Source organism: Swingsia samuiensis (assembly GCF_006542355.1).
Classification (GTDB): Bacteria; Pseudomonadota; Alphaproteobacteria; order Acetobacterales; family Acetobacteraceae; genus Gluconobacter; species Gluconobacter samuiensis.
On sequence record NZ_CP038141.1, the window covers coordinates 1,950,001 to 2,065,343 of the forward strand.

110 protein-coding genes, 3 tRNA genes, 2 rRNA genes, 1 pseudogene and 2 riboswitches (2 of these 118 only partly in view) are annotated in these 115,343 nt (G+C 43.3%); of the genes and pseudogenes, 76 read left to right on the forward strand and 40 right to left on the reverse strand.

Going from position 1 to position 115,343, the window contains the following annotated elements:
* The 3 genes from E3D00_RS09245 to E3D00_RS09255 form a co-directional block, all read left to right on the forward strand.
* Positions 1–2,576 (forward strand): 23S ribosomal RNA (locus E3D00_RS09245); it begins 161 nt to the left of the window's first position.
* A gap of 84 nt (positions 2,577–2,660) precedes the next feature.
* Positions 2,661–2,775, forward strand: a 5S ribosomal RNA gene (gene rrf / locus E3D00_RS09250).
* Between the two features lie 40 nt (positions 2,776–2,815).
* Positions 2,816–2,892 (forward strand) — tRNA-Met (locus tag E3D00_RS09255).
* A 129-nt stretch (positions 2,893–3,021) separates the two neighbouring features.
* On the opposite strand, the gene E3D00_RS09260 is transcribed toward E3D00_RS09255, so the two are convergent.
* From E3D00_RS09260 to E3D00_RS09270, 3 genes are all read right to left on the reverse strand, one after another.
* Positions 3,022–3,357, reverse strand: coding sequence for a DUF2934 domain-containing protein (locus tag E3D00_RS09260; protein WP_141461955.1), 336 nt, complete (start codon positions 3,355–3,357; stop codon positions 3,022–3,024).
* A 68-nt stretch (positions 3,358–3,425) separates the two neighbouring features.
* Positions 3,426–4,229, reverse strand: coding sequence for a family 1 encapsulin nanocompartment shell protein (locus E3D00_RS09265; RefSeq protein ID WP_141461957.1), 804 nt, complete (start codon positions 4,227–4,229; stop codon positions 3,426–3,428).
* Between the two features lie 16 nt (positions 4,230–4,245).
* On the reverse strand, positions 4,246–5,259 hold the full coding sequence (locus tag E3D00_RS09270) for a Dyp-type peroxidase (protein ID WP_141461958.1): 1,014 nt from the start codon (positions 5,257–5,259) through the stop codon (positions 4,246–4,248).
* A 148-nt stretch (positions 5,260–5,407) separates the two neighbouring features.
* Between E3D00_RS09270 and E3D00_RS09275 the strand changes: the two genes are divergently transcribed.
* Positions 5,408–6,046, forward strand: coding sequence for a nucleoside/nucleotide kinase family protein (locus E3D00_RS09275; protein ID WP_141461960.1), 639 nt, complete (start codon positions 5,408–5,410; stop codon positions 6,044–6,046).
* A gap of 63 nt (positions 6,047–6,109) precedes the next feature.
* Positions 6,110–6,430, forward strand: a complete 321-nt coding sequence (locus E3D00_RS09280) for a zinc ribbon domain-containing protein YjdM (RefSeq protein WP_141461962.1) — start codon at positions 6,110–6,112, stop codon at positions 6,428–6,430.
* A 49-nt stretch (positions 6,431–6,479) separates the two neighbouring features.
* On the opposite strand, the gene E3D00_RS09285 is transcribed toward E3D00_RS09280, so the two are convergent.
* Entirely contained in the window at positions 6,480–6,887 is a 408-nt protein-coding gene (locus E3D00_RS09285; RefSeq protein ID WP_181441960.1) for a DoxX family protein, read from the reverse strand.
* A gap of 60 nt (positions 6,888–6,947) precedes the next feature.
* Positions 6,948–10,526 carry a bifunctional proline dehydrogenase/L-glutamate gamma-semialdehyde dehydrogenase PutA gene (gene putA / locus E3D00_RS09290; RefSeq protein WP_141461966.1) on the reverse strand — a complete coding sequence of 1,193 codons (3,579 nt, stop codon included), beginning with the start codon at positions 10,524–10,526 and terminating at the stop codon, positions 6,948–6,950.
* 141 nt (positions 10,527–10,667) lie between these two features.
* Here putA and E3D00_RS09295 point away from each other — a divergent pair, with 141 nt between their 5' ends.
* The 6 genes from E3D00_RS09295 to E3D00_RS09320 all read left to right on the forward strand — a co-directional run bounded on the left by E3D00_RS09295 (position 10,668) and on the right by E3D00_RS09320 (position 15,745).
* Positions 10,668–11,120, forward strand: coding sequence for an Lrp/AsnC ligand binding domain-containing protein (locus tag E3D00_RS09295; RefSeq protein ID WP_141461968.1), 453 nt, complete (start codon positions 10,668–10,670; stop codon positions 11,118–11,120).
* Positions 11,121–11,145: 25 nt separating this feature from the next.
* A complete protein-coding gene (locus E3D00_RS09300) occupies positions 11,146–12,288 on the forward strand; it encodes a serine hydrolase domain-containing protein (RefSeq protein ID WP_141461971.1) in 1,143 nt (380 codons plus the stop codon).
* A 75-nt stretch (positions 12,289–12,363) separates the two neighbouring features.
* Complete coding sequence (locus E3D00_RS09305; RefSeq protein ID WP_141461973.1) at positions 12,364–13,563, forward strand: cation:proton antiporter; 1,200 nt, start codon at positions 12,364–12,366, stop codon at positions 13,561–13,563.
* Between the two features lie 96 nt (positions 13,564–13,659).
* The gene (locus tag E3D00_RS09310) at positions 13,660–14,556 is read left to right on the forward strand and encodes a fructose bisphosphate aldolase (protein ID WP_141461976.1); all 897 of its coding nucleotides are present in this window, start codon (positions 13,660–13,662) and stop codon (positions 14,554–14,556) included.
* A 69-nt stretch (positions 14,557–14,625) separates the two neighbouring features.
* Positions 14,626–15,189 carry a histidine phosphatase family protein gene (locus E3D00_RS09315; RefSeq protein WP_141461978.1) on the forward strand — a complete coding sequence of 188 codons (564 nt, stop codon included), beginning with the start codon at positions 14,626–14,628 and terminating at the stop codon, positions 15,187–15,189.
* Entirely contained in the window at positions 15,182–15,745 is a 564-nt protein-coding gene (locus tag E3D00_RS09320) for a histidine phosphatase family protein (RefSeq protein WP_141461979.1), read from the forward strand. The genes E3D00_RS09315 and E3D00_RS09320 overlap by 8 nt, the downstream gene beginning before the upstream one ends.
* On the opposite strand, the gene bluB is transcribed toward E3D00_RS09320, so the two are convergent.
* The 5 genes from bluB to cobT are packed head-to-tail and all read right to left on the reverse strand — an operon-like array spanning position 15,735 to position 19,187.
* Positions 15,735–16,373, reverse strand: a complete 639-nt coding sequence (gene bluB / locus E3D00_RS09325) for a 5,6-dimethylbenzimidazole synthase (RefSeq protein ID WP_141461981.1) — start codon at positions 16,371–16,373, stop codon at positions 15,735–15,737. The genes E3D00_RS09320 and bluB overlap by 11 nt on opposite strands.
* A complete protein-coding gene (locus E3D00_RS09330; protein WP_141461983.1) occupies positions 16,360–17,082 on the reverse strand; it encodes a CbtA family protein in 723 nt (240 codons plus the stop codon). Before E3D00_RS09330 ends, bluB begins: the two co-directional genes overlap by 14 nt.
* Before the next feature lie 2 nt (positions 17,083–17,084).
* A complete protein-coding gene (locus E3D00_RS09335) occupies positions 17,085–17,312 on the reverse strand; it encodes a CbtB domain-containing protein (RefSeq protein WP_141461985.1) in 228 nt (75 codons plus the stop codon).
* A gap of 58 nt (positions 17,313–17,370) precedes the next feature.
* Positions 17,371–18,138 carry an adenosylcobinamide-GDP ribazoletransferase gene (locus E3D00_RS09340; RefSeq protein ID WP_141461987.1) on the reverse strand — a complete coding sequence of 256 codons (768 nt, stop codon included), beginning with the start codon at positions 18,136–18,138 and terminating at the stop codon, positions 17,371–17,373.
* On the reverse strand, positions 18,135–19,187 hold the full coding sequence (cobT, locus tag E3D00_RS09345) for a nicotinate-nucleotide--dimethylbenzimidazole phosphoribosyltransferase (protein WP_141461989.1): 1,053 nt from the start codon (positions 19,185–19,187) through the stop codon (positions 18,135–18,137). Before cobT ends, E3D00_RS09340 begins: the two co-directional genes overlap by 4 nt.
* 76 nt (positions 19,188–19,263) lie before the next feature.
* Here cobT and cobU point away from each other — a divergent pair, with 76 nt between their 5' ends.
* The 8 genes from cobU (at position 19,264) to cobJ (ending at position 28,380) form a co-directional block, all read left to right on the forward strand.
* Entirely contained in the window at positions 19,264–19,782 is a 519-nt protein-coding gene (gene cobU / locus E3D00_RS09350; RefSeq protein WP_246091423.1) for a bifunctional adenosylcobinamide kinase/adenosylcobinamide-phosphate guanylyltransferase, read from the forward strand.
* Between the two features lie 35 nt (positions 19,783–19,817).
* Positions 19,818–20,047: riboswitch (cobalamin riboswitch) on the forward strand.
* Positions 20,048–20,172: 125 nt separating this feature from the next.
* Positions 20,173–20,565: a DUF1636 domain-containing protein gene (locus E3D00_RS09355; RefSeq protein WP_141461994.1), complete on the forward strand. Its 393-nt coding sequence runs from the start codon at positions 20,173–20,175 to the stop codon at positions 20,563–20,565.
* Entirely contained in the window at positions 20,565–21,626 is a 1,062-nt protein-coding gene (gene cobW, locus E3D00_RS09360; protein WP_246091424.1) for a cobalamin biosynthesis protein CobW, read from the forward strand. Before E3D00_RS09355 ends, cobW begins: the two co-directional genes overlap by 1 nt.
* Before the next feature lie 5 nt (positions 21,627–21,631).
* On the forward strand, positions 21,632–25,003 hold the full coding sequence (cobN, locus tag E3D00_RS09365; RefSeq protein ID WP_141461996.1) for a cobaltochelatase subunit CobN: 3,372 nt from the start codon (positions 21,632–21,634) through the stop codon (positions 25,001–25,003).
* Positions 25,003–26,271 carry a precorrin-3B synthase gene (locus E3D00_RS09370; RefSeq protein WP_141461998.1) on the forward strand — a complete coding sequence of 423 codons (1,269 nt, stop codon included), beginning with the start codon at positions 25,003–25,005 and terminating at the stop codon, positions 26,269–26,271. Before cobN ends, E3D00_RS09370 begins: the two co-directional genes overlap by 1 nt.
* Complete coding sequence (locus E3D00_RS09375; protein ID WP_141462000.1) at positions 26,268–26,909, forward strand: precorrin-8X methylmutase; 642 nt, start codon at positions 26,268–26,270, stop codon at positions 26,907–26,909. The genes E3D00_RS09370 and E3D00_RS09375 overlap by 4 nt, the downstream gene beginning before the upstream one ends.
* The gene (locus E3D00_RS09380; RefSeq protein WP_141462001.1) at positions 26,906–27,631 is read left to right on the forward strand and encodes a precorrin-2 C(20)-methyltransferase; all 726 of its coding nucleotides are present in this window, start codon (positions 26,906–26,908) and stop codon (positions 27,629–27,631) included. Before E3D00_RS09375 ends, E3D00_RS09380 begins: the two co-directional genes overlap by 4 nt.
* A complete protein-coding gene (gene cobJ / locus E3D00_RS09385) occupies positions 27,628–28,380 on the forward strand; it encodes a precorrin-3B C(17)-methyltransferase (protein ID WP_141462003.1) in 753 nt (250 codons plus the stop codon). The genes E3D00_RS09380 and cobJ overlap by 4 nt, the downstream gene beginning before the upstream one ends.
* Before the next feature lie 33 nt (positions 28,381–28,413).
* Here the strand turns inward: cobJ and E3D00_RS09390 are convergent, their stop codons facing one another.
* The gene (locus tag E3D00_RS09390) at positions 28,414–29,154 is read right to left on the reverse strand and encodes a cobalt-precorrin-6A reductase (protein ID WP_141462005.1); all 741 of its coding nucleotides are present in this window, start codon (positions 29,152–29,154) and stop codon (positions 28,414–28,416) included.
* 26 nt (positions 29,155–29,180) lie between these two features.
* On the opposite strand from E3D00_RS09390, the gene cbiE reads away from it, so the two are divergent.
* Genes cbiE through cobM form a run of 3 tightly spaced genes read left to right on the forward strand, consistent with a single transcriptional unit; the run spans position 29,181 to position 31,528 of the window.
* Entirely contained in the window at positions 29,181–30,395 is a 1,215-nt protein-coding gene (gene cbiE, locus E3D00_RS09395) for a precorrin-6y C5,15-methyltransferase (decarboxylating) subunit CbiE (protein WP_246091425.1), read from the forward strand.
* Positions 30,392–30,763, forward strand: coding sequence for a cobalamin biosynthesis protein (locus E3D00_RS09400; protein WP_141462008.1), 372 nt, complete (start codon positions 30,392–30,394; stop codon positions 30,761–30,763). The genes cbiE and E3D00_RS09400 overlap by 4 nt, the downstream gene beginning before the upstream one ends.
* A 12-nt stretch (positions 30,764–30,775) precedes the next feature.
* Complete coding sequence (gene cobM, locus E3D00_RS09405) at positions 30,776–31,528, forward strand: precorrin-4 C(11)-methyltransferase (protein WP_141462009.1); 753 nt, start codon at positions 30,776–30,778, stop codon at positions 31,526–31,528.
* Here the strand turns inward: cobM and E3D00_RS09410 are convergent, their stop codons facing one another.
* Positions 31,529–32,608 (reverse strand): cobalt-precorrin-5B (C(1))-methyltransferase, encoded by a 1,080-nt coding sequence (locus E3D00_RS09410; protein ID WP_141462012.1) that lies wholly within the window; start codon positions 32,606–32,608, stop codon positions 31,529–31,531.
* Positions 32,609–32,670: 62 nt separating this feature from the next.
* Here E3D00_RS09410 and E3D00_RS09415 point away from each other — a divergent pair, with 62 nt between their 5' ends.
* The 3 genes from E3D00_RS09415 to E3D00_RS09425 are packed head-to-tail and all read left to right on the forward strand — an operon-like array spanning position 32,671 to position 36,058.
* Positions 32,671–33,987 carry a cobyrinate a,c-diamide synthase gene (locus E3D00_RS09415; RefSeq protein WP_141462014.1) on the forward strand — a complete coding sequence of 439 codons (1,317 nt, stop codon included), beginning with the start codon at positions 32,671–32,673 and terminating at the stop codon, positions 33,985–33,987.
* Positions 33,988–33,989: 2 nt separating this feature from the next.
* Positions 33,990–34,598, forward strand: a complete 609-nt coding sequence (gene cobO / locus E3D00_RS09420) for a cob(I)yrinic acid a,c-diamide adenosyltransferase (RefSeq protein WP_141462016.1) — start codon at positions 33,990–33,992, stop codon at positions 34,596–34,598.
* Positions 34,598–36,058, forward strand: a complete 1,461-nt coding sequence (locus E3D00_RS09425; RefSeq protein WP_141462018.1) for a cobyric acid synthase — start codon at positions 34,598–34,600, stop codon at positions 36,056–36,058. Before cobO ends, E3D00_RS09425 begins: the two co-directional genes overlap by 1 nt.
* Here E3D00_RS09425 and cbiB read toward each other — a convergent pair.
* Positions 36,042–37,040 (reverse strand): adenosylcobinamide-phosphate synthase CbiB, encoded by a 999-nt coding sequence (gene cbiB, locus E3D00_RS09430; RefSeq protein ID WP_141462020.1) that lies wholly within the window; start codon positions 37,038–37,040, stop codon positions 36,042–36,044. The genes E3D00_RS09425 and cbiB overlap by 17 nt on opposite strands.
* A 92-nt stretch (positions 37,041–37,132) precedes the next feature.
* Here cbiB and E3D00_RS09435 point away from each other — a divergent pair, with 92 nt between their 5' ends.
* The 6 genes from E3D00_RS09435 to E3D00_RS09460 all read left to right on the forward strand — a co-directional run bounded on the left by E3D00_RS09435 (position 37,133) and on the right by E3D00_RS09460 (position 44,011).
* Positions 37,133–38,107, forward strand: coding sequence for a threonine-phosphate decarboxylase (locus E3D00_RS09435; protein WP_246091426.1), 975 nt, complete (start codon positions 37,133–37,135; stop codon positions 38,105–38,107).
* Positions 38,080–38,652, forward strand: coding sequence for a histidine phosphatase family protein (locus E3D00_RS09440; protein ID WP_181441961.1), 573 nt, complete (start codon positions 38,080–38,082; stop codon positions 38,650–38,652). Before E3D00_RS09435 ends, E3D00_RS09440 begins: the two co-directional genes overlap by 28 nt.
* Positions 38,653–38,819: 167 nt before the next feature.
* Positions 38,820–39,012, forward strand: a riboswitch (cobalamin riboswitch).
* Between the two features lie 95 nt (positions 39,013–39,107).
* On the forward strand, positions 39,108–41,309 hold the full coding sequence (locus tag E3D00_RS09445; RefSeq protein WP_141462027.1) for a TonB-dependent receptor: 2,202 nt from the start codon (positions 39,108–39,110) through the stop codon (positions 41,307–41,309).
* A 1-nt stretch (position 41,310) separates the two neighbouring features.
* Positions 41,311–42,069: an ABC transporter ATP-binding protein gene (locus E3D00_RS09450; protein ID WP_141462029.1), complete on the forward strand. Its 759-nt coding sequence runs from the start codon at positions 41,311–41,313 to the stop codon at positions 42,067–42,069.
* 92 nt (positions 42,070–42,161) lie between these two features.
* Positions 42,162–43,016, forward strand: coding sequence for an ABC transporter substrate-binding protein (locus E3D00_RS09455; RefSeq protein ID WP_246091427.1), 855 nt, complete (start codon positions 42,162–42,164; stop codon positions 43,014–43,016).
* Positions 43,013–44,011: a FecCD family ABC transporter permease gene (locus E3D00_RS09460; protein WP_141462032.1), complete on the forward strand. Its 999-nt coding sequence runs from the start codon at positions 43,013–43,015 to the stop codon at positions 44,009–44,011. The genes E3D00_RS09455 and E3D00_RS09460 overlap by 4 nt, the downstream gene beginning before the upstream one ends.
* Here the strand turns inward: E3D00_RS09460 and E3D00_RS09465 are convergent.
* The 4 genes from E3D00_RS09465 to E3D00_RS09480 form a co-directional block, all read right to left on the reverse strand.
* Positions 44,006–44,761: an SDR family oxidoreductase gene (locus E3D00_RS09465; protein WP_141462033.1), complete on the reverse strand. Its 756-nt coding sequence runs from the start codon at positions 44,759–44,761 to the stop codon at positions 44,006–44,008. The genes E3D00_RS09460 and E3D00_RS09465 overlap by 6 nt on opposite strands.
* Positions 44,762–44,789: 28 nt before the next feature.
* Positions 44,790–46,130, reverse strand: coding sequence for a GntT/GntP/DsdX family permease (locus tag E3D00_RS09470; RefSeq protein WP_141462034.1), 1,341 nt, complete (start codon positions 46,128–46,130; stop codon positions 44,790–44,792).
* A 130-nt stretch (positions 46,131–46,260) separates the two neighbouring features.
* Positions 46,261–47,472, reverse strand: coding sequence for a multidrug effflux MFS transporter (locus tag E3D00_RS09475; RefSeq protein ID WP_141462035.1), 1,212 nt, complete (start codon positions 47,470–47,472; stop codon positions 46,261–46,263).
* Positions 47,473–47,651: 179 nt separating this feature from the next.
* On the reverse strand, positions 47,652–49,067 hold the full coding sequence (locus E3D00_RS09480; RefSeq protein ID WP_141462036.1) for an outer membrane beta-barrel protein: 1,416 nt from the start codon (positions 49,065–49,067) through the stop codon (positions 47,652–47,654).
* 195 nt (positions 49,068–49,262) lie between these two features.
* Between E3D00_RS09480 and E3D00_RS09485 the strand changes: the two are divergent.
* The 6 genes and pseudogenes from E3D00_RS09485 (at position 49,263) to nadC (ending at position 56,880) form a co-directional block, all read left to right on the forward strand.
* A pseudogene (locus tag E3D00_RS09485) lies at positions 49,263–51,360 on the forward strand (M3 family metallopeptidase).
* An 84-nt stretch (positions 51,361–51,444) separates the two neighbouring features.
* Positions 51,445–52,557 carry a THUMP domain-containing class I SAM-dependent RNA methyltransferase gene (locus tag E3D00_RS09490; RefSeq protein WP_141462037.1) on the forward strand — a complete coding sequence of 371 codons (1,113 nt, stop codon included), beginning with the start codon at positions 51,445–51,447 and terminating at the stop codon, positions 52,555–52,557.
* Between the two features lie 28 nt (positions 52,558–52,585).
* Positions 52,586–53,476: an NUDIX hydrolase gene (locus E3D00_RS09495; RefSeq protein WP_141462038.1), complete on the forward strand. Its 891-nt coding sequence runs from the start codon at positions 52,586–52,588 to the stop codon at positions 53,474–53,476.
* A gap of 80 nt (positions 53,477–53,556) precedes the next feature.
* Positions 53,557–54,540, forward strand: coding sequence for a quinolinate synthase NadA (gene nadA, locus E3D00_RS09500; RefSeq protein WP_141462040.1), 984 nt, complete (start codon positions 53,557–53,559; stop codon positions 54,538–54,540).
* 2 nt (positions 54,541–54,542) lie between these two features.
* Positions 54,543–56,006 (forward strand): L-aspartate oxidase, encoded by a 1,464-nt coding sequence (locus E3D00_RS09505; RefSeq protein WP_141462042.1) that lies wholly within the window; start codon positions 54,543–54,545, stop codon positions 56,004–56,006.
* 13 nt (positions 56,007–56,019) lie between these two features.
* A complete protein-coding gene (nadC, locus tag E3D00_RS09510) occupies positions 56,020–56,880 on the forward strand; it encodes a carboxylating nicotinate-nucleotide diphosphorylase (RefSeq protein ID WP_141462044.1) in 861 nt (286 codons plus the stop codon).
* 38 nt (positions 56,881–56,918) lie between these two features.
* On the opposite strand, the gene E3D00_RS09515 is transcribed toward nadC, so the two are convergent.
* From E3D00_RS09515 to E3D00_RS09525, 3 genes are all read right to left on the reverse strand, one after another.
* Positions 56,919–57,911: an inorganic phosphate transporter gene (locus tag E3D00_RS09515; protein ID WP_141462046.1), complete on the reverse strand. Its 993-nt coding sequence runs from the start codon at positions 57,909–57,911 to the stop codon at positions 56,919–56,921.
* An 11-nt stretch (positions 57,912–57,922) separates the two neighbouring features.
* Complete coding sequence (locus E3D00_RS09520; RefSeq protein WP_141462048.1) at positions 57,923–58,693, reverse strand: DUF47 domain-containing protein; 771 nt, start codon at positions 58,691–58,693, stop codon at positions 57,923–57,925.
* Between the two features lie 105 nt (positions 58,694–58,798).
* Positions 58,799–59,551, reverse strand: a complete 753-nt coding sequence (locus E3D00_RS09525; RefSeq protein ID WP_141462050.1) for a hypothetical protein — start codon at positions 59,549–59,551, stop codon at positions 58,799–58,801.
* A 474-nt stretch (positions 59,552–60,025) separates the two neighbouring features.
* Here E3D00_RS09525 and E3D00_RS09530 point away from each other — a divergent pair, with 474 nt between their 5' ends.
* From E3D00_RS09530 to E3D00_RS09540, 3 genes are all read left to right on the forward strand, one after another.
* A complete protein-coding gene (locus E3D00_RS09530; protein WP_141462052.1) occupies positions 60,026–60,580 on the forward strand; it encodes a hypothetical protein in 555 nt (184 codons plus the stop codon).
* Between the two features lie 969 nt (positions 60,581–61,549).
* Positions 61,550–62,242, forward strand: a complete 693-nt coding sequence (locus E3D00_RS09535; RefSeq protein WP_141459040.1) for a hypothetical protein — start codon at positions 61,550–61,552, stop codon at positions 62,240–62,242.
* On the forward strand, positions 62,212–62,970 hold the full coding sequence (locus E3D00_RS09540) for a hypothetical protein (protein ID WP_181441962.1): 759 nt from the start codon (positions 62,212–62,214) through the stop codon (positions 62,968–62,970). Before E3D00_RS09535 ends, E3D00_RS09540 begins: the two co-directional genes overlap by 31 nt.
* A 182-nt stretch (positions 62,971–63,152) precedes the next feature.
* On the opposite strand, the gene E3D00_RS09545 is transcribed toward E3D00_RS09540, so the two are convergent.
* The 5 genes from E3D00_RS09545 to E3D00_RS09565 all read right to left on the reverse strand — a co-directional run bounded on the left by E3D00_RS09545 (position 63,153) and on the right by E3D00_RS09565 (position 65,406).
* A complete protein-coding gene (locus E3D00_RS09545; RefSeq protein ID WP_141462056.1) occupies positions 63,153–63,446 on the reverse strand; it encodes a hypothetical protein in 294 nt (97 codons plus the stop codon).
* A 141-nt stretch (positions 63,447–63,587) separates the two neighbouring features.
* A tRNA-Ser gene (locus tag E3D00_RS09550) sits at positions 63,588–63,678 on the reverse strand.
* Between the two features lie 39 nt (positions 63,679–63,717).
* Positions 63,718–64,353 carry a phosphoribosylanthranilate isomerase gene (locus E3D00_RS09555; RefSeq protein WP_141462058.1) on the reverse strand — a complete coding sequence of 212 codons (636 nt, stop codon included), beginning with the start codon at positions 64,351–64,353 and terminating at the stop codon, positions 63,718–63,720.
* A 3-nt stretch (positions 64,354–64,356) separates the two neighbouring features.
* Positions 64,357–65,064, reverse strand: coding sequence for an orotidine-5'-phosphate decarboxylase (gene pyrF, locus E3D00_RS09560; protein ID WP_141462060.1), 708 nt, complete (start codon positions 65,062–65,064; stop codon positions 64,357–64,359).
* 9 nt (positions 65,065–65,073) lie between these two features.
* Complete coding sequence (locus E3D00_RS09565) at positions 65,074–65,406, reverse strand: lipopolysaccharide assembly protein LapA domain-containing protein (protein ID WP_141462062.1); 333 nt, start codon at positions 65,404–65,406, stop codon at positions 65,074–65,076.
* A gap of 165 nt (positions 65,407–65,571) precedes the next feature.
* On the opposite strand from E3D00_RS09565, the gene E3D00_RS09570 reads away from it, so the two are divergent.
* The 6 genes from E3D00_RS09570 (at position 65,572) to E3D00_RS09595 (ending at position 72,879) form a co-directional block, all read left to right on the forward strand.
* Positions 65,572–65,865 carry a hypothetical protein gene (locus E3D00_RS09570; protein ID WP_246091428.1) on the forward strand — a complete coding sequence of 98 codons (294 nt, stop codon included), beginning with the start codon at positions 65,572–65,574 and terminating at the stop codon, positions 65,863–65,865.
* A 138-nt stretch (positions 65,866–66,003) separates the two neighbouring features.
* Complete coding sequence (locus E3D00_RS09575; protein ID WP_141462064.1) at positions 66,004–66,510, forward strand: protein-export chaperone SecB; 507 nt, start codon at positions 66,004–66,006, stop codon at positions 66,508–66,510.
* A 63-nt stretch (positions 66,511–66,573) separates the two neighbouring features.
* Complete coding sequence (locus tag E3D00_RS09580; RefSeq protein WP_181441963.1) at positions 66,574–69,762, forward strand: glycosyltransferase family 2 protein; 3,189 nt, start codon at positions 66,574–66,576, stop codon at positions 69,760–69,762.
* An 8-nt stretch (positions 69,763–69,770) separates the two neighbouring features.
* Positions 69,771–71,180, forward strand: a complete 1,410-nt coding sequence (locus E3D00_RS09585) for a M20/M25/M40 family metallo-hydrolase (protein WP_141462067.1) — start codon at positions 69,771–69,773, stop codon at positions 71,178–71,180.
* 8 nt (positions 71,181–71,188) lie between these two features.
* Positions 71,189–72,184 (forward strand): 4-hydroxythreonine-4-phosphate dehydrogenase PdxA, encoded by a 996-nt coding sequence (pdxA, locus tag E3D00_RS09590; protein ID WP_141462069.1) that lies wholly within the window; start codon positions 71,189–71,191, stop codon positions 72,182–72,184.
* Positions 72,181–72,879 (forward strand): pyridoxine 5'-phosphate synthase, encoded by a 699-nt coding sequence (locus tag E3D00_RS09595; RefSeq protein ID WP_141462071.1) that lies wholly within the window; start codon positions 72,181–72,183, stop codon positions 72,877–72,879. The genes pdxA and E3D00_RS09595 overlap by 4 nt, the downstream gene beginning before the upstream one ends.
* Positions 72,880–72,906: 27 nt before the next feature.
* Here E3D00_RS09595 and E3D00_RS09600 read toward each other — a convergent pair whose 3' ends face one another.
* Positions 72,907–73,506, reverse strand: a complete 600-nt coding sequence (locus E3D00_RS09600) for a hypothetical protein (RefSeq protein ID WP_141462073.1) — start codon at positions 73,504–73,506, stop codon at positions 72,907–72,909.
* A 185-nt stretch (positions 73,507–73,691) separates the two neighbouring features.
* Between E3D00_RS09600 and E3D00_RS09605 the strand changes: the two genes are divergently transcribed.
* The gene (locus E3D00_RS09605) at positions 73,692–73,916 is read left to right on the forward strand and encodes a DUF3126 family protein (RefSeq protein ID WP_141462075.1); all 225 of its coding nucleotides are present in this window, start codon (positions 73,692–73,694) and stop codon (positions 73,914–73,916) included.
* A gap of 1 nt (position 73,917) precedes the next feature.
* Here E3D00_RS09605 and E3D00_RS09610 read toward each other — a convergent pair whose 3' ends face one another.
* Positions 73,918–74,463, reverse strand: coding sequence for a DUF2939 domain-containing protein (locus E3D00_RS09610; protein ID WP_141462077.1), 546 nt, complete (start codon positions 74,461–74,463; stop codon positions 73,918–73,920).
* A gap of 85 nt (positions 74,464–74,548) precedes the next feature.
* Here E3D00_RS09610 and E3D00_RS09615 point away from each other — a divergent pair, with 85 nt between their 5' ends.
* The 4 genes from E3D00_RS09615 to pyk all read left to right on the forward strand — a co-directional run bounded on the left by E3D00_RS09615 (position 74,549) and on the right by pyk (position 78,142).
* Positions 74,549–75,304 (forward strand): HesA/MoeB/ThiF family protein, encoded by a 756-nt coding sequence (locus tag E3D00_RS09615; protein WP_141462079.1) that lies wholly within the window; start codon positions 74,549–74,551, stop codon positions 75,302–75,304.
* A 10-nt stretch (positions 75,305–75,314) separates the two neighbouring features.
* A complete protein-coding gene (locus tag E3D00_RS09620; protein WP_141462080.1) occupies positions 75,315–75,692 on the forward strand; it encodes a hypothetical protein in 378 nt (125 codons plus the stop codon).
* Positions 75,693–75,767: 75 nt separating this feature from the next.
* Positions 75,768–76,688: an SH3 domain-containing protein gene (locus tag E3D00_RS09625; RefSeq protein ID WP_246091429.1), complete on the forward strand. Its 921-nt coding sequence runs from the start codon at positions 75,768–75,770 to the stop codon at positions 76,686–76,688.
* Positions 76,689–76,711: 23 nt separating this feature from the next.
* Positions 76,712–78,142: a pyruvate kinase gene (gene pyk, locus E3D00_RS09630; RefSeq protein ID WP_141462084.1), complete on the forward strand. Its 1,431-nt coding sequence runs from the start codon at positions 76,712–76,714 to the stop codon at positions 78,140–78,142.
* A gap of 47 nt (positions 78,143–78,189) precedes the next feature.
* On the opposite strand, the gene E3D00_RS09635 is transcribed toward pyk, so the two are convergent.
* Both E3D00_RS09635 and E3D00_RS09640 read right to left on the reverse strand, forming a co-directional pair.
* Positions 78,190–79,068, reverse strand: a complete 879-nt coding sequence (locus tag E3D00_RS09635) for a prephenate dehydrogenase/arogenate dehydrogenase family protein (RefSeq protein WP_141462086.1) — start codon at positions 79,066–79,068, stop codon at positions 78,190–78,192.
* A gap of 18 nt (positions 79,069–79,086) precedes the next feature.
* A complete protein-coding gene (locus E3D00_RS09640; protein ID WP_246091430.1) occupies positions 79,087–80,100 on the reverse strand; it encodes a lysylphosphatidylglycerol synthase domain-containing protein in 1,014 nt (337 codons plus the stop codon).
* A 147-nt stretch (positions 80,101–80,247) separates the two neighbouring features.
* On the opposite strand from E3D00_RS09640, the gene hpnA reads away from it, so the two are divergent.
* The 7 genes from hpnA (at position 80,248) to E3D00_RS09675 (ending at position 88,177) form a co-directional block, all read left to right on the forward strand.
* Positions 80,248–81,246, forward strand: a complete 999-nt coding sequence (gene hpnA, locus E3D00_RS09645; RefSeq protein WP_141462090.1) for a hopanoid-associated sugar epimerase — start codon at positions 80,248–80,250, stop codon at positions 81,244–81,246.
* Positions 81,246–82,388, forward strand: a complete 1,143-nt coding sequence (locus tag E3D00_RS09650) for a glycosyltransferase (protein WP_141462092.1) — start codon at positions 81,246–81,248, stop codon at positions 82,386–82,388. The genes hpnA and E3D00_RS09650 overlap by 1 nt, the downstream gene beginning before the upstream one ends.
* The gene (hpnC, locus tag E3D00_RS09655; protein ID WP_141462094.1) at positions 82,388–83,245 is read left to right on the forward strand and encodes a squalene synthase HpnC; all 858 of its coding nucleotides are present in this window, start codon (positions 82,388–82,390) and stop codon (positions 83,243–83,245) included. The genes E3D00_RS09650 and hpnC overlap by 1 nt, the downstream gene beginning before the upstream one ends.
* Positions 83,246–83,308: 63 nt before the next feature.
* On the forward strand, positions 83,309–84,187 hold the full coding sequence (gene hpnD / locus E3D00_RS09660; protein WP_141462096.1) for a presqualene diphosphate synthase HpnD: 879 nt from the start codon (positions 83,309–83,311) through the stop codon (positions 84,185–84,187).
* Positions 84,188–84,191: 4 nt separating this feature from the next.
* Entirely contained in the window at positions 84,192–85,493 is a 1,302-nt protein-coding gene (gene hpnE, locus E3D00_RS09665; protein ID WP_141462098.1) for a hydroxysqualene dehydroxylase HpnE, read from the forward strand.
* A gap of 129 nt (positions 85,494–85,622) precedes the next feature.
* Complete coding sequence (gene shc, locus E3D00_RS09670; RefSeq protein WP_141462461.1) at positions 85,623–87,545, forward strand: squalene--hopene cyclase; 1,923 nt, start codon at positions 85,623–85,625, stop codon at positions 87,543–87,545.
* Positions 87,542–88,177 carry a nucleoside phosphorylase-I family protein gene (locus E3D00_RS09675; protein WP_246091431.1) on the forward strand — a complete coding sequence of 212 codons (636 nt, stop codon included), beginning with the start codon at positions 87,542–87,544 and terminating at the stop codon, positions 88,175–88,177. Before shc ends, E3D00_RS09675 begins: the two co-directional genes overlap by 4 nt.
* On the opposite strand, the gene E3D00_RS09680 is transcribed toward E3D00_RS09675, so the two are convergent.
* On the reverse strand, positions 88,167–88,961 hold the full coding sequence (locus E3D00_RS09680; protein ID WP_141462099.1) for an RlmE family RNA methyltransferase: 795 nt from the start codon (positions 88,959–88,961) through the stop codon (positions 88,167–88,169). The genes E3D00_RS09675 and E3D00_RS09680 overlap by 11 nt on opposite strands.
* Positions 88,958–90,085, reverse strand: a complete 1,128-nt coding sequence (locus tag E3D00_RS09685; protein ID WP_141462101.1) for a Ppx/GppA phosphatase family protein — start codon at positions 90,083–90,085, stop codon at positions 88,958–88,960. The genes E3D00_RS09680 and E3D00_RS09685 overlap by 4 nt, the downstream gene beginning before the upstream one ends.
* A 159-nt stretch (positions 90,086–90,244) precedes the next feature.
* Between E3D00_RS09685 and E3D00_RS09690 the strand changes: the two genes are divergently transcribed.
* The 4 genes from E3D00_RS09690 to E3D00_RS09705 all read left to right on the forward strand — a co-directional run bounded on the left by E3D00_RS09690 (position 90,245) and on the right by E3D00_RS09705 (position 95,118).
* Positions 90,245–90,318, forward strand: a tRNA-Gln gene (locus E3D00_RS09690).
* A 144-nt stretch (positions 90,319–90,462) separates the two neighbouring features.
* Positions 90,463–91,950 (forward strand): IMP dehydrogenase, encoded by a 1,488-nt coding sequence (gene guaB, locus E3D00_RS09695; RefSeq protein ID WP_141462103.1) that lies wholly within the window; start codon positions 90,463–90,465, stop codon positions 91,948–91,950.
* A gap of 53 nt (positions 91,951–92,003) precedes the next feature.
* On the forward strand, positions 92,004–93,299 hold the full coding sequence (locus tag E3D00_RS09700) for an RsmB/NOP family class I SAM-dependent RNA methyltransferase (protein ID WP_141462105.1): 1,296 nt from the start codon (positions 92,004–92,006) through the stop codon (positions 93,297–93,299).
* A gap of 1 nt (position 93,300) precedes the next feature.
* Positions 93,301–95,118 (forward strand): cation:proton antiporter, encoded by a 1,818-nt coding sequence (locus E3D00_RS09705; protein ID WP_141462107.1) that lies wholly within the window; start codon positions 93,301–93,303, stop codon positions 95,116–95,118.
* Here E3D00_RS09705 and E3D00_RS09710 read toward each other — a convergent pair.
* Positions 95,115–95,624, reverse strand: a complete 510-nt coding sequence (locus E3D00_RS09710; protein ID WP_141462109.1) for a L,D-transpeptidase family protein — start codon at positions 95,622–95,624, stop codon at positions 95,115–95,117. The genes E3D00_RS09705 and E3D00_RS09710 overlap by 4 nt on opposite strands.
* Positions 95,625–95,783: 159 nt before the next feature.
* Between E3D00_RS09710 and E3D00_RS09715 the strand changes: the two genes are divergently transcribed.
* Positions 95,784–96,521, forward strand: a complete 738-nt coding sequence (locus tag E3D00_RS09715; protein ID WP_141462111.1) for a response regulator transcription factor — start codon at positions 95,784–95,786, stop codon at positions 96,519–96,521.
* Between the two features lie 17 nt (positions 96,522–96,538).
* On the opposite strand, the gene xth is transcribed toward E3D00_RS09715, so the two are convergent.
* Positions 96,539–97,336, reverse strand: a complete 798-nt coding sequence (gene xth, locus E3D00_RS09720) for an exodeoxyribonuclease III (protein ID WP_141462113.1) — start codon at positions 97,334–97,336, stop codon at positions 96,539–96,541.
* 56 nt (positions 97,337–97,392) lie between these two features.
* On the opposite strand from xth, the gene E3D00_RS09725 reads away from it, so the two are divergent.
* From E3D00_RS09725 to E3D00_RS09740, 4 genes are all read left to right on the forward strand, one after another.
* The gene (locus E3D00_RS09725) at positions 97,393–98,394 is read left to right on the forward strand and encodes a dipeptidase (protein WP_141462463.1); all 1,002 of its coding nucleotides are present in this window, start codon (positions 97,393–97,395) and stop codon (positions 98,392–98,394) included.
* Between the two features lie 230 nt (positions 98,395–98,624).
* Positions 98,625–100,526 (forward strand): excinuclease ABC subunit UvrC, encoded by a 1,902-nt coding sequence (uvrC, locus tag E3D00_RS09730; RefSeq protein ID WP_141462115.1) that lies wholly within the window; start codon positions 98,625–98,627, stop codon positions 100,524–100,526.
* Positions 100,527–100,631: 105 nt separating this feature from the next.
* Positions 100,632–101,213, forward strand: a complete 582-nt coding sequence (pgsA, locus tag E3D00_RS09735; RefSeq protein ID WP_141462117.1) for a CDP-diacylglycerol--glycerol-3-phosphate 3-phosphatidyltransferase — start codon at positions 100,632–100,634, stop codon at positions 101,211–101,213.
* A gap of 120 nt (positions 101,214–101,333) precedes the next feature.
* On the forward strand, positions 101,334–101,954 hold the full coding sequence (locus E3D00_RS09740; protein ID WP_141462119.1) for a hypothetical protein: 621 nt from the start codon (positions 101,334–101,336) through the stop codon (positions 101,952–101,954).
* 37 nt (positions 101,955–101,991) lie between these two features.
* Here the strand turns inward: E3D00_RS09740 and lexA are convergent, their stop codons facing one another.
* Positions 101,992–102,675: a transcriptional repressor LexA gene (gene lexA, locus E3D00_RS09745; protein WP_141462120.1), complete on the reverse strand. Its 684-nt coding sequence runs from the start codon at positions 102,673–102,675 to the stop codon at positions 101,992–101,994.
* Between the two features lie 182 nt (positions 102,676–102,857).
* Between lexA and rpmG the strand changes: the two genes are divergently transcribed.
* Positions 102,858–103,025 carry a 50S ribosomal protein L33 gene (rpmG, locus tag E3D00_RS09750; protein WP_141462122.1) on the forward strand — a complete coding sequence of 56 codons (168 nt, stop codon included), beginning with the start codon at positions 102,858–102,860 and terminating at the stop codon, positions 103,023–103,025.
* Positions 103,026–103,107: 82 nt separating this feature from the next.
* Here rpmG and E3D00_RS09755 read toward each other — a convergent pair whose 3' ends face one another.
* Together E3D00_RS09755 and eno are read right to left on the reverse strand one after the other, a co-directional pair.
* Positions 103,108–103,437, reverse strand: coding sequence for an FtsB family cell division protein (locus E3D00_RS09755; protein ID WP_141462124.1), 330 nt, complete (start codon positions 103,435–103,437; stop codon positions 103,108–103,110).
* A gap of 130 nt (positions 103,438–103,567) precedes the next feature.
* Positions 103,568–104,845 carry a phosphopyruvate hydratase gene (eno, locus tag E3D00_RS09760; RefSeq protein ID WP_141462125.1) on the reverse strand — a complete coding sequence of 426 codons (1,278 nt, stop codon included), beginning with the start codon at positions 104,843–104,845 and terminating at the stop codon, positions 103,568–103,570.
* A 105-nt stretch (positions 104,846–104,950) separates the two neighbouring features.
* On the opposite strand from eno, the gene E3D00_RS09765 reads away from it, so the two are divergent.
* Positions 104,951–105,436, forward strand: coding sequence for a DUF3429 domain-containing protein (locus E3D00_RS09765; protein WP_141462127.1), 486 nt, complete (start codon positions 104,951–104,953; stop codon positions 105,434–105,436).
* On the opposite strand, the gene kdsA is transcribed toward E3D00_RS09765, so the two are convergent.
* From kdsA to tpiA, 4 genes are read right to left on the reverse strand one after another with little or no spacing between them, the layout of a single operon-like run.
* Positions 105,424–106,248 (reverse strand): 3-deoxy-8-phosphooctulonate synthase, encoded by an 825-nt coding sequence (gene kdsA / locus E3D00_RS09770; protein WP_141462129.1) that lies wholly within the window; start codon positions 106,246–106,248, stop codon positions 105,424–105,426. The genes E3D00_RS09765 and kdsA overlap by 13 nt on opposite strands.
* Positions 106,245–107,894: a CTP synthase gene (locus E3D00_RS09775; protein ID WP_141462131.1), complete on the reverse strand. Its 1,650-nt coding sequence runs from the start codon at positions 107,892–107,894 to the stop codon at positions 106,245–106,247. Before E3D00_RS09775 ends, kdsA begins: the two co-directional genes overlap by 4 nt.
* A gap of 59 nt (positions 107,895–107,953) precedes the next feature.
* Positions 107,954–108,262: a preprotein translocase subunit SecG gene (gene secG / locus E3D00_RS09780; RefSeq protein WP_141462132.1), complete on the reverse strand. Its 309-nt coding sequence runs from the start codon at positions 108,260–108,262 to the stop codon at positions 107,954–107,956.
* Entirely contained in the window at positions 108,259–109,059 is an 801-nt protein-coding gene (gene tpiA, locus E3D00_RS09785) for a triose-phosphate isomerase (RefSeq protein WP_246091432.1), read from the reverse strand. The genes secG and tpiA overlap by 4 nt, the downstream gene beginning before the upstream one ends.
* A 120-nt stretch (positions 109,060–109,179) precedes the next feature.
* Between tpiA and E3D00_RS10650 the strand changes: the two genes are divergently transcribed.
* The 7 genes from E3D00_RS10650 to pdhA form a co-directional block, all read left to right on the forward strand.
* The gene (locus E3D00_RS10650) at positions 109,180–110,247 is read left to right on the forward strand and encodes a peptidylprolyl isomerase (RefSeq protein WP_246091433.1); all 1,068 of its coding nucleotides are present in this window, start codon (positions 109,180–109,182) and stop codon (positions 110,245–110,247) included.
* Positions 110,148–111,116: a peptidylprolyl isomerase gene (locus E3D00_RS10655; RefSeq protein WP_246091434.1), complete on the forward strand. Its 969-nt coding sequence runs from the start codon at positions 110,148–110,150 to the stop codon at positions 111,114–111,116. The genes E3D00_RS10650 and E3D00_RS10655 overlap by 100 nt, the downstream gene beginning before the upstream one ends.
* Complete coding sequence (trpE, locus tag E3D00_RS09795; RefSeq protein ID WP_141462135.1) at positions 111,116–112,543, forward strand: anthranilate synthase component I; 1,428 nt, start codon at positions 111,116–111,118, stop codon at positions 112,541–112,543. The genes E3D00_RS10655 and trpE overlap by 1 nt, the downstream gene beginning before the upstream one ends.
* Before the next feature lie 28 nt (positions 112,544–112,571).
* Entirely contained in the window at positions 112,572–113,168 is a 597-nt protein-coding gene (locus E3D00_RS09800; protein WP_141462136.1) for an anthranilate synthase component II, read from the forward strand.
* The gene (gene trpD, locus E3D00_RS09805; RefSeq protein WP_141462138.1) at positions 113,165–114,256 is read left to right on the forward strand and encodes an anthranilate phosphoribosyltransferase; all 1,092 of its coding nucleotides are present in this window, start codon (positions 113,165–113,167) and stop codon (positions 114,254–114,256) included. Before E3D00_RS09800 ends, trpD begins: the two co-directional genes overlap by 4 nt.
* Complete coding sequence (trpC, locus tag E3D00_RS09810; RefSeq protein ID WP_141462140.1) at positions 114,253–115,170, forward strand: indole-3-glycerol phosphate synthase TrpC; 918 nt, start codon at positions 114,253–114,255, stop codon at positions 115,168–115,170. The genes trpD and trpC overlap by 4 nt, the downstream gene beginning before the upstream one ends.
* Positions 115,171–115,265: 95 nt before the next feature.
* A protein-coding gene (gene pdhA / locus E3D00_RS09815) for a pyruvate dehydrogenase (acetyl-transferring) E1 component subunit alpha (RefSeq protein ID WP_141462142.1) crosses the window boundary here: on the forward strand, positions 115,266–115,343 show its 5' end (the start). 927 nt of this gene lie beyond the right edge of the window; only the first 78 of its 1,005 coding nucleotides appear in the window; its start codon is at positions 115,266–115,268; the stop codon falls past the right edge of the window.

Consider the following 115,343-nt stretch of genomic DNA (forward strand, 5'->3'; position numbering starts at 1 on the left):
GTGTAAGAGGCGAACCCGGGGAACTGAAACATCTCAGTACCTGGAGGAAAAGACATCAACAGAGATTCCGCTAGTAGTGGCGAGCGAACGCGGAGCAGGCCAGTGCCATGTTAATGATAAGCAGAACGGTCTGGAAAGTCCGGCAATAATGGGTGATAGCCCCGTATGCGTAATGCATTGATATGGACTTGAGTAGGGCGGGGCACGTGAAACCCTGTCTGAACATGGGGGGACCACCCTCCAAGCCTAAATACTCCTTAGTGACCGATAGTGAACAAGTACCGTGAGGGAAAGGTGAAAAGCACCCCGATAAGGGGAGTGAAAGAGACCTGAAACCGGACGCCTACAAGCAGTCGGAGCCTCATATGGGGTGACGGCGTACCTTTTGTATAATGGGTCAGCGAGTTTCTGTTTGCAGCGAGCTTAAGCCGATAGGTGTAGGCGTAGCGAAAGCGAGTCTGAATAGGGCGCATGAGTTGCTGGCAGAAGACCCGAAACCGAGTGATCTAGCCATGGCCAGGCTGAAGGTGCGGTAACACGCACTGGAGGGCCGAACCCACGCCTGTTGAAAAAGTCGGGGATGAGCTGTGGCTAGGGGTGAAAGGCCAATCAAACTCGGAGATAGCTGGTTCTCCGCGAAATCTATTGAGGTAGATCGTCGGGTGTTTACCCTGGGGGGTAGAGCACTGGATGGGCTAGGGGGGCCCAAAGCCTTACCAAACCTAACCAAACTCCGAATACCCAGGAGTATAGCCCGGCAGACAGACAGTGGGTGCTAAGGTCCATTGTCGAGAGGGAAACAGCCCAGACCACCAGCTAAGGCCCCTAAATCGTGGCTAAGTGGGAAAGGATGTGGGGATTCCAAAACAACCAGGAGGTTGGCTTAGAAGCAGCCATCCTTTAAAGAAAGCGTAATAGCTCACTGGTCTATTAGAAACCCTGCGCCGAAAATGTAACGGGGCTCAAGCCACGTGCCGAAGCTGTGGGTGCATACATTAGTATGCGCGGTAGCGGAGCGTTCCGTAAGTCTGCGAAGGAGACGGGGTGACCCTCTCTGGAGATATCGGAAGTGCGAATGCTGACATGAGTAGCGACAAACAGTGCGAGAAACACTGTCGCCGAAAGTCCAAGGGTTCCTGCGCAAGGTTAATCCACGCAGGGTGAGCCGGCCCCTAAGGCGAGGGCGAAAGCCGTAGTCGATGGGAACTAGGTGAATATTCCTAGGCCTGCCAGAAGTGACGAATGGAAAATGTTGTCTGTCCTTAACGGATTGAACAGGCTTTTTGACCATTCCAGGAAAGAGCTCTGGCATATAGACCGTACCCGAAACCGACACAGGTGGACTGGTAGAGAATACCAAGGCGCTTGAGAGAACGATGCTGAAGGAACTAGGCAAATTGCTCGTGTAACTTCGGGATAAACGAGACCCATTGGTGGGCAACCATCAGTGGGTGGCACAGACCAGGGGGTAGCGACTGTTTAGTAAAAACACAGGGCTCTGCGAAATCGAGAGATGACGTATAGGGCCTGACGCCTGCCCGGTGCCGGAAGGTTAAGAGGAGATGTGCAAGCGTTGAATCGAAGCCCCGGTAAACGGCGGCCGTAACTATAACGGTCCTAAGGTAGCGAAATTCCTTGTCGGGTAAGTTCCGACCTGCACGAATGGCGTAACGACTTCCCCACTGTCTCCAGCATCGGCTCAGCGAAATTGAATTCCCCGTGAAGATGCGGGGTACCCGCGGTCAGACGGAAAGACCCTATGAACCTTTACTGCAACTTTGCAGTGGCATCAGGAAAATTCTGTGTAGGATAGGTGGGAGGCTTTGAAGCCGGGGCGCCAGCACCGGTGGAGCCATCCTTGAAATACCACCCTGAATTTTTCTGATGTCTAACCGAGACCAGTAAGCCTGGTCCGGGACCCTGCATGGTGGGCAGTTTGACTGGGGCGGTCGCCTCCCAAAGTGTAACGGAGGCGCGCGATGGTGGGCTCAGGCCGGTCGGAAACCGGCTGTTGAGTGCAATGGCATAAGCCCGCCTGACTGTGAGAGTGACAGCTCGATCAGAGACGAAAGTCGGCCATAGTGATCCGGTGGTCCCACGTGGACGGGCCATCGCTCAACGGATAAAAGGTACTCTAGGGATAACAGGCTGATCTCCCCCAAGAGTCCACATCGACGGGGAGGTTTGGCACCTCGATGTCGGCTCATCACATCCTGGGGCTGGAGCAGGTCCCAAGGGTTCGGCTGTTCGCCGATTAAAGTGGTACGTGAGCTGGGTTTAGAACGTCGTGAGACAGTTCGGTCCCTATCTGCCGTGGGTGTAAGAGACTTGAGAGGATTTGTCCCTAGTACGAGAGGACCGGGATGAACGCACCTCTGGTGCACCGGTTGTCGCGCCAGCGGCACAGCCGGGTAGCTAAGTGCGGACGGGATAACCGCTGAAAGCATCTAAGCGGGAAACCCACCTCAAAACGAGGTCTCATAGAGCCGTGATAGACCATCACGTTAATAGGCCGGGTGTGAAAGTGCAGCAATGCATGCAGCTAACCGGTCCTAATCGCTCATACCTCTCACATCAACACATGCACAGAAATCAGTCACACTCCTCATTCAATACACCAACCCAATCACCACCCTCTCATGATAGGGTGAGCTAGAAGACCTGGTGGCTTTGGCGAGGGATCTACACCCGATCCCATCCCGAACTCGGACGTGAAAACCCTCAGCGCCTATGATACTGCACCTTAAGGTGCGGAAAAGTCGGTCGCCGCCAGGTCCCCTAGCTTACCCTCAATCCTCACCAACATATCCACCAGCGCGGGGTGGAGCAGCCCGGTAGCTCGTCAGGCTCATAACCTGAAGGCCGCAGGTTCAAATCCTGCCCCCGCAACCAATCCCCCATCAAAATCTAAAGCACCACAGCCACATCAGATAATGATGAAGCTGTGTCATTTAACGTGATAAATCTCACCTACTTGACTGAGGTGAGATTTATCTAAAAGTATATGTGGGCTAAGAGAAACTAGTCGTTATTTTTAAAATATTCGTCTTCTTCTTTACGTGTTCCGAAGGGAACTTCTTGTTTATCATCTAGCTCATTCATGCTTCCACCAGGGTTCCCCAGATTTTCTTGAAGCTTAGCTTCTTCAATGGGTTGGCCTTCAGGACCGATACGCACTGGAGATTTAACAGGAATTTGCCCTGCATCTGGGTTGCTTTCCATTCCAATAAGGTCGGAAGCTTGTTCCATATAAGCTTCAGGACCACTAGTGGGCTTACCATCCGCTTCCCATAGTTCTTTTGCTTTAGCACGAATGCGTTTTTGTTTTTGTGGGCTATCTTCTAGAGGATTATCCATCTTTGATCTCACAGAGGCTAAAGGTTAAGCACCACGAAGTGGTGCTGTTGATAATGCTTTTGTGTTATTTAGGTTGCAGGGTCGATAGCGACGACAGCTTCCGTAGTTAGAACGCGAAATATAAAGCTCTCTTGAATGTACAGTTCGACTGTGTCAGCGGTGTGACCAAGGTAGCCAATGGAGAAGTCCTGTCCGATATCAAGGGCTAGGTCTCCGCCGCGCATTGAAACAATGAACGCACCTTCAATTGCTGGAGCCCAGATAAGTTGGCCATCAATAATTTTCTCGATGTGTTTACGGATGGGGTAGCCGTCATCATCAGTGCTGTTAACAGCAAGAAAAGCTTGAGCGCCTAAAACAATAGAATAAGGGCCGTTTACTCCAGAGAGACGGAGCTCATTTAATGCTTCAGCGATAACGCGTGGATAATCCTGTACAGAGCGAGGAAGTTTAAGCTTTTGATTGGAAGATACTTCACGAATGCCTTTGATCCCAGCGGCATCGTAACCATTGAAAATGGCACGATCTTCTGCAAAGGCGATGGCTTGTGCGGCATCTTTAACAGGCTGCCAGTCTGAATCTTGTGACCCACGTTCGACAGCGTCAATTTCCTCACGCGAAAGGGTGAAAGGAACGCGGAGTTCTACAAGAGGCATAACTTCACGCTTTACAGCGTAAATACCATTTTGAGGTGAGCTGATTTTGCTGGCACGTCCTGTGCCTACAGCGGCAAGGGAGAGCCCTTGAGGCTCAGATGTATCCACAACACGTCTGCCAGCAAGGTTGCGTCTGATCGTGCGGGAGGCTTCTTCTTCAATTTCAGCCCAAGCGGCACTTGAGATAGGGGCAAGATGACGGTGGAGGTTATTCATGATTTTTACGTCCTTCTTATTTGAGAGACCCTATGCCTAAAGATGAGTTGTCTTTGTTTTGAGATTTAGGTTGTTCATCAGACAGGGGTTGGGTGGTGTAATCAGGCGCATCATCAAGGAATTCAGCCGTCGGGATGAAGAATAATGTTCCTGTAACGGCCGTGCTAACATCAAGTAAGCGGTCATAATTCCCTGGTGGCTTTCCGACAAACATATTTTGCAGCATTTGTTCTGTTCGTGCTGGTGAACAGGAATATCCTATAAAGTAGGTACCAAATTCTCCCTTGCCAACCTCTCCGAAAGGCATATTTGCCCGAACAATTTGAAGTTGCTCACCATTTTCTTCAATATTGGTGAGGACGTTATGCGCGTAGCTTTTTTTTGCATCATCAGCTTGTTCTATATCTGAAAGTTTTTTACGGCCGATGATATCTTCTTGGGTTTCTGTTGGCATCGCATTCCATTTCTTCATATTATGAAGATATTTCTGGACGATGACGTAACTTCCACCTTTAAAATCTATATCCTCATCACCGATCAAAGTGGAGTCTAGCGCAGCTTGGCCGGATGGGTTTTCTGTACCATCAACGAAGCCGAGAAGGTCTCTCTCGTCAAAATATTTGAAACCGTGCACTTCATCTACGACCGTCGCAACATTTTCTAGTCTTGATACAAGGGTTGAAGCTAAGTCAAAGCACAGGTCCATACGTGCTGCACGAATATGGAATAGCAGATCACCGGGAGTGGAAGGTGCGTGGTGAACACCGTTAATTTCTCGAAAAGGGTGTAAGTTTTTAGGCTTTGGGTTACCAAATACGATGTCCCAAGCGGAAGATCCTATGCCTGTGATACAAGAGAGTTCTCCCTCTGGAATACGAAAACCAACACCTCGTACGAGCGAGGATATATCTCCCAAAACATCACGGACTTGCGCTCCAGTTTCGTTTTGATCGCCTTCATTCAGGGTTAAAACGAGAAACAGAGCAGCCTTGGTTAATTTTGCGTCAACAGGTTGATGAGGGTTAGTCAAGGGATGGAAACTCCTTTTTGGGATTGATTAAATGTGATTATAGGAACGCACCATAGGAACGTCCGAGTTCAGTAAAAGTATGATATGGTATAATTAATTTAGATGGAAATATTCTCTTTGCGAGATTTATTAGATTAGGGGCGTTTATATGCTTCAAGATGAAATTATTCAGAGAGTACATTTATTGCTTGCAGCTGGAGGGCGTAAAATTTTGGGTATTGCTGGAGCGCCTGGTGCAGGAAAGTCTACTTTGGCAAAAATGTTGGTTCAAGAGTTTGGTCAAAATATTGTTGTGGTACCCATGGATGGTTTTCATTTGGCTAATGAAGAGTTGCTTCGTTTAGGTCGAAGAGAGAGAAAAGGGGCGCCAGATACTTTTGATAGTGCAGGGTATGTTACTTTGCTTCAACGAATACGGTTGCGCAATGAAGAACAGACTGTATATGCCCCAGCTTTTCACCGTGAAATTGATCAGGCTGTTGCTGGAGAAATAGCGGTGGAGCCTAATGTCCCGTTGATTATTACGGAAGGAAATTATCTTCTTCTTCAAGACGGATGTTGGAGTAAAATACGCCAATATTTGGATGAAGTATGGTTTATGGATGTAGCCACTGAGCAACGCCAAGCACAGCTGTTGGCGCGCCACATGCGTTATGGACGAACGCGTGAGGAGGCTTTGGCTTGGATTGAAAAAACGGATGAGCCGAATGCCCGTCAAATTATGCGTACGGCACATTTAGCTGATTATCATGTGCCGTGGTCAATGCTTAAAGATGAACAAAATTGATTATAGGTAGAATAGAATATATAAGGCCGTATCTTTTTTATATTTGATTGTGGTTGTAATACGATGTCTGTTGTTTGTCCCCAGTGTAGTTTAGAAGAAAATCATATACAGAATGGCAATTATATTTGTGATGTCTGTGGCTATGAATGGCCAGCAGAGCATGCAGATAGCGAAGAAAGTCAAGAAGATGTTGTCCGTGACGCTAATGGCATTATTTTAGCCAATGGTGATACGGTTGTTGTTATAAAAGATTTAAAAGTTAAGGGTTCCTCTACGACTTTAAAAGTAGGAACCAAAATTAAGAATATTCGCCTTCGTGGAGGAGACCATGCTGTTGAAGCAGGAGGGTATATGTTGAAGGCTGAATTTTTACGAAAAGTTTAAATCATTCATATGAGAGAAGGGAGGAATGGGAATGCCCATTCCTTAGTATTTAAAAAGCATAATTTCCGGGGCCTGCCATGGCAAGAATAATTAACCCCCCGGTGATACTAATATTTTTATAAAAATGAAGCCATAAGCCATATTCTTTTTCTTCTGATGCGCTCCAGTAATTATGACCTAAATAAGCAGTTATAAGAGTATGCATTGCAAGAATAAGGGCGCTTGAGGTGCAGTAAACGCCCAAAACAATACAACTTCCCAAAATAAGTTCTACAGCAATGGCTCCTGCTGCAGATAATTTAGGAAATGGAATTTTAAGAGACGCGACATAGTCTACTGTGTTTGAAAAACGTTTGAGTTGGCGTACTCCAACAGCAAGGAAAAAGGAAGCAATGAGTATCCTTCCTAAAAGGAAGCCAAGATCACTTAGGTTAATGAGATCATTTAGATCAGGCATAAGCATCAGAATACATCCACTGCCCCTCTGATAATGAGATTTATCAGAGGGGTTTAATCATTAAACAGCAGCCATCAAAGCAGCATTACCGCCAGCCGCAGTTGTATTTGTGCTGGAAGAACGCTCACTGACGAGCCATTCTAGAGGGTATGTGCCATCTGTTGGGGATGGAACATATAGATTAATGATTGCACCTTCGCGGGTAGCAAGCATCTGAGCTAATTCTGTGCGCTCTTTTTCGCTACCATTAAATAGAGCGATATCAACCTGATTAGAAGGTACAAATGGCAGAATGACGGTTGTCAAACTGGCTGGCACAGGGGGAAGACGGCGTAAAACATCAGGTGGAACCAGACATTTGTTACCCGTAGCAAGTGCTGCCATAATTTGTTTACAAACATCAGTTGTGCTTGGTCCTGCACAAAGAATAGAACCGCGTGCTGAGAGGGTATAGATGTTATCCTCTCCAACAGGGCCTGGTAAGACAACTTCTGTGCCAAGAGGCGTGAAGGAAGGGACGGGCACTTCCTCTGCGTCTTGAAGAGCTACTTGCAGCCAGTTAGCAAAAACATGCGCATTTCTTGGAACAAAATGTTGGAAGTCCCTTGGTAATGGTGATGTTGTTGCGAGCAGTCGGCGCAAATAGAGTGGACCACCAGCTTTTGGGCCCGTACCTGATAAGCCATGGCCACCAAAAGGCTGAACCCCTACAATAGCCCCCACGATGTTACGGTTTACATAAACGTTACCAGCATGGGAGCGTTCGGTAACCGCAGCAATAGATTGTTCAATACGAGAGTGAATGCCGAATGTAAGAGCATAACCCGTATTGTTAATATCTTCCATCAGCTTATCGAGTTCATTCCGTTTGTAACGGATGACATGTAGGACAGGACCGAAAACTTCACGTTTTAAAGCGTGAATATCATCAATCTCAATGATGGTAGGTGGGACAAAGGTTCCTTTATCACATTCATCTTGAGGTTCAGTTTGGAAAACATTGTAGCCTGCAGCACGCATATCTTCGATATGCTTGAGAATGTTATCGCGAGCTTCTTCAGATATAACAGGTCCAACATCTGTTTCCAGAAGGGATGGATTGCCTGTACGTAGCTGCTCCATTGCTCCTTTAATCATGCGAAGGACACGATCAGCACTGTCTTCTTGCAGGGCAAGAATACGAAGAGCACTACAACGCTGACCCGCACTGTCGAATGCAGAAGACAACACGTCAATAACAACCTGCTCAGCAAGAGCCGAACTATCGACGATCAGAGCGTTCTGGCCACCTGTTTCTGCAATGAGCGGAACTGGAGCTCCATCAGGGTTCAGGCGTGTAGAAAGTTGCTTTTGAATAATACGAGCAACTTCTGTAGACCCTGTGAAGAGAACACCGCGGACACGTTTATCGGCGACAAGCTGACCACCAACTTCGCCTGCGCCAAGAACTAACTGAACAACTTTTTTAGGCATTCCCGCTTCATGGAGTGCATTAATAGCTTCCCATGCGATAAGAGATGTCTCTTCTGCAGGTTTTGCTAGGACGCTATTACCAACAGCAAGAGCTGCAGAGATCTGACCAAGGAAGATCGCAAGAGGGAAGTTCCATGGGCTGATACAGACGACAGGCCCTAAAGGTTTATCGCCATCTTCATGTTGTTCTCTACGTATCTGGACGGAGTAATAACGAAGGAAATCTACAGCTTCGCGGACTTCAGCGACAGCATTGGCATAAGTTTTACCTGCCTCACGAACAAGAATTCCCATAAGGCGCAGAATATCAGCATCGAGAAGGTCTGCTGCTTTTTCAAGAATATTTGCTCTTTCAGCAACAGGTGTTTTGCTCCATTCCTCAAAACCGGAAATAGAATCTGCAATAGCTTTATCGACGTTCTCTTTGGTGGTGTAGCTGATTTCACCAAGGACGTCGTCTTTATTGGCTGGGTTGAGAACTTTGATGTCGCCCTTGTTAGGAAGTTTTACTGGTTTTTCAAGGGCAGCCTTGAGGTCACGAATAGTATTTTCATTCGTTAGGTCAAGACCGGTAGAGTTACGGCGCTCTGGTTGGTAGATATCCAGTGGCAAAAGAATGCCAGTAGGTTCTTCACCTTGTTCTGCTTGAGTAACAGGATCCATAACAAGTTCGTCAATGGAGACTTCTTCACTTTGGATACGGTTAACAAAGGAAGAGTTAGCACCATTTTCGAGAAGACGGCGAACAAGATAAGCCAGAAGTGTTTCGTGCGTACCAACAGGAGCATAGATACGGGTTGGACGACTGAGCTTATCTGCCCCGACGACTTCTTTATAAAGAGCTTCACCCATTCCATGTAGGCACTGGAACTCATAACGATCGTCTGAGAATTCAGGGCCAGCCATCACATAAATGCTGGCAAGAGTTTGGGCGTTATGGGTTGCGAATTGCGGGAATACCGCATCAAGCGATTCAAGCAATTTTTTCGAGCAGGCAAGGTAGGAAATGTCAGTATGCACTTTACGTGTAAAGACAGGGAAATCTGACAAGCCTTCAACTTGAGCACGTTTAATTTCGCTATCCCAGTAAGCTCCTTTGACGAGACGGATCATGAGACGGCGTCCCGTTTCACGAGCTAATGCGATGATCCAGTCAAGAACGAAAGGTGCACGTTTCTGATAGGCCTGCACAACAAAGCCTAGTCCGTTCCAGCCTTTTAAGGATGGGTCAAGGCATAGTGATTCGAGAAGGTCTAAAGAGAGCTCAAGGCGATCAACTTCTTCAGCGTCAATATTAAAACCAATATTATATTGGCGGGCCAAGCGGGCAAGGGATGTAACGCGTGGAAGAAGTTCGCTTAAAACGCGTTCACGCTGTAATCTATTATAACGTGGGTGAAGAGCGGAGAGCTTAACAGAAATACCTGGACCACGATAAGGGCCAGCATCTTGAGATGCTTTGCCGATAGCATGAATAGCTGTTTCATAATCCCGGTAATAGCGATCAGCATCTATTGCCGTTGTGGCTGCTTCACCAAGCATGTCGTAAGAATAGCGGAAGCCCTTAGCAACAAGAGGTTTACTCTTTTTTAGTGCTTCTTCAATTGTTTGGCCTGTGACAAACTGCTCCCCCATAAGGCGCATTGCCATATCAACGCCTTGACGGATAACAGGCTCACCAAAGCGTTGGATAACGTTTGCTAGGCTTTTGTTAAGGCCTTTTTTCTGACCGGGGGAAAGGAGCTTTCCAGAAAAAATCAAACCCCATGTGGCAGCATTAACGAAGATTGAAGAATCTTTGCTAATGTGATGGTGCCAATGGCCCGTACCAATTTTGTCTTTAATAAGGGCATCACGCGTGGCGTTATCTGGAATACGCAAAAGCGCTTCTGCCAGACACATGAGAGCCACACCCTCTTGTGTCGACAGGTCGTATTCCTGAACAAGGCCCTGAACAATACCAGGAGTGCCTGCATGCCGAAGTGCGGTTACAAGCTTACGAGCAATGCGCTTGGTTAGATCAGCCTGCTTCCCTTCCAATGTTGCCTCTGTGGCGAGAGTGGAAACACATTCCATCTCCGGGGCAAGAGTATGATCTGTAATCGCTTGGCGTAGAGCGGAGCGAGTAGGAACAGCGTTTGAAAGAGAAGAGAAAGGTGATGTCATACGCGCCACAGTTTAGACTAGAGTTATTACAAACTCATAGGAAGACTTAAAGAAAATTGGTAATGGAAAATGATCCATATGAGAAAATTATATTCTGTTATATGAAAAATGGGAAGATATAATTTGGATAGAGGTAATTGAGTGGATGACGTTGATCGCAGAATTCTAAGGCATCTTCAGAAGAATGGCCGTATGACCAATATAGAGCTGTCACGTTTAATTTTTCTTAGTCCTGCTGCAACATTGGAGCGTGTAAGAAAGCTCGAAAGTGCAGGGATTATTCGGAATTATATGGCATGTCTGGATCCTAAGGCGGTTCAGCTTGGGCTTCTTGTTTTTGTTCAGGTGACATTGGACCGCAGTAATCCAGATATTTTTGAGGCCTTTTCGAAGGCTGTTCGGTCTATTCCACAAGTGACCGAATGTTATATGATTACCGGCGGCTTTGATTATTTATTGAAAGCCCGTGTCCGGGATATGAAAGCATACCGAAATTTTTTGGGGAAAACCCTTACAAAATTGCCTGGGGTACGCCAGACCAATACTTATACTGTTATGGAAGAAGTAAAAGCAGATCCTGAATTGCCAATATAATGGTTAGTCAAGAAGGTAGCATTGAATGAACCGTTTGAGCCGTCGTCATTTTATGATGGGAAGCATGGTATGTGCTTGTTTCGATTCGGAATCAGTTCGGGCGAAAGAAGTGTATAACTTGCCTCAGGCAGATCAGCTCTTACGGAAAGCAGTCGATGCACACAAAATACCTGGAGCCGTTTTAGCTGTTGGGTTTAACGGAAAGTGTGTGCATCGGTATGTCTATGGCTGTCGCGCATTAGTACCCGATGCTGAACCTATGACGTGGGATACGGTGTTTGATATGGCATCGTTAACGAAACCCACCATGACAGCCTTAGCTGTGATGCAACTGGTGGAAACAGGGCAGTTAGAATTAGATAAGCCCGTCAGTAAGTATTTTCCTGATTTTGCGGTAAACGGAAAAGAGGCGATTACGCTTTGGCTCTTGATGACGCATTATTCAGGCTTGCCCCCAGATTTGCCACTTAATTATGATTGGTCAGGCAAAGAGATAGCCGTAAGCCTAGCTATGCAGTCTGGGGTGATTAACGCCCCGGGGACTAAATTTGTTTATAGCGATATTAATTATATTGTTTTGGGATTACTGGTGGAGAAGGTGAGTGGCCAACCGCTGAACGTATATGTGAAAGAGCATATTTTATCTCCATTAGGTATGGTGCATTCAGGCTATTTACCTGAGAGGGATGAACAATCAATCATCGCACCGACGCAATATGATGATCATGGGGTGATGTTGCGCGGCATTGTGCATGATCCAACAGCACGAAGAATGGGTGGAGTTGCGGGACATGCAGGATTGTTCTCAAATGCAGGAGATATGTGTTTATATGTTCAGGCGTTGCTTGATCGACTGGCCGGACGAGCAAGTCGTTTCCCGCTAAAACGAGAAACACTGCAACTTATGGTAACGCCACAACAGCCACCGGGAAAGAAAGATCTGCGAGGTTTAGGATGGGATATTGCCACGCATTATTCGACACCTAGAGGGGATCTATTTTCAGATAAGTCTTTTGGTCATACAGGATTTACAGGGCCTTCTGTATGGATTGATCCCGTAGATGAAAGATATGTGTTGATTTTGACAAATCGTGTTCATCCTTCGGGAGGGCAAAGTATCGTTAAACTTCGGTATGAAGTGGCTTCAGCCGTTGCGAGGGGCTTGTGATCATTCATTTATAGAGTGTAGTGTCAGTAAAAAATCACGAATATGTGACTTTATCTGATGTTTTAAGGGGGACCCATGGCAAATATTTTAGCATTGCTCGCAGATGCTATGGTTTTTGTTTTCTTGCCATGGGTTTTGTGGCGTCTTTTACGCAAAACATTCCCGATCGTTATTTTGCCTATTCTTATTGGCATTATGATGGCGGTTTGGCACGTTCCTGTTGAAAAAATTGGCATCCCATCGACATATGGAACATATATAGGTTGGGCGGCAGTTCTTGTCCTTGCTTTTACCGCCGGACTTGAAATGTGGCAGGCTCCGATTGGTAAAAAAGCGGATAATGTACCGGATGCATCATTAAGTCGTTTGCTACTGGGGGCGGCTGTAGCATTAGGCGGCCCCTTTATTGTCGGTACTATCTTTGCACGTGAGTATCTTTTAACACTTCATGGATGGCATGTTGAACAAGCAAAGCCGTGGGTCAGCGCGGCTGCATTGGGTTTATGCATTGGGGTGAGTGCGCTTCCAGTTTTGATAGGAATTGTGAGAGAACTTAAACCATCTCAAAAACCGTTAGGCCAACTGGCCTTGAAGCTGGCGGTTATTGATGATGCTGTTTTATGGATTGGGTTGGCTTTGCTTCAAGTAGCAGAAAAAGGACCTTCTGCTTTAAAAGCATGGACAGGGATGGAAGTGGTAGCGATTGCCCTTCTTATAGGATTGGCAGTCTTTGGGAACTGGGCCTCAAAAAAATTAAAAAACCCACCATCATATGTGATCTGGCTGACCGTTCCTGTTTATTTAGTAGCGGGTTCATGGGCGAGCATGCAGTTGGGATTACATGAATTGATTGGTGCTTACTTTGCTGGGGCAACGATGCCTCCTGCTTGGGTGCGGCGTTTACCAGTTGAGGAGGTGGGCAGTTTTTCCCTTATCTGGTTAGCTCCGATGTTCTTTGGTCATAGTGGCCTTCATATTAATGGGGATGCTCTTACATGGCCGTCTATTATTGCATCTATTATGCTGGTGTTTGTATCGATCATATCAAAAATTGGGGCAGTTTATTTGTACCCACCTGCTTCTGGCTTAAAGGTTAGGCAAGCATTAGGTTTGGGGGTTTTACTTCAGTGTAAGGGCTTAATGGAGATTGTTGCAGCCACGATTTTCCATGCACAAGGTATGATTTCTGACTTCGCTTTTGCTTCATTGATGGTTTTAGCTGTTGTATCGACGACTTTGACAGGGCCAATGTTCAAGCTTGTTTATCGAGATTAAGGGTCTCCATCCTCTTAATGTGATTGGAAGTCTGAAGGATAATCGTTACATTTCGCAGAGTGTTATTTTTGAACGTCAGTTTAAGAAAGTAAATATATGTCAAATGCAATGATGGCTGACCATATTGTACGTGCGCCTGGATTTATTGCAGCTCTTGATCAGAGTGGAGGCTCAACACCGAAAGCTTTGGAGCAATATGGTATTAAGCCGGATGCTTATTCAAATGATGAAGAGATGTTCCGTTTGATGCATGAGATGCGTGTGCGGATCATCTCTTCTCCTGTATTTAAAGAACATAAGATTTTAGGTGCTATTCTTTTTGAAAAGACGATGGATGGGACTGTTGGTTCAACGCCTGTTCCAACCTATTTGTGGGAAAAATGCCAGATTGTTCCTTTCCTTAAGATTGATAAAGGATTGGAAGAAGAAAAGAATGGCGTTCAATTGATGAAGCCTATTCCGGGATTAGATGCTCTTTTGAACAGAGCGGCTAAACTTGGTGTCTATGGGACGAAAGAGCGCTCTGTTATTCGTCTGGCGAACCCTGAGGCAATTAAAGAAGTCGTAAAGCAGCAATATGAGATTGCAGCACAGGTGGCTTCTCATGGGCTTGTACCTATTCTTGAGCCAGAGGTTTTAGTGAAGAGTCCAGAAAAAGCTAAAGCTGAACAAATCTTGCATGATGAACTCAAAAAAGGCTTGGATGCTCTTGCTGGTGATTATCCTATCATGCTGAAAATTACATTGCCTGAAAAACAGGATTTGTATGCAGATTTGATTAAACACCCACGTATGCAGCGTGTCGTTGCCCTATCTGGGGGGTACCCTTTAGATCAAGCATGTGAGAAATTAAGAGAAAATAAAGGCGTGATTGCTAGTTTCTCTCGTGCATTATTAGACAAATTGCGTGTGGATCAGACCGATGCAGACTTTAATCAAGCACTGAGCACGGTTGTTGATCAGATTTATGATGCATCTGTTCATAAAGTATAATTTTTAAGGCGTATATCTCATGCTCTGCATTATCAAAATTGCAGAGCATATTTTTAGAGGAAATTTATTATGAAAACGACTTTATGGTTAATCCGTCATGGTGAAACAGAATGGAGTTTAAGTGGGCAACATACAGGGCGGACAGATATTCCCTTAACAGAGAATGGCCGTCAGCAGGCTCTTTCCTTGGTGCCTCGTTTAGAAGGACAGAAGTTTGACCATATTTTCACCAGCCCTTTGCAACGAGCGAAAGAGACATGCCAACTGTCAGGTTTAGGTAGCCGTGCGCAGATTGAGCCAGATTTGCTCGAATGGGATTATGGGATTTATGAAGGTCGTAAAACAGCTGAAATTGTAAAAGATGAGCCCGGTTGGTCTTTATGGACGTCCGACATGAAAAATGGCGAAACGGCAGCTCAGGTTCAAGAGCGAGCAACACGTTTGATTAATAAGCTTCAGAGTATTGGTGGAACGATCGCTTTATTTGCTCATGGGCATATTTTGCGTAGTTTGATTGGTGTTTGGGCTCAAAACGATATTAAATTAGGAAAACATATTCTTTTAGACACGGCCTCGATTTCTATTTTAGGTTTTTACCGTGAAGATCGAGTTATTCGTAAGTTGAATGCTTGATCCTGATTTAAATCGAGTTCCTCTCCTGCTGGTTCGGCACCCTGAAGTCTTGAATGGTCAAGGGGTATGCTATGGGCGGCAGGAGATGGATTTGGTCAAGGGGTGGGAACAAAAAGCACATAATTTGTTAGAATATGTTCTTAAGTATGATTTCAAAGTTATTTATTCATCCCCTGCGCAGCGTTGTGCACTTTTAGCTAATTTTGTAGCCAAGAAAGCAGGCATAGATTTAAAATACGATGCGCGCTTACAAGAGCTGGACTTTGGAGAGTGGGAAGGAACAAAATGGGAAGACGTTCCGAGAGTTTTTTTGGATGAGTGGGCTGCCACTCCTGAGACATTTCAGATCCCAGGAGGAGAAAATTTACAGGATTTGAGAGTTCGTGTTTTTTCTTTCTGGGAGGAGTGTATTTCTCATTTTCAGATATCCGCTTGTGTCATATCTCATGGAGGGCCGTTACGGTTGCTTTGTGCGTTGGCAGAAAAAAAGCCATTAGATGTTTTGGCTCCTTCTCTTCCTCAAGGGGGGCTGCGGCTATTTTGGCCTAACGCCTGATCCACTGGCGGCGTTCAGGGTTTCGTTTCTCCCACCCCATTCGTTCTAGTTCAGGAGAGCTTGAAGGAGCGACCGGGTATCCAACACAAAGATAAGCAATAAACTCCCAGTTGTCTTCAGCTTCAAGTGCTTTTGCAACGAGATTGGGTTCTAAAATAGAGACCCACCCAATTCCAACCCCTGCAGCGGTTGCTGCAAGCCAGAATGTATGAATGGCCATAACGGTGGACCATGTTGTGGTTGCAGGCATTGTTTGCCGCCCAAGGCCTTGGCCTTGTTTTGTGTTTTTTTCACAAAATACTGCAACATGATGGGGAGCGTCATCCAACCCAGCGAGTTTGAGGGAAGCATAGTTGGAGGCTTGTTCGCCGTCATATCCTTCCAATGCATTTTTGTTGCAGGTTTCAAAGCTTTGACGAATGATAGAACGTTTTTTGGGGCTCTCAACCAGCATAAAACGCCATGGTTCACTTAAACCTACAGATGGCGCGAGAATGGAGGTTTGTAAAAGATCATCAAGGAGATGGTCAGGTAAAGGTTGACGCTGGAAGTGGCGTACATCTCGGCGCCATTTAAAAAGTTCATTCAGCTCTTTTGAAAAATGATGCGAAAAATCAGGTTGTTGCATTGTTTTTCTCTAAAACGTGACTAGCAAGAGCACCAAACACAAGGCCGATTGTACTCCATAAGACCAGCTGCATACCAATAGCGGCCTCCCGAAAGCGCCAAAGGACAACGGCCGGAAAATGAGCAGGGACTTCATTAATATCTGGCATTTGATTTTGAACGAGCCATGTAAGGGAAATGAAAATTAGAGTGGTAATGATCGTTCCATTCCACTTACCGAACCGTTTAATGAGAGGAATGCTACACATTAAGGCTGCTGCGAAAGAGCAAAGTGATAGGATGATAATACCAAAATATGTTTCTGTTCGGTAATTGATTGTTGTGGAAAGCCCTACTGCTGGAGGATTGGGTGGGTATTTCAAATCCGGTAGGAGTACAAAGATAATAAAACTCATCATCGCGATGACGAGCGAGAGCGTACGGGCAGAAAATTGCCCTATTCGGCCATAAGCGAATGAAAAGATAAGAGCAAAAATTCCACCGTAAGCTGTTCCATACATGATGGCAGCTATCAGGAGACCAAAGGATGCTTGTATGGAGCGGCTTACAATCTCTGGTTCAGGAGTAGTCCCAGCAGCTATATCTTGTGCTTTTTCAAAAGCAATCGCGAGGTTTATTTGTGGCTCACCAAAGATTTTTGCAAAAATAAAAGCGAGCAAGGCTCCAATAATGCCTGCAATCATGCCACGTGTTAATAAACGACCGGGCATGATTAGTGGCAGGGGAAACCAAGAAGGTGACGTCCGTCATGTACGAACTCATGCACCGCATGACCAGCAATGAGTGAGGTTGCGCCTTGCTCGGCTCCAACAAAATAAAGAAGGAGCAAACTTAATGTAAGGCCGAAAACTGCCCATGGAATTAAAGTTTTAATAGGAAGTGGACGAGGAGAGGCAACCGCTTTGGAAGAAAAAGCAGAAGAAGAAAAAGCTTTGGTCATGAGAGTAAATTCCAATACGGGATATTGGTTAAAGATTAGGATTTTCTAAAAGAGAAAGTCAACCTTGGAAGTATATGGCGAAGAAGGAGAGGAGTATGCATTCAATGGCGATCGTATTGGCGCCTAAGATATCCCCTGTATAACCAGAGATAAGACGTAAAGCGATAGTGCGTGATAAAGCTGTGATGAGCAGAGTTATGAAATAGGCGGAAAGAGCGGCGCAAGCTGGAAGATTTAATAAAGCAATGCACAGTCCAATAAAACAGCATGCTAAGACATGATCTTTAGTAAGGGATTTGAGTTGGTGGGCAATTCCGTTTTCTCGAGCGGGAGACGTGGTGAAGGGGATAATAGGCAAGGATGTGCGTGCAAGGGCACTCGTTACGATCAAGCTTGGTAAAACAGCGCTAAAAGGAAGAGAGGCAAGTGCTGTTACACGAATACCAAAACTCATGATGAGAGCGAGTGTTCCATAACTACCGATTTGGCTATCTCGCATGATATCGAGACGTCTTGTCTTTTCAAAGCCTCCCCCATAGCCATCTGCGGTATCAGCCAGTCCATCGTCATGGAGTGCGCCAGAGATAAGGATTTGAGAACTTATTCCCCATGTAGCGGCGAGTAAAGGTGATGCATTTTGAGAATATAAAAGGTCAAAAATGCTCCCTCCAATCGCTCCGATCAGACTGCCTATAATAGGCCAACACCATGTAGAGCGTTGAAGAGACCATTGAGAGTGAGAGGTATTAAGCCAATGTGTTGGAAAGCGAGTGAGGAGGCTTAAGGAACAGGCCAGATCTTCTCGGAGATTCAGAAAAGATTTCATGAAGAGGTCTTTTGAGAGATAGAAGCCTCTTCAAAAGTGGCCATTTGAGTATGACAGGCCAAAGCCGCTCTTAAAAGAGGAATAGCTAAAGCTGCACCAGATCCTTCTCCTAAGCGAAGGCCAAGATGCAGGAGAGGGTTAAGAGCCATTTCTTTAGCTAAGCGTTGATGCCCTTTTTCTGCTGAACAATGAGAAAGGCGGGTGTGATCAAGAGCTTTTGAATTGAGCTTGAGCAAAGGCAAGACAGCCGCAGTGCAGATAAAGCCATCAAGTAGAACAGGGATATTGTGGTGCCGAGCGGCGAGTACGGCACCCATAATTGCCGCAAGTTCAAATCCACCTAAAGATTGAGCGACGAGAAGTGGGTCATTTAAGGTATGATGGTGGTGTTGAAGTGCTTGAGAAATAACGTCTGATTTACGCTTTATTCCTGCTTTGTTTATGCCTGTTCCTGCTCCAACCCAGTGGTGGATTTTCCCTCCAAAAAACGCATAGGATAAGGCCGCAGCCGGGGTTGTGTTTCCAATTCCCATTTCCCCCGGACAGAAAAGATCAAGGTTAGGAGAGACGGATTGAAAACCAATAGAAACAGCATCAAGAAACTCTGTTTCAGTCATGGCTGGTTGAGTTGTAAAATCAGCAGTTGGCTTTAAATTGTTTAAAGAAATAACGTCAAGGTTTGCTTGAGCATGAGCCGCTAATTGATTTATAGCGGCTCCTTTGGATTTGAAATTTTCCACCATCTGGGCCGTAACATTTGAAGGCCAAGGCGATACGCCATGTTTGGTCACTCCATGATTACCTGCAAATATGGTAATTTGAACATGCTTTAATTGAGGTGAGGATTTTTTTTGCCATTGACCTAACCAAGAGACAAGTTCTTCAAGGCGGCCTAGGCTTCCTAGAGGTTTGGTCAGCTTTGCTTCGCGTTTGGCAATTGCAGTGCTAATATTGTGATCGGATTCAGGCAAAGATAAACAGGCAGCTCTTAATGCAGAAAGGGTCTGAAAAGGCAGAGTTGTTTTTTGAGAAGCCGTACGAGATTGCATTCTTGCCTCTTGGTTCTTTTTAAGAGGGAATGCAAGAAGAAACTTTATAGTTAAGAGCGTTATACGGGAGAGAATATTGGTAAGAAAAGAACATCGTATATCGCTGGTTTTAGGGGGCGCGCGTTCTGGGAAAAGCCGTATCGCAGAAAGTATTGTAACGACTTATCCTAAGCCATGGCTCTATTTGGCGACAGGGCGTGCTTTTGACCAAGAGATGCAAGATCGAATTGTTTTGCATCAACAAGCGCGTGAAGTCGGGTGGCAAACATTTGAAGAGCCTTTTCATATTGCTCAAGTTCTAAATGAGAATTTACATCAGCCGATTTTAGTGGATTGTTTAACCCTGTGGTTGACGAATTTATTGCTGGAAGAAAAAGACGTTCACGCAGAAACAACAAAGCTTTTAGAAGCCGTTCAGAAGCGTAGTGGCCCTACTGTTTTTGTAGGGAATGAGGTGGGGCTGAGCATCGTTCCAGAAAATAGGCTGGTGCGTCGTTTTCGAGATGAAGCAGGTTTGTTGCACCAAAAGATAGGGAGCATAGCCGATCAGGTTTTGTTTGTGGCAGCCGGATTTCCCATAACATTGAAATCATAAGTGAAAAAACGGGCTTTGACAGTTGAGCCTTACGAGGATAGGGGTAAGGGAATGGTTCTCTGAAAAAGAGATGAAAAGGGAAGATGGTGCGATGATTATTCGTCAAATCCATCACTGCCCCCGCAACTGTAGGCAACTTTTTCTTCATCTGATGTGCCACTGAAGCACGATATGCTTTGGGAAGGTGGGTGGAGTGGAGAGCGGGCTAATTGAAGTCCGCTTTCAGGTTGTAAGTCAGGAGACCTGCCATTGGAGATGAGTGTTGTGTTCTGGCGGGGTGCCCGGAATGCGAGGTGGCGTTTTGTACAAGACGTTTCCCCTTCATGAGATGAAGGCCTTTTGTCGCGCCTTGTTTGAGCCTTAGGCTTACAAGAGAGACAGTGTTGATTTATGGTGGATGCTTCCAATCAGAATAGGCCAGTGTTGCATGTGTGTGTAACCTGTCGTCAAGGGCGGCCCTTTGAGGAACGTCCGATACCGGGGCAGGTATTTTATGATAAGCTGGAAGAATATGCTGCTGAGAAGGATTTTGATCTCCAGCCGGTAAAATGTTTTGCATCTTGTGCGCGAGGGTGTGTTGTAGGGGTATCAATGCCCCAGAAATGGACCTTGCTCTTAGGGCACTTGGGCTTACATAATCTACAAGATTTTCTTACTTACCTAGAGCTTTATCGGACATCAAAGACAGGCATGGTTATGCCTTCCAAACGGCCTCAGTCCTTAAGTGAGATGGTTTTGTCTCGTTTGCCTATGACTTTTTCTAATTCTCAGGATATTTTGTAATGACCCAATTAAAGATGGCTAGCGTAAAATCAGAACAAGCTAAGATTCCAGTTACGATCATTACCGGTTTTTTGGGAGCTGGAAAAACGACATTGCTGCGTAATTTGTTATCTAAAGCGGACGGGCGCCGGATCGCTATTGTTGTGAATGAATTTGGCTCTTTAGGGATTGATGGAGAAGTTCTGAGAAGCTGCGGCATAGAAGGGTGTGGTGATGAGGATATCGTTGAGCTGACGAACGGATGTTTATGCTGCACGGTTGCAGATGATTTTTTACCAACGATGCGTGCGTTAATAGATCGGCCAGAACCACCAGAGCATATCGTGATTGAAACATCGGGTTTGGCATTACCAAAGCCTTTGCTGAAAGCCTTTAGCTGGCCCGACATCAGAACACGCATGACCGTAGATGGTGTCATTACCTTAGTGGATACGCCAGCCGTTGCCGCTGGGCTTTTTGCAGAAGATCCGGAGGCAGTGGCAGCCCAGCGAGCAGCCGATCCTTCATTAGATCATGATAATCCGTTGGCAGAGGTTTATGAAGATCAACTCAATGCAGCTGATTTAATCGTTCTGAATAAGACTGATGTTCTAACAGATCAGGAGATTGCTACTGTCGAAACGGGAATTGCTCAAGCCGTTCCTCGGAAGGTGATGACGTTACGTGCGGTAGAAGGGCGGCTTGATCCGGCTATTTTACTCGGCATTGGTGCTGGAGCAGAGGATGATTTACAGGCACGTCCTTCTAATCATGATGGTGCGGATGATCATGAGCATGATGATTTTGAGAGCTTCGTTGTCACTATTCCTGAACAAAAAAGTGTGGATGGGTTGATAGAGAAATTAAAAAAAGTTGCGCTTGAGTACGATATTTTACGCATAAAAGGGTTTTGTTCTGTTCAAGGAAAGAAAATGCGTTTGTCGGTTCAAGGCGTGGGGACACGTTTTCGACATGAGTTTGATATTCCTTGGAATGATCAAACGAAAGATGGCCGTTTAGTGGTGATTGGCCAAACGGGTTTGTCTAAAAGTGGAATTGAAGAGGCGCTTCAGCAAGGGTAGTCTTCATGCATTTACTTGTTCGAGAAAGACATGGAATTGATGATCAGGAAATAGCAGAAGATCTTGGTCATGAACCGACGGATATCGTCTTTCTGTCTTTCTCGGATAGCGATCTTTTGGCGTTGGATCGTGCTTATGAAGCATTGTCTTTAAAGCCTGATCGGGAAGGGTATTTTTCATTTAGAAGTGTTAATCTTGCACGCTTACGTCACCCCATGTCTGTTGATTTGTATTTGGAGCAGACACTGGAGAAGGCGCATTGTGTCGTTGTACGCCTTTTGGGAGGTGTCGATTATTGGAAATATGGCGCCGAAGAGCTTCGAAACTGTAGTAAGATACATTCGATTCCGTTAGCGCTTTTGCCGGGTGATGCACGTGAGGATCTGCGCTTAGAAGCGTGGTCTAATATTGATCCTGATTTCTATACGCATCTTAGAAATTTCCTCCGAGAAGGAGGCCCTTATAATGCGGTTGGCGCATTAAAGTTCATGGCCTTTTTGGCCGGGAAAGGGCCTCTTCCGCTTGAAAGGCCTAAACCTCTTCCAGTTGCAGGAGTGTATCGACAGAGCGCAGCGAAAAAGCTGTTTTCAGCATGTATTGTGTTTTATCGTGCTCATCTTTTATCGGCTGATGTAAAGGCCATTGATGCACTATCGGATGCATTGGAAAACGCAAATTTTTCTGTGGATGTGGTGTATGTAGCATCCCTTAAAAATCCAGACGTTATTACATGGGTAACAGAGCGTTTAAATCAGAAAAAACCTGATATTATAGTGAATGCGACATTCTTTTCCGCGCAGGGAGAAAATGGGGCAGGCTCTCCTTATGATGCAACAGGTGTGCCAGTAATTCAGGTTTTACAGCCGACTTCAACGTATAAGGCATGGGAAGAGAGCACGCGGGGGCTATCTCAATCAGATTTAGCGATGCAAGTGGCTCTGCCTGAGTTGGATGGACGGATTTTATCAGCGCCAATATCATTCAAGTCTGAAGTGGAAGCAGGAGGCTCGGCACAGCATATTCCGTATGGAGAGGGAATAAAGCTTGTTGTGCAGCAGGCTTTAGGCTGGGTACGTTTAAAACATACGGCCTCATCCGATAAACGATTGGCGGTTATTTTATCAGATTACCCTGGAGCGGAAGGGCAGATTGCCCATGCTGTTGGGTTGGACACGTTTTCAAGCTTATTATCTATTTTATACGCCTTAAAAGATGATGGCTATGATTGTGGTGATTTAGACACGTTAACTAAAGAAGATTTGATTAAAACTGTATGTAACGAAAATGTTCAGAATATTTCATGGTCTGTTGAAGAATATAAAAAAGAGTTTCAGGCTTTACCTATTTCAGTGCAGGCGAATATTTTAGATGCGTGGGGAAGCCCAGAAGATGATACAGATATAATAAATGATTATTTCCAACTGAATTATTGGACATCAGGAAAAATTCTAATCGCAATACAACCTGATCGAGGTAGTGCACAGGATCGTAAAATTCAATATCATGACCCAGATGTGCCGCCGCGACATGCTTATGTTGCTTTTTACATGTGGTTGCGCCGGGCATATCATGCAGACGCTCTAGTTCATTTAGGAACCCATGGAACATTGGAGTGGTTGCCGGGAAAAGCCGTAGCTTTATCCGAGGCGTGTATGCCACTACTGTTACGCGGTGGTTTGCCAGTTCTTTATCCGTTCATTGTGAATAACCCAGGCGAGGCTGCGGCAGCAAAACGACGCCTTGGAGCCATTACGATTGGGCATATGACTCCACCTGTAATGAAAGCTGGTCTTGATGAGGGGATGGTCAAGCTTGAGCAGTTAATTGAGGAGTTCGCCGAAGCGGATGGTTTGGATCGACGTCGAGGCACAATATTGCGCCGGCAGATTTTAGAAAAAGCATCCAGTATGGGGGTTCTAGCTGAAAGTGGTGTTAAGGCTGGAGAAGGAGATGAAGCAGAAGCTTTAGCACGCTTAGATGCTTATTTGTGTGATGTAAAAGATCTTCAAATTCGTGATGGATTGCATGTTTTTGGTCAAGCCGCTCCCAAGGTAACCCAACTGGCAGAAAATATGGCATCCATAGCAGGGGTGCCGACATCAGCAGTAAACAATATACTTCAAAAATGTGGGGAGGCAGAGATGAAAGCGCTCCTTGATGGATTATCGGGGAGGTTCGTTTCCTCTGGGCCTTCTGGAGCGCCGACAAGAGGGCGATTGGATGTTTTGCCTACAGGGCGTAATTTATACACGATGGACCCACGAGCGGTGCCTACGGCTTCGGCTTTAGAATTGGCGCGTGTTCAGGCAAATCAATTATTATTAAGACATTTACAAGAAGAAGGAGAACCTCTTTCTGCTATTGTGATTGATGTGTGGGGTGCTTCCACCTTACGGACAGGGGGGGAGGACTTGGCGTTAGCTCTTTTGTTGATGGGAGTTACTCCAACATGGGATACTTCAAGCGGGAGAGTAAGTGGCGTGGAAGTGATTCCATTAGCTGCCTTGGATCGTCCACGTGTGGATGTAACATTACGTATTTCAGGTTTGTTTAGAGATGCGTTTCCTGCTCAAATCGCATTATTTGACCAAGCCGTGCAGGCAATCGCCTCGCGTGATGAAACTGAAGAGTGGAACCCTTTGGCGGCAAGTTTGGCCGGATTGAGTGAAGATGAGCGCAAATTACAGTCCGTACGGATTTTTGGTTCTGCACCGGGGACATATGGCACAGGAATTGAAGAAAATCTGGCGCGTGGAGCATGGCAAGAACGTTCTGAATTAGGACAAGCCTATTTAGCTCATAATGACTGGATGTATGGCGGCGGCCGAGAAGGGCATCGTAGCCGTGTAATGTTGGAGCAGCAGCTCAAGAAAGCAGAAGCCATATTGCATGTGCAAGACCATGCAGAGGTGGATATTTTAGAAGGCCCTGATATGGCGGCGAGTGAAGGGGGGCTAGCTGTGGCCGCTATGGCTTTAGGGGCTAAACCTTCTTTATGGCACGGAGATACATCTCAGATCGATACACCCCGGTTAAGAGAAATGGAAAAGGAAGTTGCTCGGATTGTACGAGGGCGCTTAGCTAATCCAAAATGGATTGAGGGGATGCGACAGCATGATTATCGGGGGGCAGCGGAAATTGCCCGAGGTGTAGAAGGGCTTTGCGCTTTTGCTGCTGTATTGCCAGCACGTTTTGATCAACAGTTTGATTTGGTTTTTGATGCAACTTTGGGGGATGAGGTGTGTGATGAATTTTTGCTTAGTAACAACCCTCAGGCGCATGAGGCTATACGTCTTCGCTTTTGTGACATGATTCATAGAGGCCTATGGCAACCAAAGCGGAATAGTGCTTTGGCTATGTTAGAGGATAAAAAATAGTGTCTTCTCAGCCTTTCATCCGCGGATGGTGCCCCGATTTTTTTCATCCAATGGAAGCAAAGGATGGGTATTTAGTCCGTATCAGGTCACCCTTTGAAGGCTTTGATGCGGCACAATTTGAAGTGATTTCATTTATTGCAGAGCGATATGGCAACGGTATCATTGAGTTGACCAATCGTGGCAATGTCCAGCTTCGTGGTTTTTCTCACTATACGGCACGTTTGGCGTTGCAAGAAGCTATTTCTTACCAGATGGTAGCGAGCGACCAGGGACGTGAGCGGCTTAGTAATATCCAGATTTCTCCACTGGCGGGAACAGACCCTTTATGTCATGGGCAAACATTGGAAGTTGCGCATCAGCTTAAACAGATGTTGTGGAATGCTACTGATTTAATTGGATTACCAGCTAAGTTTTCTTGGGCCGTGGATGGCGGTGGTTATTTTCCCACAGGGATCTTAAAGGCAGATCTCATATTGCAAGCTCATGCAGATGGATGGAAACTTGTCTGCGGTAACACGGTGGAAACGGAAGCATTTCACGCCCCTCAAGAGGCGCTGGAAGTTGCTTTGAGAATGTCTTATTTTTGTCTGGAACATTTGGATTGGGGAAGACCCTCTGCACATAAAAGGGAGGGATTTTTGAAGGCCGCAGGTTTTTCTGAAAGCAATATTAGATCGTCTGAGGTAAAGGAGTTTCGTTATATTGGAGAGCTACCTGATGGAAAAAGAGGAGTTGGGGTACCTTTTGGACGATTGAATTCAAATATATTAAGAACATATAGCAAACATATAGAGAACAAGAAAAAAGTAAGAGTAACTCCGTGGAGGAGTTTTGTGATGCCTTGGGTAGAGGAAATTCCAGATTTTTTCATTGTTAATGAGAATGATGCACGCTTGAGAGTGCAGGCTTGTATTGGAATAAAAGGATGTCAACGCGCCAACGCAAATGTAGAAAAGGCAGCATTATATTTAGCTCCATACATAGGTGAAGGTAAGTGTGTGCATGTATCTGGCTGTATTAAGGGCTGTGCATATCCTCACAAGGCCGATATGACAATATTGGCGACGGGTGATAGTCGATATGACTTCATTAAAGATGGGTGTACAACGGATATGGCGCAGAGGAACGAGATTGGTCTAGAGGACATAAGAGAAGAGATTTGTAAGGATAATATTTTAAAAAAATTACAGAATGATTCCCGTTTAAAGTGGCATAGGGAAAGAAAGCAAAAGAAACTTCAACTGTTAATGAGGGAGAAGGAGGGGTGAATAACAATTTTAAAGAGTATGATTATATTCGGGACGGAGCTGCAATTTATACCCGATCTTTTGCGACTATTCGATCTGAAGCTGATTTAACCGCTTTTACACCAGCAGAAGCGAAGGTGGTTGTGCGGATCATACATGCATGTGGTATGGTTGACGTGGTGCAGTTTGTACAGATGACTTCAGATTTTGTGATGTCGGCCAAGTCTGCACTTCAAGCAGGAAAACCAATTTTATGTGATTCAGAGATGGTTGCACACGGTATTACGAGAGCACGTTTACCGAGTGATAATGAAGTGATCTGCACTTTACGAGACCCTCGAACACCTCAAATTGCTCAGGAAATTGGAAACACACGCTCGGCTGCCGCCTTACAGTTATGGGGACAGAAGGTGGATGGAGCTGTGGTTGTGATCGGTAATGCTCCTACGGCTTTATATCATTTGTTGGAATTAATTGAACAAAAAGGATACCGTCCGGCAGCTATTATTGGAATGCCGGTGGGATTTGTCGGTGCTGCTGAATCAAAGGATGAATTGGCTACACGGAAGGATTTACCGCATGTGATTGTGCGTGGCCGTTTAGGAGGAAGCGCCATGGCTTCGGCCACCGTGAATGCACTTGCGAGTGAATTAGAATGAGTTTGGGGCGGCTGCATATTGTAGGGGTTGGGCCGGGCGACCCCGAGTTGCTGACTGTAAAGGCTGCGAGAGTTATTGGGCACGCTTGTGTCGTTGCGTTTTTTAGTCGGCATGGCCGGGTTGGGCATGCTCGAACGATTGCGGATCAGTTTATCTCTTCCACTGCGCAAGAATTACGCTTTGTTTATCCTTTTACGACAGAGCGTTCAGTTAATGACCCATCCTATCATGAAGATATGTCAGATTTTTATGACGATTGTGCTGAGAAGATAAGGCATGAAGTGCATAAAGGTCAGAATGTTGTTCTGTTGTGTGAAGGGGATCCATTCTTATATGGATCTGCCATGTATATCTTTGATCGTCTGCATATATCTATTGAATGTGAAATTGTTCCAGGCATCACGGCGATGAGTGGATGTTGGTCAGAAGCCTCTTTACCTATTACGCACGGCGATGATGTTTTGTGTGTTTTGCCTGCCACGATGGAAGAGGATGATTTAGCAGATTGGCTATGCCGTGCAGATGCCGCTGTGATTATGAAGTTAGGGCGGAATATGCCTAAGTTACGCAAAGCATTAGAGCGGGCAGGCCGGTTGGATAAGGCATTGTATGTTGAACGAGGAACACAACATAATTCTAAGGTGATGCGTTTGGTGGATGTAGAAGGAAATGTGCCTTATTTTTCATTGGTACTTCTGTCTGGACGGCAAAATATCCGATGACGCAAATTTATGTGATTGGCTTAGGGCCGGGTAATACAGATCAGCGTACATTTGAGGCACAGAAAGCCTTAGAAGAAGTAACAGATATTGTTGGATATGGCCCATATGTGGAACGAGTAGATTTACCTGAGCACATAAGGCGTCATGGTTCTGATAATCGGGTGGAAATAGAGCGAGCTCAACATGCTTTGCGATTAGCAGAAGAAGGGCGGATTGTCGGGGTCGTTTCAGGGGGCGATGCAGGTGTTTTTGGAATGGCCAGTGCTTTGTTCGAAGCAATAGAATACGGTGATCCGCAATGGCGTAATATTGAAATTACGGTCATTCCAGGAATAACCGCTGTTTTGGCTGCGTCTGCACGGATTGGTGCCCCATTGGGGGCTGATTTTTGTGTTATTTCTTTATCTGATAATTTAAAGCCATGGGATGTGGTGTGTCGTCGGGTAGAAATGGCAGCTGAAGCTGGTTTTATTATAGCTTTGTATAACCCACGCTCTAAAAGCCGTCCTTGGCAATTGGGAGAGGCGTTTGGGCATTTGCGTCCCATTCTTCCAGATGAAACACCAGTTATTTTCGCCCGTGCTATTGGACGAGAGGATGAGCGTTTAACCTACACAGATTTAGCACATGCTGATGCGGAAGAGGTTGATATGAGTACGCTGGTGCTTATCGGGAATGAGTATACGCGGATTATTGAGCGAGAGAATGGGCAGGCATGGGTATATACTTTGCGGAAAGTGACCCATTGAGTTTTCTAGACAAGAAATCAGGCACGATCTGTTCTAACTAAATAAATGTGATACCCATTTTCTTGCGTGCTCTACCGTTGATACAACCTGTGCTTCAGGAAGCTGTGGACGCTCGATCATAATCACTGGAATATTAAGGTTTTTAGCCGCTTCTAACTTGGCTTTTGTGGCATTAGAACCAGCATTTTTAGTGACTAGAAAATCGATATTATAAGAACGCATTAATTTTTGTTCGTTTTCCAACGTAAAAGGCGGCTTGGAAAGAAGGAGTGTCGTTTGAGGAGGAAGCGCGTTGGAAGTGGGAGGTTCAATGCTGCGTAAAACATAATGGTGTTGTGGTGCTTGACAAAAGGCTGCCAGATCTTTTCGTCCTGTGGTCAGGAATACATTTTTAGAAGTTTTTCCAAGGTGCTGGATAACATCCATAAAAGTAGGAATAGAAAGCCAGTTATCGCCCTTTTGAGGAAACCACTGGGGTCTTTCTATGCGTAAGAGAGGAATATTCATTCTTTGAGCGCTAAGCGTTGCATTCGTGCTGATTTGCTGCGCAAACGGATGCGTTGCATCAATGATAGCTGTAATATCGTGTTGGGTTATGAACGAGCATAACCCTGCAACACCTCCAAACCCTCCAATGTGGGGATGACAAGAGGGAGGGAGGGTTGGTTGGGATGTTATTCCTGCCAGAGAAAGAAAGATTTTGTGAGAAGAGTTTTGTAAAGTATTTACGAGTTGATTGGCTTCTGTTGTTCCTCCCAGAATTAAGATCGCCATTTCGTATTCCTTATGTGGAGATGAGTGTGCACATACAACGTCCGTGGCTTCATATTATAGGTGTTGGAGAAGATGGCATAGACGGTTTATCGGCTACGGCTAAGCACATCATTCAAAATGCTGCGTATGTAATAGGAGGAAAGAGACACCTTGCGCATACATCATCTTTGATTAAAGGGCAGGCGGTGCCGTGGAAGAGCCCTTTTTCTGAAGGTGTGCAGCAAGTTCTTTCTTTGCGTGGAGAAAATGTAGTTGTTTTGGCTTCTGGAGACCCGTTTGATTTTGGAGTGGGGAGTGTTCTGGCACAACATCTGAGGCCGGAGGAATATTTTTGTATTGCAGCGGTTTCCTCTATTTCCATGGCATGTGGCCGATTAGGATGGGCGCGGCAGAACATTAGTGTAGTTTCATTATGTGGGCGGCCATTGGAAACTCTGGCTCCTGTTTTGAAACGATATGGCAAACTTCTTGTTTTATCAGCGGATGGGACCACACCACAAAAGGTAGCGCACTATCTTGTGGAAAGAGGTTTTGGGGGCTCTACTCTTTATATTCTGGAAGGCCTTGGGGGCAAGCAAGAGCAAAAAAAGACATATATTGCGCACAATGATATTCCGGTGTGTGCAGCTTTAAATATTATAGGGGTTGAGCTTAAAGCAGATGCCAAAGCACGTATTATCCCGTTATCCTGTGGAATGCAGGATAGTCTTTTTGAGCATGATGGGCAGATCACGAAACGGGAAATCAGGGCTATAACGCTTTCTGCTTTGGCGCCTCAAGCTGGAGAGATGTTGTGGGATTTAGGGGCCGGGGCTGGATCTGTTGCAATTGAATGGATGTTACGTCACCCCCAGAACAGGGCTATTGCAGTAGAAAGAGATGCTGTGCGCGCTCAAAGAATAATGCGTAATGCATTAGCCTTTGGGGTGCCGGGATTAGACGTTGTCCAAGAGGACATACTTGAAGCGATTGATACGTTGCCATTACCTAATGCCGTATTCATTGGGGGAGGACTAACAGGGGAGCAGTTGTTTTCAAGAATTAGGAAACGTGTAGAGCGTGGAACACGGTTGGTGGTTAATGCTGTAACCCTCCAAGGGGAGATGATCTTGGCGGAGCAGTATAAAGAATATGGTGGAGAGTTAATACGTATTGGGGTAGAGCGGATCTCTACTGTTGGTAAACTGGATGCATATCGGCCAGCAATGCGAGTGACGCAATATTCAACGGTTATTTCATGATTATAGTTGGTTTAGGCAGTCGAAAAATAATTGATGCCCAAGCCGTAATCGACCTCATTGAGGCTTCTTCTTTAGGCCTCACACTTTCTGGTCTGGCGGTACCATTTTTTCGTAAAGATGAGAGTGCTTTCCTCCACGCTGCTAAGTATTTTAAATTGGATATATTTTGGGTTGGGGAGTTAGAGTTGCATCAAAGACAGGAAGAGTGTTTCTCTTATTCTGATGTAGCTTTTCATAGAACAGGATTAGGGGCCGTTGCTGAAGCATGTGCTCTTGCAGGAGCAGGAAAAGGCAGTACTTTATTGGTTCCCCTTCAGAAGGGGCGTGGTGTTACAGCAGCTTTAGCATTAGCTTCTTTAAAGAATTAAACAGGGTGTGTGATGACAGTTCATTTTGTAGGAGCAGGCCCAGGTGCGGCTGATCTTTTAACCTTGCGTGGACGAGATATTTTGGCGTCTTGTCCGGTTTGCTTATACGCAGGATCCATCATTCCTCAGGACATTTTAAAGCATTGCCCTGAAAATGCGCGGTTGGTTAATACAGCAGCATTATCTCTGGATGAGATTGAGCAGGAATATATTCAGGCTCATGCAGAGAACTTGGATGTTGCGCGTCTACATTCCGGTGATCTTGCCATATATAGTGCCGTTGCAGAACAAGTACGACGCTTGGATCGATTAGGTATTCCTTGGACAATGACGCCTGGCGTCCCGTCTTTTTCTGCTGCGGCCTCTGTTTTGGGAAATGAATTAACAGTTCCTGAAGTGGCACAAACTGTTGTCTTAACGCGGATGAGTGGGCGTGCATCTTCTATGCCTCCCAAAGAAACATTGGCTGCCTACGCTGCTACAGGCTGTACGTTAGTTATTCATCTGGCTATTCATGCTTTAGACCGAATTGTTGAAGAGTTATTGCCTTTTTATGGCAGCGAGTGTGCTGCGGCTATTGTTGCTCGCGCTGAGTGGCCGGATGAGATTGTAATACGTTCAACCTTGGGCGTGCTCTTAGACGAAGTGAAGCATAACCCAATTGAGAGAACAGCTTTGGTTTTGGTCGGTCCCGCCTTACACGCTCAAGATTTTAGAGAAAGTGCTTTGTATAACCCGGAGTATCAGAGACGTTTTCGTTCTTAATTAAAGAAAAGGACTATATCCAACACATTCTCCATGCCGATCGAAGATAATAACATTAAGACGTGTGGAGGACTGATCTAAAGTTTTTTGAGCCGTTGTGTAAGCTGCATGAGCAATATAATTGCCAAGATGGATATTGTGGGATTGGGCGAGAAGAAATGCTTCAGATACAGTTTCACACTTAGAAATCTTGAAAGATAAAGATGACGATGCGCCTGCTTGACAAGCTAAGTGACTTAGAGCCTCCATATCGACTTGACCACGTTTAGAATGAAGATCCAGCAAACCTTGGGCAAGTTTAGTTATTTTGGCGATGCCGCCCGCAATTGTAAGTTGTGGAACAGGTTTTTTACGTAGGTATTTTAAAACGCCACCTATAAAATCACCCATCTCAATAAGGGCTGTATCAGGAAGGTTGTAGAGTTTTTGAATGGATGTTTCAGAAACATGTCCCGTTGAAGCTGCAATGTGAGGCAGGTTCAGAGCTCGTGCAACATCGATCCCACGGTGTATACTGTCGATCCAAGCAGAGCATGAAAAAGGTACCACAATGCCTGTTGTGCCGAGGATTGATAATCCTCCTATAATGCCAAGGCGTTGATTAAGTGTTTTTTCCGCAAGGCTTGCCCCATTGGGAATGGAGATTGTGATTTCAGCGCCTGTGTAGAGAGGGGATACCTCTTTTAGTGCTTGGATCATCATTTGACGAGGGACAGGGTTAATCGCCGCCTCACCAGGAGGAATGGGTAAACCGGGGCGTGTAACAGTGCCAACGCCTTGCCCTGCACAGAATATAATATTGTTTTCGTTTGGAAGAATACGCACGTCCGCTCGTATGAGCGCGCCGTGCGTAACGTCTGGATCATCTCCTGCATCTTTTATGATGCATGCCCATGCGCCTGTTTTAGAATATCCATGCTGGGCCAAAAAGAAAGAAGCTGTTTGGCCACTTGGTAATGTAATGGTAACAGGATCGGGAAATGCGCCTGTTATAAGAGCCGTCCAAGCCGCTTTTGTTGCTGCGGTGGCACAGCTTCCAGTTGTCCATCCATAACGTAAAGAAGAGCCTTGGGCAGTCATTGGAAATAAGATACGATCTTTTTCAAAGAGTATGAAGGTTTTTTACAAAAGGGGAAGAGCAGATGACGCGTGCTGTGATGATTGCAGCTCCCCGATCGGGTAGTGGAAAAACAACAGTTACCTTAGGTTTGCTGGCAGCGCTACAGGCAAAACAGATTTCTGTTCAGGCTGCAAAAACAGGTCCGGATTATATTGACCCTGCTTTTCATGAAGCATTAACAGGAAAGGTAAGTTTAAACCTTGATAGCTGGGCGATGAGTCTGGATGTTATAGAAACGTTGCTCTATGAGGGGACGCAAGAAACAGATTTATTGATTATTGAAGCCTCTATGGGGCTTTACGATGGTCTTTTAGAACCCAAAAAACGCCGTGGTTCTCCTGCGGATATTGCCGCACAATTGAGTATTCCAGTTATTCTTGTGTTGGATGTGACAGGACAAGGCCAGTCGGCTGCAGCGATTGCCCATGGTTTTGCTACTTTAGATCCAGAAATAAATGTTGCGGGTGTGATCTTGAACCGTGTTGCTTCCGCACGGCATTTGGAGATGACCCGTCAAGCGATTGAAGCTGTTGGCTTGCCTGTTTTGGGGGCTTTAATGCGTAATGCTTCTTTGGTTCTTCCTGAGCGTCACCTAGGGCTTGTACAGGCTCGTGAGCATAATACCCTGCCGGAATTATTTGATACTCTAGCTCAGATAGTAGAAAAATCAGTTGATCTGGAGGCTGTATATCAAAGTGCTGTAGATTTGAACGTATCACAAAAAGATGCTGTGTGTGTGCCTCCGCCGGGCCAACGAATTGCTGTAGCGGATGACAGGGCTTTTTCTTTTCTTTATGGTCATATAGCGCAGTCTTGGTGGAAAGCGGGGGCAGAGTTTTTTCCTTTTTCGCCTCTTGCAGATGAAGGGCCAGAGAGAACGGCTGATATATGTTGGCTCCCTGGTGGGTATCCTGAGCTTTATGCGGGGGAGCTTGCTCAAGCCGTTCATTTTAAAAAAATGATGCAGGGTTTTTCAAAAACCAAACCTGTGCATGGTGAATGTGGAGGCTTTATGGTTTTGGGGGAGGCATTGGAAGATGCCCAAGGGAAGAGGCATGATATGCTGGGCCTTTTGGGGCATGTCACGAGTTTTGCTAAGCGAAAAATGAATCTGGGATATCGTGAGGCAACCTTACAGAAGACAGGCGCCTTAGGGCAAAAAGGAGATGTTTTTCGTGGGCATGAATTCCATTATGCGCGCGTAATTGAAGCTGGGAAAGATGACAGTTTTGTTTCTTTGACGGATGGATATGGACATGATCTGGGGAATGCTGGGGGGCAGAGGGGGCATGTTTCTGGTTCATTTTTTCACATTATTTCTCATTATCGTGGAGATTAACAATGAATAGTTCGGATGAAGACCGCAGACATCGTGAAAAAATGAAAAAATGGAAGGAGTTACAGGATAAAGAGGTTGCGAATAAGAAAATTTCCAAAGGGGTTCTTGCTGTTCATACAGGAGCAGGAAAAGGAAAATCGACAGCAGCTTTTGGCGTTGCCTTACGGATGTTAGGGCATGGCAAGAAAGTGGTTGTCGTTCAATTCATTAAAGGAGCATGGTTAACGGGAGAAAGAGAGGCTTTAAAGCGCTTCGATGATTTGGTGGAGTGGCACTCTATGGGAGAGGGCTTTACATGGGATACTCAGGATAAACAGCGAGATATTGCAGCATGTGAGCGAGGGTGGAGTGTAGCGCAGGAAGCGTTAAAAAAAGAAGATGTTGCGCTTGTTATATTGGATGAGCTGAATATTGCCTTGCGGTATGATTATCTTTCGCTCGATCTGGTCTTGTCTGATCTAAAGTCACGTCCTGTGATGCAGCATGTTATTGTGACAGGCCGGAATGCTAAAGCAGAATTAATTGAAGCGGCAGATATGGTAACAGAAATGACGCCCGTAAAGCATCATTTTGATGCTGGTGTTAAAGCGCAGGCAGGCTTTGAGTTCTAATGGCACGAGCGTTAATGTTTCAAGGGACAGGCTCTAGTGTTGGGAAGTCTGTTCTTGTTGCAGGGATTGCGCGTGCTTTATCTCGACGAGGCTTAAAAGTCCGGCCTTTTAAGCCTCAAAACATGTCTAATAATGCAGCCGTAACGTCGGACGGAGGAGAGATCGGGCGAGCGCAGGCTATTCAGGCGCAAGCATGTTTTGTGATGCCATCTGTGAATATGAATCCTGTGTTATTAAAACCTCAAAGCGAGGTCGGATCACAAGTTATTGTAAGAGGAAAAATCTGGCAGAATGTAAAAGCACGGGCTTATCAGGATGTAAAAAAGCAACTCATGCCAGAAGTTTTATCTGCGTTTAAAGCTTTAGCAGAGGATGCAGATATTGTTTTAGTTGAAGGGGCCGGCTCAGCATCAGAAGTGAATTTAAGAGAAAATGATATTGCTAATATGGGTTTTGCAGAAGCGGCAGATTTAAACGTAGTATTGATTGGCGATATTGATCGTGGGGGGGTGATTGCTAGTTTGGTCGGGACAAAACATGTTCTCACTGAGGGTGATCAATCTCGTATTAAAGGGTTTATTGTTAATAAAATGCGAGGTGATACTTCGCTTTTTGTTGATGGGATGTTTTTCATTCAAAAGCAGACGGGATGGCATAATTTAGGATTGGTGCCGTATGCGCGTGTAGTTGAGCGTCTGCCAGCAGAAGATGCAGAAGATTTAAAAATTACACGGAAAGAAAAGGCCGAAGTACGGATTGCACTCCCTCATATGCCGATGATTGCCAACTTTGATGATCTTGACCCATTAAAAGGGCTTGATCATGTGGCAATTGACGTCGTGCGCCCGGGAGAGGTTATTCCTGAGTGTGATCTGATTATATTACCTGGTTCTAAATCAACAATTGCAGATTGTTTGTTTATGAAAGAACAGGGATGGGGCGTTGATATTCAGGCGCATGTCCGCAGGAAGAAACCTGTTTTAGGAATTTGTGGTGGTTATCAAATGTTAGGCAAAACTATAGAAGATTGGGAGGGCATTGAAGGAGAACCCCGCGGAGTTGATGGGTTGGGTTTATTGAATGTTACGACTCACTTAACATCTGAGAAATCCTTACAGCCCGTTTTCGGTAAAATATTGCCTGAAAACGTGGATGTATCTGGATATGAAATGCATGTCGGCCGGACGACAGGTCCTGATTGTGAACGACCATTTTCTCAGATTGGTGAGCGTAACGAAGGAGCTGTTTCAGAAAACGGATTGGTCTGGGGTACTTATTTGCATGGGGTGTTTTCAGAAAATCAAGCACGAAAAGCGTTAATGGATAGGCTTTCGGTATCCGTTTTTGAAACAGCGAGTTATCAAAAAACAGTTGAAGATGCTCTGGATGAATGGGCAGATCATCTAGAGAAACACTTGGATATAGACGCACTCTTAGCACTGGCTAGCCCCATAGCATAAAAGCAAATAAGAGGGTGAGGGAAGCAATAGTCAAGATTTGAAGAAAACAGGCCCGCTTATAAAGTTGAAGAGCATGCTTTAAATCTGAAATTTTGACAAAGGAGTTTCCACTTCCGATCCAGTGGTCATCAACGAGGATATTGTTATAGCTGCGTGGGCCGGCAAGCTTTATTCCTAGAGCGCCTGCCATTGCCGCTTCGGGCCAACCGGCATTAGGTGAGCGATGGTGGCGTGCATCTTTGAGAACAGTTTGAAGAGCGTTTTGAGCAGAGGTTTGGGGTAAAGTCGCTGCTGCGGCTATGATCCATAAGGCAGAGAGCCGAGATGCTGGGATATTAACCAGATCATCTAGTTTTGCAGAAGCCCAGCCAAAAGCTCTATATCGAGGGGTAAGGTGGCCGATCATGCTATCTGCTGTGTTGATGGTTTTATAGGTGGAAGCGCCGGGCAACCCCACAAAGAGCGCCCACAAGATAGGGGCGACAATACCATCTGAAAAATTTTCGGCTAAGCTTTCAATAGATGCACGGATAACGCCCGCTTCATCGAGCGTGTTAGGGTCACGACCTACAATCATGGAAACGGCCTGACGCCCTCCTTTAAGTCCGTTCAAATTTAAAGCGTCTTGAACAGCTTTAACATGGTCCCATAAGGAGCGTTGGGCTATGAGAGAGCTTAAAAGAAAAGCAAGGGTAACGTCCCCAAGGAAGGGGGGTAAAGTGTGGTTGAGAACAATAGAGCTTAGGAAAGTAATAATAAAAATGAGAGAAGAAAGAAAAAAAATTAAGAGGATCCCAAAGAAGTAAGCAAGAGCTTGTGATTGTTCCGGCTTATTTAATTTTTTTTCAAAGAACGAGATAATGGCTCCTATCCAAACGACAGGATGCTTAATATATCGAAAAAGAATGTGAGGGTATCCGAACAATCGTTCAATACAGCAGGCCAGTGTTGTTATAAAAAAAGTATGGAAGAGATAGGTCATATTGGTAAGGTGTTTTGTTTCAAAAGGGTGAAAGTCGTATGAGCCTGCGTGGAAAAAATTTGCCTAAGCATGGTGGCCAGATAATGGAGGTTATGAAACATTTTCCGTCTGCGCCGAAGCCTTTTGTTGATTTATCAACTGGAATTAGTCCTTACCCATATCCTATTTCTGAAAAAGATTTAGTCATGATTACAGCCTTACCACAAATAGGTGAGGAAATAGAGTTATATAAAGCTGCGGCAAACGCATATAAAATTAAGGATTTAGACAGGATAGTTGGAGCATCCGGCACGCAACTGTTAATCTCACTTTTGCCGTATGTGCTTGTACAAAGACACGTTCTTATTTTGGGGCCTACATATTCTGGACATGAAATATCATGGAAAAATGCAGGTGCCTCTGTTCAGATTGTAGAAGATTCAACAAAATTACAAAAAGCAATAAAAAATCAGTCGATTGTTGTGATGTGTAACCCTAATAATCCAGATGGAAGGATACTCAGTCTACAAGAGATAGAAGCAATTGCCGCCGATGTTACCCAAAAAGGAGGGTGGCTTATTCTTGATGAAGCATATGCAGATTTTGAGGATTTTTCTGGAGGAGAGATCCTCGAAAAATTCAATATTATTATGTTGCGTTCTTTTGGGAAAAGTTATGGATTACCTGGCGTACGCTTAGGATTTTTGGTCTCAACGGTTTCTGTCGCCAACAGAATGCGACTTATATTAGGAGATTGGTCCGTAAATTCGGTGGCAATTTCTGTTGGAACGCGTGCTTTAAAAGATGTGTCTTGGCAAGAAGAAATAAAGAAAAAGCTAAAGGAGGATATTTTAAGGTTAAGTGCGCTACTACAGGAAGCTCAGCTATCTATAAAAGGGAAGAGCCGTCTCTTTTGCTTGGTGTCTCACCCGCAGGCACAGAGGTTTTGGGAGTTTCTGTGTAAGCGTGGTATAGTTGTACGTTCTTTTGAAGAACGGCCTCAGGAGTTGCGCTTTGGGATTCCTCGAAATGAAGAGGAATGGACACGGTTGGAAGAAGCGTGCTGGCAGTGGCAAAATATGCAATGATTAAATTGTTATGTTTTGCTTATCTTCCATCAGACAAAATAAAAAAAGGATATTTCCCACAAAGAGGTGATATTTCTTTTCAAGAAGATAAGGTATTTTTTACAAAAGCCGATGCCTATATAGTGGGTAATGAAATGGATCAATATTATTTCGATAAAGTATTAAATATTAAGTCTGTGGTGTATCCTGAATTATCTGGCTGTAATTATGGGGAATGGAGTGGACATTTTTTTGATGAAATTCCACCGCATCATTTATCACAATGGGTGGAAGATGCGTCTTACTCACCGTCTAATGGTGAATCACGTCAAGAAGTATATAAACGCGTTGGAAAATGGTTAGATCAGACCAGTTCGTATAAAGGAAAAGTAGTTTTAATATTAAGACCCGAAATTATTAAAGCAATGGTTCTTATTAGCGTAGGAGCCACATATAAAGATGAGAACAGGGTTGATGTTTTTCCGAATACGTGGAGTGTTATATCCAAAACAAAATCTTTAAAACTACAAGTGTTATCGTCTTTTTCCTTAGCAGGAGATGTATAATTATTTTTTCTCAAGGAAACGGTTATTAATCCAGGCTGCCAGAGCAATAGCTAAAGCTATTGGGCCTAGAATAAAAATTATGGCTAAAAATACAGTTACAAAAAAAGCGCCAAAAGACATTTTTTATCCTTTGTGATGTCATCTTTCTTTCCATAGGATTTATGATTATAATCTGTCAAATCAATGGTTCTCTTAAACGAGATTAAAAGGGAACTCAGTTTAAATCTGAGGCTGCCCCCGCAACTGTAAGTATTGAGATAAGACATTGGCCGTAAGGCGCCACTGGAGGAATACTCTGGGAAGGTTATGGCTTATTGAGGATGTACGAGCCAGGAGACCTGCCATTAAAAATGGTCATGGACGAAGCGAATGGGCGGGGTGCACCGGACGTAGTGATAAGCTTTGTGCTTATACTCATCGTAGTGACGCATTGAGTATGAGAATGTGCGTTTTTTATGAAAAAAAATCATCCTTATCTTGTATTGCCTATGGCAATGTTAGCTGTGTGCGAGCATGTTCAGGCGAAAGAAAAAGTAAACGAAGAACACATTGTTACCCACGGTTATAATACGATTTTAAAAGAAAAACCGCCTATTGGTGGAAATTTACAGCTTTCTGTTCAGCATAATCCTGCGACGATTAATATTATTACAAAAACAATAATGAACCAGCGTGGTTATATGCATGCCGAGGACGCGGCCGATAGTGCTCCTGGAGTAACTTCTGGTGGGTCCCCCGGAAATCCGGCTCAATTTATGATGCGTGGATTTTCGGGAAACCAAATTTTGATATTACGTGATGGTTTTTATTATGGCCCAACGACGATGATTAACAGGCCATTGAACACGTTTAATTTGCAAAGCATTCAAATTTTAAAAGGGCCATCTTCTGTTTTATATGGTCAAGGATCTGTCGGCGGAACGGTGGATATGAGGACAAAAGATCCTCAATTTGATAGGGTGCATTTGAACACTTTAGTGTCTTATGGAAGCTTTAACACATGGAATGGTGGAGTAGGCGGGTCTGTTCCTATTAATCGACAATTAGCTATTCGGGCAGATTTTAGCCGCTCTTCTTCCGACGGATATGTAAAAGGATCAGACCCACATAGTAATGACTTAACGGTTACGGCTCTTTGGAAACCTGATGCTCATTTTAGTAATCGTTTCAGTGTCGATTATTTGAAAGATCGCTTATCGACCTATTATGGAACACCGTTAGTTTCTTTAATAGGGTCAATAGACAAAGCTGGTGGATTATTATCCTCTTCAGAAGGAGTGGGTATTCGACGGGCATCGTTATGGAATTATTACAACGTACAAAATGCCCGTGCGAATTCGGTTAATATTGCTCCGACACTGCAATCATCATGGAAAATTAATAAGCGGGTTGAATTTCATAACAAAGCATATTTTTTGTATGCGAAACGGTTATGGGATAATGCAGAAAGCTATAATTATATTGCTTCTGCCGATCAGGTGAATGCCCAAGGGCAGAATATCAAACAGGGTGATATAGGCCGAGATCGCTTTTATGTTTATCAAAATCAACATCAGGTTGGTGATACAATGGATGGACGCTTTGATTTTCATGTAGCAAACATGAAAAATCGATTGGTTCTTGGTGGCGATGCTTATTATATTCGGCTAATCAGGAGTCGCGGCTTTCCGAATGCAGATTATGCGGATAGTGTTTCTCTGGAGGCTCCTCAAGAAACATCTTTAGGGCGTTTTGCAGGAGAATACCCTGCCATGAAATCTCCAACGACACTGTTAAATGCAGGGTTATTTCTGGAGGATGTACTCAATATTCAGAAGAATTTACGTCTAATCGGTGGTTTTCGATATAACTGGCTTTCTTTAAATCGGCAGAATTATCGTCAAAACGGATCGTTTAATACGATAACAAGTTTTAAAGGGTATTATAATCCAGTTAATTTTCGTGTCGGCACCGTATATGATCTCACGAAAGAAATGAGTTTATATGGGGTATATACGACGGCTGAAGATCCACCAGGAGCGAATATATTTCTCGCCAATAAAGGGCAGTTTACACGGTTAAGTCATTCTAATCAGGAAGAGATTGGCCTTAAGGGATTGTTCTTCCATCAAAAGCTTTTATCCACTTTGTCACTTTATAATATCCGCCGCAGTCAAATTCTGGAAGCGACTGGAGTGGATGCTGTTTCAACCGCAGGTCGGCAAAAATCTCGTGGTGTGGAGTGGGATAGTCAAATTACTTTTACAAAGCATTTAAGTGTCTCTGGTAATCTGGCGTATACATGGTCTCGCTATGAAAACTTTCATCCTTCTGTAGATGTAGATGCGTCCGGAAATGAGGTGCCCAATGTGCCGAAATTAACGGCAAATATGTGGGGAACCTGGTATCACGTTGCGGATTTGCCATTCGATTTAGGTACTGGGGTTCGGTATGTTTCTGCGCGCAAAGGGAATTTTAGTAATACTTTGAGTTTAAAAGATTATGCCTTAGTAAATGTCTTTGCGACATGGCATTTTGTGCATCATATTACGCTTTCTGGCCGGATTGATAATCTTGCGAATAAGCATTTTATTCAGTGGGCAGATACAAGTTATTCTAGTCAGGTTTTATTAGGTTCTCCTCGAGTATTTTCTTTGAGTGCTAGGGCTGATTTCTAAAATGAATAAAAAAGTGTTACAGGCTAAGCAGCTAGAGTATCATTATGGCCTTAAAGGGGTGAATTTAACCATTCACTCTCACGAAAAAATTGCATTAATTGGCATAAATGGCGCTGGGAAAAGCACTCTTTTAAAGATTTTGGCAGGTATTTTAGAGCCAGACCGAGGAGAGGTGTATTTGCATGATACTGCCTTAAAAAAGATGAAGCGTAGGCAGTTTGTAAAAAAAATTGCTTGGCTTTCGCAGATGGATAATCCTTCGCCTGATTTTCTTGTGGAGGATTATATTGCATTAGGCAGAATGCCATTTCGATATCCTCCTAATGCACTTCAGGACAAAGAGGCGCTGCAATTTGCCATAGAGCGTTGTCAGATATCGGGTTTATTGGGACGAAAACTGGGAGAGTTGTCCGGGGGAGAGAGGCAACGGGTCTTTTTGGCCCGATGTTTGGTTCAAACACCTGATATATTACTTCTTGACGAGCCAACAAATCATATGGATTTGAAAACGAAAATAGAAATAGTTTCTGTTTTAAAAGACTTGCCTATAACGGTTGTCTGTATCGTACATGATTTTCATCTTATATCTCATTTTTTTGAAAGAGTTATTTTGTTGGATAAAGGGCGAATTATTAAAGATGGAATAATAAAGGATGTTTTATTTTCAAATGAATTTCAGAATGTATTTCGACTAAAGACGCATATAGTAAAAGTGGATGATGGAACCGAAGAGTTTATTTTCAGGTCATACGTATCATGAGAAAGTATCTATATGTATGCATAGGGATTATAGCTTTTTGTAGTAAGAGTGCTCTCGCTTATCCTGTAACAGTGAAGAGTTGTGGGACCGATGTGAAGATTGAACATCAACCAAGACGTGCCGTTATACACGATATAAACATGGCAGAAATGGCGTTCTCCCTTCATTTACAGCCTTATATTTATGGATTAACTGGTATTTCTGGTTGGAACACTCCATCTAAGGATTTTAAGCAGCAGCAAGGACGTATTCCTGAAATTGCCACACGGTACCCAACATTGGAGCAGCTCGTAGCCAGTCAAACAGATTTCTTTTTTGCGGGGTGGAATTATGGCATGCGTATTGGTGGAGATGTCACCCCTGAGACTTTGGCGCAGCAAGGTATTCCTTCAGTTGTGTTATCTGAAAGTTGCTTGAGAGCTGGAGGGAAGTTAGAACTCCCAACTCTGGATTTATTATATAATGATGAAATACGGCTGGGTATTATTTTTAATCGAGAAGAATTGGCCCGTAAACTCGTAGAAAATTGGAAAGGACGAGTTGAAAATATTCGTATTCGTTTAAGAAAAATCTATAATATAAAAGTATTTCTTTATGATAGTGGAGAAGATCAGCCTTTTACTGCAGGTCGTTATGCTTTGGCATCTGAGTTAATGCGACTATCTGGTGGGGTAAATATTTTTGATGACCTGCAGACCAATTGGGGAGTGGTATCGTGGGAAAGCGTTGCCATGAGAGAACCCGATGTTATTTTGATGGTAGATTATGGGAAGGGAGTTGAGCAAAAATTAGAGTTTTTAAGACACAATTCTTTAATGAAAGAAAACGCAGCTGTAAAAAATAATAAAATTTATATCGTTCATTATGATGACATGACCCCATCTCCTCAAAATATTCCTGCAATTGAAAAGATGGCTCTTTTTTTTCATCCAGAGATGATGAAATGAAATTTATAATCTTATTGGGTATGAGTTTTCTTCTTGTTGGAGGCGCAGAGTTTACAATTGGAACGGCTCACTTGTCATGCCAGCAAACTATTCATGGGTTTTTAGCAGGACCTTATAGTCATGATATAATCGCTAGAATTATTTGGTTATTTCGTATCCCACGTTTTTTTCTTGCTTTTTTAGCTGGAGTTGGTCTGGCAGCATCCGGTAGTCTTTTACAAGGTGTTACAAGGAACTCTTTGGCAGATCCTTTTTTATTTGGATTATCGTCTGGTGCTGCAGCTGGTGCCGTTGCAATGATTGTATTTGCAAATGATATTTTGGGAATATGGACTACACAACTCGGAGCAATTTGTGGCTCTCTTTGCTCGACAGGAGCTTTTTTTCTCCTCGCTTTTTATCGGAGAAACGTTTTAAGCAGCGATAGGATTATATTATCTGGTTTATCCGTTTCTTTTATATTTTCAACGATAACAAATTTTTTCATTTTTTATGGAGACCGCAATACAGCGCAATCCGTTTTGTTTTGGACGATTGGAAGTTTTTCCTCCGCTCAATGGAGCAATATCCCGATAGCGCTTTTAGCGACAGGGATTATTATTTTATATGGAATAAAAAATAATAATCAGATTGTGGCAATGCTGGCAGGGAAAGAGACAGCATTTTCTTTGGGGGTAAATGTTCAATATCTTTATGTAACTACGTTATGTGTAACGTCTTTCTCTTGCGCATTACTAGTATCTCTTTGTGGGCCCATTGGGTTTGTCGGGTTAATTGTTCCGCATCTTGTCCGTCTATTTTATGTGCGGAGCTTCCGAAAGTTATTTTTATATAGTTCTTTTGCGGGAGGTATTTTAACGACCGTTGCAGATATTATAAGTAAGATTATCATTCCATCACAGGAAGTCCCTGTGGGTATTATAATATCTGCAATCGGATCAGTATTTTTAATGCTTATGCTTTTAAAGGGAAAGGGACATAATAGTGCCTCATAGAGACACTGTTATTCCCCCATCAACATAGAGAACATGCCCGTTTACAAAGGATGAAGCATCTGAAGCAAGGAAAATGCTAGCGCCGATGAGTTCTTCCAATTTTCCCCAGCGTCCGGCAGGAGTGCGGTGTGAAAGCCAGTCTGAGAATTCTTTATCGTTAACGAGTGCAGCATTTAATGGTGTATCAAAATAACCAGGAGCCACGGCGTTACATTGAAGGCCATGTCTAGCCCATTCAGTCGCCATCCCTTTTGTAATATTGGCAACAGCTCCTTTGGTTGCAGTGTAAGGGGTGATATTAGGGCGCGCTAAAGAAGACTGAACGCTGGCAATGTTGATGATTTTTCCTTTTTGGCGTTTAAGCATGTGGTTAGCAACGGCTTGGCTAACATTGAAAACAGATGTTAAATTTGTTTCCAGAATTTTATGAAACATCTCAGCAGGGAACTCTTCAAGAGGAGCTCTATACTGCATACCGGCATTATTAATTAAAATATCAATAGGGCCGTTCTGTGCTTCATATTGATCCACACTTTCTTTTACGGCTTGATGATCTGTGACATCAAAAACGATTGTTTCCGCACCTCCAAGAGATTCTGCGGCTTTTGAAAGTTTGCTTTCATCACGGCCATTAATAATAATCTTTGCCCCGGCTTCTTTTAAGCCTTTGGCAAGGGTATAGCCAATACCTTGAGAAGACCCTGTAATGAGGGCTGTGCGACCGGTAAGATCAAAAAGAGATAAGCTCATAAAATTCTCCTGACAGAGTAGTCAATTTTCAAACGAAAAGAGATGCGATTAAAACGAAGACGAGACCTAAGACTGCGATAAGCGTCTCAACGGCAGACCAGGTTTTGATTGTTTGAGGGACTGTTAGTCCAAGATATTGTTTCATCTGCCAAAAACCAGCGTCATTAAGCGGCCCAAAGGCCACCGATCCTGCTCCAGTCACTAAAACCATGAGTTCTGGGGAAACATGAGGAGAATGGGCAAGTATTGGACCAGCTATGCTTGCTGCGGTACTCATTCCAACCGTGGCTGATCCGCAGGCCAGACGAACCAGAGCAGCAAGTAGCCAAGCGAGAATGAGGAGTGGAATATGAGCACTGACAGCTGCATCTGTAATTGCTTTAGAGATACCACTATCAATTAATTCTTGACCGAAACCACCACCGGCACCAACGAGGAGCATGATAAGTGCTGTTGGAGCGAGAGATTCATTGGCAAATTTAAGGATTGTTTCCTTAGAAAACCCACGAGCCAACCCAAGAACATAAAAAGAAAGAATAGTGGCAAGCAAAAGCGCAATATCGGTATTGCCAAGGAAGTGCAAAGCAATATTCAATTTGCTTTTGGGAGTTGTGATCAGATCCGCTGCTGAGCCAATAAGCATCAAGAGAACAGGGGAGAGGATAGTGATAACTGTGATGCTAAAGCTGGGGAGGTTTGTTGGGACTTCTTTTTTTACGAACTGTTCAGCGAGAGGATTTTCTTCAGTTATAGGAACATATTTTGCCGCAAATTTTGAGAAGATTGGACCCGCTAATATCGCTATAGGTGTTCCAATGATAACACCCAGAAAGATCGTATAACCCGTATTGGCGTGATACGCATCTAAAGCCAATAAGGTTGCTGGATGAGGGGGGATCATTGCATGTGTTACGGATAACGCAGCAGCTAAAGGTAATGCTAGGCGTAAAATTGGCGTGTTGGTGCGTGCAGAAAGAACGAAGGCGAGCGGGAAAAGAAGAACAACACCGACTTCAAAAAAGACAGGTAAGCCGACAAGGAGGCCAATAATCATCATGGCCCAGTCAACTCTATTTTTTCCTGCTCGGTCCGAGATTGTTAAGGCAATTCGATCCGCTCCGCCGGATTCCGCTAACATTTTCCCAAGAATGGTTCCAAGCGCAATAACGGTGGCAATATGGCCTAAAACATGGCCGGCACCTTTTTCAAACGATGAAACAACATGATCCATTGGCATTCCTGCTGCGATAGCAATCAGGAATGAGACTGTTACGAGAACAATGAATGGATTAAGACGATAATGCGATATAAGGACGATAATCCCTAAGATCGCAGCTACTGCTAGGATGATAGCATAGGTGGTGGTCATGATAACAAGGAAACCCTAGACTAAAAATCATCATACGATGACGATAGGGTAGTCTAGAGCTATTATACGTGTAGGGCGTGTAACGTCTGCGTGTATCTCAAATATGTTAAAAAATAATTGTTTTTGGGTGTTACGTTTTGCTCTCTTCTGGAGGTGAAGTTAGCTTTAAAAATGAGATTAACCCCAAAAAAGAGGCCGTAAAAAGGACTGCGGCCATAGGAACGGCACTCGTTTTGTTAATTCCAACCAGAGGGGAAACAATAGTACCGATAATTAGATTAAGTGACCCTAAAATAGCACTGGCACTTCCAGCACGATGTCCTTGTTTGGCGATAGCAATTACAAAAGTAGAAGTTAATACCATTCCGATACACGTCATATAGAGGAAAATACCTGCAACGAGTAAAAAGAGCGGTCCTTTAAAAATAGCGATGAGCCCAATAAAGACGGATGCCATAGTAATAGCAAAGACTGATTTTTTCAGTAGACTATAAGTGGAGGGCATCGTTTTAGACCGTCCGATTATCCAACTTCCTATCACTAAGGCTATGCCGTTAATACCAAAGAGAATGCTGAAGGCTTGTGGGGAAACACCATAAATATTTTGATAAACGAAAGGCGTCCCTGCAACATAGGCAAAGCTTCCACCATGGATAAGGCCAACGGTTAAAGCTTGCCCAATAAACTCTCGATCCGTGAAAAGACTGTAGAACGTTTCTAAAGTTGCGTATGTCGAGTTAGGAAGTCTTTTTGAAAGAGGAAGTGTTTCTGTCAGCCTTCCCCAGACTAGCCCGACGGCAATAACGCCAAACCCTGTTAAGAACCAGAAAATGGTCCGCCATGTAGCGGATGGGAATTGAAGGATTGCTCCTCCCAACATAGGTGCGATCATTGGAGCAATCGCATTTATAATCATCAGGCGGGAGAAAAACTGTGCAAGTTGTGCACCGGAGAAAACGTCTCTGACAATGGCACGTGAAAGAACTAATCCAGCTGCAGCTGTTAGTCCCTGAAAGAAACGCGCTATGATAAAGATGAGAATACTACTTGATGTAGCGCATAAAAATGAAGCAAAGGCAAACAGAGCCATAGCAACAATTAAAGGTGTTTTTCTGCCATGTGTATCGCTTAAGGGGCCTACAAATAATTGCCCTAAAGCAAGGCCAAATAAGGCGCTACTTAAGCTAAGCTGAACAGAAACTTCTTCTGTATGAAAATCCCGGGCGATGTTTGGAAAACCCGGAAGATACATATCAATGTTTAGTGGTCCTAAACATGTGAGCAGACCGAGAATAAGAATGAGATCACGCTGATAAGAAGACGGTTGAGACTGATCCGTCATTGAAACACTGCCTTACGGTATAAGAAAAATAGAAAAAAGATACATCTTTAAGAGTATTACAGCATTCTTTTAAAGATGTATCAGTAATGGGGCTTTGCCTATATTTTACATAAAAAAGATTGTAAATAATTAAATTATTTAGAGTTGAAAAATTATTTTATAGGTCCATGCGGAACTTTCTAAAAACTAAGAATAGCGTCGCAGTTAAACCATAACATATTGTTAGTTCCGTTATTGACGGTTGGATTTGTGATTGTTCCTCGTTGATTGAAGGGGTGTGTGCCGTTTAAAGATTTATCAAGGCGTATTTCAGGACGAAGAGTAAACTGCGCTTTTCCAAGGTACTGATTTATGAATTGTGGTTTATATGTAGCCCCAATGGTAAGGTCACCATAAGTGGTCGGTGGAGCATTAAAATAAGGGTAAGGACGGTTTCGTAAGGAGTTTGTGTAAGATAAATTTCCTACATATTCAGTAACAATACCGCCAGTATTATCACGAAAAATTTCGCCGCGCGCATTTAAAGTTAAAAATGGCCGAATATCCCATGATATATAAGAAGTATAACCGTAAGCATCATCTCGTAAGGCATCATCATGGAGATAGGTTGCATTGGCTGTAACTGAGACTTTGTCTGTAATATGATAAGTTGCCAGAAAGTCTATATTATATTGCATACGATGGTTGGCCGCACGTCCTATACCAGAACTTGTCCATCCAGCGGGAGAAGTTAGAGTAGGGCCATTATTTGCTTCAGGTCCAAACCGGCCAATCGCATGCATATTTAATTTGCCGTTCATAAGATTATTCCATGCGAACCCAAAATAACCTTTAGGACGACTATTGTTTCCCGATGAGCCAAATGTGGTTGAGTTGCCAGCATCTATACCCATAATCCAGTCCCATTTTTTGGTAAGGTGCATTGTGGCCACAACACCAACTGTCTCAAAAGGGACGATGTAATCATTCGAATAGTTGAAGGTATAAAAAGGGCGCGCCAAAGCAGGTGTTCCTTCGGCCCCAAGCAGGCCATAGATTTGGCCAATTTGAAAATCAATACCATGATGGAAGATCCAAGGGGTATGCACATCAATATGGGCTTGGGTCGGTGTCCATTGGTAAAAACTGCTGGTTGTACCTGCTCCCATACCTAAAGTTGGATCAAAACGAGCGTCAGAGCCAAAAAGCATTTCTGCGACAAAGCCAATTCCGTAGCCACCACCAATGGAGGTAACAGGGTGGGAGATAGATCCCATAATCTGATTGAGAGCAACGGTGTTCGCTCGGTCTTGGTAGTATTGCCCGAAGTTATACCCAGATCGTGTCCATGGATTTCCACTGATGCCAGCTTCTAGGCTTAAGTGTCCAACAAGACCGTCCCAATATGTAAGAGGTTGGCCTTTGGAGGGAGAAAAAAGGTTCCCAGCTTGATTAGAGGCTACATCTGGATTTGCGGGTGGAGTACTTGTTGGATGAGCAAAGGTAATCGTGGATTGAGCTGGGAGAATAGAGGAGGTGTCCGCCCATGCCGTCAATGGGATAACGGTGTATGGCAGAACCGTGAAAATGGCTAAATGTTTATATAGTATTTTCATGCAGTCTAATCCTAAGAGGAAGGGTAGATTCTTGAAAACGATTCGATAATAATACGGTGTATCCGTATTTTTAGTATGAAAGTGAAACGTTCGCAATTGATCAGTCTATATATTTCGATATAGATATATTTTTATGACGTTTGGAAGCTGTGGGATTATAAAATGAATTGTAAATCGTTAATTAAAATATTTTTGATGACAACATGTTTTGCATCACTCCAGACAAACGCTTGGGCCTCTGAAGAAAAGCGGGTTAATCCTCTTTTGTCTCCAAGTAGTTTGCCGTTTCAAGCGCCAAGGTTTGATCTCATTAAAGATACTGATTATGTGTTCGCATTTGAAAAAGGCATGCAAGAGCACCTAAAAGAGATTACGCAAATAGCTAATAATACAGATAAACCAACATTCGAAAATACGATTGCTGCCTTAGAAAAAGCTGGAAGTTTACTCTCGCGTGTCCAAATGACATTTGATGGAGTATATCAAGCGAATACTAATCCTGTTCTAGATAAAACGGAGAGCCAAGAAGCTGGGGCTTTAGCTGAGCACAATGATGCGATTTATTTGAACGATCGGTTGTTTGCACGTATTAAGTATCTTTATAACGAACAAAAAAAATTAGCATTAACATCTGAGCAGCAACAAGTTTTAAATATTTATTATCAAGAGTTTATCCATGAAGGAGCCTTATTATCGGCTCGTGATAAGGAGAAGCTGCGCTCGTTCAATAAACGATTGGCTCAGCTAGAGTCTCTTTATTCGCAAAAACTTATTTCTGCGGCTAAAAATGCTGCTCTTGTTCTTGACCATAAGGATGCTTTAGCGGGGTTGGATGAGGGAGGTTTGGCTTCTGCTCAAAAAGCCGCGCAGGAACGAAAACTGAGCGGTAAATGGCTTATTCCGCTGCAGAATACGACGCAACAGCCGGATTTAGCGGCTCTTAATAACCGCTCAACCCGAGAGAGGTTGTTCTCACAAAGCTGGACACGTGCAGAAAAAGGTGATGCGAATGACACTCGGTCAACAATTTCAGAGATAGCAAAAATCAGAGCACAAAAAGCAGCATTATTTGGATATCCGAATTATGCAGCCTATGTTTTGTATGATCAAATGGCTAAAACACCGGAGAATGCAGAGCATTTTATTAAGCAGCTCATTCCTGCGTTGGCTACAGAACAAAAGCGAGAGGTAGCCCTTTTACAAGAAACAATTCACAAAGATGGAGAGAGGTTCTCCTTCAAACCATGGGACTGGGAAAAGTATGCAGCTCAAGTAAAGCGTGAGCAATATTCTCTTAATCAGGATGAGATCAAACCTTATTTTGAATTAAAGACTGTTTTGACAGATGGTGTATTTTTTGCCGCACATCAGCTTTATGGCGTCTCTTTTAAACAAAGGCACGATATTCCAGTTTATAATCCGGATGTGATGGTATTTGAAGTTTTCGATAAAGATGGTTCTGCTCTTGGTTTGATGTACTTTGATTACTTCAAGAGAGATAATAAGGCAGGGGGAGCGTGGATGTCCAACTTTGTTGGTCAATCTAAGCTACTTCATACAAAACCTGTGATTTATAATGTTGCCAATTTTACAAAAGCAGCCTCAGGTCAGCCCCAGTTGGTTACCTTTGATGATGTAACGACAATGTTTCATGAGTTTGGGCATGCTTTACATGGTCTATTTGCTAATCAAGTATATCCAACTGTATCGGGAACTAATGTTGCGCGTGATTTTGTAGAGTTCCCATCACAGTTTAATGAAAATTGGGCTCTTGATCCAACTGTATTTGCTCATTACGCACGGCACTACAAAACAGGCGCGCCAATGCCGCAGGAGTTAGTGCAGAAAATCAAGAAAGCGGCAAAATTTAATCAAGGCTATGCTCTGGGCGAAATTGTTGCTGCTGCAGAACTGGATTTGCAATGGCATAGCTTGCCTGCTTCTGCGCCAAGGCAGGACGTGGATTTTTTTTGAAAAGAAAGCTCTTAATCAGTTGGGCTTGGATGTTAATGACGTTCCGCCACGGTATCGTTCAACTTATTTTTTACATATTTGGTCTAATGGATATTCAGCTGGGTATTATGCTTACCTTTGGACGGAAATGTTAGATCAGGATGCTTTTGCTTGGTTTACGCAACATGGTGGTTTGACGAGAGAGAATGGGCAACGTTTTCGGGATATGATTTTGTCTAAAGGGCACACAATGGATTATGCTCCGATGTTTAAGGCTTTTTACGGCAAAGACCCAGATATTGAGCCTATGTTGGAACACCGGGGCTTAGCACAGAAATAACCTTTAAATGTCTTGGGAATGATATTTATTGGCATTCCTAAGATAAGAGGGTGCTTTGATGGAGAAAGTTGCTAGAATATCTTCATGAAGAAGAAAGACAATTTTGAGATATTTTTAGCTACTTTTCCTGGGTTTGAAGAGACCTTATGGCAAGAAGTTAAATTAAAAGGATTTCGCCATCCCGTTATCGCTGATGGTGGGGTATTAATTAAAGGAGGTTGGTCAGAGGTTTGGCGGGCCAATTTATGGCTGCGTGGAGCCAACCGTGTTTTGGCACGTTTGGCCACGTTTAAAGCTGATAATTTTGATCAACTGGTTGCTCGAACAGCTCTTGTTAATTGGAAAGAGTTATTGCCTGAAGGTGCTGTTTTTAGGGTAGAAGCGACGGCAAAATCATCTCGTTTATATCATACAAAAGCGATTATTGAACGTGTATCTTCTGTTATAGAGAATGCTGTGCAGGGCGTTTTTTCACAGAAATCCGATCTTATTTTCAGAGTTCGAATGGAAAAAAATTATTGCACGATCAGTTTTGATTCCTCAGGAGAGTTATTACATAAAAGAGGTTATAAAACGGCTATAAACCGTGCTCCAATCCGTGAAACAATGGCTGCATTGCTCTTATATAAATGTGGTTATTCAGGACAAAGCGTTCTTTACGATCCAATGTGTGGCTCTGGAACATTTGTAATTGAAGCAGCAGAAATAGCGAACCGTTTAAATCCAGGACGGAACCGTTCTTTTTCTTTTGAACAATTATTAACGTTTGATGCAGACGCTTGGAACAAAATGAAAACCGTTCAGCGGCAGCACTTATCGGATTATACATTTTACGGGAGTGATCGCGATCAAACCGCGATTAACATTTCTCAAGAAAATGCCAAAAGGGCAGATGTTTCGGGCGTTACGGAGTTTAAAAGATGTTCTTTTGGAGAAATTGAACCACCAGCAGAGCATGGGGTTCTTTTTATTAATCCTCCTTATGGAGAAAGAATAGGCGGAAAGGAAAATTTGTTTACTCTGTATAGTTTTATGGGAAAAGTAATTAAGGAAAAATTTAAGGGTTGGAAAGTTGGTCTTATTACGACAGATAAGAATTTAGCGTATGCAACAGGATTGCAGTTTAGTAGTATAGAAGGGCCATTTCCTCATGGAGGGCTGAAGATTTATCTTTTTAGAACTGAAGATATACATTAAATTCGTTGTTTTTATAAAAGAGTAGTATATGGCCAATCATGTTGCAATTTGCCGGGCTGAGCTCGTCGCTGTTTTAAATGCAGTGCAACATGGTGTTCCTAAGGTTTTAACCCTTCAAGAAGGAAAGACCTTACCAGCCGGTCCATTGGAAACAGAGCATACATCATTACAGCGCGGATTACGCCAATGGGTTGAATGGCAAACCGGGTTTCTTTTAGGTCATGTTGAGCAGCTTTATACGTTTTGGGACCCTCTTCCTCAAGAAAAGCAAGGGCTTATTCGAGCTTCCTATATGGCTCTTACAAGAGAGGATATTAGTTCACAAAGCAATAATTGGCGAAGCTGGTATGATTATTTTCCATGGGAAGACCGGCGTTCAAACGAAGGAGCTGAGTTACTTAAAAAGCTTATCGAGCCTCTGCATGAGTGGGCCGCAAATGATTTGAAAAAATTAGCACGTCTTAGAACCGTTTTCGGGTTGAAGAATCAGAAGTGGGATGATGCCGCTGTATTAGAGCGTTATGAACTTTTATGGGAGGCAGGGTTGGTTGCAGAATCACCTCTTTTTCAAGGATCGTCTATTTCTGATGCTTCTATGCTCTATGACCATCGGCGTATTTTGGCGACTGCCATTTCTCGATTGAGAGCAAAAATTAGGTATACTCCAGTTATTTTTCAGCTTGTCCCGGAGCGGTTTACCTTATTCCAACTACAGCAAACGATGGAAGCGCTTGCTGGCAGATACATGCATAAGCAAAATTTTAGAAGACTTGTCTTAAATCAAGGTCTAGTAAAAGAGACTGATTATTACGAAAACAAAGTTCAAGGAAGACCAGCACGACTATATCAATTTTGTGATGATGCTGCCGATCATTGTTATTTAGACGGTGCGAAACAGCCTTTAGAAAATTTATCATAAAAAAGTGTAGTTTTTAGTGCTTGCATATTTCATATCATCAATTATGCTCAATTCGAGCATAATAAAGATTAGGATCCGTTATGGACATCCAGAGTGCTGAGTTAAGTAGAGATAGCCTATATGCACCCCTTTCTCGTTTAATAAGACGGGATGATTGGGAGCGCCTGTATGCGGATGATATTGAGGCAATCCTAAAGCTCAAAAAAGAACGTAACGCTGTGATCTTGGCTCATAACTATCAGACGCCAGAAATTTTTCATGGAATATCTGATATTCGTGGAGATAGTTTAGCTCTTGCTCGTGAAGCGCAAAATCTGGATGCTGATGTCATTGTAATGGCAGGTGTTCACTTCATGGCAGAAACAGCCAAGTTGATGAACCCAACCAAAACGGTTCTGATACCTGATGAAATGGCAGGATGCTCTTTAGCTGAGAGTATTACAGCAGAGAATGTTCGGGAAATGAAAAGACGTTACCCCGGCGTACCTGTAGTGACGTATGTTAATAGTACTGCGGAAGTAAAGTCTGAAACAGACGTATGCTGTACGTCGGGAAATGCTAAAAAAGTTGTTGAAAGTTTGGGTGTTCCTAGGGTGATTATGATCCCGGATGAATTTTTGGCCCGGAATATTCAGAATGAAACAGGCATTGAAATGTTAACATGGCCTGGCCACTGTGAAGTTCACGAACGTTTTACACCTCAAGAAATTAGGCAATATCGTCGGATGCACCCAGGCGTAACAGTGATCGCTCACCCTGAGTGTCCTCCAGAAGTTGTTGCTGAAGCTGATTATTCTGGTTCAACGGCCAATATGATTAGCTATGTAGCAGAGCAAAAACCAGAAAAAGTGTTGCTTGTTACAGAATGTTCGATGAGCGATAATTTAGCGACGTTAAACCCCGCAACAGAGTTTGTTCGTCCTTGTAATCTTTGCCCTCATATGAAGAGAATTACACTTTCTGGGATTAGAAAAGCTTTGGAAAACATGGAAACAAAAGTTACCATTCCGCCTGAATTAGAGGCACGTGCCAGAGCCTCAGTTGAACGTATGCTGGCTATCTGAGCGTGTCGATCGATATTCTGTCCCACCTGTCAGGACGTCCTGTCATAGTTGGGGCAGGTTTGGCAGGATTAACGGCCGCTTTATATTTAGATCAACCCTGTGTTGTTCTAACGTTATCGCCTTTAGGGACAGATATTGCGAGTGGTTTGGCGCAGGGTGGAGTTGCAGCAGCCGTTGGAGAGGGGGATAATCCTTTACTTCATGCGCAGGATACTCTTGCCGCTGGGGCGGGTTTATGTGTCTCTGACGTTGTCCAAAATATTACACAAGCCGCTCCAGATGCAATTCGTATTTTATCAAGCTGGGGGGTACCTTTTGCCCGAAAAGGCACGGCTTTTGATTTGCACTTGGAAGCGGCTCATTCCAAAAAACGTATTTTACACACAAACGGTGATGGCAGTGGTGCAGCTCTCATGAAAACGATGATTGAGCGTGTAAAAGCGCGGTCTGACATTACTGTTTTAGAAAATGTACGGCTTACTAAACTGTTAACAGAAGATGAGCATATAGTCGGCGTACAAACATCTATAGGGATTATCCCTACGCACTTATGTATTATTGCTTCTGGAGGAATAGGGGCGTTATACGAGAGTACAACGAGCCCCAATACATTAACTGGTTCTGCTCTTGCTGTCTCTGCACGTGCTGGAGCACGTTTGGTGGATATGGAGTTCACTCAATTCCATCCAACAGCATTAAAGACTTCAGGAAAAACCGGGCGTCGTCCTTTGGTGAGTGAAGCTGTGCGCGGGGCAGGAGCTTTGCTTGTTGATGAAACAGGTCAGCAATTTACAGACGAGTTATTGGCACGAGATGTTGTTTCCCGTGCAATTGCATCTCACATTGAAGCAGGACATAGTGTTTTCTTGAACGCTACTCAGTTAAAGCAGGAAAAGTTTAGTAAGCTTTTCCCGGGGATAACGAAATCCTGTCATGCTATCGGTATAAATCCTGATGAAGATTTAATCCCTGTTAGTCCAGCAATGCACTATCACATGGGCGGGATAGAGGTAGATAATAAAGGACGATCGTCTATTGCAGGATTATGGGCTTGTGGAGAGGCTTCTTGTACTGGGTTACATGGTGCTAATCGCTTAGCAAGCAATTCATTACTGGAAGCGTTTTTGACAGGAAAGTGGGTAGCTGAAGATGTGAATGGATATACTTATCCTTCACAACGAAATTTAAAGGTTATTTCTTCTGTCGTTGACGAGACGCAGGGAGCTCCTCTTAATCTGGATTTAATGAAAAATGCCGGAATCGTTCGCTCGCAAAGTGGCTTGCAAAACGTTTTAGATAAGGTCCTGCCTCATATTTTAGAAAATGATCATGCATTGATCGCAGCTTTTATTGCAACTTCAGCTTTAAGACGCTGCGAAAGCCGAGGGAGTCATTACCGAAGTGATTTTCCTCATAGAAGTGACCCTTTCAGAACATCAATAACATTATCAGAGCTGGTAGCTTAGAAAGGAAAATTAGATGAAATTTCAAACATTCTTCCCTGATTTGATGTGGGAATCTCTTGTTAAAAACGCTCTTTTAGAAGATTTGGGTTCAGGTGGGGATATTACAACACAAGCTTTGATTAGTCCGGATCAGACTGTAAAAGCTATTTTTAGAGCGCGTAAACCGGGGGTCGTTGCAGGGTTAGCTGGTGCTAAGCTTTCTTTCACCTTATTGGACCATCACACTCGATTTATATCTCATAAGGAAGATGGAGATATTATTGAGGAGAAGGATGTTATTGCTTCTGTTGAAGGGAATGCCGCGACTATTTTAGGTGGTGAGCGTACAGCTCTAAACTTGCTATCTCATTTAAGTGGCATCGCATCAGAAACCAGAAAAATTGTTGATTTGGTTCATGGTACAGGCGTGCGTATTTGTTGCACGCGAAAAACGCTTCCTGGGATGAAGTCTGTACAGAAATATGCTGTTCGCGCTGGAGGAGGGGCAAGCCATCGCTACCGTTTGGATGATGCTATTTTGATTAAAGATAATCACTTGGCGTTATGTGGGGGGGTAACTTCTGCTTTGAAGGCTGCGAAGAAGCGAATAGGGCATCTCTCTAAAATTGAATTGGAGGTTGACCGACTGGACCAGTTGGAGGAAGCTTTATCAGCAGGCGGAGCGGATGTGTATTTATTGGATAACATGTCGCTTGATGAGTTAAGAAAAGCAGTTAAATTGATTGATGGCCGGGCGATAGCTGAAGCTTCAGGAGGGATTACGCCTGAAACAGCCCGAGATATTGCTGAAACAGGTGTAAACGTTTTATCCCTAGGTTGGTTAACACATACTGTCAAAGCACTTGATATCGGACTTGATATTGAAGCTTTGTAAAAGACAGGAATAATAACTCCTATTCGTTTATATAGGAGTTATTTAAAGAGAAGTAATAGCTTCATAAATATAGCTGCGAAAAGAGCTGAAGAAGGAAGAGTAATTAACCAAGAGGCGAAAATCTTGTTTAATAGCCGCCAGCGAACAGCACTTACAGAACGTACGGATCCGACACCAGCTAATGCCCCAGTAATAGTGTGAGTAGAACTGACAGGGATACCACACGATGTTGCGTATGAAAGTACAAGGCTGGCAGAAATTTGAGCGGTTGTTCCTTGCCATGGCCGAAGGCGGGTAATGCCATTTCCCATAGTGTGTAATATGGCTTTTCCACCAAAAAGTGTTCCAAGTGCCATCGCTAATTGACAAGAAAGCACGACCCATAGCGGCACGGCAGCGTGATCTTGTAGAATATGTTCAGAAATAAGAGCTAAATAAAGAATACCCATTGTTTTTTGGGCATCATTCCCTCCATGAGCTAAGGACATAAATGCACATGATACGATCTGCATCCAGTTAGCATGGCGTGAAATGGCAGACATGTGTGCTTTATGCAGTAAAAACCCAAGCGCAAGAGCAATGAGAATAGAGCAAAGCATTCCGAGTAATGGTGAAATAATAATTGCCATTACAATAGGTAATAAACCTTTCCATATAATGGCATTTAAACCTGCATAGGCAGCAACGGAACCAACAAGAGAGCCAATGAGTGCGTGGGAACTGCTGCTTGGAATGCCTAGTCTAAGTGTTAAGGTATTCCATATTATTGAAGCAATGAGCGTACATAAAATAACAAATGGAGTAATGGAGGAGGATAAAACAAGCCCGTGTCCTATCGTTCCTGCAACGTGTAACCCATAAACGAGGAAGGCCAGAAAGTTACATAATGCGCAGAGTAATACTGCTGCACGGATGGGTAAAACTCCTGTAGTTACAACGGGACCAATGGCCGCAGATGCATCATGCTGACCATTCGTGAAGTCAAAGAGAAGAGCAAAAAAGACAATTGCTATCAAGGTTGCTGAAATCATTGAAGCGGTCTTTATGCGTTATCTGTGACGACAGTAACGATGGCTTCTGCAAACTCTTTGCAAGCATCCATAACGCGTTCAATTCTATCCGTACATTCGCGGACTGGGCCATATTTTGGTGGCACATATCGCCCTGCCATTTGTTGGTTAGCTGCCAGTTTGGTCGGATTCACGTTGGACATAATGGAAGTGAGAAGTTCAAGGTGAAGCCGATCAACCTCATCCTCTAAAGAGTAAATACGTTCCGCAGCTTCTGTGAGTGTCTTGGCATTGCGTGGGACATTACTCAGTTGAGGAATGATATCTCGCAAAACATATGTCGCCTCTCGAATACGCTCAACCATTTTAAGCATGTTATGAGAGTAGGGAGCCTGAAACATCACAGAGTATGTGGATGCTTTTCGGATTTCATCAATAATGTTATCGGCTCGATTGAAAAATCGGAAAAGATGGCTACGATCGAATGGAAGAAGAAGGGCGTGGCTTACGGATTCAATAGCCTGTTTCTGTCTATTATCAGCGGAGCGCTCCATCTCAACAATTTTGAGATGAAGGGTAGAAACAGCTTGTAAAGCATTTTGAAACTCTTTGCTTTCGGCTGATAGTTCTTCCCCTTCGCCTAGAGGTGCTTGGCGAAGAGATGAAAAGTCAGATGCTCGAGCAAATTGAACGAAAACATCAGACACTGATGCTGCATCGTTCATAAGTTCAGCCAGCTTACTGATATGTTGATCGGGTGAACGCGAACTTAGCTTGAAAAAAGCTAATAGTTTTGCGAGCATCCTTGACTCCAAGCTTAGTTCATTAAGAACACGAATAGTGAATTAAGAATTAGATATTATCAAAGTTTGGGATGCTCGGATAGATGGAGAATAAATTAGAGAATTTTAACACTTGGATGCCAAAGGTAACTTAATCATCTCATTTTCATTGTTAGGAAAATTCGAAAAAATAGATTTTGTAAAGTTTGGTATTAGGAGAGGGAGAATACCACATTCATCTGCTGATCCTAAAAGCGCTCGATATATACGGACAGGTTTCTCTTGAGAAGAAGCGCGGTATGCAAATGAGAAACCTATTTTGCTAAAAATAGTCCTATAGTCAATGCCATTATTGTACCCTGTTATTCCATAAATGGGATGACTACTTGTATTTTCTGTATAGTATAGATTATCTCCGAACTGATTTGCGCTCCCTGATGTAGTTGTTCCTGAATAGCCAGTTATTCCATAAATGGGATTATGATATGTATATTTCTCAACTTCACCTTTGTTAATGTAAAAACCGATAAATATTAAAATTGTAGCATCATTAATATTATTTACTACCTTAAATCCCTTACCTATAATTTCTTTTTTTGCTAATTCTGTCCAATATTGTGTTTCTAATTTATCGTTTAAATTTAAAAATCCTGATTTTTCAATCGCTTTATCAAAACGACTTAACCAAGAAGAGTAATTTGAAGCGGTAATATCATTAATTTGAGGTATCCAAGTGAGATAAATCCTATCACTTTTCTGTATTCCATTTGGTATAGAAACAGCTTGTATGTAGCTTGTTGTTTTTACTTCACTGCACCCTAAAAGGAATAAATTTCCCCAAAAGCATAAAGCAGCAATGACTGTTTTCTTTGTACGCATTTTGACTCTCTTTAGTGAATATTTACTATAAGAGATATAATAAATATATTTATTTATTTAACAAATAGTAAATTTCATGCATCATTAACCCTAAATCGAAGAAAAATACAGCTTCTTACATTTTTTAGTATTTTGTAGACAAATTACATACTGGCGGAGAGGGTTGGACTTTCCGCCAGTATACAATTATCCCCAGAAAACCGACAAAAAACTAGTGACACTCACCTATTAACTGTGCGTCACTAACGCTCGCTCCTGCTTTGGAGGAAGTATAAGAACGCGCTTAAAAGAGTGCAATATGTCCTTTAGGAATAAAAGAGTGCAATATGTCCTTTAGGAATATGTGAATTCGCTTATAGATTAGTTATTGAGTTACAGATGAAATAATTGCTCTTAAATTAGTTTTTAAATGATATGTTTTATGTAATCTCAATTAGGATAGGAAAAGCTATTTTAGAAAAGGATTTTCTTTGCATGAAACGGATGCAGACAAAACACATAATGTTTTTATTGCTTACTCTTTTCTCCAGTGTTTCTTTTCCTGCTTTAGCAGAAACAAATACAAAATATGTAGTGCTCAAAACTGGATCTGATACCGAATATGATCATTGTACCGCTCATCATTGGTACATGACTTTTAAAACAGGTAGCGAAGAAAGTTTAATTCCTATTGCAGAAATGCGGTTTAAAGAATTGGTTAAACGCTGGCAGACAGATGGTGGACCAATATTAGTTGATGCGTTCGCTCCACAAAATAAAACACTTCTTTCTCGAGCACTTTACCTTGATAATAGATTACAAGAAGTTGGTGTTCCTAAAGCAGCTATTTGGATAAGAACAACTGAAAAGGCACCTCAAAGCGAGTTAGCCGGAATTATTCAAATAACATTTCCGAGTGAGGGTGCAACGTGTCGTGCTCATGCTAGACATGAATTAAGCAAATTTATTTTAGAACACTGTGGAAGTATTCGTGAGAGAGACTGCAAAGACGCAGTGACCTTCTTAGGTCAATCTTCAGGAGATGAGTGATGACGATAGGTGTTCTATTAAACTGTTTAAAGTGGGAAAAACTTAACACTCTTACAGACGGGAAATGTTCATTAGATTTATCAGGGATAAAAAACCGCAAGCTTTTTTAACAAGTGGCCCAAGCACTAGATCTAGGATTTCAATGTCGTAACAATACTAAAACTATGTCTGATTTATGTAATACGCTTGATAATGGCATTGCTAAATTAGTGTCATTTAAGATAATCCCCGTGATCCCTCAGCTAAAGTTAAGGATGATATTTTACGATTGCCTGTTAAAAAGCGCTCAGACTTTCACCTGTTACCACCTAAAAAAAGAATGAATATTCGTATATGGATTAATCCAACTGGAGGGTATTTAAGTATAGGAGGCGATGGTTTTCTTTATCAAGATTTAGTTTAATATCCTTTGGCATGAATTACATCATGCAACGACAACACAACATCATATAAAACAGGCAGCTCCTTATGACTCTAATGACCCTTGGGTTTATGCGATAGCAGATATTCAACGGGCTTTTCCTAAAACAGCTCGTGATCCTATTACAGGGGAAATGGCCCTTTAACGCCCTGTCTTCTTGTTGTTCGATGGACGTGAGGAGAGAAGGATAATTCAGGACGCTTTATCCTTACACAGCAATGGATCAGCACAGAGAGGCTATACCAAGAATAAGAGGTAGTATTCTCTTCACCATGATGGTCATACCATCACAAGACTGTTTACCATCCATTATCATCATGTATGCTCTTGCTTTACTGATGGATAGAGAGAAGATGTTACCATCTACCATCACATCCTTTACCTACAGCTCTATCCTTTAACCTCTCCTGTAGGGTAGAGCTCTCTAGAGAGAAGGATATATATACTCACTAGGGTGGTACCCCCCTCCTAAGGGATAGGATAGCTAGTGTTCTTCCTAGGAGAACTTCATTAGTGGAAACATTTCGGAAAACAGGTTATGAGCTCCCATGCCTCATCCTTCCGATCCTCCTTTAAGACCTCTTGAGATTGACGAAAAAGCTCATCTCGCTGCGCGTTCCATCTCCTTATACCGTGGTCCTACATCTCCCAATGCTCAGGCCTGTGTCCAGAATGTCTTAGCTCTTTTAACCTCTGAGCTCGATACACAGCGTCAGCGTAAGCTGGGTCAGAAGGCTCAGGAGCGTCTGCTGCATGAGGTTGGGACACTTCTGGCGGGTTTACTCCATCGGTCTCTCTCAGGCGTTCCTGTGCTGGCGAATAAGCGCCCCAGTGCAGCCTTATGGAAAGAGAACAAAGCTAAAGGTCTTATTGGCTTTAGAGCCTTCTGGGGGAAGATGGAGGCCTTGATCCGACTGGGTCTTGTCATGGAACGTGAAGCCATGCGCTTTGAAGATCCCAGAAGGACAAGTGGTATTGGTGGGAAGGCAGTAGCTCTTATGGCTACACCGGCCTTACTTGACCTTGCGAGACAGCATGGCTGCACTCAGCAGACACGCTCGGTTGATTGGAGACTGATTAAACAGCCTGACCCTCCAAGAGGAAAGCAAGCTCCGGTAAAGGACGCTGTAGTCTTTCATGACTTTCCTGATCTGTGGCGTGGACGCGTCAAGAAAGGAGCAAAGATCACGCTTGCAACACAAGCGCATGCGTGCATCACATTGCTTTCATGGAGCGCCTGAATGGCATGGCCTCTCAGTTGACGATCACAGGTTGCTCTCCTCCTGTTCTGCAAATGCAGTTTGGGCCCAGTATCTCCTTCTCAGGGCGGATCTATGCGCTGGGCGGGAATGATACCTATCAGAACCTTCCTGAGGCTGAGCGGCAACATATCACGATCAATGGTGAGAAGGTGGTTGAGGTGGATATCAATGCCTCCTCCTTATCTGTCTTCCTTGGAATGATGAAGGTTCAGGACGAGGATAAGGGCTTAGGAAAACCTCAGGATGATCCTTACCAGAAAGGAGTGCTAGCAGGGTTTCGTCGTGACGCGGTGAAGCATTGGTTTACCTCTTCCTTACAAGGCGGAAGGTTAAAGACGCGATGGTCCGCTAATACCCCTCAGGAGGTCCGTACAGAGCGTTGTATGGCCATTCATAATGCCGCTTTAACCACGTACCCCGCTCTTGAAAGGCTGCATGAGATCTTGCCAGAACGGGAGAGAAACAGCTTACCCAGTGAGGAGTATCTTCCATGGGCAATAGCGCAGTATATTGCTTGTGTTGAATCCTCGATCATCAAGTTCGTGCTCGATCAGATTATGGCCCAAGGAGGCGTTGCGCTGCCTTTACATGATGCATTGCTCGTACCGCGCTCATGGGCCGATCAAGCCGTGCGGCAAATCACATTCGCAGGAAAAGGCCGATTAAGGAGAGACTTAATCATCGAGGTGAAGGACTGGTGTAATTAGAGCACACTTAAGTGTTTTTGTAATAGGCAATGATGAAAATCTGGTAGAAGATTAACACATAGGCTATTTTTATTTAATTTTTACCAAACAAAAAAGAAGTTTTTTATAATATATTGAGCATTAATTTCGGTGCCATTTTTATCTTTTTCTTTAATAATGACGCTACCCTCTTTTAATCCATCTTATATATATTGAAGAATATTTTTAGGCTCATAAAGGTTGCCGAGCTGATCTAAAATAGCAAAACAGCATAAAAACGGACTAAATATCATCTCGGGAGGTTGGGGCGTGCTCAATAAAAAATCTATTGGATCGTTACGGTCAACTTTTTTTGGATCTTTAAGGGGTATATAATCCTTTACATCTTGATAATCCCATAAAGCTTTTGAAGCTTCATGATATAACGTATAAAGAGATGAATGTACTTTAGTATGCTGAAGTTGATGGAGACGCTCATCCAAACCAACATGAATCAAAGCAGCTTGTTCTTTGTTGATATCTTCGATCTTCTAACCACAGAGGCAGGAACACGCCAGCATTTTAAGGTGACGCAGTGTTAAAAGGAGGTGACACTCACCAGTTTTTAAGTGCTTGTTTTATAAGGAAAAATTACATATTGGCGGAGAGAGTGGGATTCGAACCCACGGTACGCTATTAACGTACACACGCTTTCCAAGCGTGCGCCTTAAGCCGCTCGGCCATCTCTCCTGTCGAGCTAGAGCTGTCTACGAGAGGTTGGGTTAAAGATCAAGCTCTTTCACGAACTTTTTTCACAAAATCTTTAATTAAAATAGGGCTTTTGTGTCCTGGCCGATCTTCTACACCAGAAGAAACGTCTACGGCAGGCGGGGTGCATGTTTTGATGGCGTCTTGCACATTGTTGGGAGTGAGGCCGCCTGCGAGCATCCAAAAAGAGGGGGCATTCCAATGACTGATGAGAGACCAGTCAAAGGTTCTGCCTAAGCCGCCTGGGCGAGTATCGCCAGATTGTTTGGGTGCTTCTATGACGTACCCGTTGATATCTTTTGAAACGGGTAAGTCTTCGGAAGAAGAAATGCCGCGAGCATGCCAGACAGGTAATTTGAAACGTTTTTTTATTTCTAATGCACGATTAAAACTGGCGTAGATTTGCAGAATATTGAGGGGGACTGTTCCTAACGTTTTCTCAAGTATCTCGTCCGATGGTTCAACAAAAAGTCCTACACGAGCAGGGCCATTTTTGCTCATATCAGGGATACTGGCGTGCAATATCGCGGCTTGTTCAGGAGAAACAAAGCGGGGTGATGAAGGATGAAAAATAAAGCCGGTCCAATTGACGTTTAAGGCATGGCATAATTCCATTGTTGGGATGTCATTAATCCCACAAATTTTTATATTAGTCATAAACTAGGATAATTCATCTTGAATGGCTTGCGCTGTGGCTGCGGGATTTTTTGCTTGTGTGATAGGGCGCCCAACAACAATCCAATCGGCCCCTGCATTAGATGCTTGTCGCGGAGTCATAATGCGTTTTTGGTCGTTAGCTTCACTTCCTTGCGGACGAATGCCAGGAACGACAAGTATGGGCTTATCGCCTAGATTGTCACGTAACGCGACTAGCTCATGAGCAGAGCATACTAAACCATCTGCTCCAGAATCAATCGCGAGTTTTCCTAATCTTATTACTTGATCATGAGGTGTGCCTGTTACGCCTATTTGATTTAGACCTGTTTGATCCATACTTGTTAGGACTGTAACAGCTAAAAGTTTAGGGCGCGTATCAGGGGACGGGAAATTTTCTTCTAATGCTTCACGTGCGCGGTGGATCATTTCAGCGCCGCCACTTGCATGAATAGTCGTTAAAGCAGGAGAGAGCGATTTAGTTAGAGCGGATAGACCTGAAGCGACTGTATTTGGAATATCATGTAACTTCAGGTCTAGAAAAAGTTTATGTCCAGCAGAAACCTCTTTAACCGCTTCTAGCCCACAAGAATATGTGAATTCGAAGCCGAGCTTAATGGCATCTACGGTTTTACCAAAGTCCTTAACCCATTGTTTAGCTTGAGTAATATCTTTGGTATCAATCGCAGCAATAAGGCGTGTGTGTCTGGACATGAACGAGCATTAGCTCCTGATTTCAGGTGAAGGGGAGATCGTAGCAGGATCTTGCGTTTGTGTCTGCAGACGATCAAGGCGTTGATGAAGTTCAACAATTTGGCTCTCAAGTGTACGAACTTGCCCTTCAGCACGACGTGCGCGGGATCTTTGACGTAAGGCGCCAATCCATCCTGTAAGATAACCGAAAACAAGGCATGCCACACTTGTCCCTAAAACGAGAGTGCCAACGGAAATATGCCATCCAAAGGAAATAAGCCAAACAGGCTCAAGATCTGTATTGCTTAAGGCAAAGACAATGAGAATAGCTAAGATAATAACAATAATAAGCAGTCTAAGCATAAGGCCCCCAATCTTGACGATTGTTTAAATGACACGAAGTTGTGTCATGGTGAGTGTGTTGGTAGCAGATATAAAGTGCTTTTGCAGGGTATAACTATATATCGGTATTGCCGTTTCCTATTTAGATTAATAATTCATTATACAGAGTAGTGAGGGGAAATCATTTTGGATAACGAGGTTGTCTTTTTGAGGCCTGCTCTTCCAAAGGGTGATGAGTTGTGGGCTGTCATGGCGACACAAGGGAAGCGTAATGTTATTGCAAATGTTTATATATTAAAAGAAAAAGCAGAAGCTGATTGTCACTGGAGAACCTCTCAGGTGCGAGTATATTCGTCTTTTCTAAGAAGTGAGCAGCAAATTATTCCTAGGTATTGGGTGAAAAAAATTAAAAAAGCAGAGCTGCCAAAAAGATGGTCTCCATTGCCAGCTTTAGGGATTTTAAGGGGAAAGATGATCTAGGTTTAAAGGGAGTGATGAAATATAATTTTGCAAATTATATTTTACGAAAAGATCTTATAGCGGTTTTTGACGTTCTTTTCGTTACAGTATTTATATTTTGTTATAAAACATCAGAGACTTAAAAGAGGTATAATTAGAATGAACGATCATGCTCACGCCGATACCGTTAAAGGTGCTCATCATAAAGCAGCTACCGAAAAGCAGAAATCAGCGTTGGAAATTGGATCACAGTATCTTCGTACCCTTTCAATAGATATTCCGAACACGCCTGACGTTTTTCGTCACTTGCCTTCTAAACCTTCCGTTGGATTAGTTGTGGATGTTAATGCGCGTCAGTTAGCAGACGGGCAGCCAAACTTTGAAGTCAGTTTGGTTATCCGAGCACAAGGGTTAGAGCAGCCAGAAAAAAACGGTACGACACCACGTGTATTGTATGAGGCACATATTGCATATGCAGGTCTTTTTTCTGTTGCAGGGGTGAGTTCTCCTGCCGAGGTAGAGCCTTTATTGCTTGCAAAAGCGCCGGAGTATTTATTCCCATCAGCACGTATTATTCTTTTAAATACGGTTCGTGAAGCGGGTTTCCCTGTTATGAATATTCAACCGATTGATTTCCATAATCTCTGGTTATCGAGAAAAAAATAAGAAATTACGAACTATAGCGTTGAATTTATTGGTGGATGTTAGCTTCGAAACAAGGTGATGAGCATGAACTTTAAAGATTCCATTCTTGCGTCTCCGTCTTTTTCGGGGGAACGACATCCTGCATGGGGCAAATTTGACCCACAATGGTATAAAGAAAAATACGGACGTCAGATTCAAAATGATGATTTTTTACCTGAAGGAAAAAAAATATCTGATTTAAGTGACGAAGATTTTGAAAGGCACTGGCTTGAATACGGTGCTTTGAAAGGCTTTTCTCCAAATTATTATTTTGATGAAGAATGGTATAGGCGCCAGAACAGTGACGTTCGAAACGGCATCGAAGTGGGGATATTCAATTGTGGATATCTACACTATTGTGAAATAGGCTACCCAAGCCGTGCGCCGCATTGGCTCTTCTCTGACAAAGAATATTTCCGTCGTAACTCTGATTTAAGTATACATAAACTGCGCTCTTCGGGGTTTGTGAATGGCTATGATCATTATTTGCGACAGGGGGTTAAAGAACAAAGGCAAGCTAGTATTTTCTTTAACCCAATTATTTTTCGTAATGCGTGCTGGGAGCAAAATCTACCTTATGATTTTGATAAAGGGGATTTGGAACAATTCTTAGATTCAGAAGAAATGGGGGGTTCCCGAACATCTTGGTATTTTGATCCTGTATGGTATCTGGAGAAATATCCTGATGTTGCAGTTGCGATTAAGGAAGGTCGTTTTCTTAATCCGTTGCACCATTATTTAACGAATTCAACTCCGACAGCTTATGATCCTAACCAGTGGTTTAGCGAACAATTTTACGCCCAGACATATCCTGACATAGCAAGCACTGTTGAAAATGGTGGGTTTCGTAATGGGTACGAACATTTTATCCGCTTTGGCGTGCACGAATTTCGGGCTCCGCATTCAGACGTTGATCTGAAAGCTTTTGCAGAAGATATTGAAATACAAAAGGAAGTTAATAAGAAAAAATTTGATGATGTTTTTGCGTTGTGGGTAAGCAATCAGAATAATGGGAAAGATAAAAATAAAGCAATTACAACATCAAGTGATGAATATTATAAATTAAGTGAATTAAAATCGATTAGTTTATTACCGTCTCTTATCCGTTCACCTTTAGATTTTCGTTTAATAAAAGCACCTGTCATCAGTGTCGTTATTCCGGTTGATAATCAATTTTCAGAGCTAATGTTGAGCTTGGTCTCATTACATGAAAATAATTTTGGCGATTTAGAAGTTATTTTAGTGGATAATGGTTCCACAGATGAGTTGGAGGATATTCATCGAGTTACAAAAGGAGTTAGAGTTTATAAAAATCATTATTCTGTAAGGGATAAGGACAGAATAAATAAGGTATTGCAGGGTGTTCAGGCACCGCATGTATTGTTTATGTTGCCTGGGACGCAATTTTTTCCTGAAACCCTTAAAAAGACGTTAAAACATTTTTCAGCTGAAGGGGTATTTGCTGTTGGTGGGCAGTGCCTAGGGCTAGATGCTCGAGTTGTTGAAGCAGGAACTATTGTTTGGCGAGATGGAAGTTCGATTGCCTTTGGTCGTGGGATGAGAGCCAATGATTCTACGATCAATTTCTCTCGTCATGTAGATGCAATAACGCACGGGGGGCTATTAATTAGAGCTGATAAGATTAAAGAATTGTCTGGTTTAGACGAGAATTTGATTGGATATGAGGCTCAATTCCTATCTTTGTGCTTAGGTTTAAGGGAAAAAGGCGGGAAGATCGTTTACGATCCAGCTTTATTAACTCGGGTCCAGAGGGAAATGTTCTTCCCTAGCGATTTTAAAGCCCGGAATGAATTATATTTGAGAAGAAGGTTTCCTGCGCTTTTGTCACGCCATTTGTGGGTAGGAAGCAATATTTTCAAAGCTCGTTTTTCATCTCAAAATGAAAATATTCTTTTTGTTTGCGGTCAATTCCCAAAGAATATGGGAGGGGGGGTAAACTTATATAATTATGAGCTGATTAGAAATTTATCTGATCTGGGATATAATGTAACTATTCTCTCACTCAGAAAAGAAATTATGGATGATATTGATATTGCTTTGGATTTTCCAAACAATATCGAATTAATTCTGGATACGGGAATTGATGGACTATCTGGATTTTTATCAGAGCGTAGTGGATCATTTGATTATGTCTGGGTATCAGAAATTCAAACGTTAGATCGTATAAAGCCTATTTTAGAGAATAACATACAGCATATTCCGTCTTTAAGCATGATCTTGTCTGTTAATGGCTCAAAAGCGGAAGAGGTTTACTACAGAAAAAAAACAGGTTGTGTGGATGACAAACAACAAGAAGTAGAAGATTTAAAACAAGAGTTGTCTAATGCTTATTTATGCCAAATGATAACAGCCAGTTATCACGAAGAAACCGATAATATTAAAAGAGCTGGTTATGGGAATGTTATTTATTTAATGCCACCAGTAAAAGAATATTTGACAAAGGATTTTCTATCTTTTGATGAACGAGAAGGAGTATTATTTAATCTGCCAATTAATGAATCTGGAGATGCTGTGCATGATGGTTTGGATTGGTTCATCAATCATGTTTTACCAATATTAGATAAAAAGTTACCTAATAATGTTCTTGTAACGTTAGCGGCAGATTGTGACCCTTCCATTGATTTAACAGCTTATACTCAACATTCGAGAGTAGAGTTGTTTTGGGGGGATAGTAGAGAGCTTTATCGTACGAAACGAGTTTTTATAGATCCAACACGAGTTAGTAGTAAAATTGTTTTTGAAAACATTATTGCAGCTAAAGAAGGATTACCGGCGGTTATAGGTGAAACGAGTTGCAGTCAGATTGGCTGGATCGATGGAAAACAATGTTTGAATGGTGGTTTTTCTGATCCTCAGCGTTTCGCTGAAGCCATTATAAAGCTTTATACCAATAAAAATCTATGGGAAGATATATCTGATACAGTTCAGAAATTTATTCAGGATCCACCATATAAAGCTCATTTTAAGGAACATGTACAACATATATTATCCCTCGCGCGGGGAGAAGGTGAGGTTCCTGTATCTCCGTATGCTTTTGAAACACATAACCTGAAAAAGGAGGTAAAACTATCACCAACTCCTTTACGTGTTCGTCCACGAAAAACGATGGATACCGTATTGCCTGAAATTCAGAGTGTTAATGACGAGAATGAAGTTTCTCTTGAAGAAAATGAAACATTTGCTCCACGTATTGGTATTGAAATCCCAGAATAGGTTTATTTATGAATAACATGCAGTCTCTAAATTCCGTATTGAATTATGTTGATCAAAATTTAGATGTTTCTATTCAAAAATTATTTGAACTACTGCGTATCCCAAGCATATCAACGCAACCTATACATGCTGAAGACTGCCGTAAAGCAGCCAATTGGTTGAAAGAAGATTTGCAATCAATAGGTTTTAAGGCCAGTCTAAGGGAGGTTAAATGGGCTAAACCGGGCCACCCTATGGTGCTGGCTCATTCTGACCAATCCTCTGCAAAACCACATGTTTTGTTTTATGGACATTACGATGTTCAACCCACAGATCCTGATCATTTGTGGGGAACTCCGCCTTTTGACCCTGTTTTAAAAGAAAGCGTTTCTGGACATAAAGTAATTATTGCTCGTGGTGCGAGTGATGATAAAGGGCAGGTCATGACCTTTTTAGAGGCATGTCGTGCTTGGAAAGCAGTTAACGGTTCTTTACCTGTAAATGTGAGTATTCTTTTAGAAGGAGAAGAAGAAAGCGGTGGAGAGAACTTGCTCCCATTTCTAAAAGAAAATGCAGATGAGTTACTTTCAGATGTTGTATTGGTGTGTGATACAGCAATGGCCGATCGGGTAACACCCGGTATTACCACTTCATTACGTGGAATGGTAACACAAGAAGTAACTATCCAATGCGCTTCTCATGATTTGCATTCTGGAATTTATGGCAATGCTGCGGCTAATCCCATTGCTATTTTGTGTCATATATTAGCATCTTTAAGAGATATTGATGGCCGTGTGACACTTCCTAATTTTTACGATGGCATTATCGAGCCTTCCTCAGAGACGAGAGATCAATGGAAGAAAATTTTTCCTAGTGACGAAAATTTATTATCTGAAGCAGGTTTGAGTGTTGCAGCAGGAGAAAAAGGATATACGGCGATAGAGCAAACATGGTGCCGTCCTAGCTGTGAGATTAACGGAATTTCTGGAGGATATGAGGGGGATGGTTTTAAGACGGTTTTACCCGCAAAAGCTTCTGCAAAAGTTTCATTCCGCTTAGTCCCCGGTCAGAACCCAGCATTAATTGAGAAATCTTTTAGAGACCACGTAACATCTTTACTCCCCAAAGATGCAAAAGTGGAGTTTAAGTCTTTTGGTGCATCGGAGGGGTTTGCCGTATCTCGGGAAAGTAAATATTTAGCTCCAGCATTAAACGCTTTAACGGAAGAGTGGGGAGTAAAAGCTGCAACAATTGGATCAGGCGGTTCTATTCCTGTCGCTGGAGAAGTGAGAGAAGCTTTAGGGCTGGATACTTTGTTAATTGGGTTTGCCCAAGCAGATGATCGTATTCATTCACCTAATGAGCAATATGGAGTAGAGTCTTTTCATAAGGGCATTCGCTCTTGGGTTCGTATTCTCGCAGCATTAGCAGAAGCTTAATAGATTATATGTCTTTACCTATTGCATTAACATTAGGAGACCCTGCTGGGATTGGCCCTGAGTTGACTGTTTCTGCTTGGAAAGCATTAAAAAAAACTGGACTAGTCTTTTTTTGGCTTGGGGACTCACGATTATTCAATGACAGTGTTCCTTTTGTAGAAATACAAACTCCTGAAGAAGCAAAAGACGTTTTCCCAACAGCACTTCCTATTATTTCGGTACGGTGCCCTGTTTTAGTTCAAGCAGGAAAACCAACGCCTCAGAATGCTTCTGCAGTTATTTCAAGTATTGAAAAAGCTGTGCACTTTGTACAAGCAGAGCAGGCATCAGGGGTAGTGACCAATCCTATTGCTAAAAATATTTTGGCGGAAGCCGGCTTTCCTTATCCAGGGCACACAGAGTTTCTCGCAGCATTATGCAATAGTGCTGGAAATGAAATAATGATGCTAGCGTCACCCTCTTTAAAAGTGGTTCCCATTAGTATTCATGTGTCTTTAAGAAACGCGATTGAGTCATTAACAAGTGAACGCGTGATTGAGGTTGCTAAGGCAACCAATATCGCTTTAAAAAAAGATTTTGGAATATCAGCTCCTCATTTAGCTATTGCTGGTTTGAACCCTCATGCCGGAGAGGCTGGTCTGATGGGGAGTGAAGAACAAGATATTATTATACCAGCGATAAATCGTTTAAAGTCCGAAGGTATTCACGTATCTGGGCCAATGCCGCCAGATACCATGTTTAGTGCTGGGATAAGATCCAGCTACGATGCGGCAATATGTATGTATCATGACCAAGCTTTGATTCCATTAAAAACACTCGATATGGCCGAAGGCGTGAATGTAACATTGGGATTGCCTATTATTCGGACATCACCCGATCATGGAACAGCATTTAATATTGCACAGCCTATCGGTTCTGACACAGGAAAAGCAGATGTTTCCAGTTTGTTGTCTGCCATAAAATTAGCCGATCAAATGGCTGTATATAGAAGGAAAAAATCATGATCCGTCTGGGAGTAAATATAGATCACGTGGCGACTCTGCGAAACGCGCGTGGAGGAAATTATCCAGACCCTGTGGAGGCAGCACAATTAGCGATTAAGGCCGGTGCAGATGGTATTACAGCGCATTTAAGAGAAGACAGGCGGCATATTCGTGATGCTGATATGGCAAGGCTTAAAGAACTATCTGCACCATTGAACTTTGAAATGGCCGCTACAGAAGAAATGGTCGATATCGCTGCACGTTTAAAGCCACATGCTTGCTGTCTGGTGCCAGAAAAAAGGGAAGAGGTAACAACAGAAGGCGGCTTAAATGTTGCGTCTCAAATTAATGCTTTGCATCCAAAGATTTTGAAATTGCAAGATGCCGGTATCCGTGTATCTCTTTTTATTGATCCAGATATAGAGCAAATTAGAGCAGCTAAAGAGTTAAATGTTCCCGTTGTTGAACTCCATACAGGGGCTTATGCTCATGGTGGAGTAGGGGAGTTGGAGCGGTTGGAAAAAGCTGCAAAAGAGGTAGAAAAACTTGAGATAGAACTTCATGCAGGACATGGATTAACTTTTGAAAATGTGATTCCTATTCTTCAACTCCCAAAACTAAAAGAACTGAATATAGGGCATTTTCTAATTAGTAATGCGGTTTTTTATGGTTTGGGTTATTCCGTAAAAAAAATGAAGGATCTGATTAACCCTTAAAGGGATGCCGGGTAAGCCCGGCATTTTTTATTTGGCAGGTTGAATGAGGGGAACAGTTTTATCGTCACTAAACTTAGGAACATATTTTCCAGATTGCTCTGAATAGGTTGCACTTGAACTCTGAGGAGCAATTGCAGGAGAGTGGAAAGCTGAAACAGGTCCAAAAGGACCGGCATTGACACGATGCATGGTTGATTCACGCTGCCGGCCACATCCGCGGGTTATAAGAGAGCAGATACCATCTGTTCCGATATATTCATCATCGTTACCTGCATAATGAATTTCAGACACACGATCATGATCGAGCCGAAGGATCATGTGACATGAGTTTCCGCCACCGCCGAGAGCAGATTGATAAATATTAACAAAGGATTGAACCGGGAAAAAACCACTATCTCCAGAAAGAGTTGTTAAGGTTTTTGAAGCACTATACTGCCAAATTTCGGTTGTGTTATTAAGTTTTTTGACGCTTCCCGGAATACCAGCGCAGGCTTGCAAGTCATAACTGGTCATTCCGATCATTTCAATCTGTGCTCTATGGGCATTGCGTGAGTCAAAGTACCCACACCCTGAAAGAGTAACAGCTGAAAGAATTATCCCGGAAATGCGTAAGAAATGCAGACGCATTTTTTCTCCATTATTTTAATAAAAGCTGAAAGTCTGGTTAAAACCAGAACGGATGAGTAGAAACCACCAAACGCTTTTGAACCTTAAGGTGGGTAAAATTAAACTTTTCGATGTGACTTTACTTTTGTCCCAACGATAGGATAAGCCACCCAAAGAGTAAGGCAACGATAAGGAATACCAATTTAATGGCTGATATAACCCTTTCCGAGGTGAAGCGTCTTCAGATAACGCTACAACGTCTTCTTGGTTCGCCAAAATTAACCGTTAATAAGCCGGCGAGAAAAGGCATGAGTGTAGAAATTGCTGTCGCTGGAGAAGTGGTCGGTACAGTTCATCGCGATGAGGATGAAGGTGAAGTTTCGTATGCTATTCACATGACTGTACTGGAAGAAGATTTGCCGGCTGAGTAACCTAGGGTCTGGGTGTAGAATTATTAAGAGGGGTTGGAAGGTCAAAGCGAGTGATTTTCCAGCCCCATTTTACAAATTCCATATGAATAATAAGCGGTGTCTTTCCGGGCTCCTCTAACTCTGTAGAAAATGTATTTGGGCTCGTAAAATGAGCATGTAAATGCCCAGAAAATGGCCAGAACATAGTGCTGGAAGGGCTATTATTCTGCACTGGAAGAATAAAGCCATGGATCGATTTCAGAAAATTTTCTGGCGTATCATTATTCATCTTATTGACGATAACACTCCCTAAAAAGGAACGCCCGAAACCGGGAAGATCTTCTCCCAAACCATCTTCAGGTGGAGTGACCTGTTTTTTGATAGAGTGCGAAACTGAAGTCCAATCTAAATAAGAAACAACTTTTTTAGAGTTGTTTACTTTCATGGCGCGCTCAATGCTCCATAACGTCCAAAATGGAGAGATGAGATAAATAACAGCTACACTACCTAAAGCAAATATGCTACCGAAGCCAATGCGTGAAGAGAAGATCCGTCGGATAGATGGCATTTTGGATCTCCCTTTTGACAAGTGTAAGCAACGTTCTTTTACTAAACTATCTTAATTTTGCCGTAAAAGTTAGTCTTATTTTGATATGATAAATTATTTTTCTGATCGAGAGCTTGAGCGTTATTCTCGGCATATTCTTTTGCCAGAAGTTGGGGCTTTAGGTCAGTCGAACCTAAAAAATGCTTCTGTCTTGGTTGTTGGTATGGGAGGCTTAGGTGCGCCTTTGGTGCAACAATTAGCGTCTTCAGGGGTAGGGCATCTGGGGTTAGTTGATCATGATCGAATTGAATTAAGTAATTTACAAAGACAGATTTTATATCAAGAAGCAGATATTGGTCGTTACAAGGCAGAGGTTGCTGCGGAAAAAGCGGAATTATTAAATCCATTTATTACTGCAACGCCCATGGTGATCAAAGCGGATCAGAATAATCTTGATCAGATAATTCCAACATATGACATTGTTTGTGATGGGAGTGATAATTTCACAACGAGATTAACTGTGTCAGATGCATGTGTTAAACACGGGAAGACACTTGTTTCAGGAGCTGTACAGGGTTTTTCAGGACAAATAGGTGTTTTTAGACCTCATAAAGGCGGCCCTTGTTATCGTTGTCTTTTTCCTGAGGCGAACGAGACAGATGCTCTAACCTGTGGACAATCTGGGGTGCTTGGGCCCGCTGCTGGTGTAATGGGCAGCCTAATGGCGGTAGAAACCACAATTGAGATTATGCAGTTACGCGATACAGCAGAAACATTTTTCACCGTTTGGGATGCTTTAACCAGCACCTTTCGAACTTTAAAAGTATCACGTGATCCTGCTTGTCCTATGCATGTAGAATGAAAGTTATTCCATGGAGAAACATCTTTTTCTTAGTTTATCGGATGATTCATGGCAACGTGCCCACTATGCTTTCGTTGTCGCCGCTGGAGCTTTATCAATAGGGCGTTCTGTTACTCTTTTCGCGGGAGGGCAGAGTGTTAAAGCATTGGCAAAAGATTGGTCAGGCCTATCGGGTTATATTCCCGATGCGGAGTTGGCTTTAAAAAAAGTAGCCGGTTTTAAAGAATTACGTGATGCAGTAATTGACTTGGGAGGCGAATTAATGGCCTGTCAGGCTGGAGTAGCAATGACGGATCTTTTACCGGAAATGCTGGAGCGAGAAGTTTCTATTCGAGGTGTGGTTACTTTTTTGGAAAAGTCTCAAAATCATCAAATCTTTTCTTTGTGATTGTTTCTTCACTAAGTTTTGTTTTTTGAAGGCTTGCCGAAATTGTTTCCCGTTGGCAGGGATATGCTTATGAGAATGTCTGGTCCTTTTTTCTTGCAGACTCTGCGTTACCATCGGTTTTCGATGTTAATTTTGTTAGGGTATATGGCAATAGCTGCATCTCCTGCGGATGCTGCACACCATAAACATCCTCATGCCTCTAAAGTTGAAAAAAAGACGAATAAAGTCACTGCTCGGCATTTAAAAAAAACGACCGGGAAAAAAGCTCGAACGATAGAGGCGGCTAGGGCTGCTCATAAAAAAAGATTAGTAAGACGTGCTACAACAGGGGCCGTTGCGGGAGCTGCTGTTGCTGCCGTAGGCGCATCAGTTGCAGCAACAGCTCCATCTACACAGACACCTCCAACGGCGCCTGTTCCAGATAATTCCAACAAAGGAACGAATACAGGTTTGCCACTTCCTCGCTTTGCAGCATTACGTGCTGACAAAGTTTATATGAGAAGAGGGCCAGGAGATCGTTATCCAATAGACTGGGTCTATCATCGTCGCGGTTTACCTGTTGAGGTAGAGCGCGAGTTTGATGTCTGGAGATTGGTAGAAGACTCTGATGGTCAAAAAGGCTGGGTTCATCAGGCAACGCTCTATGGAAGTCGCACATTTGTCATTCCAGGGTTGCCACCAACAGGGGTTAAGGCTCAGGTTGGGGAGGCGTCTGCAAAAGAAGGGGACCATATTGGACGTGCTGACGCTCGTATCTTAGGACATGTTTCTACTCAAGAAGATGCGCGTTCATATAAAAATGACATTTCACTCATGAGCCATCCGGAAGAAGATAGTAGCATTGTTGCTCTTCTTCAGCCGGGAACGGTGGGTAATATTAAATTATGCCCACAAAATTCACAGTGGTGCCAAGTTTCTGTAAAAGGCTATCAGGGCTGGTTACCACGTCGTTTATTCTGGGGGCTCCTCCCTGGCGAAACGATTCAACCTAACTGATTATTCAGCGAGGACGCCATATCATGACATCCATTTCTCATCATCGTCGTACACGGATCGTCGCAACTCTTGGGCCAGCTTCATCCTCGCCAGAGATGATCCTTTCTCTTGCGAAAGCTGGTGTTAACGTTTTTCGCTTAAACTTTTCTCATGGAACACATGAAGATCATGGAAAGCGGCATGCAGCTGTTCGAGCCGCAGAAGAGCAGGTAGGTCATCCTCTTGCTATTTTAGCAGATTTACAGGGACCTAAGTTACGTGTTGGTGTTTTTGAAAATGGCCCTATTATTTTAGAGTCAGGTAAACGCTTTCGCCTAGATTTAGATAATAAACCTGGCAATCAGGATCGTGTTACGCTTCCACACCCAGAAATTATTTCAGCGGCTAAGGTTGGAAGTAATCTTCTTCTGGATGACGGAAAACTTAAATTACGTGTTGTCGAAGTAAAAGACGGCGCACTAGAAACTGAAGTGGTTATCGGTGGAAAGCTGTCTGAACATAAAGGCGTTAATGTTCCTGACGTAGTCCTGCCTATTCCTGCCTTGACAGAAAAAGATCATAAAGACTTTCAATACGCTCTTTCTATTGGTGTTGATTTTATTGCCCTTTCATTCGTGCAAAGAGCGGAAGACGTTAAAGAAGCACGCAAGATTGCTGATGGACGTGCAGCGATTATTACCAAGCTTGAAAAGCCACAAGCCATTGATTCATTAGAAGAGATTATTCATCAATCTGATGCTGTGATGGTCGCTCGTGGTGATTTAGGGGTTGAACTACCTCCAGAAGAAGTTCCAGTTGCTCAGAAAAGAGCGATTGCTGAAGCGCGTCGTCAATGTAAGCCTGTCATCGTGGCAACACAGATGCTGGAAAGCATGATTGAAAATGCAACACCTACACGGGCTGAGGTATCTGACGTTTCGAATGCAGTTTATGACGGTGCAGATGCTGTCATGCTTTCAGCAGAAAGTGCAGCCGGTAAATATCCGATCGAAGCTGTTTCGATTATGGCACGTATTGCATCTCGTGTAGAGCAGGATCATGAATGGCGTTTGCGGATGGATCGTTTACGCCCTCAACCCGAAGGGACTGTTCAGGATGCTGTTGCACAAGCCGCTTGGCAAGTGAGCCGTACATTGACTGCGACAGCAATTGCAGCACATACCAAAAGTGGTGCAGGAGCATTGCGTATGGCACGGGAACGGCCACATTGCCCAATTTTAGCCTTAACACCAGATATTAAAGTTGCCCGTCGGCTTTGTGTTGTATGGGGCGCATTCCCTCGTGTTGTTGAAAGAGACCGTGCTGCCCATGGTATTGAAGATTTGGCCGGTCCAGCAGCTGAATTAGCTCGTAAGCTAAAGTTCAGCAATGAAGGGGACCATATTCTTGTCTTGGCTGGCCTACCATATGGTCATTCAGGAAGTACGAATACACTTCGTGTCGTGAAGGTATAGTTCCTTTTTAGTAGATTATTGTGAGGTGGTTTTCACCTCACAATAATCTAAACCTGTTTGTTTTCGATAAGTTTGCGACGAATTTGTCGGCTATGTTCGATTTTGTTTGTGATTGTTGCTCCATCACCTTCACGAATGGCCTGAGCCATTGTTTCAGCATTTAAAATAAATCGATCTAACGTGTCTAAAATAGCGTCTTTGTTCTCAATAAAAATATCACGCCACATGATCGGGTCTGAACCTGCAATGCGTGTGAAATCCATAAAGCCAGAGGCTGCATAATCTAAAACGGCTGTTTTAAGTTCTCCCGATAAATTGTCAGCGCTATCGCAAATTGTAAAAGCGAGTAAGTGTGGCAAATGGCTAACCATTGCGCAGATGCGGTCATGTTTTTCATCTGCTAGAATATTTGTTTTTGCTCCACATAAAGCCCAAAATTCTTCCATTTTATGAATCGCATGGGGGTCTGTATGGGGTGGTGGAACGAGTAAACACCAACGATTTTCAAATAACTTTGAAAACCCTGCATCTGGGCCAGAATGTTCTGTTCCAGCCATTGGATGTCCGGGGACATAAGAGATATTTTGCGGTAAAATTTGTTGGATTTTTAGACTAATCTTACCACGGACGGATGCAACATCCGATAAAATTGCTCCCGCAGGCATGTGAGGCAAAACAGCTTGGGCAACGTTTTCGACAGCTCCAACTGGGACACAAATAATTACGCAATCAGCTTTGGCTGCTTCAGTTAAATCTTCTGTAACAACATCCGCTAAGTTCAGCTCTTCTATACGTTTAAGGTTGTTGGGATTATTATCTGCAACAATCAGTTTATTGGCGATTGCGTTATTTTCTCGTGCTTTTCGTAAAATAGAAGAACCAATTAGCCCCGGTCCGATAATGGAGAGGGTGTTAAAAAGCGCCATTAATGAACCTTTGCAATGTTAACTATTTAAAGATTTTTTATGCTTTAAACAGGTTATTTCCACAAACTGCCAGATTAAAAGAACAGGTATTCCAATAAAAATATCACGTCCACGTCGCAAAAGAGAAATACTTAAGGAAACCTGTGCATCAATCCCAAACACCATTCCCAGAGTGACATACCCTATTTCTTGTACTCCAAGGGCGCCAGGAACGAGAAAGCCGGCTGACATAATACCACACACGACACCTTCTATCGCTAAAGCGGCGAGAAAACTAATATGTGCTCCAAGTAGTAAAAAAGAAACCCACGTTACAAATGCGCTGCCAATCCAACAAAATAAGTGGGTTAATGCCCCAAGAGCAATACGGTCAGGCCGATCCCATAAATTTTCTAAACGTTCTTGAAAGAGCTCTGAGTTGTTGGTCATAATTTTTTGCCAATCAGCAGCAATATGATGACCAAGAAAGGAGGATGTTTTACGCAGAAGGCTACCGCCATTCTTTTGCGTCCAAATAAACCCGACACTCCCAACGATGAGAAAGAGCATTCCTAAAATGAGTGGGATAATAAAAGCTGAAGATCCTCGATATCCAATAAGACATATTAATGCGAGGCCGATAAACGCTATTTGTCCCAGCACTTCGGTTGTAATATCAACAAGATTTGCGGCAATCGCTTCTGGCCAAGTGATGGGTTTCCCATAAATGTCGTGTGGAGATTGGCCTGAAATAGTGGCTCTTACACCAATTAGCATCCCCCCTAATTGAGAGAAAGGTAAACAAGCTGTCGCAGCATCGCGCACAATGCGGGCACTGGTTAAACGAAAAAAGCTAAGTTGTGGAACGGCGGCTTTCCAAGCGAGCCCTAGTCCAAGGTCCAAGATAAGCTGAATAATAATCAATAGAAGAAAGCCGCTAAAACCGACTTTTTTTAAAGCGTTGCCAACAGGATGAATGCCTGCTTTTGCTGCAATAAAAGTAAAAAGTGTAAGGCCAAGTACGGCAAGGATAATGGGAAGAGATTTTTTCAACGTCTTAATCACAATTTGTTTTGGTATGCCTGTAACCCACCGTTCTATAACTTTCTAGCCCTAGAGATGCTTTCCTATAGAGCAAGAGCAGAGTATAGGAATAAAAAAGTTATTAAATTGTCGAATGAACTAAGGAGCAATGCTAATATGAACGATATAACACTCGTTACAGGCAGCTCTGGTTTTGTAGGCTCTGCTGTTGTCCGTGTTCTTCAAGAGCGTGGACATAAACTGCGCTTATTTGTACGTCCAAATTCAGATCGTTCTAATATTGCAGCCCTTGATGGTGTTGAGTTAGTTTTTGGTGACTTAACTGATCCATCAACACTGCCAAGTGCACTAAAAGGTGTAAAAAATCTTTTCCATATTGCGGCTGATTATAGACTTTGGGTGCCAGACCCTTCAGCAATGATGCAAGCCAATGTTGAGGGGACTAAACATTTGATGCTGGAAGCATTGAATGCTGGTGTTGAAAAAATTGTTTATTGCTCGTCAGTTGCCGCTTTAGGTTTAAGAAGTGACGGGGTGCCCGCAGATGAAAACACCTTTGTTGCAGAAGATAAGGTGATCGGGATTTATAAGCTCTCAAAATACAGGGCAGAGCAAGAGGTTCTAAGATTAGTACGTGAAAAAAGACTGCCTGCTGTTATTGTAAATCCATCAACTCCTGTAGGGCCTAGAGATATTAAACCCACCCCCACAGGGCAGATGATACTGGATTGCGCGGCTGGAAAAATGCCGGCGTATGTTGAAACTGGCTTAAATATTGTTCATGTTGATGATGTTGCTGAAGGACATGCTTTAGCTTTTGAGCGTGGCAAAATAGGTGAAAAATATATTCTAGGCGGTGAAAACATGATGCTAGGAGATATTTTTAGACTGGTCAGTGAAATCGCATGTGTAAAGCCACCCCAGATTAAACTGAAACAATCATGGTTATATCCTGTAGCTATTGCCTCTGAGTGGTTGGCTCGGGGTTTTGGGATACAGCCTAAAGTGACGCGTGAAACGTTAGAAATGTCAAAAAAACTAATGTTTTTTTCTTCTCTGAAAGCACAAAGAGATCTTGGCTATGCTCCACGGCCAGCACGTGATGCAATCGCAGATGCAGTTTCATGGTTTCGATTACATGGGCGTATAAAATAATGTTGTTGAAGAGTGTTTTTGCGAGCGTCGTCGCTTGGGTATATCTGATTTTTTTTCGAGGTTTTTTCTGGCAGAAAGGGCCTATATTAGAGCGGAAAAAGCCGCCTAAATGTATTCCGGATGTAGCCATTGTAGTGCCTGCTCGAGATGAAGCAGAATCTATTTTTGAGAGTATTAGTTCGCTTCTAAAGCAACATTATGATGGAAAATTATCTGTTATTCTTGTGGATGACCAAAGCACAGACGGAACAGCAGACATTGCCCGTACGATAGACGATCCCCATCAACGCTTGACCATTATTACCAGCCAAGACCGACCGAGTGGCTGGAGCGGAAAGCTTTGGGCTGTTCATCAAGGGGCGCAGGAAGCTCTCAAACATATTAACTCAGATGGATATATTCTTCTTACAGACGCGGATATTATTCACGATCCTGACCATTTAGGCAGTTTGCTTACCAAGGCTCGTGAAGATAATCTGGATCTTGTTTCAGAAATGGTAACTCTTAATTGTATTAGCGCAGCAGAACGGTTTTTAGTTCCCGCATTCGTTTATTTTTTTGCAATGCTTTATCCTTTTGCATCCGTTGCGAATAGAAAGTCTCATATAGCAGGTGCAGCAGGAGGGACGATTTTAATACATCGGCCTATTTTTGAGCAAATTGGTGGAATAGAATCTATTCGAGGCGCTTTGATTGATGATTGCACCTTGGCAGCACATGTAAAACGCGCTGGTGGACGGTTATATCTTGGGCATAGCAATCTTGCCTGGTCCGTTCGCCCATATGAAGGGATGCGTGATATCTGGCATATGATTGCGCGCACCGCTTATGTTCAGTTGCGTTATTCTCCTTTTCTTTTGCTCTTAACACTTTTAGGCATGAGCCTGATTTGGTTTGTACCTGTTCTTTCTATAATGTTAGGTTGTAAAAACGCTAAAAAAGCTGGAATTTTTGCCTATTGTCTTTCGTGCCTTACATTTCTACCAACCTTAAAAAGATTTAATCTTTCTTTTTGGCGCTCATTACCTCTTCCAGTAGTTGCTGCTTTTTACATGGCGGCAACAATAGGATCTGCCATTAACCATCATCGTGGTGTTGGTGTTCGCTGGAAAAGTCGCTCATATACAGGTGAAACAACATAATGGGACAAGCGTGGACTGCAAAAGACGTGACATCTACGAAAGGGAAACAGGATGAAAATTTCCCTGTTGGTTCGTGGTTGATCTCTAAAAGGAATAGATCTGACGTTCATGCATATTATAATTTTGCACGGGCATCAGATGATATTTCGGATACGTCTGAGCTTACAAACGAGCAAAAACTTGATCGTCTTGGATCAATGGCTGCAATCATGCGAGGGGAAGAAAAAGCTCCACAACGTTATGATGCGCATACAGCCGAAGTTTTACGAGACGTTCTTATTAAAAGGTCTGTTCCAATCGAAACAGCAACAGACCTTTTGCATGCTTTTTCCATGGATGTGAAAAAAAATCGTTACGCCACTTGGGAAGAGTTACTGCATTACTGTCAATATTCCGCAAACCCTGTGGGGCGTTTTTTATTACTTCTACACGGTGAGAATAAAGAGACACTTCCTGCTTCAGATGCTTTATGCACGGCTTTGCAAGTGATTAATCATTTGCAAGACGCGGCTAAAGATTTGAAATTTTTGGATCGATGTTATGTTCCTTCTTCTTGGATGGAAGAGGAGGGGGTAACGATAGATGATTTGCGTCTTGTCAGAAGCAAGCCGGGAATACGCCGTGTATTTGATCGGATGCTTGATGAGGTCGATCGTTTAAATAGGCAGGCAAGCACATTGCCTATGTTAATTAGAAATCGGCACATGCGGCTTGAAGCATCTGTGATTGTTAAGTTATCATGTCTTTTAGCTCAAAGGCTGCGCCAAAAAGACCCCATTCAAGAACGGGTCGCTTTAAAGAAGGCTGATGGCCTCAAAGCTCTTGCTTATGCGCTAAAATATATACCTTCTCGTTAATGATAAGAGTTTGTGTCATTATCAGAGCAACAACGATATGAGACATGGTGTCAGAGGATAGAAATGTTATCAGATAAAGTACGTGCTTCTTCTGGATTGCTGTGTGCGCAGACTGATTTAAAATATGTAGAACAGATTGTTCATCATTCTGGAACGTCGTTTGCGAAGGGAATGAAAATTCTACCTCTCGCACGGCGTCAAGGAATGTTTGCGGTATATGCCTTTTGTCGTGTCGTTGATGATATCGCCGATGGAGACGCTGGCGTTTCAGATCCGATAGCGGCACTGAAAGAGTGGCATGAAAGAGTTGATGAATTATTTTCAGGGGTTGCGAGAGATGCTCTTGACCGTGTTTTGATCGCGGTTATTTCACGCTACCAACTGCGTAAAGAAGACTTTCACGCGGTGATTGATGGAATGTTGATGGATTGCGAAGCACCCATTATTGCCCCGACTGAAAAAAACCTTGATTTATATTGTGATCGTGTCGCTTCAGCTGTGGGTCGGCTTTCTGTACGAGTGTTTGGAGATTCATCTCCTGCGGCCGATAAAGTGTCTAACCATCTTGGCCGGGCACTGCAATTAACTAACATTTTGAGAGATATTTCTGAAGATGCTCAAAGAGGGCGTTTGTATTTGCCGGCAGAGCTTTTAGAGCGTTTTAATGTTCCATTGGATCCTCAAGAAGCACTTTATGCGCATGGTTTGGATGGTGTTGCTCGTATTTTAGCGCGTCGTGCACATGACCATTTTCGGGAAGCGCGCCGTGCAATGAAAGAATGTAAGAAGAGTGCCATGCGCCCAGCACGTATGATGGCGGCATCCTATGAACCTATTTTAAGAGCGCTTGAAAAAAGAGGGTGGAAAAATGTGGATCAGCCGCTACGCTTTAATCCGTTAGAGCGTAAATTGAAGACATTTGTAACCTATTTGATAAAGTAATTTTATGAGCCACGTTCATATTATAGGAGGGGGGCTGGCCGGTTTGTCAGCCGCTATTGAGTTAAGCACTCAAGCTCAGGTTACTCTTTATGAAGCTGGCCCCGTATGTGGTGGGCGTGCTCGTTCTTATTACGATCGATCATTGGATGCTTTGATTGATAATGGCAATCACCTCATCTTATCGGCAAATGCGTTAACGTTTCGTTATTTGGATATAATTGGCTCTCGAGATACGCTGGTAGGCCCCGGGGAGCCAATATTTCCTTATTATGATCTTGCAAAAGATCTTGCTTGGACTTTGCGCTTATCCAACGGTCGTATTCCTTTTTGGGCTTTATCGAGAAAGAAAAAAGTACCGGGGATGCGTTTATCTGAGTTTGCATCGATTTTTCGTTTGTTACGGGCGAAAGATGAGACAACGGTAGAAGAGTGTTTGTCAGAAGGGCAATTAAGCCGTCGTCTTTTAGAACCGTTATCTATTTCTGCATTAAATACAGATTTAAAAACGGGCAGTGCTTTATTATTAGCAAATGTTATGCGCCGTTCATTGATGCAAGGAGGGATGGCATGCCGACCATGGTTCCCAGAAACGGGGCTTTCTGAGACTTTTGTCGATCCTGCTTTGGCATTCCTCTCAAAATATCACGGAATAGTAAAAACAGGATCACGTGTTAACTCGATTCAAAAAGAAGGTGGACGAGTTCAATCGTTTGAAACAACACAAGGGATAATAAATCTAGGAGCAGAAGATTATGTTATTGTCGCGACCCCTGCGCCTGTAACACAAAACTTATTGCCAGAAGTCTCTGCCCCTGATGCTTATGAAAGCATTGTGAATGTTCATTATAAGCTTCCTTTTGTTCCTCATATTCAAGGCGTTGTCGCTCGGTCAAAGTTTATTGGACTTGTCGGAGGAATAGCAGAGTGGGTTTTTATAAAGGGGAATATTCTTTCCGTTACTGTAAGTGCTGCTAATCGTTACGCTGCACAGGATAATGAGACACTGACCTCCATTATATGGTCCGAGATTAGGCGTGCGACTAATCCTGTTATTACGGAAGAACTGCCAGATGAGGCTCCGCCCTCTCGTTTGGTTCGGGAGAAAAGAGCTACGTTTGCAGCAACACCAGAACAAAATCGAAAAAGACCTTATGCAAGAACGGATATAAAGAATATGGCCTTAGCAGGAGATTGGACAAATACAGGTCTTCCTTCGACTATTGAAGGGGCCATTCAGTCTGGCTTGTCGGCAGTATCTGCTTTGGGGTTTCGTTCTGCGGTATTTTATACTGAAAAAAATTTATGATAGAGTAGAAGAGTGTTTGTAATATTTCAATTTTCTATAATTCTGTTTAAATCTGGTTACGAATCTTTTTACTAAAATAAAGAAAAGGAGAGCAGTGTGAGCGAGGCTTCATTTCGCAGTTCTGTCGATATGGCAGATGTTGATCGTGCAGTCGATGGGGCTCATGCTGCTCTTGGGAACCTCCAAAAAGAAGATGGGCATTGGGTTTTTGAACTTGAAGCTGATGCAACAATTCCAAGTGAATATGTATTATTAGAGCATTATCTGGATCGGATTGATCCAGAAAAAGAAAATAAAATTGGTGTTTATTTACGCCGTATTCAGGGCGAGCATGGTGGATGGCCTCTTTATTATGGAGGGAATTTTGATTTATCAGCCAGTGTTAAGGCTTATTTTGCATTAAAAATTATTGGTGATGATCTGAACGCAGATCATATGAGACGTGCACGTGAAGCCATTTTAGCACATGGAGGTGCTGCAAGAAGTAATGTATTTACGCGTATTCAACTCGCTTTATACGGAGAGGTCCCTTGGAGTGCGACCCCCGTCATGCCTGTTGAATTGATGCTTCTGCCTCGGACGGCATTCTTTTCTATTTGGAATATGGCGTATTGGTCTAGGGTGGTTGTTGCATCTTTATTGGTATTGAGCGCATTAAAACCAAAAGCTATTAATCCGAAAGATGTACATATCCCAGAGCTTTTTGTTGAGCCTCCTGCACAGGTTAAGGATTGGATTAAAGGGCCTTATCGCTCCGTATGGGGGCGTGTATTTAAACATTTAGATACAGCATTGCGTCCAATACTGCCGCTTATTCCGAAGAAAATACATGAAAAAGCAATACAAGAAGCCGTTAAATTTATAGAGCCTCGCTTGGGAGTGGGAGGCTTAGGCGCTATTTATCCAGCTATGGCCAATGTGATCATGATGTACCGCGCTTTTGGTGTTCCAGATACAGATGCGCGTGTAGTGAAAGCATGGCAGGCTATTCAAGATCTTCTTGTCACGAAAGAAGATGAAATTTACTGCCAGCCATGTGTTTCTCCAGTTTGGGACACTGGGTTGTCTGGCTTGGCGATGTTAGAAGCAGCATCAGGGCTTAACCCTCAAAAACGTGAAGAAACAATTAATAAATTAAAGAAAAGTGCTGAATGGCTTAGGAAGAAACAAATCCTGGATGTAAAAGGAGATTGGGCGATTAATGCGCCAAATGTTCGACCTGGTGGTTGGGCCTTCCAATACGAAAATGATTATTATCCTGATGTGGATGATACTGCTGTTGTTGGTATGCTTTTACATCGGCTTGATCCAAAGGAAAATCAGGAAGCAATTGAGCGTGCTCGTGAGTGGATTATCGGGATGCAAAGCACCAATGGGGGGTGGGGCGCTTTTGATATTGATAATGATCTTGAGGCCCTTAACCATATTCCATTCTCAGATCATGGCGCTCTTTTGGACCCCCCAACGGCAGATGTCTCGGCGCGTTGTGTCTCTTTTTTATGTCAGTTAGGGCATCCAGAAGATCGGCCCGTGATTGAAAAAGGAATTGAATATCTTCGTAAAGAACAGGAGAAGGAAGGCTGCTGGTTTGGGCGGTGGGGAACGAACTATATTTATGGAACATGGTCTGTTCTATGCGCTTTAAATATAGCTGGCATTTCCTACAATGATCCGATGATCCGTCGAGCGGTTACATGGCTGAAAGATGTTCAGAGATCAGACGGCGGATGGGGAGAGGATTGCGCTACTTATGAAGGCACTGCTCCAGGAGTATATAAAGAAAGTCTTCCCTCTCAAACGGCTTGGGCTGTATTGGCATTAATGGCCGTTGGAGAACGTGATTCAGAGATGGTTAAGAAAGGAATTCAATTCCTCAAAGATCAACAGGATGAAAATGGCGAATGGCATGAAGAGCCGTATAATGCCGTTGGTTTCCCTAAGGTTTTTTACCTGCGCTATCATGGCTACAAACAATTTTTTCCATTAATGGCTTTGTCTCGTTATCGGAATCTGTTGTCGAGCAATAGTGGGCGTGTGGAGTATGGGTTTTGATTCTAGGTGTTTTAGTTGGTCTTAAAGAAGAAGCCAGAATTATTCGTCGTTTCTTACCAGATGCTCCCATTGCGACGAGTTATGCCACATCAGATGGAGCTCATAAGGCAGCACAAAGGCTAGTGCATGCTGGAGCGACGCATTTGCTATCATTTGGATATGCTGGCGGATTATCATCAAGTGTTTTACCGGGAACTATTATTATCCCAGATAGAGTTATAGTGGGGAAGGTCTCTTATAAAACAGATCCGCATCTAAACTCACGTATCAATATTGATAAAGCTCGGACAGGAAGTATTTTACATAGTTCTAAAATAATAGATAAAGTAGAAGAAAAGAATGGATTATACCGCAAGACGGGTTGCGTTGCAGTGGACATGGAAAGCGGTGCTTTAGCAAGCACAGGGCTTCCTTTTTCTGTTTTGCGTGTTATTTGTGACGATGTTAATCAGCCATTGCCTGAAGCTGCTATTTCAGGAATGAAAAATGGGAATATTTATATTAAAGGGCTTGTACGTTCTTTATTACAAGATCCCTCCCAGATTTCGAGTTTAATTGCGTTGGGAAAAGATGTTTCCCAAGCTAAGAAGTCTATAATTGACTTCTTAGAGCAGAATCCAATCAGTTTTTAAGGTTGTCTGGCCGGAAGCCTGTAGCAATAACGTATAATTCTTTGGACTCTTTGCGTGAAGCAGGGGGTTTTACGTGTTTTACAGATTGGAACGCGTGTTTCATGGTGTTTAACATTTGGTGTTCCGTTCCTCCTTGAAACACTTTAGCGATGAACGTTCCGCCATCTGCTAGGACGTGCATGGCAAAGTCCAATGCGCCTTCTGCGAGCCCCATAATACGTAAGTGATCTGTTGCGGCATGACCTGTTGTGTTGGGCGCCATATCAGACATCACAAGATCAGCAGGGCCGCCAAGGATGGTTTTTAGGCGGTCAGGCATATCAGGGTCTGTGAAGTCACCTTCGATAAAATCAGCGCCATGAACTGGGTCAATTGGGAGCAAGTCAACACCGGCAATGTGCGCGGCACCTCTTTTGATCGCTACTTGAGACCACCCGCCAGGAGCTGCTCCGAGATCGATAATACGAGATTCAGGTTTGATAATTTTAAACCGATCATCAATTTCAATGAGTTTAAAGGCTGCGCGTGAACGCCAGCCTTGCTTCCGTGCTGCAGCTACGTAAGGGTCATTTAATTGGCGGTTTAACCATCTTTGTTGAGCTGTTGTACGACCACGCGCTGTTTTTAAGAAAACAGTTTTATTGCGAGCAGTTTGAGAAGTAGATGCATCAAGAGAAGCATCTTCTACACCGGGTGTTGATGTGCTTTTTAATGCCTTTCCAGGAATTCTATTGGCATCATTATTTTTTTTACGTGAATTTGAGCGAAATTTAGAAGAGCTCATACAGATAAATAACTTTCAAAAGGCATGTGAGGCTGTATCCCAACACGAAAATGGCTCTTTGGACGATACGAGTGTGAACGAATACGATAGTTTCGTGCCATACGCAAAAGCATTCCGTCCCTCAGCCCACGATCTGCTATGGTTATTTTGTTGATTGGCCAGCTTTGATGGATAGCTTCAAAAATAGCGCAACCCGGAAGAACGTATTTAACACGCTCTTTTCCAACGCAGGGATGTAACCCTCGTAAATTATTTGGAATCTCTTGTAAGGTTTTAATGGCTTCCTTCATGACAGAACCGGGAAGTGTAATGCCATCAATAAGTGAGCGGTCGTATTGAGGTAAACGAAGGGCTATTCCAGCAAGTGTCGTGACTGTACCAGAAGTCCCAAGCAGGCAGGTTTGACCCTTACTCACCTCATCACGAATACGATGTGTCGCTTCAAATTCAGAAAGAAGGCTTTTCACATAAGAGACCATTTTTTTGTAAGAAATGGCATCATGGCCTTCGCCAAACATTTCCTGAAGAGCAATCACACCAGTAGGTAAGCTCACCATACCAATTAATGTCTGAGTTTTGCGTTTATGATCTATCTGAACCCATGCAATTTCGGTTGACCCACCGCCAATATCAAAAATAATACCTCGTTTATGAACAGCACGAGCGTAATGTTGAGCCGATGGGAAAAGAGGAGAGCAGCTTTCTAGGGCAAGCTCAGCTTCTTCACGCGCTGTAATAATATCGATTGTAAGACCGATTTCTTTCTGAACACGGTCTAAAAATTCTTTTCCATTAATTGCCTGACGGCACGCTTCAGTTGCAACAGCCTGAACATGGGAGAGTGGCCATTGTGTCATGCGGTCTGCACAAATTTTTAGAGCATCAAGGGTGCGTCTCATAGCGTCTTCCGCCAAAAAGCCGCTTCCTCTTAAGCCTTCTCCGAGTCGAACAGCACGGTTGAAATTATCAACTACTCGAAACCCTCGTGCTGTTGGTGCAGCAATCATAAGGCGGCAATTATTCGTTCCTAAATCGATAGCGCCAAAAAAAGGTCCTGCAAGACGAGGTGCCATTGAAGAAGTTGAAAAATGTGAGCTGAGAGTTTGTTGACCACCCTGTTTCATTTTCGATTAGGCTCCCGGCCTAGCGCTCCTTAGACCTTAAATTAATTATATAATAACATGTTTCTACTTAACGCAGTAAAGTGAGAAAAATATCATTAAAAAAAATAATTATCGTACTTGCGTTTTATGATATTGATCTTTATGTAACTTTTGGCCGCTTGGGAGATAGTTTAGCGGTAGAACTACCGGCTCTGACCCGGTCAGCCCTGGTTCGAATCCAGGTCTCCCAGCCAAAAATACTAAAAATAAAAATTATATCTTCCCATAGGGGGGGATATTGGTTTAAGAGGACCTGCCAACAGCCGGAAGGGCTATTTGGCCCCCGGTTTATATATTTTAAGATTCTTTACATATAAAGAATGACGGGGCACGCAGGTATGACATCTTCACACAATACGAATTCGCGCATTAGCGAAGCTTTAGCTTTTGATGACGTTTTGGTAGAACCTGCGGAATCTTCAGTATTACCAGCTCAAGCATCGACAAAAACACGTTTAACACGTTCGATTGAGTTAAATATTCCTCTGATGTCTTCTGCAATGGATACCGTTACAGAAGATGCAATGGCCATTGCAATGGCTCAACAAGGCGGGATGGGTGTTATTCATAAAAACCTGTCTGTTGAAGAACAAGCAGAGCAGGTTCGGCGTGTTAAAAGATTTGAATCCGGGATGGTGGTTAATCCCGTTACTGTCGGGCCAGATCAAACTTTAGCCGAAGTACAAATTATTATGGATCGGCACGGTGTCTCGGGTTTGCCTGTCATTGAAGAAGGTTCTGGTCGTCTTGTTGGAATGCTGACAAACCGTGACATGCGGTTCACGTCTGATCTGAACACCCATGTAAAAGACTTAATGACCCCACGGAGTGAGTTGGTCACAGTTTTGAATGGAGCTGCTCCAGAACAAGCGCGTGAACTTTTACATCGTCATCGTATTGAAAAATTGCTTGTCGTTGATGAATCTGACCGTTGTATTGGTCTGATTACAGTTAAGGATATGGATAAGGCGACGACACATCCCTTAGCTATTAAAGATACACAAGGACGTTTGCGCTGTGCTGCGGCTGTAGGGGTAGGGGAAGATGGTTTAAATCGTGCTGCTGCGCTGGTGGATGCTGGGGTGGATGTGATTGTTGTTGATACGGCACACGGGCACTCCCAAGGTGTACTGACAACAGTTGAAACTCTAAAGGCCCGTCATCCTGGGATCCAAATTATTGCGGGTAATGTTGCCACCCCTCAAGCTGCTCGTGCTTTAATTAAAGCTGGTGCTGATTGTATCAAAATTGGGATAGGGCCTGGCTCTATTTGTACAACGCGCGTAGTTGCGGGGGTTGGTGTACCTCAGTTTTCAGCTGTGATGGAAACGGCTGCGGCTTGTCATGAATTGGATATTCCAGCTATTGCAGATGGTGGTATTCGAACATCTGGGGACATTGTCAAAGCGATTGGAGCCGGTGCAGATGTTGTGATGGTTGGTTCTCTTTTGGCAGGAACGGATGAAAGCCCAGGAGAGACATTCCTTTATCAAGGACGTGCATATAAATCCTATCGTGGGATGGGGTCTTTAGGAGCTATGGCTCGCGGTTCTGCTGACCGTTATTTTCAAGCAGAAGTGCGTGACACCCTAAAGCTTGTTCCAGAAGGTATTGAAGGGCAGGTAGCATATAAAGGAGGAATGGCTCCGGTTGTGCATCAGCTTGTTGGTGGGCTGAAAGCGGGCATGGGCTATACTGGCTCCGCTACAATTGGGGAACTTCAAGTCAAAACGATGTTCCGCCGTATAACAAATGCGGGCTTAAGAGAAAGCCACGTACATGATGTTACAATCACACGTGAGGCTCCAAACTATCAACGTGATTGATATTTTTGTTTTAAGCCCTCGCATAATTTAGATAAAAAGGTTAGGGGGTCAACATGACCCCTTCAGCCCGCCTTTCTGGTGCTATTGATCTGCTTTGTGCGATTCAGAATGCACCCCGCCGCCCAGCCGATGCTACTGCGAATACATTCTTCCGCGAACGTCGTTATATAGGCGGTGGAGATCGGCGGACTATTTCAAATCTTGTTTGGGATGTTTTAAGAGGGTGGCGCCGTTTACATTGGCATTTACAAAATACGAAAGGTGATATTTCACCACGGATTTTGTGTGCGGCTTCCATGGTTCTTTCAGGTAATTCTATGGAGCATGTGCGCCAGCTTTTTTCTGGTGAACGATATGCTCAATCGCCTCTAACGTCGCGTGAAGATATTGCGCTTAAAACACTTGAGGGCAAAGAGCTCTCTCAGCAAAAGCAACCAATTGCCGTTCGGTTAGAATATCCAGATTGGATAGAGAGTTTGCTTAAAGAAACATTTGGTTCAAAAATGCCAGATGAGATGGAAGCTATGCTTGGCCTTCCAACGTTGGATTTAAGAGCGAATTTATTAAAAGTAACTCGGGAAGAGGCCCTGAATGCGTTAAAGCGTGAATCATTACATGCTACTGCAACACAGCTTTCCCCTTGGGGTATTCGGCTTGAAGGGCGCCAACCGGTTACAGCCGCCCAAGCTTTTAAAGATGGTTTAGTTGAAATTCAGGATGAAGGGTCACAATTGGTAGTTGCTGCTGCCGATGCACACCCTGATCAGAGGATTGTTGACTATTGTGCTGGAGCAGGAGGGAAGACGCTTGCTTTAGCTATGGCTATGAACAACAAGGGCCATATCGTTGCGTGTGATGTGCATGAAAAACGTCTTGAAGGGGCTGTTAAGCGGCTTAGGCGTGCAGGGGTGCATAATGTAGAGCGCCACCTCATAACGGTAGGAGATAAATGGGTTAAACGTCGTGCAAAAAGCTTTGACCGGGTTTTGGTTGATGCTCCTTGCTCAGGCACGGGAACATGGCGCCGAAACCCAGATGCAAGGCTGCGCTTAACCCCGCAGGATATAGAAGAGTTAGTTCAAAAACAGGCTGAAATTTTAGACAGGGCTGCTTCATTAGTAAAACCCGGTGGACGCATGATTTATGCAACTTGTTCTTTATTGACGCGTGAGAATGATGAACAAATCTCTGCTTTTTTAAAGCGTAATGATAATTTTGTATTACTTCCCGCAGATGAAATGCCAGAATTGCTTCCTAAAATACTTCGAGAAAAGTCCTCTTTTTCTTTGACACCTTTACGCAATGGAACAGATGGCTTTTTTGCATGTGTTTTAAAGAGAAAAGAATAAAATGCCGTATGATATTTTTATAGGAGTTGCGGCAACATTTGGTGCAGGAACACTCGCTCAATGGGTGGCATGGCGCTTTCGTCTTCCTGCAATTGTTTTGCTGTTTACGATTGGCTTATTATTAGGGCCTGGCTTTGGTGTTTTACATCCCTCAGAAACAATGGGGTGGGTTTTTAGACCATTAGTCTCCTTATTAGTGGCTATTGTTGTTTTTGAAGGGGGGATGGCGTTAGATATTCGCCATTTAAAGGAAGCGGGCGAGGGCGTTGCTCGTTTAACTATGGTTGCGCTTCCAATCAACTGGGTATTAGGGGCTGTTGCAGCGCATTATGTTGGTCATTTTGAGTGGGGCTCTTCTTTATTATTTGGTGCAATTATTGTTGTTACAGGGCCAACCGTTATTTTGCCGCTGTTAAGAAGTGCAAAATTAAAGCCTAGGGTTGCCTCTTTTTTACGGTGGGAAGCTATTGTTAATGACCCATTGGGAGCTATTTTAGCCGCGGTTGTTTTACAACTGATGCTGTTGCATGTTGATTTAAATACGGGTGTTTTCTTTACGCACACATTGCCAGATCTTTTGGCTGCAACCATAGAGTCTGTTGCAGCAGGAATTTTACCTGCTTATCTGATACGCTATTTGTTTATTAGAGATATGATGCCTGAGTTATTGAAAACTCCGGCGCTTATTACACTAGCCCTTTTGATTTTTTCTGCGTGTAATATGGAAATGGAAGGGGCAGGATTAATTGCCGTTACAATATTTGGAATGGCCTTAACTAATCTGCACATCCCTGGTCTTTCTGAAATACGACGTATTAAAGAATCTATGGTGATGCTTGTTGTATCCGTTTTGTTTATTTTGTTAACGGCTGACCTGCATCGTGAAGTATTAGAACATCTTTCTATATCTATTTTCGTACTAACATTAGTTGTGTTGTTTGTTGTTCGCCCGTTAGGGATATTTCTATCTACCCTTGGGACCAGTATGCCATGGAAAGAGCGTGTTTTTGTTGGCTGGATTGCTCCTAGAGGAATAGTCGCAGCGGCTGTAGCGGGCGCGGCAGGTATAAGATTAAAAGAAGCAGGCTACCACTCAGCTGATCTTATTATGCCTGCTGTTTTTGCTGTTATTGCCGTTACAATGATTTTGCATGGGTTTTCGTTGAGGCCTTTTGCTCGAGCTCTTAAGCTCACACTTTCCAATAACCCGGCGATTGCGATTGTGGGGGCTAATAACTGGTCTATTGATTTTGCTGGGTGCTTATCACGCGAGAAAATTCCGGTCTTGCTCGTTGATAATCGTTCAAATGCTCTTAATATAGCTCACAAACGGCATATCCCTATCTTCCGAACAGAGCTTTTATCGCAACATGGGCAAGAAGCGTTGGAAGAACGGCCGGTAGACTATCTTATTGCGACGACAGCAGATGGAATTTACAATGGCATGGTTTGTGGCCATCTAGCACCTTCAATGGGGCGGGAGCGTGTGTTTCAAATTAGTCCAGGGGTGGCGCGTTTAGATTTTTATCATGGATTATCAAGGGATGCTCGCGGGAAGGTTCTCGGAGAACCTGCGTGGAATTACACCTTGTTTGAAAATTTGTATGCGCAAGGGTGGAGATTTTTATCCCGGGTCGTTACGGAAGAAGATATTGAGACTTTTGGAGCAGATGAAGAAAGGTTGGATATTCTTATCAGTCGGAAAACCTCAATTCTCATTCGCTCGGCCGAAGACCCAACTAAAATCACTCCGAATGTCGGAGATGTGATGGTCTCAATGGCACCTCTAGTGATCAAGAACACAGGAGTAACAGCTTAGTTAGCTTCTACTTCGATCGTATCAAGGCCTTCGCTTAAACATTGGCGAAGGTCTTTTTCGTTTAAGGCTATGCATCCTTCCGTAAATCCACTCGCGGGCGGGAGGTGCAGAAAAATAGCTGAGCCTCGACCAGGAATGGGTGGAGCATCATTCCAACCCAGAACAATGCAAATATCATAAGTGTGATCCTCTCTCCATAACTGTTCATGGGAACCTTCATGAGGGAGATTGACATGCTGATTATAGTGAATGTGTGTTGGATCATCGCACCAGCCATCTTTAAGGCTGATCGGTTGAATAGGAATGTTTAAAGGTGTGATAGGTTTATTAAGACGATCGGCTCGATAAAAAATTTTTTGCAACGGAAGTATACCCACAGGCGTTGTATAATCACCTTCCGTTTTGTCTTGATTTAAGCCGTTTTTTCCAATGAGAGCGGTAAACTTTTGTTGATTGAAGTATAAAAAAGCCTGAGAATCTTCGATTTTCAAAATAGCTTTCTTCACAAAACTGTTTCCTTTTTGCTCAATCTTTGTAATATTTTAACCGATAAGTGCTTTAAGAGTATTCCTTAAATGAATATCTTTTAAAGATTAATGCACTATTTTGAGTGCGACACATAGCGGATGTGACATTTTCCGCCGAGACAAGACGAGATAGGTACTATGGCAGGAACCCGCCCCATCCTCGTAGTTGATGATGATGACACATTGAGATCACTCCTTGCTGAGCAACTTCGCCACGGCGGAGAGCTTGAAGCGGTTGAGGCTTCTTCTGTAGCTTCAGCGCGTGAGCTTGTGAATCGGCCAGGAGCACGTTACGACGCAATGCTTTTAGACGTTACGTTACCAGATGGTGATGGACGTGATTTTTGCTCCGAATTAAGAAAAGCTGGTGTACGGATGCCAATCATTATTCTGACAGGATCAGATGATGAAAGTGATGTCGTACGTGGATTAGATGCTGGTGCAAATGATTATGTAGCGAAGCCATTTCGGATTGGCGAATTGCTTGCACGACTTAGAGCCCAGCTTAGAATATTTGAAAATAGTGAAGACGCTGTTTTTGATGTTGGTCCGTATGTATTTCGTCCATCGTCAAAACTATTGGTTGAAAAAGCGAAGAATCGTCGTATCCGCTTAACTGAAAAAGAAGCTGCAATCTTAAAGTTTCTGTATCGTGCAGGGCATAGGCCTGTAGCGCGGCAAGTGCTGTTAAATGAGGTATGGGGTTACAACGCTGCTGTCACCACACATACTCTTGAGACACATATTTACCGTTTGCGTCAGAAGATTGAGCCTGATCCCAATAAAACGTCTTTGCTAATAACAGAAGGCGGGGGATATCGGTTAGAAGCAGAAACACATCATGCTGTTTCTGCTCCTGCCTTTATGCCGGCTTAAAATAACAACAAAGCCGGTTATGATGGATTTATGTCCATCATAACCGGCACGTGGTCTGACGGGGTTTCCCAGTCACGGGCGTGACTTAAGACAGTGATATTTTGAACTTTTTCTTTTAAATCTGGTGAGATCCAGATGTGGTCAAGGCGACGGCCACGATTGGATTTTTTCCAATCTTTATTACGATAAGACCACCAAGTATAGAGTTTTTCACTTGCCGGAATAATTTGCCGCATTGCATCAATAAAGCCAGTATTTATCCATTCGTTAAGGCTTTCTGTCTCTACGGGGGTGTGGCTAACTATTTTTAAAAGTTGTTTATGGCTCCATACGTCATTTTCTAGAGGTGCAATATTTAAATCCCCTACTAAGATACTCCGAGTAGGAGGTGTTTTTTGAAACCAGTTGGTCGTTTCTTTTAAAAAATTTAATTTATGAGCGAATTTTTCATTTTCTGTAGGATCTGGAATATCACCGCCGGCAGGAACGTAAAAATTATGTAATAGAATAGGTGCGTCTGGAGTGCCGATAGAGACAGCAAGGTGGCGGCAATCTTTTTTCCCGCACCATTCAGGGAAGTGATCCACTAATTCTAAAGGGTAGCGTGAGAATATAGCGACGCCGTTATAACTTTTCATTCCTTTATAAAGGTAGTGAGGAAGTCCTAGGTCATCTAAGGCGTGTTGAGGAAAAAGGTCGTCATGTACCTTTGTTTCTTGAAGGCAGATAATATCTGGCGTTTCTTCTTCGACAAGCTTTCTGAGTAAAGGAAGCCTTAGACGGAGAGAATTAATGTTCCATGTTATGATGCGCATAGAATTTAGCGAGCACCTCTCTTGTGTATTGCGTGAAGTTATACAATGTAAAATACATGATTGATTTACATGACACACTCCTAACGTTCGATACTCATATTGATATTCCTTGGCCGGATCAAAATGATGCGTGGACTGAAAATACATCCCGTAAGTTTGATACCCTTAAAGCTCACAAAGGTGGACTGAAAGCTGTTTGTTTAGCCGCTTACATTCCTCAAGGCAGTAGGGATGAGAATGGGCATGAAGAAGCATGGCAGAGGGTTCAGGCCATGTTGGATGTCATAACTCGTTTAAATGGGAAAAAGGCTGATATCCAAGCTAAGGTATGCCACGGGTCCAAAGATATTAAGAAGGCTGTAGAGGCTGGGTCTATTGCTATAGTTCCGGCAATAGAAAATGGATATGCCCTCGGAGATAAGCCTGAACGTATCGAATTTTTAGCTCAAAAATATGGAGTTCGATATATGACACTTACTCATAATGGGCATAACCTTCTAGCAGATGCGGCTATTGCACGGTCTGATTTAAATGATGCGTCAACCTTACATGGGGGGCTGTCTGCGTTAGGAAAAAAAACGATCCAGATAATGAATAAACATGGCGTACTTGTTGATGTATCGCATGCGGCTAAATCAACAATGATGCAGGCTTCTGAGATTTCTGAAGTCCCTATATTCGCTAGTCATTCATGTGTGCGAACATTATGCGACCATCCCCGTAATTTAGATGACGAGCAGCTGGATCGACTGAAAGAAACAGGGGGGTTAATACAGATTACAGCTATGAGTCCTTTTTTACGAAAAGGTGGTGGTGCGACAACAACAGATCTTGCCCAACATGTGGCTTATGTTGCAGATCGCATTGGGGTTGAACATGTTGGGGTCTCATCTGATTTTGATGGTGGAGGAGGAATAGAGGGCTGGCAAAGTGCTTTGGAGACACCCAATGTCACGCTCGCTTTAGAAAAAATTGGTTTTAATAAGGATGACATTTCTAAAATATGGGGTGGGAATATGTTAAAGTTACTTAATAAATCAGAAGAAATGAAAGTCTAATTAAAAGAGGAAGAAAGCATTTTATCATGGTGTTTTTAACTGATTACTCGGGAGATAAGCACCATATAAGATTATTTATTTCGTCATTCAGAAAGACCTGTTTTTTCTAAGCGAGTGATTAAAAAATAGGCAATCTGATATCAAAGCTGGTGGAGCTTGGGTTTCATCAATTTGTCATGGGGAAACCCACAGACTTGTCCACACAAACGGTGGATGACTGAAAAAGGACTATGAACGCTTTTTCTCAAGATGAACAAAAAAGCTCAGATAGCACCCCACTAACCGTTCAGAAGAATGGAGTGGAAGCTATTCGAGAAGCTTTGAAGACAATTCCCCAAAATCCCGGAGTTTACCGCATGCTGGGGGAGAAAGGGGAGGTGTTATATGTAGGGAAAGCATTGAACCTTAAAAATAGGGTTACATCTTATACAAGAATAAGCCAGCTACCGGACCGATTGCGTCGCATGGTTTCTTTGACGTTTTCTATGGAAATAGTCATTACGCACACAGAGGCCGAAGCACTCTTATTAGAAGCTAATTATATTAAACGCATGATGCCTCGGTTTAATATTCTTTTACGTGATGACAAAAGTTATCCGTGGCTTATGTTAACAGAGAAACATGAATTTCCTCAGATTACCAAACAAAGAGGCAAACCCGTCAAAGGAGCAACATATTGGGGGCCATTTGCATCGGCTTGGGCCGTTAAACAAACATTAAATCTGCTACAGAAAAGCTTCTTACTAAGATCATGTTCTGATTCTGTTTTGAACAGCCGGACACGCCCGTGTTTGCTTTATCAAATTAAGCGTTGTTCTGCTCCATGCGTCGATAAAATTACACCATCAGATTATGATGAGTTGGTTAGCCAGGCTAAACAGTTTTTGTCTGGAAAAAATACAGATCTTCATCAGGAGCTTGTTTCGCAAATGGAAGCAGCTTCTGAAGCGATGGAATATGAACGCGCTGCGGCGATACGGGACCGTATTCGTGGGTTTTCAAGTATTCAGAATTCTGGAGTTGTGAATCCTGCCACTATCATTGATGCGGATGTTGTTGCTATTGGTCAGGAGGCTGGTCAGAGTTGTATTCAAGTCTTTTTCATTAGAGGCGGCCGAAACAATGGGAACCGTGCATTTTATCCTGTGCATGCAGCAGAAGATTCAGCAGAAGAGATTCTTTTTTCCTTTTTGATGCAATTCTACGATGACAAGCCGCCACCTTCTACGATTTTGGTGAATCGTGATTTAAATGAGAAAAAACTTTTAGAAGATGCTCTCACAATAAGCCGTAAGCAAAAGGTAGAAATTCTTTTTCCCCAAAGAGGTGAAAAAAAATCTGTCATCGATCATGCAGCGTTGAATGCTCGTGAAGCTTTAGAGCGTAAACTTGCAGAACATGTTGGACAACAAAAACTTCTGGAAGGGGTGGCTAAAATATTTCAATTGCCAGCGCCTCCTAAACGAATTGAAACCTATGATAACTCTCATATCATGGGGCAAGCTCCTTATGGGGTTATGGTCGTTGGGGGGCCAGAAGGTTTTGAGAAAAAATCATACCGTAAATATGCGATAAAAGGACCAGTCACTCCAGGGGATGACTTTGGAATGATGAGAGAAGTTATGGAACGTCGCTTTAATAAAAAGAAAGTGGAGGAGGAACAAAATTTACCAGATTTGCTTTTAATTGATGGTGGGTTAGGACAATTCAATGCCGTGAAAGAAATTTTAACCAGTCTGGGAATAAACAATATTCCAATTGTAGCTATCGCTAAAGGGCCAGATCGCGATGCGGGAAGAGAATGGTTTTTTACGGAGAATCAGCAACCTTTTCAATTACCCCCTCAAGATCCAGTTTTATATTATTTACAGCGCCTTAGAGATGAAGCGCATAGATTTGCCATTACAACGCATAGAGCAGGACGCTCTAAAAAATTAAAACAATCTGAACTTGATGATGTCCCTGGAATTGGAGGGGCACGAAAGAAAGCGTTACTTCATCATTTTGGCTCAGCAAAAAATGTACGCCAGTCGAGTTTGGAAGAGCTGGAAGCCGTTGCGGGGATAAGCACGGCAATAGCCAAGACGATATATGGATATTTTCATCCAGAGTGGGTGAAAAAACAGAGCTAAAGGGAGGGCGGAAGGAATTTAACGTTTGACGGAATGAATATAAGATTTCATATTTGTGGATGAAAATATTATGCAGACCACAAGAAGCATTTAAGCTAACGACCAATGTTAACTGACTTACCAAACATTCTCACCTTATTGCGGATTGCTTCCATCCCTGTTCTGGTTGGTCTCTTATCTTTCCATTCCCCTTATGCACGTTTAGGCGCTTTCATTGTTTATGTTTTTGCCTGCGTTACAGATTACTATGACGGTGCACTGGCGCGCCGATGGCACCTGTCGTCTGATTTGGGAAGAATGATGGACCCTATAGCTGATAAGCTTTTGGTTGGTTCTTTGCTTCTCGCTCTTGCAGGGCTAACGCATTTACCTATTTTTTCCATTTATGCGGCTATTCTCATTATGATTCGAGAAATTCTTGTGAGTGGTTTGCGAGAATATATGGCGCATCAATCATTAACGTTGCCGTCATCTCGATTAGCAAAGTGGAAAACAGGGATTCAAATGATTGCAATTGGCTTCCTCGTTGCCGGGGATGAGACAGCACAGCTCATTCAATGCTCTTTTCTACATGCGTCTTTGGTAGGGGGAGTATTATTATGGTTGTCTGTTATTCCAACCATTGTAAGTGGCTGGCGTTATTTAACCGTGAGCCTATCACAAATGACTTCAAACATGGTTCGTTAATTTGATGCATCATTTTGAAGACATTTCAGATGATAAATATTTAAAAGTTTTTTACTCAACATCTGGCGCTTTTGTTTAAAGCCAGCTAAAGAGAGTAAATCGACCTTATGGGAGTTAACAATGCGTAAGGCCGCTCTGCTGGCACTACCTCTCGCTCTGAGCGGATGTTCAGGCATGGGCAAATTTTTCCACGATACTTCCGTTTTGTCTGGAAGTAACCCGAATGCTCCAAGAGGAGATAGCGTCAATATAAGACGCGTGCGTGGAGAAAATGTAGCCATTCAGCCTATATTACCTGAAAATGGAAATATGTGGCCCGGTACACCACAGCCATTGCCAACATTAAAAGATGTTGAAGATCCTAATAGCTTCTTTAGTCGTGCTTTGGGAGATCCTGCTACTTATTTCGGTGGGGCTAATATCGATAAGAATTTCATGGGTGGTGGAATCGGAGGATCTGGTCCTCTAGGTGCACGTGGTCCCCAAATGCCTTCAGGGCAAAGTATGTCTGTTGGTGAAAGTACAGATGCTCATTATGGGGTTTCTTTAGATAGAAGCCATATGTTCCCGCCTTTGCCTTCTAGCGTTCCAGACAATGCTTCACGCTTTATGGGTAAAAACCCCAATGGAACAATCGTCATTCCTAACGGAGATGGGACAAGTACACTGATTGCACCAGATGGAACGGTTCATGTCGTAGGTGGAAAAGCTAGTATTAGCAGGCCGAACAAAAAGAAATAAAAGAAAATTAGTAGAGGTAAGATTCCTCTTATCTCTACTAATATTGCCTAAAAAGAGCTATTAATCTTCCTTGAATACGAATGCGTTCAGCAGAGAATATTTTATTCTCATAAGCACTATTCGCGGCTTCAAGAGTAATTTCTTTTCCTCTGTGTTTTAATTTTTTGAGCGTTACTTCCTGTTCGTCGATAAGAGCAACAACAATTTGTCCATTCTCTGCTCTATCTCCACGGCGAATAATTGCAATATCTCCATCCACAATGCCTTCACCAACCATAGAATCGCCTGAGATAGTCAGAGCATAATGATCACCTGCTCCAAGGAGAGAGGGAGGCACTTGAATTTGAGTTACTTCATCTTGAAGTGCCTCAATAGGAATGCCTGCTGCAATTCGGCCATAGAGAGGAATAGAAACATGTTTTTCTTCTACAGCTTCCTGAGAAGGTTCAGAGAAAGAAGAACTGAATTTATTTATTTTTGCAGGCAAGGTGTGCGGAAGGCTAGTTGTCGGAGGAACCTTTAAAACATCTAATGCACGTGCTCGATTATGGTGACGTGTTAAAAAACCTCGCTCTTCTAGCGCTGATATAAGGCGATGAATACCAGATTTGGATTGAAGACCTAAAGCAGATTTCATTTCTTCAAAAGAAGGGGAGTAACCGTTTTTTTGAACATATTCCTTGATATAAATAAGCAGTTGATGTTGTTTTTTTGTAAGCATATGGGAGTTCCTAAGCACTTCCAGAGAGAATAATCTGTTGATATTTAGATTACAATTGAGTATTTTCTCTATACAGACTTGACCTTTGCAAGACAAATCAGCATGGTGCGTCCAACTAGGTCAATTTGTTGTTTTCTGCATTTTGCAAGCAGCATAAGTAAAGGCACAAGCCTGAGGGTGATATGGCAAAAACCAACGTTATTCAAATTCGTCTTGTATCGTCAGCTGACACAGGTTATTTTTATGTAACCAAAAAGAATGCTCGCTCTTCAACAGGGAAAATGGAAGTTCGTAAATACGATCCTGTTGCACGTAAGCATGTCACTTTCCGTGAAGCAAAAATCAAGTAATTCAATACTTTCCTAAAAAGGAATGTAAAGTTTACTTATAGGCAGCTTAGGCTGCCTTTTTTATTATTATTTAGAGTGACGACTAAAATAATTTATTGCGTTTGTCGTACGGGACAACGATATCGCCATCTTGCGTTAAATTGAGCATAGCGCGAGAACGCTCATCTAACATATCAGCATCTAAAGCTTTTTCTTTTAAAGCAGCCACTCGTCTGCGCCAGACAATCTGTTCATCTTGTGCATCTTGCTTAGCTTGCAAAGCTTCTTTCTGAAGGCCTAGCTGATCTTGATAGGCTCGAATACCATGAGCACCATGAAGCGCATTCCAAGCGAAATAAACAGTTAAGGATAAAAAGAAAGTAGGGGGGGCAACAACACGAAAGGCCTTCTTAAGAATTTTTCGAAGTCCCATGAAACAAAATGCCCCTCTAAAAAGAAAATTTATATTAGTCTAAACATCACTTTTAAGCAAAACAATGACAGACTGAAAATAAATTACATATGACAGTCTTTATTTTCAAAAGACTGTCATATGTGAATGATTAGGCTTTCAAAATGCCACGGCCTGCATAACGCGCTGCTGAACCTAATTGTTGCTCAATCCGAATCAATTGATTGTATTTAGCAGTACGATCAGAACGAGAGAGAGAGCCTGTTTTAATCTGACCACAATTTGTAGCCACAGCTAAATCAGCAATTGTTGCATCTTCTGTTTCACCAGAACGATGGCTCATGACACAGTTAAACCCTGCTTTATGAGCTGTTTCAATCGCTTCAAGAGTTTCTGTTAAGGTACCGATTTGGTTGACTTTAACCAACAAGGCATTGCCAGCACCAGCCTTGATGCCACGACGGAGGCGCTCAGGGTTTGTAACAAAAAGATCATCCCCAACGAGTTGAACTTTTTTACCTAAACGAGAGGTTAATTCTACCCAACCTTCCCAATCATCTTCAGCTAGGCCGTCTTCGATAGAGGCGATTGGATATTTGCTAGCTAGATCTTCAAGGTAAGAGATCATTCCAGAAGAATCAAACTCTTTTCCTTCTCCTTTAAGAGAGTATTTACCATCTTTGAAGAACTCAGAAGAGGCGCAGTCTAGAGCAAAGGTAATATCTTCGCCTAAACGATAGCCTGCTGCTTCAACAGATTTAGCCATAAACCCAAGAGCTTCGTCGGCAGAGCCTAGGTTAGGAGCGAAACCGCCTTCATCGCCAACGTTCGTATTAAATCCAGCAGCGTGCAGGCTCTTTTTTAAGGCAGCAAAAATTTCTGCTCCCATACGAACAGCTTCTGCAATGCTGGATGCACCAACAGGCTGGATCATAAATTCTTGAATATCAATGGGGTTATCTGCATGCATTCCGCCATTGACGATGTTCATCATTGGTACGGGAAGGGTATGTGCAAAAACACCACCAACATAACGATACAGAGGAAGTTCGAGTTCTTCTGCCGTAGCTTTTGCAACAGCAAGAGAAACACCTAAAATGGCATTTGCACCAATACGGGATTTATTAGGTGTACCATCAAGATCAATCATTGCATTATCAATCGCAATTTGATCTTCTGATTCTGCTCCTTGAAGCACTTCAAGAATATCGTTTTCTACAAAATGACAGGCTTTCGTAACGCCTTTACCGTTGTAGCGGGATTTATCTCCATCGCGTAACTCAACAGCTTCGTGTGCTCCGGTGGAAGCACCAGATGGAACCGCAGCGCGTCCGCGTGCACCAGATGACAGCTCAACATCAACTTCAACAGTTGGATTACCGCGGCTGTCCAGGATTTCGCGTGCAGTGATATCAATAATAGCGCTCATGGGAAGCTTCTCCTGGATATAACATGAACTAAATAGGGCTCAGTATCGTTTGAGACAGACAATACTATTCCTTCTTAAAGTCATAAGACAAGGTCAACCACGCACATGCAACTGCCTTTCCTCGTTCTTGTTCTCGGATTAGGGGGTTTAATTCCGTTTATCACACTCGGTGGTTGGATTTTTCTGGCTGGATTTTTCTCCCCTTTACCGCACCTTACCGTCATTCTTTTAGCTTATAGTGCATGCATTTTATCATTTATCGGGGCTGTGCACTGGGGCTTTGCCATGGAACGCCCTGATATTATCACAATTCGGGGAACAGAAAAAAAAGATCAGCAGAGACTCCTGCTTGGAGTTTGCCCTGCTTTATGGGCGTGGCTGGCATTATGCGTAGGGCTGCTTTTAGACCTACGGGTGGGTTATTTTTTAGAAATAATCGGATTTTTATTCACTCTTTTTGTCGAAAGAGCTGCGTGGAAGAAAGGAAATCTTCCACCAGGATATATGCCGTTAAGGGCTTTTCTCACTGCGGGGGCCACCATAAGCTTGCTTATGGCAGCAATGTCCCCTTTGCAGCATTATGATTTATAGGATTTAGATAAGCTATCAAACGCTTTTAAACGTTTTAAGAGATTAGGCATATCACTCAGCGGAACCATCGTTGGCCCATCACTGGGTGCATTGTCTGGGTCTTGATGCGTCTCAATAAAAACAGCAGCAACTCCTACAGCCAAGGCTGCTCGTGCAAGGGGCTCTACAAACTCACGCTGTCCGCCTGTTGCAGCTCCTAGTCCCCCTGGTTGCTGCACCGAATGAGTAGCGTCAAACACAACGGGGAGCCCTGTTTGTGCCATGACAGGTAAGCCACGCATATCGCTAACGAGAGTATTATACCCAAAGCTCGTGCCTCGATCACAGAGCATAATTCTCTCATTCCCCGTTGAAGAGAGTTTCGCAGCGACGTTTTTCATATCCCAAGGTGCTAAAAATTGACCTTTTTTGACGTTAATTGCGCGCCCAGTTTCACCGGCTGCAATTAATAAATCCGTTTGTCGGCATAAGAATGCTGGGATTTGTAAAACATCAACGACTTCTGCTGCTGGAGCACATTGGTCGACAGAGTGTACATCGGTTAAAACAGGGATATTAAATATCTCACGAACAGTGCCTAAAATATCTAGGCCTTTATCCATTCCAATCCCACGCTCGGCGCCAATAGAGCTTCTGTTGGCTTTGTCGTAACTGCTCTTATAAATAAGGCCAATACCAAGATCTTTACATATTTTTACCAGAGCATCCGCCATTTCTACGGCGTGATCTTTTGATTCAATTTGACAGGGGCCCGCAATCAGAGTGAAGGGCTCACTCTGACCAATGGTTAAATCACCGACTTTGAAGGTCATTTACTTTTAGCTTTCTTTTTGTTTTTCGTTTCTTTGAAAGCCGCACCAATAAGACCTGCAAAGAGAGGGTGGGGCTCAAAAGGCTTTGACATCAATTCTGGATGATATTGAACGCCAATAAACCATGGATGATCTGGGTATTCGACAATTTCTGGAAGCACTCCATCAGGAGACATACCAGAGAAACGTAAGCCTGCTTTCTCCAGTTTGTCTTTATAATGTAAATTCACTTCCCAACGATGGCGATGGCGTTCACGAATATCTGTTTTTCCATAAATTTCAGCCACGCGAGAGCCTGGTGTGAGTTTTGCAGAATATGCCCCGAGACGCATTGTCCCACCTAAATCTCCACCTTCACGTCGACGGAGCTTCTCTGTTCCACGTGCCCATTCAGTCATAAGGCCGACAAGAGGTTCATCTGTCGGGCCAAATTCTGTGGAAGAAGCTTTTGGCAGACCTGCTAGGGAACGAGCACATTCAATAACAGCCATCTGCATGCCAAAACAAATTCCTAAGAAAGGAATATTATTTTCACGTGCATAACGAACGGCAGAAATTTTCCCTTCTGAACCACGCTCTCCAAAACCGCCCGGAACTAAGATAGCATCAGCATTGCTTAACCGTTCGGCAGTTTTCCCGCTTTTTTCAAATTCTTCAGATTCAATCCAATCTAAATGAACTTTTACATTGTGAGAAATGCCACCATGCAGGAGCGCTTCTGCAAGAGATTTATAGCTATCGAGCAAGGCCGTATATTTACCGACAACGGCTACACGAACCTCTCCTGTCGGTTGACGGATGGCGTGAACAATCTTTTCCCACCGCGATAAATCTGGCTCTCCAGAGAAAGGAAGACCAAAATATCGTAAAACCTCTCGGTCCATTCCTTCCTGATGATAGGAAATCGGACATGCATAAATCGTGTCAACATCCAACGCAGCAATAACAGCTTCAGGTCGAACGTTACAGAAATTAGCAATTTTACGACGTTCATTATCAGGAATAGGCCGATCTGAGCGGCAAAGCAGAACTTGCGGTTGTATACCAACGTTCTGAAGCTCTTTTACAGAATGCTGGGTGGGTTTGGTTTTAAGTTCACCCGCAGAAGGAATGTAGGGCAAAAGCGTGAGATGAATATTCATCGTATGCTCATGACCAAGATCGTTCCTTAGTTGGCGAATAGCCTCAAGGAATGGCAGGCTTTCAATATCACCAACAGTTCCACCAATTTCGACTAAAACAAAATCATACTCGTCTGTGCCAGCAACGACGATATCTTTAATAGCATCCGTGATGTGCGGAATAACCTGTACGGTTCCACCGAGATAGTCTCCTCGGCGTTCACGAGCAATCACATCAGAATAAATACGACCCGTCGTTGCATTATCTGCACGACTCGCATGAACGCCTGTAAAGCGCTCATAGTGGCCTAGATCAAGGTCTGTTTCAGCACCATCGTCTGTAATGAAAACCTCACCATGTTGGTAAGGACTCATCGTGCCTGGATCTACGTTTAAATAGGGATCTAGCTTGCGCATGCGGACTTTATAGCCGCGCGCTTGAAGGAGGGCAGCAAGGGCAGCAGAAGCAATACCCTTACCGAGAGAAGAAACCACACCGCCGGTGATAAATACGAAACGCGTCATGGGCGTTCGTTATACACCGAAGGAATAGGAAAGGGGAAGTAGAAAGACGTTATGAAAAATTAATGTGTTGTTTTTGGTGCTGTAGGGGAGGTGTTTGCTGGAGGCTGAGCCAGAATATCATGACCACTCACACCAGAAGAAGCGCCACGATTCAAGACAGCAAGCGTCAGGCAAAGCAACATAAAAATACCGGCCAAAACAGAGGTAGCTCGTGTCAGTAATGTTGCTGTGCCTCGGCCCGTCATAAAGGAACCCATACCTTGGCTGCTACCAATTCCAAGACCACCGCCTTCGCTACGCTGAATAAGAATCGTACCGATTAAGGCTAATGTGACCAATAAATTGAGAACGAGTAAGAAAGTGGTCATGAACGATTGAGCCTGCGTAATAGTTTACGATGAAACTTGCTGGGAAGCACATTCTGCAATGCGTAAAAAGCTTTTCGCATCCAAGCTGGCACTTCCAACAAGTACTCCACCGACAGATCCTGTTGAAAAATTTCAGGAGCCTGAGAGGGAGTAACTGACCCGCCATACAATATTGGCATGCGAATGTCATCTATATTAAGCCGAGATTGTAATAATCCCTTGAGAAGAAAGAGAGTACGAGAGAGTTCGGTATATGTTGGGGTAATGCCTGTTCCAATTGCCCAAACAGGTTCATATGCAATAATGCCATTGAAGTTTTCTGTTAATGAGCCATCTATCTGACTAGCTAAAACAGTAGCAGCACGGCCTTCCTGACGCTCTTTGAGCGTTTCCCCAAAGCATACAATCGGCGTTAGGCCGGCTGATTTGGCCGTCCGTATTTTACGACGGATCATAATATCTGTTTCGCCATGAGCTTGGCGACGTTCAGAGTGACCTAAAATAACATATTGTGCGCCAATATCGGCAAGCATCTCGGCTGAAATATCTCCTGTAAACGCCCCAGAAATATTTGTATGGCAGTTTTGCCCACCTATTTTGATAGTGGATGAAAGCCCCGCAGAATCTACAATCCCACGAACACGTTCGATTTGTGTGAAAGGCGGGCAAAGAATCATCTGAACATCGTCAGGAAGCGAAAGCGCGCCCTCAACAATTGCGGATGCAAGGTGGCTTGTCTCTTCTCTCAAGCCGAACATTTTCCAATTTCCAACAATATATTTTAATTCTTTAGTCATATTTCCTGCTCTCGGTCGCTCTTGTTCTGGTCAAGTGGCGTTCTCGACATTATGGTAGGGGTACTTTCTATCGGTCTTATTATGTCCGTGTCATTCTGTCATTTGGATCCGCTCTGATCTATGATTACACATCTACGTCATTATCTTATTGATTCTTGGGTTGGGCGCGTGATCGCTCTTCTTGTCTTTTTTGCCTTTGTTGGCTGGGGAGCTGGAGATTATTTCTTTAGTGGCGATACGCCCAATGGAAATTCTATTATAAAAGTTGGTGATCGAAATATTTCTCCTAATGATTTTGCTCAAGCATTTTCAAGAGGATTACAAGCGCAAGCGCAGCAGATGGGCCTTTCTGATCCATCTCGAATCCCAGCATCTACTAAGCACGAGATTGCCAGTATTGTGTTACACAATCTGGTGATTCAACGGGAAATTCAGCTGGCTGCTCAACGATCCAACATGGTTGTTCCTGATGAGTTGGTAAGAAAAGAAATTTTCTCTCTTCCTGTCTTTCATAATGCTGCAGGGCAATTTGATCGTTCTAAATTCAATGATACGTTAAGGCGTATTGGCCTTACGGAAGGGCGGTTTATCGCACTCATGCGTGAAGATATTAATTCACGTAGTTTGATGCAGGGAATGGGGTCCTCCGTTCAGGTTCCAAGCAGTTTAGTTAATCATCTGGTTGGATTTTATAGCCAGCAGCGTGTTGTGGATGTGGTTAGAATTCCATTCAGTGGAGAAACTGTTGCTCAAAATCCAACAGAAGCGCAGTTGCATCGCTATTATGACAACCACCCACAAGATTTTCATGCTCCAGAGTACCGTCATGCAAAAATCGCTGTCATGACTTTAGAGAGTGTAGAAAAGACGATTGAAGTCCCAGATGACGTTTTACATAAATTATATGACTTCCAAGCACGAAACTATAATGTGCCAGAAACACGTAGTCTTCAGGTTTTAACATTTACTACTGAAAATGACGCTAAAAATGCAGCACAGAAATGGCATGATTCAAATGATTGGGAAGCTGTACAAAAAGTTTCCCTAATGCCGCAACAGTTTCTTTACCACATGTTCGTCAAACAGATGTGCCTAACCCTGAGCTTGCAAAAGCAGCGTTCTCAGCTTCTGCCCGTCAGGTTACAGGTCCTATCAAGACGTCGGCTGGTTGGGTTGTCTTTAACGTGAGTGATGTTGCTGCGCCACACCAAGTTACTTTTGATCAAGTGAAAGCGAGCCTGAAAGAACAAGTACAAAAGCAAGAAGCTCCTGAAGCGTTGCAGGCACGTCTTCATCAGTTTCAAGATGCTGTTGCTGGCTCTGGGAGTTTAGATAAAATTCCAGCTGATTTAGGGATTATTCCAGCTGCTGGATCATTAGATGCAAAGGGAATGACCCCCGATGGAATACCTGCTCCAATACCAGGAAGCATAGCCCTACGGCAGAGCATTATTCAGCATATTTTTGAGCAAAGCAAAGATGCTCAGCCTAGCGTTATTCAAGGGCCAGATGGAGCTGCTTTTGCTCTTTTAGTGGATGATGTTCATCCAGGAGCCTCTCGCTCCTTTAATGATGTGCGTGAGCAAGTTCTACAAGGATGGAAAGCTGACCAGCAATTACATTCAGCAAATGTAAAAGCTACCTCCTTTTTTACAGATGCTAAAAAAGCAACCTTGGCTAAAGCTCTTAATGGCAAGCCAGAAGAAGGCTTAATGCAGCACGGTTTGACATTATCTCGTCTCCATCCGGCCGGAAGTTTTCCTAAAAATGTTATGGAAGGAGCATTTTCTTTAAAGGTTGGGGAAACAGGTATGTATCAAACTCAAGAGGCTTTTTGGCTTCTTAACGTGGTGGGAGAAAAACCAGCGCTTGCGAGTGATGAGCAAACATTACACCATAATATAGAGGGCCAATCTTTAGAGGCGATGCAAGCTGATATTGCTCAAACATTGGATGCAAATTTAATGAAGGCTGTTCCTCCCTCACATATTAATGTGAAGCTTTATAATCAGGTTATTCAATCTGTATCCCCTGACGCAAATGGAGGGGCGCAATAATGTCAATCGCTTATACAGTAGAAGCAGCAGACTTATTAACACCTGTCTCTGCATATTTACGTCTGTCTAAAATTGCCGACGGTCCATACAAAATTCTTTTGGAAAGTGTGGAAGGAGGGGCAGCACGCGGCCGATATTCTGTTATTGCGTTACTTCCTGACTTGATATGGAAAAGCTGTAACGGGCAAGCAACTTTGGATGGTGTTCATCTCGACGGAAAACCTCTGGATACGTTAGAAAAAATTATTAATGACAGCCAGATGGATCTTCCTCCTCACTTGCCGCCTATGATTGGAGGGGTTTTTGGGGTTTTAGGATATGACATGGTGCGGCAAATGGAGAATTTGCCTAATGCTCCAGAAAATGACTTGGATCTTCCCGAAGGAATTATGATCCGTCCCAAGTTGTTTGCTGTTTTTGATTCAGTTCGAGATGAGTTAACTCTCGCTGTTCCTGTGCGGGGAGAAACAACTCACGAGCAAGCACAAGCGCTACTCAAACAAGCAAAAGAAGCCTTGCAAGCGCCATTAGCGGAAGAAAAAGAAAGGCTTCCTCCAGGAACCCAGCTCTCTCCACCCATTTCTAATATTACTAAAGAGCAGTTTGAAAAAAATATTCTCGTTGCACAGGAATATATCGCATCAGGAGATGCTTTTCAGATTGTACCAAGCCAACGGTTTTCAACAGAATTTCCTCTCTCAGCGCTCTCGCTTTACAGAAGTTTACGTAGAATAAACCCGGCTCCCTTTTTGTTTTTAATGGAGCTGGATGAATATTCTCTTGTTGGTTCATCTCCAGAAATTCTGGTGCGTCTAAGGGAGGGTGAAATCACTGTTCGGCCATTGGCTGGAACCCGTCCTCGAGGTGATAATAAACAGCACGACCTAGAGCTGGAAGCAGAGTTACTCGCAGATAAGAAAGAATTATCTGAACATCTAATGTTGATTGATCTGGGACGTAATGATGTTGGCCGTGCATCCAAGCTTGGAACCGTAAATGTTCCAGAGCAGTTTGTGGTCGAACGCTATAGTCATGTCATGCATATATCTTCCACAGTGACAGGGCAGGTGGAAGATGGAAAAACCGCTATGGATGCTCTTGTTGCCGCATTTCCTGCGGGAACATTAACGGGTGCTCCTAAAATTCGCGCGATGGAAATTATAGATGAATTAGAGCCAACGCGCAGAGGCCCTTACGCAGGATGTGTAGGTTATTTTGCCGCCGATGGAGAGATGGACACGTGCATTGGTCTGCGCATGGCTGTTTTGAAAAATGGACAGATGTATGTTCAGGCCGGATGTGGTGTAGTGGCTGATAGTAACCCAGAATCAGAGTTTAAAGAGACACAAGATAAAGCAAAGGCTCTTTTTAAAGCCGCAGAAGTAGCCATATACCAAGCAGCAAAAGCGTCTCAGAATGAGCTATAGTCATTGTAACGTCAGAGGTTTGTAGGTCATGATCTTACTCATTGATAACTATGATAGCTTCACCTTTAATATCGTGCATCATTTGGGTGCGATGGGTGTTGAATGTGATGTCCGGCGTAATGATGCTTTAACAGCTAAGGAAGCGCTTGCTCTGAAGCCTTCAGCCATTATTCTCTCACCTGGTCCATGCTCTCCTAATGAAGCGGGTATTTGCTGTGACCTTATTCGAGAGGCTGCCGGCAAAGTTCCGGTTTTGGGTGTGTGTTTAGGCCATCAAGCCATAGGGCAGGTATTTGGAGCAACAGTTGTCCGTGCACCCGTACCAATGCATGGGAAAATTAGTCGTATTAGCCATGACGGTTCAGGTGTATTTAAAGGGTTGAGTAAAGATCTGGATATGGTTCGCTACCATAGCCTGACGATTGATCCTTCTTTTATTCCTGATGATATAGAGGTAAATGCGACCAGTGAGGATGGTGTTATTATGGGAGTGAAGCATAAGCACTACCCAATCCATGGAGTGCAGTTTCATCCAGAAAGTATTGCTTCGACACAAGGTCGGCACTTGCTCGAGAACTTCTTGGAAATTGCCAATATAAAAGTAAAAGATACTATTGCTGCATGAGTTTAAATCCGTCTTTTCTGGAATTATTTCATAAAGTATCTCGTGGAGAAAAACTCAGCTTAAAAGAGGCTGAGTTTTCTTTTTCGTATATTATGGAAGGTCGTGTTGAAGAGCCGTTGCTAGCCGCTTTTTTAACAGCTCTAAAAGTTCGTGGAGAGTCTACGGATGAATTAACTGGAGCGGTTAAAGCTGTTCGTCGTTATATGACAACGCTCCCATATGTTCCTGATGGCACGATAGATGTGTGTGGAACGGGGGGAGATGGTTTAAAAACTTTAAATATATCAACGGCTGTAGCTTTTGTTTTGGCTGGCCTTGGTGTGCAGGTGGCTAAACACGGGAATAGGGCATTATCCTCCCAATCAGGGGCTACGGATGTGCTTGAGGAGCTTGGTATCCCGCCTTCTGATGATTTAGCTCTTCAATCTCAAAGATTATCAGAGTATAATTTGACCTTCCTTGCAGCACCTTATCATCATCCAGCGATGCGTTATGCTGCACCTGTACGGAAAAGTCTTGGTATTCGAACTTTGTTTAATCTGGTTGGTCCTTTATGTAATCCTGCACAGGTTAAGCACCAACTCATTGGTGTTTACGATGCTGCATGGTCAGAACCAGTGGTCAGAACACTTGCTGCTTTAGGAAGTAAAAAAGTTTGGGCTGTAAATAGCGTAACAGAGGAGGGAGGAAGTGATGAACTTACCCTCGCAGGACAAGCTGACGTTGCAGCCTATGAGAATGAAACATTTTTCCACGTATCCTTTGATCCAGAATTAAGTGGTTTACCCTATGCTCCGGTTTCTGCTATTCGGGGCGGTGATGCAAAAGAAAATGCCATGGCTCTTCTTGAACTCTTAAAGGGTAAAAGCGGGCCTTATCGAGACGTTGTTCTTTTAAATGCAGCAGCTGCTCTGCATGTGGCCGATTTGGGAAACATTATAGTGGACGGACGCATTGATCCTAAAGCCTTCCGTAACAATGTAGCTTTAGCTGCACGCTCAATTGATAATGGATACGCGCTCAAAGCGTTGCAGAATTTGCGCGATTCTACATCTTCTTCCATTCATACCAATTCAGGACTATCATGACCCTCATGCATTCACGCAACGCAATTCATTATGCGCCTGACGGGCTAGAGAATTTTCCTGACCCTTCAGTGCCTGAAACAATGACATCTCCTTTGGAAAATCCAGAGGCAGAAGATCGTAAAGACGTTCTTAAACGCATCTGCGCACGGACACGCGTTGATGTTGAACAACGATCACAGATTATGTCTTTGAAAGAAATTACAGCCCGTGCAGCGGAAGTTGAAACTCCTACACGTGGATTTGGCCAAGCGTTACAAGTCTTAACAGCTGATCGACAGGTTGGGTTGATTGCGGAAATCAAAAAAGCATCGCCTTCTGCAGGTGTGCTCCGCCCAGATTATAACCCTGTAGAGATCGCTCAATCGTATGAAGCCGCAGGGGCAACATGCCTCTCCATCCTGACAGAAGGGTCATGCTTTCACGGCAGCACAGATGATATCCGCGCTGTAAGAGAAGCATGCCGTCTACCAATCCTTCGTAAAGATTTTATTCTTGATCCATGGCAAGTGCATGAAAGCCGTTTGATTGGTGCAGATTGTATTCTGTTAATCATGGCAGCTTTGGATGAAACACAGGCTGCTGACTTAATCAGTATCGCGCGTGGTCTGGATATGGATGTTCTGGTGGAAGTCCATAATGAAGAAGAGCTTAATAAAGCGTTAGCTCTCGATACGTCGTTAATCGGTATTAATAATCGTAATTTAAGTACGTTAAAGACTGATATCCAAACGACCATAGATTTAGCGCCTTTGGTTCCACCAGATAAGCTTGTGGTTTCTGAAAGTGGAATTAAAACTCAAGATGACATGTTAAAAGTTGGTGCAGTAGGCGCGAGTGCTGTTCTTGTTGGTGAAAGTCTCCTAAGGGAAGAGGATCCTGGTCTAGCTGCTCGCAAACTTCTAGGGTTTGTTTAAAAACATCCTTTAGAGATGCGCATCACCAGCTCTGGTCATGATGCTTAAGAACGAGTAAGAGATTTAAAATATTTGTGATTTCTCAGGAGACCACCATGGGAGAAACAGCGTCTGCTCCTAGCAGAAGTAATGGCCCGGCTCTTTCGCCGGAATTAATGAAACGTGCGTATAAG

What these genes read in the sequence shown, in the direction of transcription:
- E3D00_RS09260 (WP_141461955.1), bottom strand. Translation starts at nt 3,357, where the DNA reads ATGGATAATCCTCTAGAAGATAGCCCACAAAAACAAAAACGCATTCGT.
- E3D00_RS09265 (WP_141461957.1), bottom strand. Translation starts at nt 4,229, where the DNA reads ATGAATAACCTCCACCGTCATCTTGCCCCTATCTCAAGTGCCGCTTGG.
- E3D00_RS09275 (WP_141461960.1), top strand. Translation starts at nt 5,408, where the DNA reads ATGCTTCAAGATGAAATTATTCAGAGAGTACATTTATTGCTTGCAGCT.
- E3D00_RS09280 (WP_141461962.1), top strand. Translation starts at nt 6,110, where the DNA reads ATGTCTGTTGTTTGTCCCCAGTGTAGTTTAGAAGAAAATCATATACAG.
- E3D00_RS09285 (WP_181441960.1), bottom strand. Translation starts at nt 6,887, where the DNA reads ATGCCTGATCTAAATGATCTCATTAACCTAAGTGATCTTGGCTTCCTT.
- putA (WP_141461966.1), bottom strand. Translation starts at nt 10,526, where the DNA reads ATGACATCACCTTTCTCTTCTCTTTCAAACGCTGTTCCTACTCGCTCC.
- E3D00_RS09300 (WP_141461971.1), top strand. Translation starts at nt 11,146, where the DNA reads ATGAACCGTTTGAGCCGTCGTCATTTTATGATGGGAAGCATGGTATGT.
- E3D00_RS09305 (WP_141461973.1), top strand. Translation starts at nt 12,364, where the DNA reads ATGGCAAATATTTTAGCATTGCTCGCAGATGCTATGGTTTTTGTTTTC.
- E3D00_RS09310 (WP_141461976.1), top strand. Translation starts at nt 13,660, where the DNA reads ATGTCAAATGCAATGATGGCTGACCATATTGTACGTGCGCCTGGATTT.
- E3D00_RS09315 (WP_141461978.1), top strand. Translation starts at nt 14,626, where the DNA reads ATGAAAACGACTTTATGGTTAATCCGTCATGGTGAAACAGAATGGAGT.
- E3D00_RS09320 (WP_141461979.1), top strand. Translation starts at nt 15,182, where the DNA reads ATGCTTGATCCTGATTTAAATCGAGTTCCTCTCCTGCTGGTTCGGCAC.
- bluB (WP_141461981.1), bottom strand. Translation starts at nt 16,373, where the DNA reads ATGCAACAACCTGATTTTTCGCATCATTTTTCAAAAGAGCTGAATGAA.
- E3D00_RS09330 (WP_141461983.1), bottom strand. Translation starts at nt 17,082, where the DNA reads ATGCCCGGTCGTTTATTAACACGTGGCATGATTGCAGGCATTATTGGA.
- E3D00_RS09335 (WP_141461985.1), bottom strand. Translation starts at nt 17,312, where the DNA reads ATGACCAAAGCTTTTTCTTCTTCTGCTTTTTCTTCCAAAGCGGTTGCC.
- E3D00_RS09340 (WP_141461987.1), bottom strand. Translation starts at nt 18,138, where the DNA reads ATGAAATCTTTTCTGAATCTCCGAGAAGATCTGGCCTGTTCCTTAAGC.
- cobT (WP_141461989.1), bottom strand. Translation starts at nt 19,187, where the DNA reads ATGCAATCTCGTACGGCTTCTCAAAAAACAACTCTGCCTTTTCAGACC.
- E3D00_RS09355 (WP_141461994.1), top strand. Translation starts at nt 20,173, where the DNA reads ATGGTGGATGCTTCCAATCAGAATAGGCCAGTGTTGCATGTGTGTGTA.
- cobW (WP_246091424.1), top strand. Translation starts at nt 20,565, where the DNA reads ATGACCCAATTAAAGATGGCTAGCGTAAAATCAGAACAAGCTAAGATT.
- cobN (WP_141461996.1), top strand. Translation starts at nt 21,632, where the DNA reads ATGCATTTACTTGTTCGAGAAAGACATGGAATTGATGATCAGGAAATA.
- E3D00_RS09380 (WP_141462001.1), top strand. Translation starts at nt 26,906, where the DNA reads ATGAGTTTGGGGCGGCTGCATATTGTAGGGGTTGGGCCGGGCGACCCC.
- cobJ (WP_141462003.1), top strand. Translation starts at nt 27,628, where the DNA reads ATGACGCAAATTTATGTGATTGGCTTAGGGCCGGGTAATACAGATCAG.
- E3D00_RS09390 (WP_141462005.1), bottom strand. Translation starts at nt 29,154, where the DNA reads ATGGCGATCTTAATTCTGGGAGGAACAACAGAAGCCAATCAACTCGTA.
- E3D00_RS09400 (WP_141462008.1), top strand. Translation starts at nt 30,392, where the DNA reads ATGATTATAGTTGGTTTAGGCAGTCGAAAAATAATTGATGCCCAAGCC.
- cobM (WP_141462009.1), top strand. Translation starts at nt 30,776, where the DNA reads ATGACAGTTCATTTTGTAGGAGCAGGCCCAGGTGCGGCTGATCTTTTA.
- E3D00_RS09410 (WP_141462012.1), bottom strand. Translation starts at nt 32,608, where the DNA reads ATGACTGCCCAAGGCTCTTCTTTACGTTATGGATGGACAACTGGAAGC.
- E3D00_RS09415 (WP_141462014.1), top strand. Translation starts at nt 32,671, where the DNA reads ATGACGCGTGCTGTGATGATTGCAGCTCCCCGATCGGGTAGTGGAAAA.
- cobO (WP_141462016.1), top strand. Translation starts at nt 33,990, where the DNA reads ATGAATAGTTCGGATGAAGACCGCAGACATCGTGAAAAAATGAAAAAA.
- E3D00_RS09425 (WP_141462018.1), top strand. Translation starts at nt 34,598, where the DNA reads ATGGCACGAGCGTTAATGTTTCAAGGGACAGGCTCTAGTGTTGGGAAG.
- cbiB (WP_141462020.1), bottom strand. Translation starts at nt 37,040, where the DNA reads ATGACCTATCTCTTCCATACTTTTTTTATAACAACACTGGCCTGCTGT.
- E3D00_RS09435 (WP_246091426.1), top strand. Translation starts at nt 37,133, where the DNA reads ATGAAACATTTTCCGTCTGCGCCGAAGCCTTTTGTTGATTTATCAACT.
- E3D00_RS09445 (WP_141462027.1), top strand. Translation starts at nt 39,108, where the DNA reads ATGAAAAAAAATCATCCTTATCTTGTATTGCCTATGGCAATGTTAGCT.
- E3D00_RS09450 (WP_141462029.1), top strand. Translation starts at nt 41,311, where the DNA reads ATGAATAAAAAAGTGTTACAGGCTAAGCAGCTAGAGTATCATTATGGC.
- E3D00_RS09460 (WP_141462032.1), top strand. Translation starts at nt 43,013, where the DNA reads ATGAAATTTATAATCTTATTGGGTATGAGTTTTCTTCTTGTTGGAGGC.
- E3D00_RS09465 (WP_141462033.1), bottom strand. Translation starts at nt 44,761, where the DNA reads ATGAGCTTATCTCTTTTTGATCTTACCGGTCGCACAGCCCTCATTACA.
- E3D00_RS09470 (WP_141462034.1), bottom strand. Translation starts at nt 46,130, where the DNA reads ATGACCACCACCTATGCTATCATCCTAGCAGTAGCTGCGATCTTAGGG.
- E3D00_RS09475 (WP_141462035.1), bottom strand. Translation starts at nt 47,472, where the DNA reads ATGACGGATCAGTCTCAACCGTCTTCTTATCAGCGTGATCTCATTCTT.
- E3D00_RS09480 (WP_141462036.1), bottom strand. Translation starts at nt 49,067, where the DNA reads ATGAAAATACTATATAAACATTTAGCCATTTTCACGGTTCTGCCATAC.
- E3D00_RS09490 (WP_141462037.1), top strand. Translation starts at nt 51,445, where the DNA reads ATGAAGAAGAAAGACAATTTTGAGATATTTTTAGCTACTTTTCCTGGG.
- E3D00_RS09495 (WP_141462038.1), top strand. Translation starts at nt 52,586, where the DNA reads ATGGCCAATCATGTTGCAATTTGCCGGGCTGAGCTCGTCGCTGTTTTA.
- nadA (WP_141462040.1), top strand. Translation starts at nt 53,557, where the DNA reads ATGGACATCCAGAGTGCTGAGTTAAGTAGAGATAGCCTATATGCACCC.
- nadC (WP_141462044.1), top strand. Translation starts at nt 56,020, where the DNA reads ATGAAATTTCAAACATTCTTCCCTGATTTGATGTGGGAATCTCTTGTT.
- E3D00_RS09515 (WP_141462046.1), bottom strand. Translation starts at nt 57,911, where the DNA reads ATGATTTCAGCAACCTTGATAGCAATTGTCTTTTTTGCTCTTCTCTTT.
- E3D00_RS09520 (WP_141462048.1), bottom strand. Translation starts at nt 58,693, where the DNA reads ATGCTCGCAAAACTATTAGCTTTTTTCAAGCTAAGTTCGCGTTCACCC.
- E3D00_RS09525 (WP_141462050.1), bottom strand. Translation starts at nt 59,551, where the DNA reads ATGCGTACAAAGAAAACAGTCATTGCTGCTTTATGCTTTTGGGGAAAT.
- E3D00_RS09530 (WP_141462052.1), top strand. Translation starts at nt 60,026, where the DNA reads ATGAAACGGATGCAGACAAAACACATAATGTTTTTATTGCTTACTCTT.
- E3D00_RS09535 (WP_141459040.1), top strand. Translation starts at nt 61,550, where the DNA reads ATGCCTCATCCTTCCGATCCTCCTTTAAGACCTCTTGAGATTGACGAA.
- E3D00_RS09555 (WP_141462058.1), bottom strand. Translation starts at nt 64,353, where the DNA reads ATGACTAATATAAAAATTTGTGGGATTAATGACATCCCAACAATGGAA.
- pyrF (WP_141462060.1), bottom strand. Translation starts at nt 65,064, where the DNA reads ATGTCCAGACACACACGCCTTATTGCTGCGATTGATACCAAAGATATT.
- E3D00_RS09565 (WP_141462062.1), bottom strand. Translation starts at nt 65,406, where the DNA reads ATGCTTAGACTGCTTATTATTGTTATTATCTTAGCTATTCTCATTGTC.
- E3D00_RS09575 (WP_141462064.1), top strand. Translation starts at nt 66,004, where the DNA reads ATGAACGATCATGCTCACGCCGATACCGTTAAAGGTGCTCATCATAAA.
- E3D00_RS09580 (WP_181441963.1), top strand. Translation starts at nt 66,574, where the DNA reads ATGAACTTTAAAGATTCCATTCTTGCGTCTCCGTCTTTTTCGGGGGAA.
- E3D00_RS09585 (WP_141462067.1), top strand. Translation starts at nt 69,771, where the DNA reads ATGAATAACATGCAGTCTCTAAATTCCGTATTGAATTATGTTGATCAA.
- pdxA (WP_141462069.1), top strand. Translation starts at nt 71,189, where the DNA reads ATGTCTTTACCTATTGCATTAACATTAGGAGACCCTGCTGGGATTGGC.
- E3D00_RS09595 (WP_141462071.1), top strand. Translation starts at nt 72,181, where the DNA reads ATGATCCGTCTGGGAGTAAATATAGATCACGTGGCGACTCTGCGAAAC.
- E3D00_RS09600 (WP_141462073.1), bottom strand. Translation starts at nt 73,506, where the DNA reads ATGCGTCTGCATTTCTTACGCATTTCCGGGATAATTCTTTCAGCTGTT.
- E3D00_RS09605 (WP_141462075.1), top strand. Translation starts at nt 73,692, where the DNA reads ATGGCTGATATAACCCTTTCCGAGGTGAAGCGTCTTCAGATAACGCTA.
- E3D00_RS09610 (WP_141462077.1), bottom strand. Translation starts at nt 74,463, where the DNA reads ATGCCATCTATCCGACGGATCTTCTCTTCACGCATTGGCTTCGGTAGC.
- E3D00_RS09615 (WP_141462079.1), top strand. Translation starts at nt 74,549, where the DNA reads ATGATAAATTATTTTTCTGATCGAGAGCTTGAGCGTTATTCTCGGCAT.
- E3D00_RS09620 (WP_141462080.1), top strand. Translation starts at nt 75,315, where the DNA reads ATGGAGAAACATCTTTTTCTTAGTTTATCGGATGATTCATGGCAACGT.
- E3D00_RS09625 (WP_246091429.1), top strand. Translation starts at nt 75,768, where the DNA reads ATGTCTGGTCCTTTTTTCTTGCAGACTCTGCGTTACCATCGGTTTTCG.
- pyk (WP_141462084.1), top strand. Translation starts at nt 76,712, where the DNA reads ATGACATCCATTTCTCATCATCGTCGTACACGGATCGTCGCAACTCTT.
- E3D00_RS09635 (WP_141462086.1), bottom strand. Translation starts at nt 79,068, where the DNA reads ATGGCGCTTTTTAACACCCTCTCCATTATCGGACCGGGGCTAATTGGT.
- hpnA (WP_141462090.1), top strand. Translation starts at nt 80,248, where the DNA reads ATGAACGATATAACACTCGTTACAGGCAGCTCTGGTTTTGTAGGCTCT.
- E3D00_RS09650 (WP_141462092.1), top strand. Translation starts at nt 81,246, where the DNA reads ATGTTGTTGAAGAGTGTTTTTGCGAGCGTCGTCGCTTGGGTATATCTG.
- hpnC (WP_141462094.1), top strand. Translation starts at nt 82,388, where the DNA reads ATGGGACAAGCGTGGACTGCAAAAGACGTGACATCTACGAAAGGGAAA.
- hpnD (WP_141462096.1), top strand. Translation starts at nt 83,309, where the DNA reads ATGTTATCAGATAAAGTACGTGCTTCTTCTGGATTGCTGTGTGCGCAG.
- hpnE (WP_141462098.1), top strand. Translation starts at nt 84,192, where the DNA reads ATGAGCCACGTTCATATTATAGGAGGGGGGCTGGCCGGTTTGTCAGCC.
- shc (WP_141462461.1), top strand. Translation starts at nt 85,623, where the DNA reads ATGGCAGATGTTGATCGTGCAGTCGATGGGGCTCATGCTGCTCTTGGG.
- E3D00_RS09680 (WP_141462099.1), bottom strand. Translation starts at nt 88,961, where the DNA reads ATGAGCTCTTCTAAATTTCGCTCAAATTCACGTAAAAAAAATAATGAT.
- E3D00_RS09685 (WP_141462101.1), bottom strand. Translation starts at nt 90,085, where the DNA reads ATGAAACAGGGTGGTCAACAAACTCTCAGCTCACATTTTTCAACTTCT.
- guaB (WP_141462103.1), top strand. Translation starts at nt 90,463, where the DNA reads ATGACATCTTCACACAATACGAATTCGCGCATTAGCGAAGCTTTAGCT.
- E3D00_RS09700 (WP_141462105.1), top strand. Translation starts at nt 92,004, where the DNA reads ATGACCCCTTCAGCCCGCCTTTCTGGTGCTATTGATCTGCTTTGTGCG.
- E3D00_RS09705 (WP_141462107.1), top strand. Translation starts at nt 93,301, where the DNA reads ATGCCGTATGATATTTTTATAGGAGTTGCGGCAACATTTGGTGCAGGA.
- E3D00_RS09715 (WP_141462111.1), top strand. Translation starts at nt 95,784, where the DNA reads ATGGCAGGAACCCGCCCCATCCTCGTAGTTGATGATGATGACACATTG.
- xth (WP_141462113.1), bottom strand. Translation starts at nt 97,336, where the DNA reads ATGCGCATCATAACATGGAACATTAATTCTCTCCGTCTAAGGCTTCCT.
- E3D00_RS09725 (WP_141462463.1), top strand. Translation starts at nt 97,393, where the DNA reads ATGATTGATTTACATGACACACTCCTAACGTTCGATACTCATATTGAT.
- uvrC (WP_141462115.1), top strand. Translation starts at nt 98,625, where the DNA reads ATGAACGCTTTTTCTCAAGATGAACAAAAAAGCTCAGATAGCACCCCA.
- pgsA (WP_141462117.1), top strand. Translation starts at nt 100,632, where the DNA reads ATGTTAACTGACTTACCAAACATTCTCACCTTATTGCGGATTGCTTCC.
- E3D00_RS09740 (WP_141462119.1), top strand. Translation starts at nt 101,334, where the DNA reads ATGCGTAAGGCCGCTCTGCTGGCACTACCTCTCGCTCTGAGCGGATGT.
- lexA (WP_141462120.1), bottom strand. Translation starts at nt 102,675, where the DNA reads ATGCTTACAAAAAAACAACATCAACTGCTTATTTATATCAAGGAATAT.
- rpmG (WP_141462122.1), top strand. Translation starts at nt 102,858, where the DNA reads ATGGCAAAAACCAACGTTATTCAAATTCGTCTTGTATCGTCAGCTGAC.
- E3D00_RS09755 (WP_141462124.1), bottom strand. Translation starts at nt 103,437, where the DNA reads ATGGGACTTCGAAAAATTCTTAAGAAGGCCTTTCGTGTTGTTGCCCCC.
- eno (WP_141462125.1), bottom strand. Translation starts at nt 104,845, where the DNA reads ATGAGCGCTATTATTGATATCACTGCACGCGAAATCCTGGACAGCCGC.
- E3D00_RS09765 (WP_141462127.1), top strand. Translation starts at nt 104,951, where the DNA reads ATGCAACTGCCTTTCCTCGTTCTTGTTCTCGGATTAGGGGGTTTAATT.
- kdsA (WP_141462129.1), bottom strand. Translation starts at nt 106,248, where the DNA reads ATGACCTTCAAAGTCGGTGATTTAACCATTGGTCAGAGTGAGCCCTTC.
- E3D00_RS09775 (WP_141462131.1), bottom strand. Translation starts at nt 107,894, where the DNA reads ATGACGCGTTTCGTATTTATCACCGGCGGTGTGGTTTCTTCTCTCGGT.
- secG (WP_141462132.1), bottom strand. Translation starts at nt 108,262, where the DNA reads ATGACCACTTTCTTACTCGTTCTCAATTTATTGGTCACATTAGCCTTA.
- tpiA (WP_246091432.1), bottom strand. Translation starts at nt 109,059, where the DNA reads ATGACTAAAGAATTAAAATATATTGTTGGAAATTGGAAAATGTTCGGC.
- E3D00_RS10650 (WP_246091433.1), top strand. Translation starts at nt 109,180, where the DNA reads ATGATTACACATCTACGTCATTATCTTATTGATTCTTGGGTTGGGCGC.
- trpE (WP_141462135.1), top strand. Translation starts at nt 111,116, where the DNA reads ATGTCAATCGCTTATACAGTAGAAGCAGCAGACTTATTAACACCTGTC.
- E3D00_RS09800 (WP_141462136.1), top strand. Translation starts at nt 112,572, where the DNA reads ATGATCTTACTCATTGATAACTATGATAGCTTCACCTTTAATATCGTG.
- trpD (WP_141462138.1), top strand. Translation starts at nt 113,165, where the DNA reads ATGAGTTTAAATCCGTCTTTTCTGGAATTATTTCATAAAGTATCTCGT.
- trpC (WP_141462140.1), top strand. Translation starts at nt 114,253, where the DNA reads ATGACCCTCATGCATTCACGCAACGCAATTCATTATGCGCCTGACGGG.